The organism is Pseudomonas sp. JUb52, from assembly GCF_004341115.1.
Classification (GTDB): domain Bacteria; phylum Pseudomonadota; class Gammaproteobacteria; order Pseudomonadales; family Pseudomonadaceae; genus Chryseomonas; species Chryseomonas oryzihabitans.
In genome coordinates, this window is sequence record NZ_SLYS01000005.1 from 113,891 (window position 1) to 226,614 (window position 112,724).

At 67.1% G+C, this 112,724-nt stretch carries 103 protein-coding genes and 1 pseudogene (1 of these 104 cut by a window edge); 53 read left to right on the plus strand and 51 right to left on the minus strand.

The features are described 5' to 3' along the window. The 9 genes from EC839_RS10420 to ubiE all read right to left on the minus strand — a co-directional run. A protein-coding gene (locus EC839_RS10420) for a 16S rRNA (uracil(1498)-N(3))-methyltransferase (RefSeq protein ID WP_007161602.1) crosses the window boundary here: on the minus strand, window positions 1–642 show its 5' portion. 69 nt of this gene lie to the left of the window's left edge; 642 of the gene's 711 nt are visible here — the first part of the coding sequence; its start codon is at window positions 640–642; the stop codon falls past the left edge of the window. Further along, the gene (tatC, locus tag EC839_RS10425) at window positions 639–1,436 is read right to left on the minus strand and encodes a twin-arginine translocase subunit TatC (RefSeq protein WP_007161603.1); all 798 of its coding nucleotides are present in this window, start codon (window positions 1,434–1,436) and stop codon (window positions 639–641) included. The genes EC839_RS10420 and tatC overlap by 4 nt, the downstream gene beginning before the upstream one ends. Continuing rightward, the gene (gene tatB / locus EC839_RS10430) at window positions 1,433–1,789 is read right to left on the minus strand and encodes a Sec-independent protein translocase protein TatB (protein WP_007161604.1); all 357 of its coding nucleotides are present in this window, start codon (window positions 1,787–1,789) and stop codon (window positions 1,433–1,435) included. The genes tatC and tatB overlap by 4 nt, the downstream gene beginning before the upstream one ends. A 9-nt stretch (window positions 1,790–1,798) precedes the next feature. Then, window positions 1,799–2,065 carry a twin-arginine translocase TatA/TatE family subunit gene (locus EC839_RS10435; protein WP_007161605.1) on the minus strand — a complete coding sequence of 89 codons (267 nt, stop codon included), beginning with the start codon at window positions 2,063–2,065 and terminating at the stop codon, window positions 1,799–1,801. A gap of 27 nt (window positions 2,066–2,092) precedes the next feature. Next, window positions 2,093–2,425, minus strand: a complete 333-nt coding sequence (locus EC839_RS10440) for a phosphoribosyl-ATP diphosphatase (protein ID WP_007161606.1) — start codon at window positions 2,423–2,425, stop codon at window positions 2,093–2,095. After that, window positions 2,418–2,819: a phosphoribosyl-AMP cyclohydrolase gene (hisI, locus tag EC839_RS10445; RefSeq protein WP_007161607.1), complete on the minus strand. Its 402-nt coding sequence runs from the start codon at window positions 2,817–2,819 to the stop codon at window positions 2,418–2,420. The genes EC839_RS10440 and hisI overlap by 8 nt, the downstream gene beginning before the upstream one ends. A gap of 135 nt (window positions 2,820–2,954) precedes the next feature. After that, window positions 2,955–4,553, minus strand: a complete 1,599-nt coding sequence (ubiB, locus tag EC839_RS10450; protein WP_007161608.1) for a ubiquinone biosynthesis regulatory protein kinase UbiB — start codon at window positions 4,551–4,553, stop codon at window positions 2,955–2,957. After that, window positions 4,550–5,185 carry an SCP2 domain-containing protein gene (locus EC839_RS10455; protein ID WP_007161609.1) on the minus strand — a complete coding sequence of 212 codons (636 nt, stop codon included), beginning with the start codon at window positions 5,183–5,185 and terminating at the stop codon, window positions 4,550–4,552. The genes ubiB and EC839_RS10455 overlap by 4 nt, the downstream gene beginning before the upstream one ends. Next, the gene (gene ubiE / locus EC839_RS10460) at window positions 5,185–5,955 is read right to left on the minus strand and encodes a bifunctional demethylmenaquinone methyltransferase/2-methoxy-6-polyprenyl-1,4-benzoquinol methylase UbiE (protein WP_007161610.1); all 771 of its coding nucleotides are present in this window, start codon (window positions 5,953–5,955) and stop codon (window positions 5,185–5,187) included. The genes EC839_RS10455 and ubiE overlap by 1 nt, the downstream gene beginning before the upstream one ends. 150 nt (window positions 5,956–6,105) lie before the next feature. Between ubiE and EC839_RS10465 the strand changes: the two genes are divergently transcribed. Further along, window positions 6,106–6,384: a polyhydroxyalkanoic acid system family protein gene (locus EC839_RS10465; protein WP_007161611.1), complete on the plus strand. Its 279-nt coding sequence runs from the start codon at window positions 6,106–6,108 to the stop codon at window positions 6,382–6,384. A 6-nt stretch (window positions 6,385–6,390) separates the two neighbouring features. Here EC839_RS10465 and EC839_RS10470 read toward each other — a convergent pair whose 3' ends face one another. The 6 genes from EC839_RS10470 to EC839_RS10495 form a co-directional block, all read right to left on the minus strand. Continuing rightward, complete coding sequence (locus EC839_RS10470) at window positions 6,391–6,762, minus strand: gamma-butyrobetaine hydroxylase-like domain-containing protein (RefSeq protein ID WP_007161612.1); 372 nt, start codon at window positions 6,760–6,762, stop codon at window positions 6,391–6,393. 144 nt (window positions 6,763–6,906) lie between these two features. Beyond that, entirely contained in the window at window positions 6,907–8,256 is a 1,350-nt protein-coding gene (gene hslU, locus EC839_RS10475; protein WP_007161613.1) for an ATP-dependent protease ATPase subunit HslU, read from the minus strand. A gap of 20 nt (window positions 8,257–8,276) precedes the next feature. After that, window positions 8,277–8,810 (minus strand): ATP-dependent protease subunit HslV, encoded by a 534-nt coding sequence (gene hslV, locus EC839_RS10480; RefSeq protein WP_007161614.1) that lies wholly within the window; start codon window positions 8,808–8,810, stop codon window positions 8,277–8,279. Between the two features lie 101 nt (window positions 8,811–8,911). Next, on the minus strand, window positions 8,912–9,652 hold the full coding sequence (locus EC839_RS10485; protein ID WP_007161615.1) for an SPOR domain-containing protein: 741 nt from the start codon (window positions 9,650–9,652) through the stop codon (window positions 8,912–8,914). 18 nt (window positions 9,653–9,670) lie between these two features. Further along, window positions 9,671–11,428: an arginine--tRNA ligase gene (argS, locus tag EC839_RS10490; protein ID WP_007161616.1), complete on the minus strand. Its 1,758-nt coding sequence runs from the start codon at window positions 11,426–11,428 to the stop codon at window positions 9,671–9,673. Between the two features lie 96 nt (window positions 11,429–11,524). Then, entirely contained in the window at window positions 11,525–13,738 is a 2,214-nt protein-coding gene (locus tag EC839_RS10495) for a primosomal protein N' (protein ID WP_007161617.1), read from the minus strand. Between the two features lie 157 nt (window positions 13,739–13,895). On the opposite strand from EC839_RS10495, the gene rpmE reads away from it, so the two are divergent. The 3 genes from rpmE (at window position 13,896) to EC839_RS10510 (ending at window position 16,316) form a co-directional block, all read left to right on the plus strand. Next, a complete protein-coding gene (rpmE, locus tag EC839_RS10500; protein WP_007161618.1) occupies window positions 13,896–14,111 on the plus strand; it encodes a 50S ribosomal protein L31 in 216 nt (71 codons plus the stop codon). Next, window positions 14,111–14,935: a thermonuclease family protein gene (locus EC839_RS10505; RefSeq protein WP_039976062.1), complete on the plus strand. Its 825-nt coding sequence runs from the start codon at window positions 14,111–14,113 to the stop codon at window positions 14,933–14,935. Before rpmE ends, EC839_RS10505 begins: the two co-directional genes overlap by 1 nt. Window positions 14,936–15,047: 112 nt before the next feature. Continuing rightward, the gene (locus tag EC839_RS10510; RefSeq protein ID WP_007161620.1) at window positions 15,048–16,316 is read left to right on the plus strand and encodes a malic enzyme-like NAD(P)-binding protein; all 1,269 of its coding nucleotides are present in this window, start codon (window positions 15,048–15,050) and stop codon (window positions 16,314–16,316) included. A gap of 54 nt (window positions 16,317–16,370) precedes the next feature. Here EC839_RS10510 and EC839_RS10515 read toward each other — a convergent pair whose 3' ends face one another. Continuing rightward, window positions 16,371–18,791 (minus strand): penicillin-binding protein 1A, encoded by a 2,421-nt coding sequence (locus tag EC839_RS10515; protein ID WP_132832538.1) that lies wholly within the window; start codon window positions 18,789–18,791, stop codon window positions 16,371–16,373. Window positions 18,792–18,958: 167 nt separating this feature from the next. Here EC839_RS10515 and EC839_RS10520 point away from each other — a divergent pair, with 167 nt between their 5' ends. From EC839_RS10520 to EC839_RS10605, 18 genes are all read left to right on the plus strand, one after another. After that, on the plus strand, window positions 18,959–20,023 hold the full coding sequence (locus EC839_RS10520; protein ID WP_007161622.1) for a pilus assembly protein PilM: 1,065 nt from the start codon (window positions 18,959–18,961) through the stop codon (window positions 20,021–20,023). Next, window positions 20,024–20,614 carry a PilN domain-containing protein gene (locus EC839_RS10525; protein WP_007161623.1) on the plus strand — a complete coding sequence of 197 codons (591 nt, stop codon included), beginning with the start codon at window positions 20,024–20,026 and terminating at the stop codon, window positions 20,612–20,614. Then, window positions 20,611–21,264, plus strand: a complete 654-nt coding sequence (gene pilO / locus EC839_RS10530) for a type 4a pilus biogenesis protein PilO (protein ID WP_007161624.1) — start codon at window positions 20,611–20,613, stop codon at window positions 21,262–21,264. The genes EC839_RS10525 and pilO overlap by 4 nt, the downstream gene beginning before the upstream one ends. Beyond that, entirely contained in the window at window positions 21,261–21,779 is a 519-nt protein-coding gene (locus EC839_RS10535; RefSeq protein ID WP_027598912.1) for a pilus assembly protein PilP, read from the plus strand. Before pilO ends, EC839_RS10535 begins: the two co-directional genes overlap by 4 nt. Then, window positions 21,780–24,029, plus strand: a complete 2,250-nt coding sequence (gene pilQ, locus EC839_RS10540) for a type IV pilus secretin PilQ (RefSeq protein ID WP_007161626.1) — start codon at window positions 21,780–21,782, stop codon at window positions 24,027–24,029. A gap of 5 nt (window positions 24,030–24,034) precedes the next feature. After that, complete coding sequence (aroK, locus tag EC839_RS10545) at window positions 24,035–24,553, plus strand: shikimate kinase AroK (protein WP_007161627.1); 519 nt, start codon at window positions 24,035–24,037, stop codon at window positions 24,551–24,553. A 52-nt stretch (window positions 24,554–24,605) separates the two neighbouring features. Further along, complete coding sequence (gene aroB / locus EC839_RS10550; protein ID WP_007161628.1) at window positions 24,606–25,700, plus strand: 3-dehydroquinate synthase; 1,095 nt, start codon at window positions 24,606–24,608, stop codon at window positions 25,698–25,700. A gap of 18 nt (window positions 25,701–25,718) precedes the next feature. Further along, the gene (locus EC839_RS10555; protein ID WP_007161629.1) at window positions 25,719–27,317 is read left to right on the plus strand and encodes an AAA family ATPase; all 1,599 of its coding nucleotides are present in this window, start codon (window positions 25,719–25,721) and stop codon (window positions 27,315–27,317) included. A 216-nt stretch (window positions 27,318–27,533) separates the two neighbouring features. Next, the gene (gene gltB / locus EC839_RS10560; RefSeq protein WP_007161630.1) at window positions 27,534–31,982 is read left to right on the plus strand and encodes a glutamate synthase large subunit; all 4,449 of its coding nucleotides are present in this window, start codon (window positions 27,534–27,536) and stop codon (window positions 31,980–31,982) included. A 91-nt stretch (window positions 31,983–32,073) separates the two neighbouring features. Further along, window positions 32,074–33,492 (plus strand): FAD-dependent oxidoreductase, encoded by a 1,419-nt coding sequence (locus EC839_RS10565; RefSeq protein WP_007161631.1) that lies wholly within the window; start codon window positions 32,074–32,076, stop codon window positions 33,490–33,492. Window positions 33,493–33,815: 323 nt separating this feature from the next. Further along, window positions 33,816–34,883: a uroporphyrinogen decarboxylase gene (hemE, locus tag EC839_RS10570; protein ID WP_007161632.1), complete on the plus strand. Its 1,068-nt coding sequence runs from the start codon at window positions 33,816–33,818 to the stop codon at window positions 34,881–34,883. 92 nt (window positions 34,884–34,975) lie between these two features. Next, window positions 34,976–35,989: an Ldh family oxidoreductase gene (locus EC839_RS10575; RefSeq protein WP_132832539.1), complete on the plus strand. Its 1,014-nt coding sequence runs from the start codon at window positions 34,976–34,978 to the stop codon at window positions 35,987–35,989. Window positions 35,990–36,100: 111 nt separating this feature from the next. Continuing rightward, the gene (locus EC839_RS10580; protein WP_007161634.1) at window positions 36,101–37,624 is read left to right on the plus strand and encodes an MFS transporter; all 1,524 of its coding nucleotides are present in this window, start codon (window positions 36,101–36,103) and stop codon (window positions 37,622–37,624) included. Window positions 37,625–37,815: 191 nt separating this feature from the next. Further along, complete coding sequence (locus tag EC839_RS10585; protein WP_007161635.1) at window positions 37,816–38,289, plus strand: RNA pyrophosphohydrolase; 474 nt, start codon at window positions 37,816–37,818, stop codon at window positions 38,287–38,289. 111 nt (window positions 38,290–38,400) lie between these two features. Further along, the gene (gene ptsP, locus EC839_RS10590) at window positions 38,401–40,680 is read left to right on the plus strand and encodes a phosphoenolpyruvate--protein phosphotransferase (protein ID WP_007161636.1); all 2,280 of its coding nucleotides are present in this window, start codon (window positions 38,401–38,403) and stop codon (window positions 40,678–40,680) included. 76 nt (window positions 40,681–40,756) lie between these two features. After that, the gene (locus tag EC839_RS10595) at window positions 40,757–41,539 is read left to right on the plus strand and encodes a sulfite exporter TauE/SafE family protein (protein WP_007161637.1); all 783 of its coding nucleotides are present in this window, start codon (window positions 40,757–40,759) and stop codon (window positions 41,537–41,539) included. Window positions 41,540–41,558: 19 nt separating this feature from the next. Next, the gene (gene lgt / locus EC839_RS10600; protein ID WP_007161638.1) at window positions 41,559–42,371 is read left to right on the plus strand and encodes a prolipoprotein diacylglyceryl transferase; all 813 of its coding nucleotides are present in this window, start codon (window positions 41,559–41,561) and stop codon (window positions 42,369–42,371) included. A gap of 85 nt (window positions 42,372–42,456) precedes the next feature. Next, window positions 42,457–42,813, plus strand: coding sequence for a hypothetical protein (locus EC839_RS10605; protein WP_007161639.1), 357 nt, complete (start codon window positions 42,457–42,459; stop codon window positions 42,811–42,813). 23 nt (window positions 42,814–42,836) lie between these two features. On the opposite strand, the gene EC839_RS10610 is transcribed toward EC839_RS10605, so the two are convergent. The 6 genes from EC839_RS10610 to EC839_RS10635 all read right to left on the minus strand — a co-directional run bounded on the left by EC839_RS10610 (window position 42,837) and on the right by EC839_RS10635 (window position 48,142). Next, a complete protein-coding gene (locus EC839_RS10610) occupies window positions 42,837–43,088 on the minus strand; it encodes a YfhL family 4Fe-4S dicluster ferredoxin (RefSeq protein WP_007161640.1) in 252 nt (83 codons plus the stop codon). A 99-nt stretch (window positions 43,089–43,187) separates the two neighbouring features. Next, on the minus strand, window positions 43,188–43,673 hold the full coding sequence (gene coaD, locus EC839_RS10615) for a pantetheine-phosphate adenylyltransferase (RefSeq protein ID WP_007161641.1): 486 nt from the start codon (window positions 43,671–43,673) through the stop codon (window positions 43,188–43,190). 99 nt (window positions 43,674–43,772) lie between these two features. Beyond that, window positions 43,773–44,777 (minus strand): hydrolase, encoded by a 1,005-nt coding sequence (locus tag EC839_RS10620; RefSeq protein ID WP_007161642.1) that lies wholly within the window; start codon window positions 44,775–44,777, stop codon window positions 43,773–43,775. After that, entirely contained in the window at window positions 44,774–45,343 is a 570-nt protein-coding gene (gene rsmD / locus EC839_RS10625) for a 16S rRNA (guanine(966)-N(2))-methyltransferase RsmD (protein WP_007161643.1), read from the minus strand. Before rsmD ends, EC839_RS10620 begins: the two co-directional genes overlap by 4 nt. Window position 45,344: 1 nt before the next feature. Beyond that, window positions 45,345–46,784, minus strand: a complete 1,440-nt coding sequence (locus EC839_RS10630; RefSeq protein WP_007161644.1) for a pitrilysin family protein — start codon at window positions 46,782–46,784, stop codon at window positions 45,345–45,347. Next, entirely contained in the window at window positions 46,781–48,142 is a 1,362-nt protein-coding gene (locus EC839_RS10635) for a pitrilysin family protein (protein ID WP_007161645.1), read from the minus strand. The genes EC839_RS10630 and EC839_RS10635 overlap by 4 nt, the downstream gene beginning before the upstream one ends. Before the next feature lie 202 nt (window positions 48,143–48,344). Here EC839_RS10635 and ftsY point away from each other — a divergent pair, with 202 nt between their 5' ends. The 4 genes from ftsY (at window position 48,345) to rpoH (ending at window position 52,493) form a co-directional block, all read left to right on the plus strand. Continuing rightward, window positions 48,345–49,799, plus strand: a complete 1,455-nt coding sequence (ftsY, locus tag EC839_RS10640) for a signal recognition particle-docking protein FtsY (protein WP_132832540.1) — start codon at window positions 48,345–48,347, stop codon at window positions 49,797–49,799. Further along, on the plus strand, window positions 49,796–50,470 hold the full coding sequence (gene ftsE, locus EC839_RS10645; RefSeq protein WP_007161647.1) for a cell division ATP-binding protein FtsE: 675 nt from the start codon (window positions 49,796–49,798) through the stop codon (window positions 50,468–50,470). Before ftsY ends, ftsE begins: the two co-directional genes overlap by 4 nt. Next, window positions 50,467–51,477: a permease-like cell division protein FtsX gene (gene ftsX, locus EC839_RS10650; RefSeq protein ID WP_007161648.1), complete on the plus strand. Its 1,011-nt coding sequence runs from the start codon at window positions 50,467–50,469 to the stop codon at window positions 51,475–51,477. The genes ftsE and ftsX overlap by 4 nt, the downstream gene beginning before the upstream one ends. A 161-nt stretch (window positions 51,478–51,638) precedes the next feature. Beyond that, entirely contained in the window at window positions 51,639–52,493 is an 855-nt protein-coding gene (gene rpoH, locus EC839_RS10655) for an RNA polymerase sigma factor RpoH (RefSeq protein ID WP_007161649.1), read from the plus strand. Between the two features lie 183 nt (window positions 52,494–52,676). Here rpoH and EC839_RS10660 read toward each other — a convergent pair whose 3' ends face one another. Then, entirely contained in the window at window positions 52,677–53,126 is a 450-nt protein-coding gene (locus EC839_RS10660; RefSeq protein WP_007161650.1) for an acetyltransferase, read from the minus strand. Next, entirely contained in the window at window positions 53,123–53,824 is a 702-nt protein-coding gene (gene mtgA / locus EC839_RS10665; RefSeq protein ID WP_007161651.1) for a monofunctional biosynthetic peptidoglycan transglycosylase, read from the minus strand. The genes EC839_RS10660 and mtgA overlap by 4 nt, the downstream gene beginning before the upstream one ends. Window positions 53,825–53,892: 68 nt before the next feature. On the opposite strand from mtgA, the gene EC839_RS10670 reads away from it, so the two are divergent. From EC839_RS10670 to EC839_RS10690, 5 genes are all read left to right on the plus strand, one after another. Further along, window positions 53,893–54,270, plus strand: coding sequence for a DUF423 domain-containing protein (locus EC839_RS10670; protein WP_007161652.1), 378 nt, complete (start codon window positions 53,893–53,895; stop codon window positions 54,268–54,270). A 93-nt stretch (window positions 54,271–54,363) separates the two neighbouring features. After that, window positions 54,364–54,564, plus strand: coding sequence for a sulfur carrier protein ThiS (gene thiS / locus EC839_RS10675; RefSeq protein WP_007161653.1), 201 nt, complete (start codon window positions 54,364–54,366; stop codon window positions 54,562–54,564). Window positions 54,565–54,583: 19 nt separating this feature from the next. Next, window positions 54,584–55,366 carry a thiazole synthase gene (locus EC839_RS10680; protein WP_007161654.1) on the plus strand — a complete coding sequence of 261 codons (783 nt, stop codon included), beginning with the start codon at window positions 54,584–54,586 and terminating at the stop codon, window positions 55,364–55,366. A 68-nt stretch (window positions 55,367–55,434) separates the two neighbouring features. Further along, window positions 55,435–56,145: a tRNA (guanosine(46)-N7)-methyltransferase TrmB gene (gene trmB, locus EC839_RS10685; protein WP_007161655.1), complete on the plus strand. Its 711-nt coding sequence runs from the start codon at window positions 55,435–55,437 to the stop codon at window positions 56,143–56,145. A 169-nt stretch (window positions 56,146–56,314) separates the two neighbouring features. Then, window positions 56,315–58,048 (plus strand): bifunctional diguanylate cyclase/phosphodiesterase, encoded by a 1,734-nt coding sequence (locus EC839_RS10690; protein WP_007161656.1) that lies wholly within the window; start codon window positions 56,315–56,317, stop codon window positions 58,046–58,048. Here EC839_RS10690 and EC839_RS10695 read toward each other — a convergent pair. From EC839_RS10695 to EC839_RS10735, 9 genes are all read right to left on the minus strand, one after another. Next, window positions 58,045–58,371: a DUF3392 family protein gene (locus tag EC839_RS10695; protein ID WP_007161657.1), complete on the minus strand. Its 327-nt coding sequence runs from the start codon at window positions 58,369–58,371 to the stop codon at window positions 58,045–58,047. The two genes, EC839_RS10690 and EC839_RS10695, sit on opposite strands and share 4 nt — an antisense overlap. A gap of 14 nt (window positions 58,372–58,385) precedes the next feature. Beyond that, entirely contained in the window at window positions 58,386–59,537 is a 1,152-nt protein-coding gene (gene hemW / locus EC839_RS10700) for a radical SAM family heme chaperone HemW (protein ID WP_007161658.1), read from the minus strand. Next, window positions 59,534–60,127, minus strand: a complete 594-nt coding sequence (gene rdgB / locus EC839_RS10705; protein ID WP_007161659.1) for an RdgB/HAM1 family non-canonical purine NTP pyrophosphatase — start codon at window positions 60,125–60,127, stop codon at window positions 59,534–59,536. Before rdgB ends, hemW begins: the two co-directional genes overlap by 4 nt. 83 nt (window positions 60,128–60,210) lie before the next feature. Beyond that, window positions 60,211–60,831: a methionine biosynthesis protein MetW gene (metW, locus tag EC839_RS10710; RefSeq protein WP_007161660.1), complete on the minus strand. Its 621-nt coding sequence runs from the start codon at window positions 60,829–60,831 to the stop codon at window positions 60,211–60,213. 5 nt (window positions 60,832–60,836) lie between these two features. Beyond that, window positions 60,837–61,976 carry a homoserine O-acetyltransferase gene (locus tag EC839_RS10715; RefSeq protein ID WP_007161661.1) on the minus strand — a complete coding sequence of 380 codons (1,140 nt, stop codon included), beginning with the start codon at window positions 61,974–61,976 and terminating at the stop codon, window positions 60,837–60,839. Window positions 61,977–62,084: 108 nt separating this feature from the next. Next, a complete protein-coding gene (locus EC839_RS10720) occupies window positions 62,085–64,043 on the minus strand; it encodes a dynamin family protein (protein ID WP_007161662.1) in 1,959 nt (652 codons plus the stop codon). 118 nt (window positions 64,044–64,161) lie between these two features. Then, on the minus strand, window positions 64,162–64,755 hold the full coding sequence (locus EC839_RS10725) for a YggT family protein (protein WP_007161663.1): 594 nt from the start codon (window positions 64,753–64,755) through the stop codon (window positions 64,162–64,164). Between the two features lie 9 nt (window positions 64,756–64,764). Further along, a complete protein-coding gene (gene proC, locus EC839_RS10730) occupies window positions 64,765–65,583 on the minus strand; it encodes a pyrroline-5-carboxylate reductase (RefSeq protein ID WP_007161664.1) in 819 nt (272 codons plus the stop codon). Window positions 65,584–65,592: 9 nt separating this feature from the next. Further along, window positions 65,593–66,288, minus strand: coding sequence for a YggS family pyridoxal phosphate-dependent enzyme (locus tag EC839_RS10735; protein WP_007161665.1), 696 nt, complete (start codon window positions 66,286–66,288; stop codon window positions 65,593–65,595). 126 nt (window positions 66,289–66,414) lie between these two features. On the opposite strand from EC839_RS10735, the gene EC839_RS10740 reads away from it, so the two are divergent. Both EC839_RS10740 and EC839_RS10745 read left to right on the plus strand, forming a co-directional pair. Continuing rightward, on the plus strand, window positions 66,415–67,425 hold the full coding sequence (locus EC839_RS10740; RefSeq protein ID WP_132832541.1) for a type IV pilus twitching motility protein PilT: 1,011 nt from the start codon (window positions 66,415–66,417) through the stop codon (window positions 67,423–67,425). After that, window positions 67,425–68,567: a PilT/PilU family type 4a pilus ATPase gene (locus EC839_RS10745; RefSeq protein ID WP_007161667.1), complete on the plus strand. Its 1,143-nt coding sequence runs from the start codon at window positions 67,425–67,427 to the stop codon at window positions 68,565–68,567. The genes EC839_RS10740 and EC839_RS10745 overlap by 1 nt, the downstream gene beginning before the upstream one ends. Here EC839_RS10745 and EC839_RS10750 read toward each other — a convergent pair. The 3 genes from EC839_RS10750 to EC839_RS10760 all read right to left on the minus strand — a co-directional run bounded on the left by EC839_RS10750 (window position 68,564) and on the right by EC839_RS10760 (window position 72,064). Further along, on the minus strand, window positions 68,564–70,012 hold the full coding sequence (locus tag EC839_RS10750) for a UdgX family uracil-DNA binding protein (protein WP_007161668.1): 1,449 nt from the start codon (window positions 70,010–70,012) through the stop codon (window positions 68,564–68,566). The genes EC839_RS10745 and EC839_RS10750 overlap by 4 nt on opposite strands. After that, window positions 70,013–71,224: a putative DNA modification/repair radical SAM protein gene (locus EC839_RS10755; RefSeq protein WP_007161669.1), complete on the minus strand. Its 1,212-nt coding sequence runs from the start codon at window positions 71,222–71,224 to the stop codon at window positions 70,013–70,015. It lies immediately after the preceding gene. A gap of 132 nt (window positions 71,225–71,356) precedes the next feature. Then, window positions 71,357–72,064: a C40 family peptidase gene (locus tag EC839_RS10760; RefSeq protein WP_007161670.1), complete on the minus strand. Its 708-nt coding sequence runs from the start codon at window positions 72,062–72,064 to the stop codon at window positions 71,357–71,359. A gap of 281 nt (window positions 72,065–72,345) precedes the next feature. Between EC839_RS10760 and EC839_RS10765 the strand changes: the two genes are divergently transcribed. Next, window positions 72,346–72,750 carry a TM2 domain-containing protein gene (locus tag EC839_RS10765; protein ID WP_007161671.1) on the plus strand — a complete coding sequence of 135 codons (405 nt, stop codon included), beginning with the start codon at window positions 72,346–72,348 and terminating at the stop codon, window positions 72,748–72,750. Window positions 72,751–72,800: 50 nt separating this feature from the next. Here the strand turns inward: EC839_RS10765 and EC839_RS10770 are convergent, their stop codons facing one another. The 7 genes from EC839_RS10770 to gshB form a co-directional block, all read right to left on the minus strand. Next, window positions 72,801–74,078 carry a dihydroorotase gene (locus tag EC839_RS10770; protein ID WP_007161672.1) on the minus strand — a complete coding sequence of 426 codons (1,278 nt, stop codon included), beginning with the start codon at window positions 74,076–74,078 and terminating at the stop codon, window positions 72,801–72,803. Further along, window positions 74,075–75,073: an aspartate carbamoyltransferase catalytic subunit gene (locus tag EC839_RS10775; protein ID WP_007161673.1), complete on the minus strand. Its 999-nt coding sequence runs from the start codon at window positions 75,071–75,073 to the stop codon at window positions 74,075–74,077. Before EC839_RS10775 ends, EC839_RS10770 begins: the two co-directional genes overlap by 4 nt. A gap of 15 nt (window positions 75,074–75,088) precedes the next feature. Further along, window positions 75,089–75,598 carry a bifunctional pyr operon transcriptional regulator/uracil phosphoribosyltransferase PyrR gene (pyrR, locus tag EC839_RS10780; protein WP_007161674.1) on the minus strand — a complete coding sequence of 170 codons (510 nt, stop codon included), beginning with the start codon at window positions 75,596–75,598 and terminating at the stop codon, window positions 75,089–75,091. Window positions 75,599–75,600: 2 nt separating this feature from the next. Continuing rightward, the gene (gene ruvX, locus EC839_RS10785; protein ID WP_007161675.1) at window positions 75,601–76,053 is read right to left on the minus strand and encodes a Holliday junction resolvase RuvX; all 453 of its coding nucleotides are present in this window, start codon (window positions 76,051–76,053) and stop codon (window positions 75,601–75,603) included. Beyond that, window positions 76,050–76,619 carry a YqgE/AlgH family protein gene (locus EC839_RS10790; RefSeq protein ID WP_007161676.1) on the minus strand — a complete coding sequence of 190 codons (570 nt, stop codon included), beginning with the start codon at window positions 76,617–76,619 and terminating at the stop codon, window positions 76,050–76,052. Before EC839_RS10790 ends, ruvX begins: the two co-directional genes overlap by 4 nt. A 55-nt stretch (window positions 76,620–76,674) precedes the next feature. After that, a complete protein-coding gene (locus EC839_RS10795) occupies window positions 76,675–77,553 on the minus strand; it encodes an energy transducer TonB (protein ID WP_007161677.1) in 879 nt (292 codons plus the stop codon). A gap of 103 nt (window positions 77,554–77,656) precedes the next feature. Next, on the minus strand, window positions 77,657–78,607 hold the full coding sequence (gene gshB / locus EC839_RS10800; RefSeq protein ID WP_007161678.1) for a glutathione synthase: 951 nt from the start codon (window positions 78,605–78,607) through the stop codon (window positions 77,657–77,659). Window positions 78,608–78,827: 220 nt separating this feature from the next. On the opposite strand from gshB, the gene pilG reads away from it, so the two are divergent. The 8 genes from pilG (at window position 78,828) to EC839_RS10840 (ending at window position 92,010) form a co-directional block, all read left to right on the plus strand. Further along, window positions 78,828–79,235 (plus strand): twitching motility response regulator PilG, encoded by a 408-nt coding sequence (pilG, locus tag EC839_RS10805; RefSeq protein WP_132832542.1) that lies wholly within the window; start codon window positions 78,828–78,830, stop codon window positions 79,233–79,235. Window positions 79,236–79,275: 40 nt separating this feature from the next. After that, entirely contained in the window at window positions 79,276–79,641 is a 366-nt protein-coding gene (pilH, locus tag EC839_RS10810; RefSeq protein ID WP_007161680.1) for a twitching motility response regulator PilH, read from the plus strand. A 49-nt stretch (window positions 79,642–79,690) separates the two neighbouring features. Further along, window positions 79,691–80,227 carry a chemotaxis protein CheW gene (locus EC839_RS10815; RefSeq protein ID WP_007161681.1) on the plus strand — a complete coding sequence of 179 codons (537 nt, stop codon included), beginning with the start codon at window positions 79,691–79,693 and terminating at the stop codon, window positions 80,225–80,227. Between the two features lie 161 nt (window positions 80,228–80,388). Further along, window positions 80,389–82,419 carry a methyl-accepting chemotaxis protein gene (locus EC839_RS10820; RefSeq protein WP_039976073.1) on the plus strand — a complete coding sequence of 677 codons (2,031 nt, stop codon included), beginning with the start codon at window positions 80,389–80,391 and terminating at the stop codon, window positions 82,417–82,419. A 61-nt stretch (window positions 82,420–82,480) separates the two neighbouring features. Beyond that, window positions 82,481–83,329: a protein-glutamate O-methyltransferase CheR gene (locus EC839_RS10825; protein WP_007161683.1), complete on the plus strand. Its 849-nt coding sequence runs from the start codon at window positions 82,481–82,483 to the stop codon at window positions 83,327–83,329. Window positions 83,330–83,340: 11 nt separating this feature from the next. Next, a complete protein-coding gene (locus EC839_RS10830) occupies window positions 83,341–90,519 on the plus strand; it encodes an Hpt domain-containing protein (protein WP_132832543.1) in 7,179 nt (2,392 codons plus the stop codon). After that, a complete protein-coding gene (locus EC839_RS10835) occupies window positions 90,512–91,531 on the plus strand; it encodes a chemotaxis protein CheB (RefSeq protein ID WP_039976079.1) in 1,020 nt (339 codons plus the stop codon). The genes EC839_RS10830 and EC839_RS10835 overlap by 8 nt, the downstream gene beginning before the upstream one ends. Window positions 91,532–91,542: 11 nt before the next feature. Further along, the gene (locus tag EC839_RS10840; protein WP_007161686.1) at window positions 91,543–92,010 is read left to right on the plus strand and encodes a chemotaxis protein CheW; all 468 of its coding nucleotides are present in this window, start codon (window positions 91,543–91,545) and stop codon (window positions 92,008–92,010) included. Between the two features lie 159 nt (window positions 92,011–92,169). Here EC839_RS10840 and EC839_RS10845 read toward each other — a convergent pair whose 3' ends face one another. From EC839_RS10845 to EC839_RS10855, 3 genes are all read right to left on the minus strand, one after another. Beyond that, window positions 92,170–92,829, minus strand: coding sequence for an HAD-IA family hydrolase (locus tag EC839_RS10845; RefSeq protein ID WP_007161687.1), 660 nt, complete (start codon window positions 92,827–92,829; stop codon window positions 92,170–92,172). A gap of 67 nt (window positions 92,830–92,896) precedes the next feature. After that, the gene (locus EC839_RS10850; protein ID WP_007161688.1) at window positions 92,897–93,625 is read right to left on the minus strand and encodes a 16S rRNA (uracil(1498)-N(3))-methyltransferase; all 729 of its coding nucleotides are present in this window, start codon (window positions 93,623–93,625) and stop codon (window positions 92,897–92,899) included. 13 nt (window positions 93,626–93,638) lie between these two features. Further along, complete coding sequence (locus tag EC839_RS10855) at window positions 93,639–95,039, minus strand: adenosylmethionine--8-amino-7-oxononanoate transaminase (RefSeq protein ID WP_007161689.1); 1,401 nt, start codon at window positions 95,037–95,039, stop codon at window positions 93,639–93,641. A gap of 174 nt (window positions 95,040–95,213) precedes the next feature. On the opposite strand from EC839_RS10855, the gene EC839_RS10860 reads away from it, so the two are divergent. From EC839_RS10860 to EC839_RS10890, 7 genes are all read left to right on the plus strand, one after another. Beyond that, window positions 95,214–96,791 (plus strand): flavin monoamine oxidase family protein, encoded by a 1,578-nt coding sequence (locus tag EC839_RS10860; RefSeq protein WP_007161690.1) that lies wholly within the window; start codon window positions 95,214–95,216, stop codon window positions 96,789–96,791. Between the two features lie 173 nt (window positions 96,792–96,964). Continuing rightward, window positions 96,965–97,519 (plus strand): cytochrome b, encoded by a 555-nt coding sequence (locus EC839_RS10865; RefSeq protein WP_132832544.1) that lies wholly within the window; start codon window positions 96,965–96,967, stop codon window positions 97,517–97,519. 35 nt (window positions 97,520–97,554) lie between these two features. Continuing rightward, window positions 97,555–98,133 carry a YceI family protein gene (locus tag EC839_RS10870; protein ID WP_007161692.1) on the plus strand — a complete coding sequence of 193 codons (579 nt, stop codon included), beginning with the start codon at window positions 97,555–97,557 and terminating at the stop codon, window positions 98,131–98,133. A gap of 346 nt (window positions 98,134–98,479) precedes the next feature. Continuing rightward, entirely contained in the window at window positions 98,480–99,673 is a 1,194-nt protein-coding gene (locus EC839_RS10875) for an efflux RND transporter periplasmic adaptor subunit (RefSeq protein WP_007161693.1), read from the plus strand. A gap of 12 nt (window positions 99,674–99,685) precedes the next feature. Beyond that, window positions 99,686–102,823: an efflux RND transporter permease subunit gene (locus tag EC839_RS10880; protein WP_132832545.1), complete on the plus strand. Its 3,138-nt coding sequence runs from the start codon at window positions 99,686–99,688 to the stop codon at window positions 102,821–102,823. Between the two features lies 1 nt (window position 102,824). Continuing rightward, a complete protein-coding gene (locus tag EC839_RS10885; protein ID WP_007161695.1) occupies window positions 102,825–104,327 on the plus strand; it encodes an efflux transporter outer membrane subunit in 1,503 nt (500 codons plus the stop codon). Between the two features lie 118 nt (window positions 104,328–104,445). Further along, a complete protein-coding gene (locus EC839_RS10890; RefSeq protein ID WP_007161696.1) occupies window positions 104,446–105,033 on the plus strand; it encodes a YajG family lipoprotein in 588 nt (195 codons plus the stop codon). A 60-nt stretch (window positions 105,034–105,093) separates the two neighbouring features. Here the strand turns inward: EC839_RS10890 and EC839_RS10895 are convergent, their stop codons facing one another. Beyond that, window positions 105,094–106,254 (minus strand): 1-acyl-sn-glycerol-3-phosphate acyltransferase, encoded by a 1,161-nt coding sequence (locus EC839_RS10895; RefSeq protein ID WP_007162732.1) that lies wholly within the window; start codon window positions 106,252–106,254, stop codon window positions 105,094–105,096. 107 nt (window positions 106,255–106,361) lie between these two features. Here EC839_RS10895 and EC839_RS10900 point away from each other — a divergent pair, with 107 nt between their 5' ends. From EC839_RS10900 to EC839_RS10910, 3 genes are read left to right on the plus strand one after another with little or no spacing between them, the layout of a single operon-like run. Then, window positions 106,362–106,544: a CPXCG motif-containing cysteine-rich protein gene (locus EC839_RS10900; protein WP_007162731.1), complete on the plus strand. Its 183-nt coding sequence runs from the start codon at window positions 106,362–106,364 to the stop codon at window positions 106,542–106,544. Then, window positions 106,544–106,804, plus strand: a complete 261-nt coding sequence (locus EC839_RS10905; RefSeq protein ID WP_007162730.1) for a putative signal transducing protein — start codon at window positions 106,544–106,546, stop codon at window positions 106,802–106,804. Before EC839_RS10900 ends, EC839_RS10905 begins: the two co-directional genes overlap by 1 nt. A 10-nt stretch (window positions 106,805–106,814) precedes the next feature. After that, window positions 106,815–107,432 (plus strand): SOS response-associated peptidase, encoded by a 618-nt coding sequence (locus tag EC839_RS10910; RefSeq protein ID WP_007162729.1) that lies wholly within the window; start codon window positions 106,815–106,817, stop codon window positions 107,430–107,432. Window positions 107,433–107,497: 65 nt separating this feature from the next. On the opposite strand, the gene EC839_RS24920 is transcribed toward EC839_RS10910, so the two are convergent. Further along, window positions 107,498–108,382: a methyl-accepting chemotaxis protein gene (locus EC839_RS24920; protein ID WP_372237652.1), complete on the minus strand. Its 885-nt coding sequence runs from the start codon at window positions 108,380–108,382 to the stop codon at window positions 107,498–107,500. After that, a pseudogene (locus EC839_RS24925) lies at window positions 108,356–109,627 on the minus strand (HAMP domain-containing protein); the annotation flags it as partial. The pseudogene EC839_RS24925 and the gene EC839_RS24920, both read right to left, overlap by 27 nt. Window positions 109,628–109,788: 161 nt before the next feature. On the opposite strand from EC839_RS24925, the gene EC839_RS10920 reads away from it, so the two are divergent. Next, a complete protein-coding gene (locus tag EC839_RS10920) occupies window positions 109,789–110,610 on the plus strand; it encodes a M48 family metallopeptidase (protein ID WP_007162727.1) in 822 nt (273 codons plus the stop codon). A 116-nt stretch (window positions 110,611–110,726) separates the two neighbouring features. Here EC839_RS10920 and EC839_RS10925 read toward each other — a convergent pair whose 3' ends face one another. Together EC839_RS10925 and EC839_RS10930 are read right to left on the minus strand one after the other, a co-directional pair. Next, complete coding sequence (locus EC839_RS10925) at window positions 110,727–111,728, minus strand: class I SAM-dependent methyltransferase (RefSeq protein WP_007162726.1); 1,002 nt, start codon at window positions 111,726–111,728, stop codon at window positions 110,727–110,729. A gap of 28 nt (window positions 111,729–111,756) precedes the next feature. After that, a complete protein-coding gene (locus EC839_RS10930) occupies window positions 111,757–112,716 on the minus strand; it encodes a 2-hydroxyacid dehydrogenase (protein ID WP_007162725.1) in 960 nt (319 codons plus the stop codon). Between the last annotated feature and the right edge of the window lie 8 nt (window positions 112,717–112,724).

Consider the following 112,724-nt stretch of genomic DNA (forward strand, 5'->3'; position numbering starts at 1 on the left):
GGGCGCCAGACCCGCTTCCTGCAGTTTTTCGACCTCATAGGGTATCCAGCCACCCTCGGGACCGATCGCCAGCGTCACGGGCTCGCTGAGGGCGCGAGGGCAGGCTGGGTAGTTGCCCGGATGACCGACCAGGCCGCGGGTGCCGGCGACGAGCGCGGGCAGGCGATCCTCGACGAAGGGCTTGAATCGCTTTTCGATCAGCACCTCCGGCAGCACCGTGTCCCGGGCCTGCTCCAGTCCCAGGCGCAATTGCTCCTCGATAGCCGCGGGCTCGAGGAACGGGGTCTGCCAGAAGCTCTTTTCCACCCGGTAGCTGTTCAGCAGCACCAGGCGCGCGACGCCCATGGCGGACACCGTCTGCAGTACCCGGCGCAGCATCTTGGGACGGGGCAGGGCCAGCAGCAGGGTGAGCGGCAGCTTGGCCGGCGGTGGTTGGTCGAGGGTGACGGTCAGGCAGGCCTGGCCGGCGTCGAGGGACTCGATCTGGCCGGAACCCATCAGGCCATCCAGCAGGCCGACGCGCATCCGGTCGCCGGCAGCCGCCTGGTGGACCTCGCGCAGATGGGCGAGACGGCGTGGATCGCGCAGCACGACCCGGTCAGCAGCCGTGAAGTCGGCCGCTTCGAGCAGGATCAGATTCACGGACGTTCGGCGGGCGGCTGGGCTTCGGGAGCGGCGTCTTCGTCGGCCAGCGGGCGCTCGCGCTTCTGCACGAAGCGGCCGAACAGCAGGCCGATCTCGAACAGCAGCCACATGGGCACGGCCAGCATGGTCTGGGAGAAGACGTCCGGCGGGGTCAGGATCATGCCGACCACGAAACAGCCGATGATGACGTAGGGACGGATCTTCTTCAGGTAGGCCACGTCGACCACGCCGATCCAGATCAGCAGCACGGTGGCCACCGGAATCTCGAAGGCGACGCCAAAGGCGAAGAACAGCGTCAGGATGAAATCCAGGTAGGCGTTCAGATCCGGCATCATCATGGCGCCTTCCGGCGTGATGCTGCTGAAGAAGTGGAAGATGATCGGGAACACCAGGAAGTAGGCGAAGGCCATGCCGGCGTAGAACAGCACGATGCTGGAGATCAGCAGCGGAATGGCGACCTTCTTCTCGTGACGATAGAGCCCGGGCGCGACGAACCCCCAGACCTGGTGCAGGATCACCGGCATGGCGATGAACAGCGACACCACCAGCGTCAGCTTGAAGGGCGCTAGGAACGGCGAGGTGACGTCCGTGGAAATCATGGTCGCGCCTTCGGGAAGGACGCGGCGGATCGGCTCGGAGGCGAAGGCATAGATCTTCTGGGCGAAGTAGAACAGCCCGAGAAAGATCAGAAAGGTCGCCAGCACGCATCTGAGGATGCGGGTGCGCAATTCAGTGAGGTGCGAGACCAGGGGCATTTCCTGGTCATCGTGTTCGGAAGGCTTGTCGCTCATGGTGCTCTTGGCGGCGTCTGGGGCGGATCCTGCGGGCGTTCGGCAACCACGTCCTGGGGCATGGGCGGAGCAACGGCGGCCGGTGGGGTCTGGGCTTCCGGGGTGGAAGCGGCAGGCTTGGGCCGGTTGTCGCGCTGTTCCATGGACAGGATATGCTCGTTGCGCAGTTGCTGGCGAATTTCGTCAGCGCCGATCTCGCGCTCCACTTCCTGGCGGATGCTGTTGAAGCTGCGCCTCAGGCGACCGATCCACAGACCCGCGGTGCGCGCAGCACCGGGCAGGCGTTCCGGGCCCAGCACCAGCAGGGCGACGAACCCCACCAGCATCATTTCGGGAAAGCTGATTCCGAACATGGCGGGGCCTTAGTCCTTGCGCACCACCGGCTCTTCGACCTTGCGGTGCTCGGCATCGAAGGTCTGGGGACGATTCAGGGGCGCATTCGGGTTGGCCGTGCTGGCGGTGGGCGCCGGCTGTTCGGCCTTGTCGTCCTCGTCGGTGTGCATGGCCTTGCGGAAGCCCTTGATGGCCTCGCCCACGTCGGAGCCCAGATGCTTCAGGCGTTTGGTGCCAAAGACGATCACCACGACGAGCAGGATGACGATCCAGTGTTTCCAGTCGAAGATACCCATGGTCTTTCCTCGTTGCGAAGCTTGGGGTCAGGATTGAGTACGGGCGGCCTTTTCGGCGTGCCCGGAGAGGCCGAAACGACGATCCAGCTCGTCCAGCACGGCCTGGGGATGCTGGCCCAGAGCCGAGAGCATGATCAGGCTGTGGAACCAGAGGTCGGCGGTCTCGTAGATGACGTCGTCGTATTGCTGGCTGATGGCGGCGTCCTTGGCGGCGAGAATGGTCTCGACGCTTTCTTCGCCGACCTTTTCCAGGATCTTGTTCAGACCCTTGTGGTAGAGGCTGGCCACATAGGAGGAGTCCGGGGCGGCCTGCTTGCGTTCTTCCAGCACCTGCGCCAGGCGCGCGAGGGTGTCAGTCATGGCCGTGCCCTCCGGCATAGATGGCACTGGGGTCCTTGACCACCGGATCGACGGTCTCCCACTGGCCTTCGCGCAGCACGCGATAGAAGCAGCTTTCCCGGCCGGTATGGCAGGCGATGCCACCGAGCTGTTCCACCTGCAACACCACCACGTCGGCATCGCAATCCAGGCGCAGCTCGATGACACGCTGCACGTGCCCGGATTCCTCGCCCTTGCGCCACAGCCGGTTGCGCGAACGCGACCAGTAGACGGCACGGCCTTCGGCGGCGGTCAGGGCCAGGGATTCGCGGTTCATCCAGGCCATCATCAGGATGCGCCCCGAGGTGGGGTCCTGGGCGATGGCCGGTACCAGGCCATCGCTGTTCCAGTGGATCTCGTCTAACCAGTCGCTCATCGGTCTGTTCAGTACTACGAATTTAGGGTACCAGCCTCGCACAAGACGCGGCTCGAATACAGCGGCAGGGCACCAGTGGCTGAGGGCGTGTATTTCGCCCGATAAAAATGACAGGACGGTTACAGCTTAAGGAGTTCAGCGCCTGATCACCAGAACCAGGCCGCCGACCAGCATGGCCCAGGCCGGCCAGGCATGGGGCTGGGGTTCGAGACCCAGCTGGGCGGCGCCCACCAGCAGCACCGCGCCTATGACGCGCACGATCCAGTCGTCGCGGCGATCCCCCCAGGGATTGGGCGGGTCCTTGCGGTGGGGCTGAGTGATGCGTTCCAGGGTGTCGCGGGCCATCTGCGCCAGATGCGGGATCTGCTCCAGTTGCTGCTGGATGTTGCGGGCGACCTGGGGTGGACTCAGCCGCTTGCGCATCCACTTTTCCAGATAGGGCTTGGCGGTGGACCAGAGGTCCAGGTCCGGATAGAGCTGGCGGCCCAGGCCTTCGATATTGAGCAGGGTCTTCTGCAGCAGCACCAGCTGCGGCTGGATTTCCATGTTGAAGCGGCGTGCCACCTGGAACAGCCGCAGCAGCAGCTGGCCGAAGGAGATGTCCTTGAGCGGTTTCTCGAAGATGGGTTCGCAGACAGTGCGGATGGCCGCTTCCAGTTCGTTGACCTGGGTGTTGGCCGGTACCCAGCCGGAGTCGATGTGCAGCTGGGCGACCTTGCGGTAGTCGCGCTGGAAGAAGGCCCAGAGGTTGCGCGCCAGGTAGTCCTGGTCCTCGGGGGTCAGGCTGCCGATGATGCCGCAGTCCACCGCGATATAGAGCGGATCCCAGGGCTTGGCGGTGCTGACGAAGATGTTGCCCGGGTGCATGTCGGCATGGAAGAAGCTGTCGCGGAACACCTGGGTGAAGAAGATCTCCACGCCGCGCTCGGCCAGCAGCTTGAAGTCGGTGCCCTGGTCGCGCAGCGCGGCCAGGTCGGTCACCGGGATGCCGTAGATGCGCTCCATGACCAGCACCCGCTCGCGGCACCAGTCCCAGTACACCTGGGGCACATAGAGGCGCTCGGAGCCGTCGAAATTGCGTCTGAGCTGGCTGGAGTTGGCGGCTTCGCGCAGGAGGTCCAGTTCGTCGTAGATGGTCTTCTCGTAGTCGCTGACCACGTCCATCGGGTGCAGGCGGCGGGCTTCGGCGGACAGCCGCTCGGCCATGCGCGCCAGCAGGAACAGCCAGGCGATGTCCTGGCTGATGATGCCCTTCAGGCCGGGCCGTACCACCTTGACCACCACCTCTTCGCCGGTGCGCAGCTGGGCGGCATGCACCTGGGCCACCGAGGCCGAGGCCAGTGGCTGGTGGTCGAAACGGGCGAAGGCCTGCTTGATGGGGACGCCGAGTTGCGACTCGATGAGCGCCACGGCCTTTTCCGGTGGGAAAGGCGGGACCTTGTCCTGCAGGAACATCAGTTCGTCGGCGATATCCTCGGGCATGAGGTCGCGACGGGTGGAGAGGATCTGGCCGAACTTGACGAACACCGGGCCCAGGCCTTCCAGCGCCAGGCGCAAGCGGGCGCCGCGCGGCAGGGTCTTGCTCGGCCGCGGCAGCCAGCGCCAGGGCAGCACATAGCGGGTGGCGCGCAGGTACCAGGGCAGCGGCAGAGCGTAGACGATGTCGTCCAGCCGATAGCGGATCACCACGAAGAAGATCCGCAACAGGCGGTTGAGGGCAGCGAACAGCTTCATTCGTCGGGGTTATCCCTGGCGTTGCGGGCGGCGCCCAGGCGGGCGAGACGGGCGTCGAGACGATCCACGTCCAGGCGCAGGGCATCGATCTCGGCGAAGCGGGCCTCGCCTTCCAGGCGGCCGACCAGCTGACGACTCTCCTCGTTCAGCCAGTTGGACAGCGTCAGCTGCAGACTGTCACGACTCTGTTCGCCAAGGGCCTGGCCACGCCGGGCCAGATCGCCGAGCAAGGCCGCGGGCAGCGGGCCGAGCCAGCGACTGACCTCGTGCTGCCAGTCCAGCTCCAGCTTCTGCAGGATGTCGGACAGCTCGATCAGCAGGGTGCTGTCGCCTTCCAGGCGGACGTCCGGCTGGTGCAGCACCCGCTGCTTGTCGCGGGCCAGGGCCAGCTCGGCCAGGCGCGTCGCCGGGGCGCTCAGGGTGCAGTCGATGTCGCCCTCGTGATGGGCGGCGAAGTGCAGGCCGTCACCCGCGGGCAGGATGTAGAGGCGCAACGCCGGTTGCCGGGTCTGGACCGCGATCACCCGGCCGGTCAGGCCGGCCAGTCGCGGCAGCGCCACCGGATCCAGCGCCAGCAGCGGATTCAGGCCACGCTCCAGCGCGGCCAGCAACGCCTGGGTGACGAGGGCCATCAGGGCTTGATGCCGCGGTGCAGGGCGACCACGCCGCCGGTCATGTTGTGGAAGGTCACCCGGGCGAAGCCGGTCTCTTCCATCATGGCCTTGAGGGTCTGCTGGTCGGGGTGCATGCGGATGGATTCGGCCAGGTAGCGATAGCTGTCGGCGTCACCGGCCACCAGCTTGCCCATCAGCGGCAGAAAGCCGAAGGAGTAGGCGTCATAGGCCTTGGACACCAGCGGATTGGTGGGCTTGGAGAATTCCAGCACCAGCAGCCGGCCGCCGGGCTTGAGCACGCGCAGCATGGAGGCCAGCGCCTGGTCCTTGTGGGTGACGTTGCGCAGACCGAAGGCGATGGTGATGCAGTCGAAATGGTTGTCGGGGAAGGGCAGCTTCTCGGCATCGGCCTGGACGAAGCGCACGTTGCTGGCGACGCCCTCGTCGAGCAGGCGGTCGCGTCCGACCCTGAGCATGGAATCGTTGATGTCGGCCAGGACCACCTCGCCGGTGGGGCCGACCAGGCGGGCGAACTGCTTGGTCAGGTCGCCGGTACCGCCGGCGATGTCCAGCACCCGGTTGCCGCGGCGCACGCCGGAGAGTTCGATGGTGAATCTCTTCCACAGCCGGTGGATGCCCGCCGACATCAGGTCGTTCATCACATCGTACTTGGCCGCGACCGAATGGAAGACTTCCGCGACCTTGTAAGCCTTCTGGCTCTCCGGAACGCTCTGGTAGCCGAAGTGGGTCTGGGATTCGGCCTCGGGGCCTTTGCGCGGATCGCTCATGGGGCTACACCTGGGACAGGGACAAGAGGGCATTCTAGCAGGGGGATCGCCCGGCTTGCCTGGCTAAAACCTGGCTGACCGCTCGGTTCTCGCGATTGGCGAGGTGCCGGGCCCTCGCTATAGTCAGGGCCCCTTATCCGGAGTTCCCCGATGTCCCAGATCACCATCGAACGCAGCCATTCGCTCGGCCTGGAAAGCGTTCGCCAAAAGACCGACAAGCTGGCGGAAAAACTCACGCGCGACTATGGGGTGGCCTGCGCCTGGGAAGGCGATACCCTGAAGTTCACGCGCAGCGGCGTGGATGGGCGGATCGAGGTCGGTGAGGACCGGGTGCGGGTGCTGGCGACCCTGGGCATGATGTTCTCGATGCTCAGTGGCCAGATCGAGAAGGAAATCGAGCGCAAGCTGGACAAGGCCCTGGCGGCCTGAGTCCGCTCAGAGCATCAGCTTGACCGCGCTGACATGCGGGTCCCGCGTCTTGCCGGCGCGGGCCAGTTGTTCTAGGTAGTCGGCCCAGAGCGCGTCGCGGCGACTGCCCAGTTCATAGAGATAGTCCCAGCTGAACAGGCCGCTGTCGTGGCCGTCGTCGAAGGTCAGCTTGATGGCGTAGCGCCCGGCCGGTTCGACGGCGCTGATGCCGACCTGCTGCTTGCCCCACTGCAATACCGGATTGCCGTGTCCCTGAACCTCGGCCGAGGGCGAATGCACGCGCAGGAATTCGGCGGGCAGCTCGAAGGTTTCCGCGCCATAGCTGACGCTGAGGGTCTTCGAAGCCTTGTGGAGCTGGATGGCGGTGGGAGTACGCATGGTGAGGTTCTCTGAGCGGTTTTGCAGTCTTTGCCTGAGGCCATCGCGGCCATGGCGGTCCGCCGATGCGGCCGCTCCTACAGGGTTCGATGTCTCCTGTAGGAGCGGCCGATGGCCGCGATCACGAATGCACCAAACCTACCATTACAGTATATAGCGCGACAGGTCTTCGTCCTGGGCCAGTTCGCCCAGGTGGCCGTTCACATAGGCCGCGTCGATGACGATGGGCTCGCCATTCTGCTGGCCGGCGAGGTCGGCGGCGCTGAAGGACACCTCTTCGAGCAGGCGCTCCAGCAGGGTGTGCAGGCGCCGGGCACCGATGTTCTCGGTCTTCTCATTGACCTGCCAGGCGATCTCGGCGATGCGGGTGATGCCGTCGGCGGCAAAGTCCACGTGCAGCCCCTCGGTCTTGAGCAGCTCGCGATACTGCTCGGTGAGCGAGGCGTGCGGCTCGGTGAGGATGCGCTCGAAGTCCTGCGGGGTCAGCGCCTTGAGTTCGACGCGGATCGGCAGGCGGCCCTGCAGCTCCGGCACCAGGTCGCTGGGCTTGGACAGGTGGAAGGCACCCGAGGCGATGAACAGGATGTGATCGGTCTTGACCATGCCCAGCTTGGTGTTGACGGTGCAGCCCTCGATCAGCGGCAGCAGGTCACGCTGCACGCCTTCGCGGGAGACGTCGGCGCCGCTGGTGTTGCCGCGCTTGGCGACCTTGTCGATCTCGTCGATGAAGACGATGCCGTGCTGCTCAACGGCTTCCAGGGCGCGGCCCTTGAGTTCTTCTTCGTTGACCAGGCGGGCGGCTTCCTCGTCACGCACCAGCTTGAGCGCTTCCTTGACCTTGAGCTTGCGCTGCTTGGTCTTGCCCTTGTGCATGCCGGCGAAGAGATTCTGCAGCTGGCTGGTCATCTCCTCCATGCCGGGCGGGGTCATGATCTCGACGCCGGCAGGGGCATCGGCCACCTCGATGTCGATTTCCTTGTCGTCCAGCTGGCCTTCGCGCAGGCGCTTGCGGAACAGCTGGCGGGTGTTGCTATCGGTCGACGCCGGCTGGGGTTCGTTGCTGAAGCCTACCGAGGGACGCGCCGGCGGCAGCAGGGCATCGAGGATGCGCTCTTCGGCGGCGTCTTCGGCGCGATGGCGGTTACGCACCATCTCCTGCTCGCGCAGCATCTTCACCGCGGCATCGGCGAGGTCACGGATGATGGACTCGACGTCGCGGCCGACATAGCCGACCTCGGTGAACTTGGTGGCTTCCACCTTGAGGAAGGGCGCATTGGCCAGCTTGGCCAGGCGGCGGGCGATTTCGGTCTTGCCCACACCCGTTGGGCCAATCATCAGGATGTTCTTGGGCGTGACCTCGGGGCGCAGCTCGACCGGCAGCTGCATGCGCCGCCAGCGGTTGCGCAGGGCGATGGCCACGGCGCGCTTGGCGTCGTCCTGGCCGATGATGTGGCGATTGAGTTCGTGGACGATCTCGCGGGGGGTCATGGACATGGGCAGTCTCTAAACCGGAATCACGCCTGGGGCGCGTCCAGCTCCTCGATGGTCAGGTTGCGGTTGGTGAACACGCAGATGTCACCGGCGATATTCAGGGCGGTCTCGGCGATCTCGCGCGCACCCAGGTCAGTGTGCATGAGCAGGGCGCGGGCGGCGGCCTGGGCATAGGCGCCACCGGAACCCATGGCGATCAGGCCTTCTTCGGGCTCCACCACGTCGCCATTGCCGGTGATGATCAGGGAAGCGTCCTTGTTGGCGACCGCCAGCATGGCTTCCAGGCGGCGCAGGGCGCGGTCGGTGCGCCAGTCCTTGGCCAGCTCGACGGCGGCCCGGACCAGGTGGCCCTGGTGCTTCTCGAGTTGCGCCTCGAAGCGCTCGAAGAGGGTAAAGGCGTCGGCGGTACCGCCGGCGAAACCGGCCAGCACCTCGCCCCGGTACAGCCGCCGGACTTTCTTGGCGTTGCCTTTCATGACGGTATTGCCCAGGGAAACCTGGCCGTCGCCGCCGATCACGACCTTGCCGTTGCGGCGTACAGAAACGATGGTGGTCAAGGGAATCTCTCCGCGTTGCTTGGGGCAGTCAGCCCCGGTTACGCGGAGATATGGGGATGGCCGCGACGCCCTTCAAGCGCCGCGGCGAGGGATTGCTCCGATCAGTGACCGCGTCGCTGTTGCAGCAACAGATTCTTGAAGCCGCTGCCGGCGAGCTGTTTCTGCGCCTGGGTCAGCTGGTCGCGATCGCTGTAGGGACCGACCAGTACCCGGTACCAGGTGTCGTCCTTGACCTTGCCCGACTCCACCCGCACGTCCTGGCCGAGCATGATGATCTGGGCGCGGACCCGGTCGGCATCGGCCTGGGTGCGGAAGGACCCGGCCTGGAGGAAGAACAGCGTCACCGGCGGCTGGGCCTTGGTGGTGGCTTCCTTGGGCGGCGTGGCGGCCGGCTGGCCCGGCGTGGTCGCGGGCGTGGCCGGTGTCGCCGTGGCCGCCTGGCCAGGTTGCGCCGGGGTCGCGGCGGCATCCGGCTTGGCCGGGGTGGCCGGCTTGGCGGCCGGATTGCGCGGCACGGCATCCGGCGGCACGATCACCTCGGATTCCGGCAGCAGGGTATAGAAATCGTACTTGGGCTTGATCGGCGTGGGCGGCGTGCCCTCGGTCTTGCCGGCGGCGGTCGCGGCCGGCTTGCCGTTGCCCGCCGCGGCGGCCGGGCGACCCTCTTCCGGCTTGGCGCGCTGCACCGCCTTGTTGCCCGGTTCGAGCTTCATCAGGAACACCACGAAGGCCCCGATGGCCAGACCCGACGCGAGCCAGACCCAGCCGGGCAGGGGCTGTTTCTTGGGAGCCGAGGTGTTGCGACTGGCGCCGCGCTTGGGTGGGGCTTTCTTGGTGGCCATCAGGCGGTGATCCGTCTCTTACATGCGTTCCAGGGTGTGCAGACCGAGCAGTTCCAGACCCTGCTTGAGGGTGCGCCCGGTCAGGGCGGCCAGCCGCAGGCGGCTCTGGCGCAGGGCGGCGTCCTCGGCGGTCAGGATCGGGCAATTCTCGTAGAAGCTGGAGAACAGGCCGGCCAGGTCATAGAGGTAGCTGCACAGCAGGTGCGGGGTGCCCTTGTCGGCAACGCTGGCGAGGATCTCGCCGAATTGCGCCAGACGCCCGCCGAGGTCCTGCTCCTGGGGCGCGTCCAGGCGGATGCTGCCGGCGGGTTCGTTCTGCTCGGCCTTGCGCAGCACGCTGGCGACGCGGGTGTAGGCATACAGCAGATAGGGCGCGGTGTTGCCCTCGAAGCTGAGCATCTGTTCGAAGTTGAAGCTGTAGTCGCTGGTACGGTGCTTGGACAGGTCGGCATACTTGACCGAGGCGATGCCCACCACGCGGCCGATGTGGCGCAATTCGTCCTCGCTGAAGGGCGCCTCGCCACGCTCCGCGCGACCGGCATTGCGCTCCTTGACCAGCTGGTAGGCACGTTCCTCGGCTTCGTCGAGCAGGTCGACCAGCTTGACGGTGCCACCGTCGCGGGTCTTGAACGGACGGCCGTCGGCGCCGTTCATGGTGCCGAAGCCCATGTGCTCGAGGTCCATGGACGCATCGACGAAACCGGCGCGGCGCGCCACCTCGAAGGCCATCTGGAAGTGCAGGGCCTGGCGCTGATCGACGAAGTAGAGCGCGCGATCGGCGTGCAGCTGGCGGCTGCGATAGCGCATGGCGGCCAGGTCGGTGGTGGAATAGAGATAGCCACCGCCGGCCTTCTGCACGATCACCGGCAGCGGATTGCCCTCGGCGTTCTTGAATTCGTCGAGGAAGACGCAACGGGCGCCGTCGCTCTCGGTGAGCAGACCGGCGGCGTCCAGATCGGCCACCACCTGGGCCAGGTCGTCGTTGTAGGCGCTCTCGCCCTTGACGTCGGCCGGGGTCAGCTTGACGTTGAGGCGATCGTAGACCTCCTGGCAGTGGGACAGGGAGACGGCGTTGAATCGCTCCCAGAGCCGCAGGCAGTGGGCATCGCCCGCCTGCAGCGCCACCACCAGTTCGCGGGCGCGGGCGGCGAATTCCGGCGAGGCGTCGAAGCGGCCCTTGGCGGCGCGATAGAACACCTCAAGATCGGCCAGCTCGCCTTCGGCGGCCTGGGGCTGCTCTTCCATGTAGGCCAGCAGCATGCCGAACTGGGTACCCCAGTCACCCACGTGGTTCTGGCGGATCACCTCGTCGCCGAGGAATTCCAGCACCCGCGCCACAGCGTCACCGATGATGGTGGATCTAAGGTGACCGACGTGCATCTCCTTGGCCAGGTTCGGCGAGGAGAGGTCCACCACCACGCGCTGACGCGGCTCGTGGCTGGGCACGCCCAGGTGCGGATCGGCGAAGGCCGCATCCAGGCGCGCGGCCAGTTGCGCATGATTCTGGAAGAAGTTGAGAAAGCCGGGGCCGGCGATCTCCACCTTGCTCACCGCCGGATCGGCGGGCAGGGCGGCCAGCAGCTTCTCGGCCAGGTCACGGGGCTTGGCCCGGGCCGGTTTGGCCAGCAGCAGGGCGACGTTGCTGGCGAAGTCGCCGTGGCTCTTGTCCTTGGTGTTCTCGACCTGGATGGCCGGGGCCACGTCGGCCGGCAGGGTGCCGTCGGCGATCAGGCGGTCGAGGGCGTGCTGGATGAGCTGGCGGATGCTGTCTTTCATGGTCTTTGGCCTTCGGCGTGCGCCGAGCGCGCACTGCGATGAAAACCCGGCATTATCCGTGGCGAGCCCGGCCTTGCCAATGGTAAGCCTATGCCACTAGAAGAGATCGATGGGATCCACATCCAGCGACCAGCGCACCTGGCGGGCTTCGGGCAGGCTTTCCAGCTGGACGACCCAGATGCCCAGCAGCCGGTGCAGGGGCGCGCGACTGCTGCTCTGCAGCAGCAACTGGGCCCGATGGCGACCGGCGCGTCTTTCCATCGGCGCCGGTACCGGACCGAGCAACTCCACCTGGGGCAGAGCGAGATTGACCGCCAGGCCCTCGGCGACGTGATAGGCCGCCTCAAGGAAATTCTCCACCTGATCCTGGCGATGGGCGTCGGCACGCAGCAGCGCCAGATAGGCGAAGGGCGGCAGGCCGGCGGCGCGGCGCTCCTGCAGGGCCTGGCGGGCAAACGCCGGATAGCCTTCCTCGGCCAGCTGCACCATGAGCGGATGATCGGCCAGATGGGTCTGGATCAGCACCTGGCCCGGTTCCTCGGCGCGCCCGGCACGGCCGGCCACCTGGACGATCTGCTGGGCCATGCGCTCGCTGGCGCGGAAGTCGGCGGAAAACAGCCCGCTGTCGGCGTCCAGCACGGCGACCAGGGTCACCTTGGGAAAGTGGTGGCCCTTGGCGAGCATCTGGGTGCCGACCAGGATGCAGGGCGCGCCGCTGTGGATGGTTCTCAGCAGCTTGCCCAGGGCGTCCTTGCGCGCCGTGGTGTCGCGGTCGATGCGCAGCACCGGGACGTCCGGGAACAGCAGCTGCAGGCGTTCCTCGGCGCGTTCGGTGCCGGCACCCACCGGACGCAGGTCGAGCTTGCCGCAGGAGGGGCAGTGGCGCGGGGGCGTCTGGCGCTGATCGCAATGGTGGCAGCGCAACTCGCCGGAGCCGCGGTGATAGGTCATGCGGGCGTCGCAGCGCGGGCATTGGGCCAGCCAGCCGCAATCGTGGCAGAGCAGGGTGGGGGCGAAGCCGCGGCGATTGAGGAACACCAGCACCTGCTGGCCGCGTTCCAGGGTCGCGCCCATGGCCTTGAGCAGCGGTTGGGACAGGCCGCTGTCCAAGGGGCGACTGCGCACGTCCAGGCGCTCGAAGCGCGGCGGCTGGGCGCCACCGGCGCGGAGTGACAGACGCAGATGGGCGTAACGCCCCTGCTCGGCGTTGTGCAGGCTTTCCAGCGAGGGCGTGGCCGAACCCAGCACCACCGGTAGATTCTCGAAGCGCGCGCGGACCACCGCCAGGTCGCGGGCGTGGTACCTCAGGCCTTCCTGCTGTTTATAGGAGGCGTCGTGTTCTTCGTCGACGATGATCAGCCCGGGGTGTTTGAGCGGGGTGAACAGCGCCGAGCGGGTGCCCACCACGATGTCCAGTTCGCCATCGCGGGCGGCCAGCCAGATGTCCATGCGCTCGCGATCGGTCAGCGCCGAATGCAGCAGGGCGATGCGCGCATTGAAGCGTTGTTCGAAGCGACCCAGGGTCTGGGGCCCCAGGTTGATCTCGGGGATCAGCAGCAGGGCCTGGCGTCCCGCTTCCAAGGTGGCGCGGATCAGCTGCAGATAGACCTCGGTCTTGCCGCTGCCGGTCACCCCTTCCAGCAGATAGCAGTGGAAGCCGCTGCCGGCGCGGACCGCTTCGTAGGCCAGGCGCTGCTCGCCGTTGAGCGGCAGTTCGGCCTGGGCGAGCCAGGCGCCCTGGTGTCGGTGCGGCTGGTGATAGCGGGTCTCCACCTGGACCAGGCCCTTGGCCTGCAGGAGGTCGAGGCTGTCCTTGACCAGGCCGAGCTGGCCGAGCAATTCGTGCAGCACGCCATGGGGATGCTGGCGCAGGGTCTTGAGCGCCTCGCGCTGGCGCGGCGCCCGGGCCAGGCGCGGATCTTCAGGGCGGGCTTCGGGTTGGGCGATCCAGAAGCGCTGCAGCCGTCGCTCCGCCGGTTCTCCCTGACGCAAAAGGGCAGGAAGTGCCCAGCTCAGGGTGTCGCCGAGGCTGTGCTGATAGTACTGGGCGGACCACTGGCAGAGTTCGAACAGCGCGCTCGGCAGTGGCGGACGCTCGTCGAGCAACTGCAGCGCCTTGCGCAGCTTGTCCGGCGGCACCTCGGTCTCCTGGGCGACCTCGATCAGGACCCCGATCACCTCGCGGCGGCCAAAGGGCACCCGCAGCCGCACGCCCGGGCGCAACTGCTCCTCGACCGCTCCCTTGGGCGGCAGATAGTCGAACAGGCGGCGCAGCGGGGAGGGCAGCGCCAGGCGCAGGATCAGGGGCACGGCAGGGCTCGCAGGAGTAAAGCCTGATGGTAGCAGACGGGCGGTGTGGGGGCTGCTTGCACCTCTTAGCTGCTCTGGTATGATTTGCAGCCCAAATCTGTGCGGTATCCGGCAATGGCGCCGGGTGGCGGCACAGCTAGACCCCGAGGATAGCCCCATGAAAGCTGATATCCATCCGCAGTACGATGCCATCGAAGCCACCTGCAGCTGCGGCAACGTCATCAAGACCCGCTCGACCCTGAGCAAGAACATTCACCTGGACGTCTGCTCCGAATGCCACCCGTTCTACACCGGCAAGCAGAAGGTCCTGGACGCTGGCGGCCGTATCGACCGCTTCAAGCAGCGCTTCGGCGTGTTCGGCAGCAGCAAGTAATGCGCTGCCGTCGACCATCTCCGCATGGTTCGACACTGAAGAAGGCGTCCCTCTGGGGCGCCTTTTTCGTTTCTGGCCTGACCGGCGCGCCCGCGGCCCTGGCGGCGGCGTGCCCGCTGCTGCCTGGTGGCCAGGAGGTGATGGTCCGGCAGGTGGTGGATGGCGATACCCTGCGCCTGGTCGACGGCCGCTCGGTCCGGCTGATCGGCGTCAATGCGCCCGAGCTGGGCAAGTCCGGCGGTACCGCCCAGCCCTATGCCGAGGCAGCGCGCCGGCGCCTGCAGGAACTGGTCGCGGCCAGCGACGAGCGCCTGCGGCTGGTGCCGGGTAGCGAGGCGACCGACAATTACGGCCGCACCCTGGCGCATCTCTATGATCGCGAGGGCGACAATCTGGAAGCCCGGTTGATCGCCGAGGGTCTCGGCTATGCCGTCGCCATCGCGCCCAATATCCGGCTGGCCGATTGTCAGGCCGCCGCACAAAGCCAGGCGCGCCGGGCGCGTCTCGGGGTCTGGAAGCAGGAGCCGACCCCCGCCACCCGGATCGCGGAAGGCGGTTTCGCCGTGGTGCAGGGGCGTCTGCTGGACGTCGAACGCAATCGCGGCGGCCTCTGGCTGCAGTTCGAAGGCGATCTGGTGGTCAATGTCCCCGAGCGCTTCGTCGAGGCCTTCGACGGCGTGCCGCTGCATCAATGGGTCGGCCGCCAGCTCGAGGCGCGGGGCTGGATTTCCGATCGCAGCCGGCGCCAGGAAGCGGGGCGCGCCCGCTGGCGGATGACCTTGAGCGATCCGCACATGCTGGGTTTGCAGGTTGAATCGTTTTAGCCGAAAGTCGTATTGCGATTGATTTCAGGCATATGGCCGATTGCTTGTGGCACCTTGAGTCTTTGCGTATTCTCGCCCGACCCAAGACCCACACCACGCGGATATACCAATAATGTCTGATCTCAAAACCGCTGCCCTCGAATACCACGCCCAGCCGCGCCCCGGCAAACTCAGCGTCGAGCTGACCAAGCCCACCGCGACCGCCCGCGACCTGTCCCTGGCCTACAGCCCCGGCGTCGCCGAACCGGTCCGCGAGATCGGTCGCGATCCCGAAATGGCCTACCGCTACACCGGCAAGGGCAACCTGGTCGCCGTGATCTCCGACGGTACCGCTATCCTCGGCCTGGGCAACCTCGGCCCGCTGGCCTCCAAGCCGGTGATGGAAGGCAAGGGTGTGCTGTTCAAGCGCTTCGCCGGTGTGGACGTCTTCGACATCGAGGTGGACGCCGAGAGCCCCCAGGCCTTCATCGACACCGTCAAGCGCATCTCCATCACCTTCGGTGGCATCAACCTGGAAGACATCAAGGCGCCCGAGTGCTTCGAGATCGAGCGCGCCCTGATCGAGCAGTGCGACATCCCGGTCTTCCACGATGACCAGCACGGCACCGCCATCGTCACCGCCGCCGGCATGCTCAACGCCCTGGAAATCGCCGGCAAGCGCCTGGAAGACGCCAAGATCGTCTGTCTGGGTGCCGGTGCCGCCGCCATCTCCTGCATGCGCCTCCTGGCCAGCATGGGCGCCAAGGTCGAGAACATCTACATGATCGACCGTCAGGGCGTGGTCCACAGCGGCCGCAACGACCTGAACCAGTACAAGGCGGCCTTCGCCACCGAGACCAGCAAGCGCACCCTGGACGACGCTCTCGAGGGCGCCGACGTCTTCGTCGGTCTGTCCGGCCCGAACCTGCTGTCGGCGGAAGGCCTCAAGCGCATGGCGGCCAACCCCATCGTCTTCGCCTGCTCCAACCCGGATCCGGAAATCACCCCAGAGCTGGCCCACGCCACCCGCGACGACGTGATCATGGCCACCGGTCGTTCCGACTACCCGAACCAGGTCAACAACGTCCTCGGCTTCCCCTTCATCTTCCGCGGTGCCCTGGACGTCCGCGCCCGGGTCATCAACGAAGAGATGAAGATCGCCGCCGCCCTGGCCCTGCGTGACCTGGCCAAGCTACCGGTGCCCAAGGAAGTCTGCGAAGCCTACAAGGTCGACAGCCTGAGCTTCGGCCGCGAGTACATCATTCCCAAGCCGATGGATGCGCGCCTGATCACCCTGGTATCCGATGCCGTGGCCAAGGCCGCCATCGAGACCGGCGTGGCCACGCTGCCCTATCCGGCGAACTATCCGCTGAAGTCGGTGGATGACGTCTTCGCCAAGTAAGGCCTGAAGGAATAAAAAAACCCCGCCGCGGCGGGGTTTTTTATTGGCTGGAGATCAGAAGATGTCCATGGGCACGGTCTCGCTGGAAGGCAGCGGCGTGCCGGGCGCCACGCCAGGCGGCAGCTCGTCCAGGCTCGGCGGGGTGTCCTCGCTCTTGAACAGCTCGAAGTAGGCGTTGGGCGTGCCGGGCGGCGCAGCGCGACCGGTGGTCGGATCGACGCGGATGGAAACGATGCCTTCCGGTTCCTTGAGCTGATGCGGCGGCTTGTCCTTGAGCGCCGCGCCCATGTAGCTCATCCAGATCGGCAGGGCCACGGTGCCACCGAATTCCTGGCGACCCAGGGTCTCGGGCTGATCGAAGCCGGCCCAGACCGTGGTCACGTAGTCGCCGTTGTAGCCGGAGAACCAGGTGTCCTTGGATTCGTTGGTGGTACCAGTCTTGCCGGCCAAGTCGTTGCGACCCAGTTCCAGCGCCTTGCGCCCAGTGCCGCGCTTGATCACGTCCTGCAGCATGCTGTTCATGATGAAGGCGTTGCGCGGGTCGATGACCTGGGGCGCGAACACCGGCGCCGGATTGGCCGGATCGGCCGTGGCGGTGTCGGCCGCCGGCGTGACCTCGACGCCCGGGGCAGCCTTGGCCTGCACCTGCTGGGGCACCCGCGGCGCGGCAGTGCGATAGACCACCTTGCCGTCGCGATCGGTCACGTGATCGACCACGTAGGGGGTCACCTTGTAACCCTCGTTGGCGAACACCGACCAGCCGGTGGCGACTTCCAGCGGCGTCAGGCCCGGGGTACCGAGGGCCAGGGACAGGTTGCGCGGCAACTGGTCGCGCTCGAAGCCGAAGCGACTGACGTAGTCCAGCGCATAGTCGATGCCGATGGCCTGCAGCACCCGGATGGACACCAGGTTGCGCGAGCGATACAACGCCTCGCGCAGGCGGATGGGGCCGAGGAAGGTGTTGTTGTCGTTCTTTGGTCGCCAGGCTTCGTCGGGATTCTCGTCCATGAAGACGATGGGCGCATCGTTGACCAGGCTGGCGGCGGTGAAGCCCTTTTCCAGGGCCGCGCTATAGATGAACGGCTTGAAGCTGGAGCCGGGCTGGCGGCGGGCCTGGGTCGCGCGGTTGTAGTTGCTCTGCTCGAAGGAGAAACCGCCGATCAGGGCGCGGATGGCGCCATCCTGGGGGTCGAGGGAGACCAGGGCGCTCTGCGCCTTGGGGATCTGCGAGAACTTCAGGCTGCCATCGTCCTGGCGCTGCACCCGGATCAGGTCGCCGACCTTGACCACGTCGGCCGGACCGTTCGGCCGCGGCCCCAGGCTGTTAGCGCTGAGGTAGGGGCGGGCCCACTTCATCGAATCCCAGGAGACTGCCTCTTCCTTGCCCTCGCGGGTCAGGACCAGGATGCCGCTCTTTTCCACCTGGGTGACGATGGCCGGATCCTGGCCGCCGACGATGCGCTGCTTCTGGATCAGTGCGGTCCACTCGGCCCGGCTGCGGTTGGGCCACTGGGCCTCGGGCCCGCGGTAGCCATGGCGGCGGTCGTAGTCGGTCAGGCCGTCGCGCACGGCCTCGAAGGCGTCCGTCTGCAGCCGGCTGTCGATGGTGGTATAGACCTGGTAGCCATCGGTATAGGCGTCACCGCCATAGCGGCCGACCATTTCCGCCCGCGCCATCTCGGCAATGTAGGGGGCGTTGAGCTCGGGAATGGCGACATGGTGATAGGCCTCGAGCGGCTCGGCGATGCCGGCCTGGTAGGCCGCCTGATCGATATAACCGAGCTTGAACATGCGTTCGAGAATCCAATTGCGTCTTTCCAGGCTACGCTCAGGATTAGCGACCGGGTTGTAACGCGACGGCGCCTTGGGCAGACCGGCGATCATCGCCATCTGGGCAACGGTAAGGTCCTTGATGGACTTGCCATAGTAGACCTGGGCGGCGGCCTCGATACCGTAGGCGCGGTTGCCCAGGTAGATCTTGTTGACGTAGAGCTCGAGGATCTCGTCCTTGGTCAGTTGGCGCTCGATTTGCAGCGCCAGGAGGATCTCGGTGAATTTGCGCGAGAAGCTGCGTTCGCTGGTCAGGAAGTAGTTCTTGGCGACCTGCATGGTGATGGTGCTGCCGCCGGTCTGGATGTGTCCGGTCTTGACCAGCTGGCTCACCGCTCGCGCCAGGCTTTTGACATCCACGCCATAGTGATTGGCGAAGTTGTCATCCTCGGCGGAGAGCAGGGCATGGATGAAATCGGGCGGTATTTCGTTGAACCGCAGCGGCGAGCGGCGCATTTCACCGAATTCGGCGATGAGTTTGCCGTCCGCGCTGTACACCCGCAGAGGGATCTGCAGTTGCACGTTTCGCAGGGCGTCGATGGAGGGCAGGCTGGGGCTGAGGTAGAGGAAGGCACCGCTGAGACCCAGCAAAAGGCTGCAGACCAGGGCGACCAACGACCACCAGAAAAATTTCAGAACACGCATCAAGAGACTTTTCGAATGGAAAGAAGGAAAGGGCGACAGGTGAGGGTCAGCCTACACGGCGTCGCCATTATAGGCGCGTTTGGCGGTTGGCCGCTATTTGCTCGGGTGTCAAGTCTGTTATCTAATGCCCGTCCGCGGAAGACCACCGTCGCTCATAGGGAACTGATGTGCTAGGGCTATTCAGAAAGAAGGCGAATACGCTGCTGGGTATCGACGTCAGTTCGACATCCGTGAAACTCATCGAGTTGAGCCGTGCAGGCGGGCGCTACCGGGTAGAGGCCTATGCGGTCGAACCCCTGCCGGCCAATGCCGTGGTCGAGAAGAACATCGCCGAACTCGAAGGCGTGGGCCTGGCCATCGGCCGGGTGCTGGTCAAGGCGCGCACCTCCGCGCGCAGCGCCGCCGTGGCCGTTTCCGGCTCGGCGGTGATCGCCAAGACCATCGAGATGGACGCCGGTCTGACCGACGACGAGCTGGAAAACCAGATCAAGCTGGAAGCCGACCAGTACATTCCCTATCCGCTGGACGAGGTCGCCATCGATTTCGAAGCGCAGGGGCCGTCGCCGCGTAACGCCGAGCGCGTCGAGGTGCTGCTGGCCGCCTGCCGGAAGGAAAACGTCGAGGTTCGCGAAGCGGCCCTAGCGCTGGCCGGCGTCTCGGCCAAGGTGGTCGACGTCGAGGCCTATGCCCTGGAGCGCGCCTACCAGTTGCTGGCCAATCAGCTCGGTGGCCACGTCGACGATCTGACCGTGGCGGTGGTCGACATCGGCGCCACCATGACCACCCTGAGCGTGCTGCACAACGGCAAGACCATCTACACCCGCGAACAGCTGTTTGGCGGTCGCCAGCTCACCGAAGAGATCCAGCGTCGCTATGGGCTGTCGGTAGAAGAGGCCGGTCTGGCCAAGAAGCAGGGCGGGCTGCCGGACGACTACCAGAGCGAGGTGCTGACGCCCTTCCGCGAGGCGGTGGTGCAACAGGTGGCGCGTTCGCTGCAGTTCTTTTTCGCCGCCGGGCAATACAATGATGTGGACTACATCTTGCTTGCTGGAGGAACCGCGTCAATTTCCGGACTCGACCGTTTGATCCAGCAGAAAATCGGCACCCCCACGGTCCTGGCCAATCCCTTCGCCGACATGACCGTCAGCAACAAGGTCAACGCGGCGGCCCTGGCGGGTGACGCCCCGGCGCTGATGATCGCCTGCGGCCTGGCCATGAGGAGTTTCGACTAGATGGCCCGCATCAACCTCTTGCCCTGGCGGGAGCAGCTGCGCGAAGAAAGGCGCAAGCAGTTCCTGGTGATCCTGGGTGGCATCTTCGTGCTCTCCTGTGGCGCCGTGTTTCTCGGTGATCAGTACCTGTCCGGTGAGATCGCCCGCCAGGAGGCGCGCAATGCCTTCATCCAGCAGAACATCGCCCAGCTGGACGTGCGCATCAAGGAGATCAGCGAGCTCAAGACCCGCCGTCAGCAACTGCTGGCGCGGATGAAGATCATCCAGGATCTGCAGGGCAACCGCCCGGTCATCGGCCATGTCTTCGATCAACTGGTGCGGACGCTGCCGGACGGCGTCTATTTCCGCGAGCTGAAGATGCAGGGTGACACCCTGTCGATCAGCGGCGAGGCGGAATCCAACAACCGGGTCTCCAACCTGATGCGTAACCTGGATGCCTCGGACTGGTTTGCCTCGCCTACGCTGATCGAGGTGAAGGCCACCACCGCGGGTGCGGTGGACCAGGCCAATACCTTCCAGCTCACCGTCAAGCAGACCCAGCCCGGCGCCCCTGCGACACCGGCCCCGCTCGCCCAGGGAGGCAAACCATGAGTCTCGCCGATTCCCTGGCCAGCCTGCGCAAGGTCGACATCAACGACCTCAATCTCGAGAATCTGGGTTCCTGGCCCAAGCCGGTCAAGGTCATCGCCTGCCTGCTGATCGTGCTGGTGGTGCTGCTGCTCGGCTATCAGTTCCACCTCAGCGACATGCAGGCCCAGCTGGACAGCCAGCGCAACCAGGAAGAGACGCTCAAGCAGCAATACGCCAGCAAGGCCTTCCAGGCGGCCAATCTGGATGCCTACAAGCAGCAGATGGTGGAGATGGAGGAGTCCTTCGGCGCCCTGCTGCGGCAACTGCCCGGCGATACCGAGGTGCCGGCGCTGCTGGAAGACATCACCCGCACCGGTCTCGGCAGTGGCCTGGAGTTCGAGCAGATCAAGCTGCTGCCCGAGGTCACCCAGCAGTTCTATGTCGAGTTGCCGATCCAGATCACCGTGGTGGGCAGCTATCATGACCTGGCGACCTTCGTCAGCAGCGTGTCCAGCCTGCCGCGCATCGTCACCCTGCACGACTTCGACCTCAAGCCGGTGGACGACAGAAACGCCAATGGCGGCGGCACGGTCTCCGGAGGCGGCGGCAAGTTGCGCATGAATGTCCTGGCCAAGACCTATCGCTACAACGACAAGGGGCTCGGCAAATGAGGACGCCCCTGTTGCTTTGCCTGCTGACCGGCATGCTGGTCGGCTGCGGTTCCAGCGATACCAGCGATCTGCAGGCCTTCATGGACGAAACCCGCGCCAAGCCGCGCGGTTCCATCGAGCCGCTGCCGCAGTTTCGCGCCTACGAACCCTTCACCTATGCGGCTTCGGCCCTGCGCAGCCCCTTCCAGGCACCGGTACGCATCGATCCCACGGTGCGCCAGCGCGGAACCGGCAACATCAAGCCGGACGTGAATCGGCCCAAGCAGTTTCTCGAAGGCTTCAATATCGAGACCTTCAGCATGGTCGGCATCCTGGCCAATGCCAGTGGCCGCTATGCGCTGGTCAACGGCGCCGGGGGCGTGCATCGCGTCAAGGTGGGCGACTACCTGGGGCGCAATGACGGACGCATCACCAAGATTACCGATGGCGAGATCGACGTGATCGAAATCGTCCCGGATGGCGAGGGTGGCTGGCTGGAACGGCCGCGCACCATCACCTTGAAGGAAAAGACTTAAATGGGCGGGGCGAGCACTGTGAACACTACTATCGCGGGACGACTGGGGCTGGGCCTGGCCCTGCTGCTGAGCAGCCTGGCCGGCCAGGCTCTGGCGGCCGATCTGCAGGCCTTGAACGTCGCCTCCCTGCCCGGGGATCGCATCGAACTCAAGCTGACCTTCGATCAGCCGGTGCCGGTGCCCAAGGGCTACACCATCGAGCAGCCGGCGCGCATCGCCCTTGACCTGCCCGGCGTTGCCAATAAACTCGGTACCAAGAGCCGTGAGCTGGGCAATGGCAATGCCCGCAGCGTGACGGTGGTCGAGGCGGGCAACCGCACCCGCCTGATCATCAACCTCACCAATCTGGCCAGCTACGACACCCGGGCCGACGGTCGCAACCTGTTCGTCACCATCGGGGGCACCGCCGGTCGCCAGACCGCCAGCGCCCAGGCCAACCTGACGCCCAACCTGCCGCGCGCCGCTGCGCCGAGCACCGTGACCGCGCCGTCGTCCGCTCCCTTGCCCGGCGCGATCGCCCGCACGCCGCTGCCGCCGACCCAGGCCACCTCTACCGTGGCGGCCATGACCGCGCCGCGGCCGCAATTGCGCGGCAAGGCGATCCGCCATATCGATTTCCAGCGTGGGCCCCAGGGCGAGGGCAACGTGGTCATCGACCTGAGCGAGACCGGCATCAATCCGGACATCCAGGAGCAGGGCGGCAAGATTCGCCTGACCTTTGCCGGTACCCAGCTGCCTGAAGAGCTGCGGGTACGGCTGGACGTCAAGGATTTCGCCACCCCGGTGCAGTTCGTCAACGCCTCCGCTGACAGCGGCGGGGCGTCCATCGTCATCGAGCCAACCGGTACCTACGACTACCTGGCCTACCAGACCAACAACCGTCTGACCCTGAGCGTCAAGCCGCTCACCACCGAGGAAAAGGAAAAGCGCGCAGCCGATCGCTTCACCTATACCGGCGAGAAGCTGTCGCTGAACTTCCAGGACATCGATGTCCGCTCGGTGCTGCAGCTGATCGCCGACTTCACCAATCTCAACCTGGTGGCGAGCGACACCGTGCAGGGCAACATCACCCTGCGTCTGCAGAACGTGCCCTGGGACCAGGCGCTGGATCTGATCCTCAAGACCAAGGGACTGGACAAGCGCCAGATCGGCAACGTGCTGCTGGTGGCCCCGGCCGACGAGATCGCCGCCCGCGAACGTCAGGAGCTGGAGTCCCAGAAGCAGATCCAGCAACTGGCCCCCTTGCGTCGCGACCTGATCCAGGTCAACTACGCCAAGGCCGCCGACATTGCCAAGCTGTTCCAGTCGGTGACCAGTGCCGACAAGACCGCCGACGAGCGCGGCTCCATCTCGGTGGACGAACGCACCAACAGCATCATCGCCTACCAGACCCAGAATCGCCTGGATGAACTGCGCCGCATCGTCTCCCAGCTGGACATCCCGGTGCGCCAGGTGATGATCGAGGCGCGCCTGGTGGAAGCCAACGTCGACTACAGCAAGCAGCTGGGCGTGCGCTGGGGCGGGAACGCCAGTTCGGGCAACTTCGCGGTCTATGGCAAGGACGGCGCCACCACGGTCGACCCCACTACCGGTCAGGCCTTCCTGCCGGGTACCAGTACCGTGGGTAACTTCACCTCGACCAACGGCGTCGCGCCCACACCTTTCGTCGACATGGGCGTTTCCGGCAGCACCTCGGGCATCGGCATCGGCTTCATGGTCGGCGGCAAGATGCTCGACCTGCAGCTGTCGGCCCTGCAGTCCAGTGGCAATGGCGAGATCATCTCCCAGCCCAAGGTGGTGACCTCGGACAAGGAGACCGCCAAGATCCTGCGTGGTACCGAGATCCCCTACCAGGAAGCCAGCTCCAGCGGTGCCACCAGCACCAGCTTCAAGCAGGCCGCCCTGTCGCTGGAGGTCACACCGCAGATCACCCCGGACAACCGCATCATCATGGAGGTCAAGGTGAACAAGGATGCCCCTGACTACCAGAACGCCCTCAATGGCGTGCCGCCGATCAGCAAGAACGAGGTCAATGCCAAGGTACTGGTGAGCGATGGCGAGACCATCGTGCTGGGCGGGGTGTTCTCCAACACCCAGACCAAGTCCACCACCAAGGTGCCGATGTTGGGCGACATCCCCTATGTCGGCCGACTGTTCCGCCGGGATTCGGTCACCGACAGCAAAGTCGAGCTGCTGATCTTCCTCACGCCGCGTATCATGAACAACCAGGCGATAGCGGTTGGTCGATGACATAAGTGCGTAATCTGTTTCTCGTAGGACCGATGGGCTCGGGCAAGAGCACCATCGGCCGGCTCCTGGCGAAGGAATTGCGGCTGCCGTTCAAGGATTCCGACAAGGTAATCGAAGAACGTACCGGTGCCGACATACCCTGGATCTTCGATGTGGAAGGCGAGCAGGGCTTTCGCGAGCGCGAACGCGCCGCGATCGCCGAGCTGTGCGCGGAAAACGGCCTGGTGATGGCCACTGGCGGTGGCGCCGTGCTGCGCGAGGACAATCGCCAGGCGCTCAAGCGCGGTGGGCGGGTCATCTATCTGCATGCCTCCATCGAGCAGCAGATCGAGCGCACCTCCCGCGATCGCAATCGCCCGCTCCTGCAGACCGCCGATCCCGCGGCGGTGCTGCGCACTCTCATGGCCATGCGCGATCCGCTTTACCGCGAAATCGCCGACATCATCATCGAGACCGACGAGCGGCCGCCTCGGCTGGTCGTGCTGCAGATACTCGACCGTCTGAAAGCCCTGGCACCGCATTAAAGCCGCAGGCGTTCTGCGCTATGCTAGGCGCCCTTTGAATCAAGGTGACGGCATGCGGACTCTTCACGTCGAGCTCGGTGAGCGCAGCTACCCGATCTACATCGGCCAGGGCCTTCTGGATCAGCCGGAATGCTTCCTGCCCCATCTCGCCGGGCGCAAGGTGGCGATCGTCACCAACGAAACCATCGCGCCGCTCTATCTGGAGCGCCTGCTGCGCACCCTGGGCGATCGCCAGGTCAGCTCGATCGTGCTGCCCGATGGCGAGGCGCACAAGAACTGGGAAACCCTGCAGCTGATCTTCGACGGTCTGCTGCAGGATCGTCATGATCGCAAGACCACCCTCATCGCCCTCGGTGGCGGGGTGGTCGGCGACATGGGCGGGTTCGCCGCGGCCTGTTATCAGCGCGGGGTGGACTTCATCCAGGTGCCGACCACGCTGCTGTCCCAAGTCGATTCCTCGGTGGGCGGCAAGACCGGCATCAACCACCCGCTGGGCAAGAACATGATCGGCGCCTTCTACCAGCCCAAGGCCGTGGTCATCGACACCGCCAGCCTGGCGACCCTGCCGGCGCGCGAACTGTCGGCGGGTCTGGCCGAGGTCATCAAGTACGGTCTGATCTGTGATGAGCCCTTCCTCGGCTGGCTCGAGGAGCATGTCGAGGCGCTCTTGGCGCTGGACCAGCAGGCACTCACCGAAGCCATCGAGCGCTCCTGCGCGGCCAAGGCCCAGGTGGTCGGCAGCGACGAGCGCGAGTCGGGTCTGCGGGCGATCCTCAACCTGGGGCATACCTTCGGCCACGCCATCGAGACCCACCAGGGCTATGGCGTCTGGCTGCACGGCGAAGCGGTTTCCGCCGGCATGGTCATGGCGCTGCAGATGTCCCTGCTGCTGGGCTGGCTCACGGCCGCCCAGCGCGACCGCGCCCTGCGCCTGCTGGTCCGGGCCGGGCTTCCCGTGGTACCGCCGGCCGACATGCAGCCGGCCGATTTCGAACGCCTCATGGCGGTGGACAAGAAGGTCCTGGATGGACAACTCCGGCTGGTACTGCTCAGTGATTTGGGCCAGGCCGTGGTGACCGCCGACTTCGCCCGCGACATTCTCGAGCAGACGCTGCGTACCGATTACCAAGCGCTGACCGCCCAGTAAGGAGAACAAGAGAGTCCCATGTCCAATCTGCACGCCGACGAAGCCTTCCTCGGTCACTATCAGTTCACTCACGACCCGTTCGCCGCCCGCGTTCCCGGTTTCAAATTCTTTCCGGCGCAGCGCAAGCCGGTGCTGGGTCAGTTGCATCACCTGGCCCGCTACAGCCAGTTGTTGCTGGTGGTCAGCGGTCCCGAGGGCAGCGGCAAGACGCTGCTGCGCCAGGCGCTGGCGGCCAGCACCAAGAAGGAAGCCGTGCACTGCGTGGTGATTTCCGCGCAGAACGGCGGCGACGCCCGCACCGTGCTGGCCCAGGTCGCCAAGGGCGTGGGCGCCGACAGCCAGACGCCGGCGGCCATTCTCGCGCAGGCGGCGGAAGTGCGCCTGGCGGGGCAGGAGGTCTACATCCTGGTGGATGACGCCGAGGCGCTGGCCACTCCCGCCCTGGAAGCCCTGCTGGAACTGGCCGGTGGCGGCGAGAAGGAACGCCTGCACGTCTTCCTGTTCGGCGAGGCGGAAGTGGTGATGCGCCTGGAAGACATCGCCCAGGGCGAAGAGCGCTATCATGCCATCGAATTGCTGCCCTACAGCGAAAGCGAGGCCGAGGAATATCTGGCCCAGCGCCTGGAAGGTGCCGGTCAGGGTCTGGAGATCTTTACCGACGAGCAACTCGCGACCATTCACCAGCGCTCCGGTGGCTGGCCCGGTCGGCTCAATGAAGAAGCCCGGGATGTCCTGGTGGCCGGCATGACCGCCCGGCGCAAGAAGGCCGCTGCTCCGGCGAAGGGCTCGCGCAATCTGCTGGCGGCGCTGCCGCGCAAGCATCTGGTCATTCTCGGGGTGGTGGTGCTGGCAGTCGGCGCTGCGGCGCTGTCGCTTAAGGGCGGCAAGAGCGAAACCCCGGCGACCGGCACGGCCGGGCAGGACCTGCCCATGGGCGGCCAGAACACCGCGTCCGTCGGCAAGGACGCCCAGGGGGCGCCCATCCAGTTCGATGGCTCTTCCAAGCCGCTACCCCTGCCGCTGGTGGGCGAGTCGCAGCCGGTCATCCGCGAACCCCTGGCGGAAGCGGCGGGTGGCCGGCAGGCTGGTACCGCTGCTGGCAACGACATGGGTGCGGGTGGCGTACCGCCCACCGTGACCACCGACGCCCCGCCCATCAGTGACGAGGACGAACTGCCCAGCCGGACACCGACACGCACGCCAGCGCCCAGCGCGCCGGCAGTGGCCGCTCCGGCGCCCCGGCATACCGCACCTGCGCCTACCCCCGCGCCGGCACCGGCCAAGCCGGCCCCGGCTGCGGCCCCTGCGCACGCCGGTGGCGCTGCGGCGGGCTGGTACGGCAGTCAGGCGGGCAGCAAGTACGCCTTGCAGGTGGTGGGCACCAGCACCGAAAAGGCGGCGCAGGACTTCATCGCCGCCCAGGCTGACAGTGGCAACTTCCGCTATTTCAAGAAGAGCTACCAGGGCAAGGCGCTCTATGTGGTGACCTACGGCAACTTCGCCAATCGGGCGGCGGCCGAGGCTGCGGTCAAGCAGTTGCCGGCCAAGGTACAGGCCAGCAAGCCTTGGCCGCGGACCTTCGCCAGCATCCAGCAGGACATCGCCACCAGTCGCTGATTCTTGCCTGGCACGAAAAGAAAGCCCCGGCGCTATCACGAGAGTGACGCCGGGGCTTTCTGTTTTGCGTCATCGAATTTTCATCAGGTGTCATCAGTGTTTGTCGTAAGCGATTTTTTCGCTACACTGGTCAGCCTTTGACTGTCCGAAAAAAGTTCAAATAAGCGGACCGTTTTGTGATGCCTTCGCAATAACCTGATTGCCGGTGAGAGCGCTATGAAAGCAGGCCTGTTCAATCCCGATAGCTTCAAGGACAACTGCGGCTTCGGCCTGATCGCCCATATGCAGGGCGAGCCCAGCCACGACCTGCTGGAAACGGCCATCGAAGCCCTGACCTGCATGACCCACCGGGGCGGTATCAACGCGGACGGCAAGACCGGTGACGGTTGCGGTCTGCTCATGCAGAAGCCGGATGCCTTCCTGCGCGCCATCGCCCAGGAGCAATTCGGCGCCGAGTTGCCCGAGCAGTACGCCGCGGGCGTGGTGTTCTTCAACCAGGATGAGGCCCGCGCCGAACAGGCCCGCGCCAACATGAACCTGGAGATCGAGGCCGCCGGCCTGACCCTGGTCGGCTGGCGCAAGGTTCCCATCGACACCTCGGTGCTGGGCGAACTGGCCCTGGCCCGCCTGCCGCGCATCGAGCAGGTATTCGTCGCCGGTCCGGGGCTCGACGATCAGCAGTTCGGGGTCAAGCTGTTCTCCGCGCGCCGCCGCTCCTCGGTGCGCAATGCCGAGGACGCCGAGCACTACATCTGCAGCCTGTCGTCGCGGGTCATCGTCTACAAGGGCCTGATGATGCCGGCGGATCTCGCCGCCTTCTATCCGGACCTCGGCGATCCGCGCCTGGCGACCGCCATCTGCGTGTTCCACCAGCGCTTCTCCACCAACACCCTGCCGAAGTGGCCGCTGGCGCAGCCCTTCCGCTATCTCGCCCACAATGGCGAGATCAACACCATCACCGGCAACCGCAACTGGGCCCAGGCGCGGCGCACCAAGTTCGTCAACGAACTGATTCCGGATCTCGACCAGCTCGGTCCGCTGGTCAACCGCGTCGGCTCCGACTCCTCCAGCATGGACAACATGCTGGAGCTGCTGGTGACCGGCGGCATGGACCTGTTCCGCGCCGTGCGCATGATCATTCCGCCGGCTTGGCAGAACGTCGAGACCATGGACGCCGATCTGCGTGCCTTCTACGAATTCAACTCCATGCACATGGAGCCCTGGGACGGTCCGGCTGGGGTGGTGCTGACCGAAGGCCGCTACGCGGTCTGCCTGCTCGACCGCAACGGCCTGCGCCCGGCGCGCTGGGTGACCACCAAGAACGGCTACATCACCCTGGCCTCGGAAGTCGGCGTCTGGAACTACCAGCCAGACGACGTCATCGCCAAGGGCCGGGTCGGCCCGGGCCAGATCCTCGCGGTAGACACCGAGACCGGCGAGGTGCTGCAGACCGACGACATCGACAATCGCCTCAAGGCGCGCCATCCCTACAAGCAGTGGCTGCGCAAGAACGCCATGCGTATCCAGGCGACCCTGGACGACAACGATCACGGTTCGGCCTTCTACGACCAGGATCAGCTGCGCCAGTACATGAAGATGTTCCAGGTCACCTTCGAGGAGCGTGACCAGGTCTTGCGTCCGCTGGGCGAGCAGGGCCAGGAAGCCGTGGGCTCCATGGGTGACGACACGCCCATGGCGGTGCTGTCGCGGCGCATCCGTTCGCCCTACGACTATTTCCGCCAGCAATTCGCCCAGGTCACCAACCCGCCGATCGACCCGCTGCGCGAGTCCATCGTCATGTCCCTGGAGACCTGCCTGGGCGCCGAGCGCAACGTCTTCGAGGAAACCGCCGAACACGCCGATCGCGCCATCCTGAGCAGCCCGGTGATCTCGCCGGCCAAGTGGCGCACCATCCTCAACATGCCCAAGCCCGGCTTCGAGCATGTCAAGATCGACCTCAACTATCCCGAGTCCATGGGCCTCGAGGCGGCGCTGCGCAACATCGTCGAGCAGGCCGAGGAGGCCGTGCGCGCCGGCAAGGTATTGCTGGTGCTGACCGACCGCCATATCGAGCCGGGCAAGCTACCGGTGCATGCGGTGCTGGCCACCGGCGCGGTGCACCACCACTTGGTCAACCTGGGCCTGCGCACCAGCAGCAACATCCTGGTGGAGACCGCCACCGCCCGCGATCCGCACCACTTCGCCGTGCTGCTGGGCTTTGGCGCCACCGCGGTCTATCCGTTCCTGGCCTACGAGGTGCTGGGCGATCTGATCCGCACCGGCGAGGTGCTGGGCGATCTCTACGAGGTGTTCAAGTACTACCGCAAGGGCATCACCAAGGGCCTGCTCAAGGTGATCTCCAAGATGGGCATCTCCACCGTCGCCTCCTATCGCGGCGCTCAGCTGTTCGAGGCCGTGGGGCTGGCGGACGAGGTCACCGACCTCTGCTTCCCCGGCGTCACCAGCCGCATCAAGGGTGCGCGCTTCGTCGACCTGGAAGCCGAGCAGAAGCTGCTGGCCGGCGAAGCCTGGAACAACCGCAAGCCGATCCAGCCGGGTGGCCTGCTCAAGTTCGTCTATGGCGGCGAGTACCACGCCTACAACCCGGACGTGGTCAACCTGCTGCAGGCCGCCGTGCAACAGGGCGACTACGCCAAGTTCCGCGAATACACCGCGCTGGTGGACCAGCGTCCGGTGGCCATGATCCGCGACCTGCTCAAGGTCAAGACCAGCGATCAGCCCCTGGCCCTGGAAGAGGTCGAGCCGCTGGCCAACATCTTCACCCGCTTCGATGCCGCCGGCATCTCCCTGGGCGCCCTGTCGCCGGAGGCCCACGAGGCCCTGGCCGAGGCCATGAACCGTCTGGGCGGGCGCTCCAACTCCGGTGAGGGTGGCGAGGACCCGGCGCGCTACGGCACCGTCAAGAGCTCCAAGATCAAGCAGGTGGCCACCGGCCGCTTCGGCGTCACCCCCGAGTACCTGGTCAACGCCGAGGTCTTGCAGATCAAGGTGGCCCAGGGCGCCAAGCCGGGCGAGGGCGGCCAGCTGCCGGGTGGCAAGGTCAACGGCCTGATCGCCAAGCTGCGCTATGCAGTACCCGGCGTGACCCTGATCTCGCCGCCGCCGCACCACGACATCTATTCCATCGAGGACCTGGCCCAGCTGATCTTCGACCTCAAGCAGGTCAACCCCAAGGCGCTGGTGTCGGTCAAGCTGGTCTCCGAGCCCGGTGTGGGCACCGTGGCCGCCGGTGTGGCCAAGGCATATGCAGACCTCATCACCATCTCCGGCTACGACGGTGGTACCGGCGCTTCGCCGGTGACCTCCATCAAGTACGCCGGCTCGCCCTGGGAACTGGGCCTAGCCGAGGCGCACCAGACGCTGCGCGGCAACGACCTGCGCGGCAAGGTGCGGGTGCAGACCGACGGCGGCCTGAAGACCGGCCTGGACGTGATCAAGGCGGCCATCCTCGGCGCCGAGAGCTTCGGCTTCGGCACCGCGCCCATGATCGCCCTGGGCTGCAAGTACCTGCGCATCTGCCACCTGAACAACTGCGCCACCGGTGTGGCCACCCAGAACGACCGGCTGCGCAAGGAGCACTTCATCGGCACGGTGGAAATGGTGATGAATTTCTTCACCTTCATCGCCGAGGAAACCCGCGAGTGGCTGGCCAAGCTGGGCGTACGCAGCCTGGGCGAGCTGATCGGCCGTACCGATCTGCTGGAAATCCTGCCGGGCGAGACCGCCAAGCAGCAGCATCTGGACCTGACCCCGTTGCTGGGCAGCGATCACATTCCGGCCGAGAAGCCGCAGTTCTGCCAGGTGGAAAAGAACCCGCCGTTTGACCAGGGCCTGCTGGCCGAAGAGATGGTGCGCCTGGCGCTGCCGGGGATCGAAAAGCTCGAAGGCGGTGAATTCAGCCTGAGCATCGGCAACTGCGACCGCTCCATCGGTGCCCGTGTCTCCGGCGAGATCGCCCGGCGCCATGGCAACCAGGGCATGGTCAAGGCGCCGCTGACCTTCCGCTTCAAGGGCACCGCCGGGCAGAGCTTTGGCGTCTGGAACGCCGGCGGTCTGCATCTGTATCTGGAAGGTGACGCCAACGACTACGTGGGCAAGGGCATGACCGGCGGCAAGCTGGTCATCACCCCGCCCCAGGGCGCGGGCTTCAAGAGCCAGGAATCGGCCATTATCGGCAACACCTGCCTCTACGGCGCCACCGGTGGCAAGCTGTTCGCCGCCGGCACCGCCGGTGAACGCTTCGGGGTGCGCAACTCCGGGGCCCACACCGTGGTGGAAGGCACCGGCGACCACTGCTGCGAATACATGACCGGCGGCTTCGTCTGCGTCCTGGGCAAGACCGGCTACAACTTCGGCTCGGGCATGACCGGCGGCTTCGCCTATGTGCTGGACCTGGACAACGGCTTCTATGACCGGGTCAACCACGAATTGGTGGAGATCCAGCGCATCAACAGCGAAGCCATGGAAGCCTATCGCAGCCACCTGGAAGGGGTGCTGGCCGAATACGTACGCGAGACCGGCAGTGCCTGGGGCAGCCATCTCCATGAAAACCTGGACGACTACCTGCGCAAGTTCTGGCTGGTGAAGCCCAAGGCCGCCAGCCTGGCGTCGCTGCTGGTCAGCACCCGCGCCCGTCCGGAATAACGACTTCGATGCCGGCTCCCCAGGGCGCCGGTTTCACCGTGATAGCTCGTGACGCCCGGCAGAAAAGGGCGTCGCTTCAAGAGGTTTGGAAATGGCTGAACGTCTGAACAACGACTTCCAGTTCATCGAGGTCGGTCGCAAGGATCCGAAGAAGAAGCTGCTGCGCCAGCGCAAGAAGGAATTCGTCGAGATCCACGATCCCTTCAAGCCGCAGCAGGCTGCCGAGCAGGCGCACCGCTGCCTGGGTTGCGGCAACCCCTATTGCGAATGGAAGTGCCCGGTGCACAACTTCATTCCCAACTGGCTCAAGCTGGTGTCCGAAGGCAACATCCTGGCGGCGGCGGAGCTGTCGCACCAGACCAACACCCTGCCCGAGGTCTGTGGCCGGGTCTGCCCGCAGGATCGCCTCTGCGAGGGCGCCTGTACCCTCAATGACGGTTTCGGCGCCGTGACCATCGGCTCGGTGGAGAAGTACATCACCGACACCGCCTTCGCCATGGGCTGGCGCCCGGACATGTCCAAGGTCAAGCCGACCGGCAAGCGGGTCGCCGTCATCGGTGCCGGGCCGGCCGGCCTGGGCTGCGCTGACATCCTGGTGCGCAACGGCGTGACCCCGGTGGTGTTCGACAAGCACCCCGAGATCGGCGGCCTGCTGACCTTCGGCATTCCCGAGTTTAAGCTGGAAAAGACCGTGCTCAGCCGCCGTCGCGAGGTCTTCGGCGGGATGGGCGTCGAATTCCGCCTCAACACCGAGGTGGGCAAGGACGTGACCATGGACCAGCTGCTCAAGGAATTCGATGCGGTCTTCCTGGGTATGGGCACCTACACCTACATGAAGGGCGGCTTCCCCGGCGAAGACCTGCCTGGCGTGCACGACGCCCTGGATTTCCTGGTGGCCAACGTCAACCGTAACCTGGGCTTCGAGAAGGATGCGGCCGATTTCGTCGACATGAAGGGCAAGCGCGTGGTGGTCCTGGGGGGTGGTGACACCGCCATGGACTGCAACCGCACCTCAATTCGCCAGGGCGCCAAGAGCGTGACCTGCGCCTACCGCCGCGACGCCGCCAACATGCCGGGCTCGCGCAAGGAAGTGAAGAACGCCAAGGAAGAGGGCGTGAAGTTCCTCTTCAACCGCCAGCCCATCGCCATCATCGGCGAAGACCGGGTGGAAGGCGTCAAGGTGGTGGAGACCCGTCTGGGCGAACCCGATGCCCGCGGTCGCCGCAGTCCCGAGCCGATCCCCGGTTCCGAGGAGATCCTGCCGGCCGATGCGGTGGTCATCGCCTTCGGTTTCCGTCCGAGTCCGGCACCTTGGTTCGAGCAGTTCGGCATCGACATGGACAGCCAGGGCCGCGTCGTCGCGCCGGGGCTGCACGAGTTCAAGCATCAGACCAGCAACCCGAAGATCTTCGCCGGTGGCGACATGGTGCGCGGCTCCGACCTGGTGGTGACCGCCATCTTCGAAGGCCGCAACGCCGCCGAGGGCATCCTCGACTACCTGGGCGTCTGACGTTCGACGGCTGGACAGAAGCCGACTGGTGCAAGCCGGTCGGCTTTTTTATTGGTGAAGGATTATCGCGGCCATGGGCCGCTCCTACGAAAAGCATCACGCTGTAGGAGCGGTCGCTACGGCGCACCGGCATGGCCGCGATTGCCCGCCGAGCCGTTGGATTGAAAATCGTGCAGCGTGTTCCACGCGCGTCGTGCCTGGCGCGCTGAACGCCGTCACCCGGCGGCTATGCATCACCCCGATAGACAAAGGCTCTACCTGGCGCCGTGCCTTTTGCCAGCCGCTTTGCGACAATGCCGGCACTTTTGCTGCCGGATGTCGCCATGACCCCCCTGAAGAACGACCGTTTCCTGCGTGCCCTGCTCAAGCAGCCGGTGGACGTCACCCCGGTGTGGATGATGCGCCAGGCCGGGCGCTATCTGCCCGAGTACCGCGCCAGCCGGGCCCGTGCCGGGGACTTCATGAGTCTGTGCAAGAACCCGCAATTCGCCTGCGAGGTGACCCTGCAGCCGCTGGAGCGCTATCCGCTGGATGCCGCCATCCTCTTTTCCGACATCCTCACCATCCCCGATGCCATGGGGCAGGGTCTCTACTTCGAGACCGGCGAAGGTCCGCGCTTTCGCAAGGTGATCGACACCCCGGCCGACATCGAGGCGCTATCGATCCCCGATGCGGAATCCGACCTGGGCTATGTCATGGACGCGGTGCGCACCATCCGCACAGCGCTGGACGGGCGGGTGCCCCTGATCGGCTTTTCCGGCAGCCCCTGGACCCTGGCCACCTACATGATCGAAGGCGGCTCCAGCAAGGATTTCCGCAAGGCCAAGGCCATGCTCTACGACACCCCCGAGGCCCTGCACCTGCTGCTGGACAAGCTGGCCCAGGCGGTCACCGCCTATCTCAACGGCCAGATTCGCGCCGGTGCCCAGGCGGTGCAGATCTTCGATACCTGGGGGGGCAACCTGTCCGCCGCGGCCTACCAGGAATTTTCCCTGGCCTACATGCGCAAGATCGTCGCCGGGCTGATCCGCGAGCATGAAGGACGCCGGGTGCCGGTGATCCTCTTCACCAAGAATGGCGGTCTCTGGCTGGAAAGCCTGGCCGACAGTGGCGCCGAGGCCCTGGGCCTGGACTGGACCTGCGACATCGGCGAAGCCCGTCGGCGGGTCGGCAGCAAGGTCGCCCTGCAGGGCAACATGGACCCCAGCGTGCTCTATGCCAAGCCGGCGGCCATCCGCGCCGAGGTGGGGCGCATCCTGGAAAGCTATGGCCAGGGCAGCGGCCACGTCTTCAACCTCGGCCACGGCATCACCCCCGAGGTGGACCCGGCCCATGCGGGTGCCTTCATCGAAGCCGTGCACGAGTTGTCGGGCCGCTACCACCAGGGCTGACTGTGCCGGGATCGGCACGGCCGGTCCCAAGTCGAACGAGCGGGTCGTGGCCGGTTGCGGCATAGTCGGGGTTTTCCCGATGGAGCGCCGCCATGGCCCAGATGACCCCGGAAGACCTGCAGCACCTGGCCGAAGAGGTGCTCGCGGCCCAAGGCTTCAGTCAGCCGCAGGGCGCGGCCATCGCCGCCATGATGGTCGCCGGCCAGCGTGACGACTGCGCCTCCCACGGCATCTATCGGCTGCTGGGCATCGTCAAGACGCTCAAGGCCGGCAAGGTGGTGCCCGATGCCGAGCCGAGGGTAGAAGACGTGGCTCCGGCCATCGTCCGGGTCGATGCCGGCGGCGGCTTCTCCCCGCTGGCCTTCGAGACGGGTCTGCCCCTGCTCGACGCCAAGGCGCGCAGCTGTGGCCTGGCAGCCCTGGCGATCAACAACTGCGTGCACTTCTCGGCGCTCTGGGTGGAGATGGAAGCCCTCACCGCCAGGGGGCTGGTGGCCCTGGCCTGCAATCCGACCCAGGCCTATGTCGCCCCGGCCGGTGGTCGCCGCCCGCTGTTCGGTACCAATCCCCTGGCCTTCGGCTGGCCGCGGCCTGACGGCCATCCCTTCGTCTTCGACTTCGCCACCAGCGCCGTGGCCCGCGGCGAGATCGAATTGCATCGTCGCGCGGGCAAGGCCCTGCCCGAGGGCTGGGGCGTGGACGCCGAGGGCGCGCCCAGCAACGATGCCCGCACCGTGCTGGAGGAGGGCGCCATGCTTACCTTTGGCGGTCACAAGGGCTCGGCGCTGTCGGCCATGATCGAATTGCTCGCCGGTCCGCTGATCGGCGATCTCACCAGTCCGGAGTCTTCCGCGGTCGACGCCGGCGCGGGCGGGCTGCCCTATCACGGCGAACTCATCCTGGCCTTCGATCCCCAGCGCTTTCTCGGCGCCGCGGTAGCCGACTACCAGCAGCGCGCCGAGCAGCTGTTCGCCGGCATCGAAGCCCAAGGCGCCCGCCTGCCGTCGCAGCGTCGTTACCAGGCGCGAGCACTTAATACCACCCGTGGCTGGCTGGAGGTGCCGGACGAACTCCTGACCGACATCCGGGCGCTGCTGCCCAGCTGATCAAAGGCGCGATCAGCATCACTTGGAGGAGACTGCGACAATGCGGTCTCTGAACCCCGCGCCAGACCTAGGGTCCACGACTGGCCCCCTTAGTGCCAGCCCTGGGTCTTCATGTACGCCGACGACACCGATCGCCCTCATCACCGCGGCCTGTTGCTGCTGAGCATCACCCTGATGGTGCTGGTGTACTTTCTCGACAATCTTTCCATCGCCCTGGCCAACCGCTATGTCTATGGCGGCCTGGGCATCGACCAGCGCAGCTACACCCTGGCCACCGCCTGCTACAGCGCCGCGGTCATCGTCACCAGCGCCCCGCACCAGTGGTTCGCCCAGCGCCTGGGCTATCGCAACCTGATCTTCGCCGCAGTCGGCATCCACCTGGTCGGCCAGGTGTGCTGCCTGGTGGCCACCGATCTGCCGACCTTCATCGTCGGGCGGGCGCTGATGGGCGCCGGCGCCGCCACCTTCTTTGCCGGGGCACGGGTGCTGGTGCAGATGTATTTTTCTGGCCCCCAGCTGCCGACCGGGATTCGCGCCTTCGCCTCGGGCGTGCCCCTGGGTGGTGCGCTGGCCTCCTTCACCACCGCGGAGCTGCTGGAAGGTCACCAGTGGCGCGCCATCTTCATGGTGCCGGCGCTGGCCTGCGCGCTGGTGGCGGTCTGCGTCTGGCTGTCGCTGCCGCGGCGCTCCCATCCGCTGCAGAATTCCGGGGCGCCGTCGCTGCTGTCCATGGTGCTGCTGGCAGTAGGCAGCCTGCTGCTGACCACCACCACCCAGCGCCTGGCCTTCGACTTCTTCAGCGATGGCCTGTGGCTAGCCGTGGAACTGCTGGTGGGAGCGGCCATCCTCGGACTCTATGTCTACTACGAGCGCGGCCTGGCGCGGCCGACCCTGGACTTCAAGCACGCCATCACCCCGGGCTTTCTCGCCGGCATGCTGTTCATGATGCTCAACTACTTCCTGCTCGGCGCCTACAACTTCATCATCCCCCAGTACGTGGTCAACGGCCTGCAACTGCCGGTCTATACCGCCGGGGGCGTCATGGCGCTGGGCTGGCTGTGCGGCCTGGCGCCGCTGCTGATGATCACCTCGGTGCGGCTGCGCGAGCGCTTTCCCTGGGGCGGCTTTCGCAAGTACCTGGTGGCGGGTTACCTGCTACTGGCCGGCTACGGCTTCTGGATGGTGCGCCAGCACGCCGACGTGCCCCTCTACCAGCAGCTGGTGCCGGGGCTGATGATGCATGGCACCTACCTGATCGGCACCTTCGCCGTGATCATCATGTACACCTTCATGCGCGTCGAGCCGGCCTATTTCAGCCAGGCCTACCAGATCAAGAACATGACCCAGCAACTGGTCATGCCCATGGGCATCGTGCTGTCCAACGTCTTCCTGCAGTGGCGCGACGCCTTCCACGCCGCGGTGCTCAGCGCCGCGGTCACTCCCTATGCCCAGACCTACCAGGCCTATGGCGAGCGTTATCGGCAGGCCACCGGTGCCGACAGCGCCCTGGCGCAGATCTCCAGTCTGGTCACCCGCCAGAGCCAGGTGCTGGGCTATCTCGACTATTTCTGGCTGGTCGGCTGGATCGGCCTGGCACTGGCCCTCTACATGGCCGTGCAACGGCATTTTCGCTAGGGCGCAACGTTTGCCGGCCCTTAAGCCGACGTTCAGCTAGCGACCACCATAATGCGGGCTTTTGCAGGCGGCGGCAGGTGCCGGACACCTGCACCGGTCGGCCGCGCCCCAGTCGGTCCGGAGCTTGCATTGCTGGGCTGTCGGGCTTTGTGGAACAATGCGGGCAACGACATTTTTCAAGGGTGGCAGCCGTGATCGACGCTGATGGTTTTCGCCCCAATGTCGGCATCATTCTCGCCAACGATGCCGGCCAGGTACTGTGGGCCCGCCGCATCAATCAGGATGCCTGGCAGTTCCCCCAGGGTGGGATAGACGACCGGGAAACGCCCGAAGAGGCGCTGTACCGGGAGCTGAATGAAGAAGTGGGGCTGAGCCCCGATGACGTCCGTATCCTGGCCTGTACCCGGGGCTGGTTGCGCTACCGTCTGCCGCAGCGCATGGTGCGCACCCACAGCCGTCCGCTGTGCATCGGCCAGAAGCAGAAGTGGTTTCTGCTGCGGCTGACCGCGGAAGAGCAGCGGGTGCGGATGGATGTGACCGGCAAGCCGGAATTCGATGGCTGGCGCTGGGTAAGCTACTGGTATCCGTTGGGCCAGGTGGTGACCTTCAAGCGAGAGGTCTATCGGCGGGCGCTCAAGGAGTTGGCACCCCGCTTGCTGGCCTGATTACCGGTTCGGCCGGTGCGAAAGAGGTGAGGAGAAGCTGTGGTCATGCAGGATGAACGACACGTGATGCACGCCGGCGGCTCCGCCGGACGTCGGCTGCGGAGGCGCTAGATGCTTGCAGTTCTGCGCAAGATCGTCCAGGAGGTCAATGCCGCCAAGGATCTGGGGTCGGCACTGTCCATCATCGTGCAGCGTGTCCGCGCGGCCATGCAGTCGCAGGTCTGCTCCGTCTATCTGCTGGATCCCGACACCAACCGTTTCGTGCTCATGGCCACCGAAGGCCTCAACAAGAGGTCCATCGGCCGGGTCAGCATGGCCCCCAACGAGGGCCTGGTCGGCCTGGTCGGCACCCGCGAAGAGCCGCTCAATCTCGAAGACGCCGCCAGCCACCCGCGCTTTCGCTATTTTGCCGAGACCGGCGAGGAGCGCTATGCGTCTTTCCTCGGTGCACCCATCATCCACCACCGCCGGGTCATGGGCGTGCTGGTGGTGCAGCAGAAGGAACGCCGTCAGTTCGACGAAGGCGAGGAAGCCTTCCTGGTCACCATGAGCGCCCAGCTCGCCGGGGTGATCGCCCATGCCGAGGCCACCGGGACCATCCGTGGTCTGGACCGGCAGGGCCGCGGCATCCAGGAGGCCCGTTTCGTCGGCATCCCCGGTTCGCCCGGGGTCGGCGTCGGCAAGGCGGTGGTGGTCCTGCCGCCCGCCGATCTGGAGGTGGTCCCGGACAAGACCGTGACCGACATCGACGCCGAGCTGCAACTGTTCCGCTCGGCGCTCGAAGGCGTACGGGCGGACATGAAGGCGCTGTCCAAGCGGCTGTCCACCCAGTTGCGCAAGGAAGAGCAGGCGCTGTTCGACGTCTATCTGATGATGCTCGACGACGCCGCCCTCGGTAACGAGGTGACCACTATCATCAAGAGCGGCCAGTGGGCCCAGGGCGCCCTGCGCCAGGTGGTGATGGAGCACGTCCAGCGCTTCGAACTGATGGACGACGCCTATCTGCGCGAACGCGCCGCCGACGTGCGTGACCTCGGGCGCCGCTTGCTGGCCTATCTGCAGCAGGCCCACCAGGCCTGCCTGATCTATCCGGAAAACACCATTCTGGTCAGCGAGGAGCTCTCGCCGGCCATGCTCGGCGAGGTGCCCGAGGGGCGCCTGGTCGGCCTGATCTCGGTACTCGGCTCGGGCAACTCCCACGTCGCCATCCTGGCGCGCGCCATGGGCGTGCCGACCGTGATGGGCGCGGTGGACCTGCCGTATTCCAAGGTGGATGGCATCGATCTCATCGTCGATGGCTACCACGGCGAGATCTTCACCAATCCGTCGCCGACGCTGATCAAGCAGTATGGCGACGTGGTGGAAGAGGAGCGCCAGCTGACCCAGGGCCTCGACGCCCTACGCAGCCTGCCCTGCGAGACCCTCGACGGTCACCGCATGCCGCTGTGGGTCAACACCGGCCTGATGGCCGACGTGGCCCGCGCCCAGCAGCGTGGTGCCGAAGGGGTCGGGCTGTATCGCACCGAAGTGCCCTTCATGGTCAACGAGCGCTTTCCCAGCGAGAAGGAACAGCTCTCCATCTATCGCGAGCAACTGGCCGCCTTCCATCCGGCGCCGGTGACCATGCGCACCCTGGACGTCGGCGGCGACAAGGCGCTGTCCTATTTTCCAATCAAGGAAGACAACCCCTTCCTCGGCTGGCGCGGCATCCGCGTCACCCTGGACCACCCGGAAATCTTCCTGGTGCAGACCCGCGCCATGCTCAAGGCCAGCGAAGGCCTGAACAACCTGCGCATCATGCTGCCGATGATTTCCGGCGTGCACGAGGTGGAGGAGTCCCAGCACCTGCTGCACCGCGCCTGGTGCGAGGTGCGTGACGAAGGCGTCGACATCCCCATGCCGCCGGTGGGGGTCATGGTCGAGGTGCCCTCGGCGGTCTACCAGGCTCGCGACCTGGCGCGTCAGGTGGACTTCATCTCGGTGGGTTCCAACGACCTGACCCAGTACCTGCTGGCGGTGGATCGCAACAACCCGCGGGTGGCCGATCTCTACGACTACTTCCACCCGGCGGTGCTGCAGGCGCTGCAACAGGTGGTCGATGGCGCCCACGCCGAAGGGGTGCCGGTGAGCATCTGCGGCGAGATGGCCGGGGATCCGGCGGCGGCGGTGCTGCTCATGGGCATGGGCTTCGATACCCTGTCGATGAATGCCACCAACCTGCCCAAGGTGAAGTGGCTGCTGCGCCAGGTCACCCTGGAAAAGGCCCGCGAGCTGGTGCAGCAGATGCGTCAGATCGACAACCCCCAGGTCATCCACAGCGCCTTGCATCTGGCCTTGCGCAATCTCGGACTGGGTCGGGTGATCAACCCGGCGGCCAGCGTCCAGAGCTGAGCGTGCCCGGCGGGAAGGCCGCTTCCCGCCGGGCAGGCAGCGGCGTACCATGCCGCCTCCTGCGCCCGAGGTGATGATGGATCTCTTGCTTTTCCTGGTGCTCGGCGTCTGCGCCGGGCTGCTGGCCGGTCTGTTCGGGGTCGGCGGCGGCCTGATCATCGTGCCGGTGCTGGTCTACAGCTTTACCGCCCAGGGCCTGGATCCGGACATCCTCACCCACCTGGCGGTGGGTACCTCGCTGGCCACCATCGTCTTCACCTCGCTCAATTCCGTCTGGGCCCACCACCGACTCGGCGCCGTGCGCTGGCGGCTGTTCGCCTGGATGGCCCTGGGCATCGTCTTCGGCAGCGCCCTGGGCGCCCTGACCGCCGCCGCCATCCACGGCCCGCTGCTGCAGAAGATCATCGGTACCTTCGCCATCCTCATCGCCCTCCAGCTGGCGCTGGACCTGCGCCCCAAGGCCCAGGCCAGCGAACCCGGCAAACCGGCGCTGACGGTGGCCGGCGTGGTGATCGGCTGGGCCTCGGCCATCTTCGGCATCGGCGGCGGCTCGCTCACCGTACCCTTCCTGATCTGGCGCAGCCTGAGCATGCAGCAGGCGGTGGCCACCTCGGCGGCCTGCGGCCTGCCCATCGCCCTGTCCGGGGCGCTGTCCTTCATCCTGGTCGGCTGGCAGGAGCCAGGTCTGCCCGCCTGGAGTCTGGGCTATGTCTATCTGCCGGCCTTGCTGGGTATCGCCCTGACCAGCATGTTCTCGGCCCGTTTCGGTGCGCGGCTGGCCCATCGCCTGTCGCCCCGGCTGCTCAAGCGCCTGTTTGCCCTGTTGCTGTTCGGCGTCGGTCTCAACTTCTTACTCTGATCCCTTTCAAGGAGGCACCATGCTGCCGTATCCGCAAATAGACCCGGTGGCCCTGTCGCTGGGGCCGCTGAAGATCCACTGGTACGGCCTCATGTACCTGGTGGGGATCGGTGGCGCCTGGTGGCTGGCCAAGCGGCGACTCAATCGCTTCGATCCGCGCTGGACCAGCGAGACCCTGTCCGATCTGGTGTTCTGGGTGGCGCTGGGGGTCATCGCCGGCGGGCGACTCGGCTACGTGCTGTTCTACAACCTGGCGGAATACATCGCCAATCCGACACTGATCTTCGAGGTCTGGAAGGGCGGCATGTCCTTCCACGGCGGCCTGCTCGGGGTGATCCTGGCGGTCTGGTGGTTCGGCAAGCGCCACAACAAGGGCTTCTTCGAACTGATGGATTTCATCGCGCCGCTGGTGCCCATCGGTCTCGGTGCCGGCCGCATCGGCAACTTCATCAACGCCGAACTCTGGGGCAAGCCCACCGACGTGCCCTGGGCGATGATCTTCCCGCCCTACAGCGATCCGGCCCAGTTGCCGCGCCATCCCTCGCAGCTCTACCAGTTCGCCCTGGAAGGCGTGGCGCTGTTCGTGATCCTCTGGCTGTATTCGCGCAAGCCGCGGCCGACCATGGCCGTGTCCGGCCTGTTCGTGCTCTGCTACGGCATCTTCCGCTTCATCGTCGAATTCGTCCGCGTGCCCGACGCCCAGCTCGGCTATCTGGCCTGGGGCTGGCTGACCATGGGGCAGGTGCTTTGCGTGCCCATGGTGCTCGGCGGCATCGCGCTGATGGTCTATGCCTATCGCCGCGCGCCGCAGCCGGCCGTCCGCGCCGAATGACGTCTGAGGCCCGCCCGCATGACAAGTGCGGGCGGCCTGTTATAGTTCAGGGATCATCACTACAACCGCGCAAGGGATCAGCCGTATGAATCCGTTCCGTAGCCTGGCTGCCGTGCTGGCGCTGGCCCTGACGATGCAGGTCGTGCCGGCGCAGGCGCAGCAGGCTCAGGGTGAAGTCACCGAATATCAGACCGCCGACCAGGCGTTCGGGGAAGCCCAGGCGCCCGCCGCCTTTTCCATGATCGGCGATCTGCTGATCGCGCGGCCGCTGCTGATCGCCGCCACGGTGATCGGTGCGGGGGCTTTCGTGGTCAGTCTGCCGTTCACCGCCGCCGGCGGTAACATCGGCAAGGCCGGCAAGGCGCTGGTGGTCGAGCCGGGCAAGGCGGCCTTCGTGCGCTGCCTGGGCTGTACCCAGAGCGGGTACGGGCGTACCGAATAGGCCCTGGCGCCGGGCCTGGCCGCTCAGGCCTGGCCGCTGATCTTCAGATACTTGTCGTGCAGCTGCTCCTTGGTCTCGACATGGTTCTCGTCGAGGGGGATGCAGTCCACCGGGCAGACCTGCTGGCACTGGGGTTCGTCGTAGTGGCCCACGCACTCGGTGCACAGGTTCGGATCGATCACGTAGATCTCCGCACCCTGGGAGATGGCGCCGTTCGGGCACTCGGGCTCGCACACGTCGCAGTTGATGCAATCGTCGGTAATGATGAGGGACATCGTCGGCTCCACGCTGCGCGAACGCGCAGCGATCCAAAAGTCAGGCGCGCATTTTGCCCCATCCGCGCGCCGGCTGCACCCGACAGTCCTTGGGGTTAATCAACTGGCCGGGGCAAAACGCTCCAGCAGCGCCTGATGCACGGTGGGATGGACGAACTTGGTCACGTCGCCGCCGAGCGCCGCGATCTCCCGCACCAGGGTGGAAGACAGGTAGGAATAGTGCTCCGACGGGGTCAGGAACATGCTTTCCGCCTGGGGCGCCAGCACCCGGTTCATGTTGGCCAGCTGGAATTCGAATTCGAAATCCGACACCGCACGCAGGCCGCGCAGGATGATGGTCGCCTTCTGTTGCTCCACCAGGGTGGCCAGCAGGCAGCTGAAGCCGATCACCTCGACATTGGGCAGGTGCGCGGTCACCGCCTTGGCCAGCTCGACCCGGCGCTCCAGCGGAAACAGCGGATTCTTCTTGGGACTGGCCGCCACCGCCACCACGACTTCGTCGAACAGCCGCGAGGCGCGCTCCACCAGGTCGCCATGGCCCTTGGTGATGGGGTCGAAGGTGCCGGGGTATAGCACTCGGTTCATGACGCTGTCCTGGGGGCGAAGCTGTTGGGGCTTGGATGGTAGCTCAGGGGCGGAGTGAGGCCAAGGCGACAGCCGCCGGGATCGCCGACCCGTGGGCGTTTATCGGCCGGATGGCGCCGCCCGCTGGCTGACCAGCCAGTCGGGGATACGTCTTTCCAGGTAGTAGTCCGGATCGCGGAAGGAACCGCCGACGAAGCCGACATGGCCGCCATGGGGCAGGCGCTCGAACAGGGTGTCGGGTGCCAGTTCGGCGCGGGCGGGCAGGGCGTCGGTACCGATGAAGGGGTCGTCCTCGGCCTGGATCAGCAGCGTGGGGATGCGGATACCCCCCAGGTAGTAGCGGCTGGAGGCCTGGCGGTAGTAGTCCCGGGCATCGCGAAAGCCGTGCAGGGGCGCGGTGTAGCGATCGTCGAAGTCCCAGAAGGTCTTGAGTCCCTCGGGCGGTCCCAGGCGCGCGAGGATCTCGTGCTGTTCGGGGTGAAGGTCGCGGTCGAACAGCGCCTGCTTGTCGCGCACGTAGCGCGCCAGTTCGCGGATGAAATGCCGCTGGTAGATGCGCGAGAAGCCGATGCCGATGCGATCGGCGCAGAGGTCCAGGCGAAAGGGTACCGAGACCGCAGCGGCCGCGTGCATGCCGCTGTGCTCGCCCCGCTCGCCCAGGTACTTGAGCAGCACGTTGCCGCCCAGGGAAAAGCCCACGCCATACAGTGGCGCGTCCGGACGACTGGTTTGCAGATGGCGCACCACCGCGGCCAGGTCTTCGCTGACGCCGGAGTGATAGCCACGTGGCAGGCGGTTGGGTTCGCCGGAGCAGCCGCGCCAGTTGAGGCCGACGCTGGCCCAGCCGCGGGCAGCCAGGGCGAATTGCAGGCCGAGCACATAGTGGGAGCCGGAACTGCCGGTCAGGCCGTGGGCGATCAGCACCAGCGGCGCGCGCGGATCCTCGGCGTGGTACCAGTCCAGATCGAGGAAGTCGCCGTCCTCCAGCCACAGTCGTTCCCGCGGCCGGGTGATGGGCGGCAGGCGGCGCCACAGCGAACCCCAGAGGGTCTGCAGGTGCGGGCCGGGCAGCCAGCGCGCCGGCTTGAAGGGCGCGCTGGTCACGCCTGGCGGTGCCAGAGGGCGTAGTGGACGTTGCCGGTCTTCTTCTCGCGGTGCAGTTGCCAGGTCGCGGGCAGCGTCAGGCGCGAGGGCTGGGTCTCGCTCTCGGTGTAGATCCAGGCGTCCGCAGCGAGCCAGCCCTGGGCTTCCAGGGCCGCGCAGGCCGGTTCCAGCAGCTCCTTGCCAAAGGGCGGATCGAGAAACACCAGGTCGAAGGGCGCTTCCGCCGGCTTAACCAGGGCCTGCAGGGCGTCGGTCTGGCGCACCTCGGCCTGGGCGCAGCCCAGGGTCTGCAGATGGCCGCGCAGGGCAGTGGCGGCCTGGGCATTGAGGTCGAAGGCCAGCGCCTGGCCGGCGCCGCGGGAGAGGGCTTCCAGCAGCAGCGCGCCGCTGCCGGCGAAGGGGTCCAGTACCCGCGCGCCCGGGGTGACGGCGGCCAGCCAGTTGAACAGGGTCTCGCGGACCCGGTCCGGGGTGGGCCTCAGGCCCAGGGCATCGGGAAAAACGAAGCGCCGGCTGCGCCAGTCGCCACCGATGATGCGCAGTTGGTTGGCGGTCTTCTGGGCCATGCTAGTGCTCCGGAACGCCGCTGGGCGGCAGGTTGGGAAGAGGGCGGGGGGGCGGCAGCGGCTGCTGGGCGACCCGCGGGCCGGCGCTGACCACGACGAAGCGCTCGGGATCGAGGTGGCGCTGCAGGGCGGCATGCACCTGTTCCACCGTCAGGCGGCGGACCTGCTGGAGGAAGTCGTCCAGGTAGCTGCTCGGCAGGTCGTAGAAGCCGATGTTGCCCAGTTGGGCGACGATGGCGCCGTTGCTGGCGTTGGCCAGCGGGAAGCTGCCTTCGATCTGCCGCTTGGCGCGGTCCAGTTCGGCCTGGGTGGGACCCTGGGCCAGGTAGTCGCGCAGCAGTTCGCGCACCAGGGCGAGGGTGGCGTCGCCCAGTTCGGCACGGGTCTGCAGGCCGATGGTGAAGGGACCCGGCTGACGCATGGGGGTGAAGCCCGAGCTGACGCCGTAGGTGAGACCGCGGCGTTCGCGCAATTCGGTCATCAGGCGACTCCCGAAACCGCCTCCGCCGAGGATCTGGTTGCCGACGAAGAGGGCGGCGTAATCGGGATCGCGGCGGGTGATGCCGAGCTGACCGAGCAGCAGGCGGGTCTGCTGGGCCGGGACCTCCAGTTGCACCCGCGCCGGCGTGGCGGGAGCCGGCACGGGCAGCGGCGGCATGGCCGGACCGCGGGGCAGGGCGCGCGACAGCTGGGCGGCGATCTGCTCGGCGCGGGTCCGATCCAGATCGCCGGTGAGGGCGATCACGGCATTGCCGGCGGCATAGGCGCGGGCATGGAAGGCCCTGAGGCTGGCCGCGTCCAGGCGGGCCAGGCCAGCGGCCGTACCCCGCGGCGAATGGGCATAGGGGTGGTTGCCGTAGAGGCGCTCCTGCAGCGCCTCACCCGCGAGGTTCGTCGGTTCGCGACGGCTGGCGGCGATCAGCGTCAGCAGCTGGTCGCGGATGCGCTGGATGGCCTCGGCGGGAAAGGTCGGGCGACCTACCACGTCGGCCAGCAGCGCCAGGGCCGGTTCGCTGTGGGCCGGATCGGCGAGGGTGCGCAGGCCGGCCACCGCCTGGTCACGATAGGCGCCGTTGCTGAAGTCGGCGCCCAGGCGCTCGAAGCCATCGGCGATGGCGCCGGCATCGCGTCCCGGGGTGCCTTCGTTGAGCAGGCCGTTGGTGAGCATAGCCAGGCCCGGGGTGGCGCCATCCTGGCTGCTGCCGGCGGCAAAGATCAGGCGCACGTCGAACATCGGCAATTCCGGCGCCGGCACGAACAGCACCTGGGCGCCCTCGGCGGTGCGCCAGCGCTGGATGTTCAGCTGGCGCCCCAGGGGCGGTGCGTCCTTGAGGGTCTTTAGGCTGTCCACGGCAGGATAGGCGCGCGCCAGGTCGCCGACCGGGGTAGGGGACTGGCAGCCCGCGAGCAGGCACAGCGACAGCCAGAGCAGCGGCTTCATGGACGATTCTCCGCGGTGGCTGCGGGCTCGAGCTGGGCCAGGGTCAGGCGCTCGCGGGTGAAGTACGTGCGGGCCACCCGGCGCAGGTCGTCGGGGGTGACCCGGCCCAGTTCGTCGAGCAGCCGATCCCCCTGGCGCCAGCCGAGGCCGACGCTTTCCAGCTGGCCGATGCTGCTGGCCTGGGCGGTGATGGAGTCGCGGCCATAGACCAGCCCGGCCACCAGCAGGGCGCGGACCCGGGCCAGTTCCGCGGCGCTGGGCGGCTCGCGCTTGAGCAGGTCCAGCTGCGCCCAGAAGGCCGCTTCCAGCTGGTCGAGGGTCTTGCCGCGCGGGGTATTGGGGGTGCCGCTGAGCAGGAAGAGGCTGTCGCCACGGGTGTAGGCGCCATAGGCGGCGCGCACGCTGCTGGCCACTTCCGTGCCGCGTTCGAGACGACTGGGCAGGCGCGCCCCCGAACCGCCGCTGAGCAGGGCGGCCAGCAGTTGCAGCGCATAGGCATCGCGCGGCTGGGCGGCGGTGGCCAGGCTGGGCACGTTGAAGCCCATCAGCAGGCTGGGCAGTTCGCGGGCCTGCAGGGCCAGGCGCCGCTCGCCCGGCGCCGGCAATTCCAGCGGTCGCCGCGGCGCGGGCAGATCGCTGCGGGGGATGCCGCCGAACCAGCGCTGCACCTCGGCGCGAATCGCCTGGGGTTCGACATCGCCGACCACCACCAGGGTGGCGTTGTTGGGTGCGTACCAGGTCTGGTACCAGCGACGCAGGTCGTCCACACCGAGGCGCTGCAGATCCTGGGGCCAGCCGATGGTGGGGTTGCGGTAGCCGCTGGCCGGGTAGGCGGCGGCCTTGAAGCGCTCGAAGGACAGCGCCTCGGGCCGGTCATCGGTGCGCAGCCGGCGTTCTTCCTTGATGACTTCCAGCTCGCGGCTGACTTCGTCCGGTTCCAGGCGCAGGTGCTGCATGCGATCGGCTTCCAGCTCCAGGGCCACGGGCAGGCGATCGCGGGCGAGCAGCTGGTAATAGACGGTGTAGTCGTCGGTGGTGAAGGCGTTTTCCTCGGCGCCCAGGTCGCGCAGCAGGTGCGAGGCCTCGCCGGCACCGAGCTTGCGGCTGCCCTTGAACATCAGGTGTTCCAGGGCATGGGACAGGCCGGTCGCCCCGGGCGCCTCCAGGCTCGAACCCACGCGGTACCAAAGTTGCACCACGGCGACCGGCGCCCGGTGATCTTCGCGGACCACCAGCTTGAGGCCGTTGTCGAGGGTGAATTCCTCGGTGTTCTGCCGGCTGGCCGTGGCCAGGGCGAAGGTGGGGAGCAGGCTGAGCAGGACGACCAGGGCGGTCCGACGGGAGCGGGAGGCGGGCATCGCGAGAGCAGGCCTTGTAGCGCGGTAGGGGACGAAGCGGCTGCGTCCTGGGGACGGTCGCGCGTTTTTCGCCGACGGGGAGGTCTTCCGCCCGGCAGGCTGCTAGGATACGCATCCCTTTTCCCGACGGCCATGCCTGACGGTCGAGCCCCGCCTGGCGGAGCTCCCGCAGCCGGTTCGTCCGTTCGATACAGAGCCCCGCATGTTTGGATCCGACGACAAGAAGTCTCCCCCCACGGAGAAGAAAGGCCTGTTCGGCTGGTTCCGCAAGAAGACTGCCGAACCCGTAGAGACGCCTGCCGAAGCCCCCGCGCCTGAAGCCGAGGAGCGCCTGCCCGAGCCGCTGGCCAGCGAGCCGGTGCAGCACCCGGAGCCCGTGCCCGAACCGCCGGAGGCGATTCCCTCGCTGACCCCGGTGCCGGTCGCCGAAGAGGAGGCGCCGTCGCCGGTGGCGCTCACGGCGCTGGTCGAGCCGCTGGTGGCCGATCCCATCGTGCCGCCGGTCGAGGTCGAGCCGGTGAGGGCGCCCGAGCCGGAGCCCGAGCCAGTGGCTGCGCCGGTCGCGCCGCTGCCTCCGGTTGTGCCGGCGCCTGAGCCTGCTCCCGCCCCGGTCGTACCCGTTGCGCCCGTCGCCCCGGTCCGTCCTGAGCCCGAGGTAGTTGCGCCCGAACCCGAACCCGAGCCCGCTCCACCCGCCGTCGTCGCCGCCTCCGCCGAACCGGCCAAGCTGGGTTTCTTCGCCCGCCTGCGCCAGGGCCTGTCCAAGACCAGCGCCAGCCTCGGCGAGGGCATGGCCAGTCTGTTCCTCGGCAAGAAGGCCATTGATGACGACCTGCTCGAAGAACTGGAGACCCGCCTGCTGACCGCCGACGTCGGTGTCGAGGCCACCGGCGTCATCATGCGCAACCTGACCCAGAAGGTGGCGCGCAAGCAGCTGGCCGACAGCGAGGCGCTCTATCAGGCGCTGCAGCAGGAGCTCACCGAGATGCTGCTGCCGGTGGAACAGCCCCTGGTGATCGATACCTCGCACAAGCCCTATGTCATCCTGGTGGTCGGCGTGAACGGCGCCGGCAAGACCACCACCATCGGCAAGCTGGCCAAGCGGCTGCAGAACGAGGGCAAGAAGGTCATGCTGGCGGCCGGTGATACCTTCCGCGCCGCAGCGGTCGAGCAGTTGCAGGTCTGGGGCGAGCGCAACCGCATCCCGGTGATCGCCCAGCACACCGGCGCCGATTCCGCCTCGGTGATCTTCGACGCCGTCCAGGCGGCCAAGGCCCGCGGCATCGATGTGCTGATCGCTGACACCGCCGGCCGGCTGCACACCAAGGACAACCTCATGGAGGAGCTGCGCAAGGTGCGCCGGGTGATCGGCAAGCTGGACGAGGCGGCGCCCCATGAGACCCTGCTGGTGCTGGACGCCGGTACCGGCCAGAACGCCCTCAACCAGGCCAAGCAATTCCACAACGCCTTGCCCCTGACCGGCCTGGCGCTGACCAAGCTCGACGGTACCGCCAAGGGCGGGGTGATCTTCGCCCTGGCCAAGCAGAGCGCCCTGCCGATCCGCTATGTCGGCGTCGGCGAAGGCATCGACGACCTGCGGCCCTTCGAGGCGCGGCCCTTCGTCCAGGCCCTGTTCGCGGAGCGGGGCGTCTCATGATCCAGTTCGACCGCGTCTCCAAGCGCTATCCCAACGGTCACGTCGGCCTGCAGGAACTGAGCTTCCGTGCCGAACGCGGCGAGATCCTCTTCGTCACCGGGCATTCCGGCGCCGGCAAGAGCACCCTGATGCGGCTGATCCTGGCCATGGAAAGGCCCACCGGTGGCAAGCTGACCCTGGCCGGCCAGGACATCTCGCGCATCACCAATGCGCAGATTCCCTTTCTGCGCCGGCAGATCGGCGTGGTCTTCCAGAACCACCAGCTGCTCTATGACCGCACCGTGTTCGACAACGTCGCCCTGCCGCTGCAGATCCTCGGCCTGTCCAAGCCCGAGATCGCCAAGCGCGTGGCCGCGGCGCTGGAGCGGGTCAGCCTCAAGGACAAGCTCGACGACTATCCGGCCGAGCTCTCCACCGGCCAGCAGCAGCGGGTCGGCATCGCCCGCGCTGTAGTGCATCGGCCGGCCCTGCTGCTCGCCGACGAACCCACCGGCAACCTCGATCCGCGCCTGGCCTCGGAAATCATGGGCGTCTTCGAGGACATCAACAGCCTCGGCACCACGGTGCTGATCGCCAGTCACGACCATGCCCTCATCGCCCGGCTGCACCATCGCATGCTGACCCTGCAGCGCGGCCGCCTGATCGGCGACGAAGAGGAGAGCCAGCCATGAGCGCCACCGAACTGCCCCGTGGCCAGGAACAGGGCGGCAAGCCCCAGCGTCCGCAGCGCCAGGCCCCGAAGAAACCCAAGAGCGACTGGCGCAGCCCGCTGCATGCCTACCTCGAAGCCCACCGCACCGGTCTGAGGGACAGCCTCAGGCGCATGGTGCAGCAGCCCATAGGCACCTTTCTCACCTGTCTGGTGATGGGTATCGCCCTGGCGCTGCCCATGGGCGTGTCGCTGCTGCTGAAGAACGTCGAGCGCCTGGGTGGCTCCTGGCAGCGTGCGGCGCAGATCTCGGTGTTCCTCGACCTGCGCACCGGTCAGGACCAGGCCGAGGTGCTGATGAGCCAGATCAAGGTCCTGCCCGATGTCGCCGAGGCGCGCTGGATCAGCCCGGACGACGCCCTGAAGGAATTGCAGCAGGACGCCGGCCTCGGTGAGGCGCTGCGCGAATTGCCGCAGAATCCGCTGCCCGGCGTGATCGCCGTGACCCCCAAGGAAATCGACAAGAGTCGCCTCGACATGCTGCGCAGCCAGCTGGCCGAGATGAACGGCGTGCAGCAGGTGCAACTGGACATGCAGTGGGTCGAGCGCCTCACCGCCATCCTCAAGCTCGGCGAGCGCTTCGTCTTCGGCCTGACCGTGGTGCTGGTGATCGCCCTGCTGCTGGTGATCGGCAATACCATCCGCCTGGCCATCGAGAATCGCCGCACCGAGATCGAGGTAGTCAAGCTGGTGGGCGGCACCGACGGCTACGTGCGCCGGCCCTTCCTCTACATGGGCGCGCTGTTCGGCCTGGGCGCTGGCATCGCCGCCTGGGCCCTGCTGGTGTTCGGCCTGAACTGGCTGAACGCGGCGGTGCTGGATCTGGCCGGCCTCTATGGCAGTGATTTCGCCCTGGGCAGTGTCGCCCTCGAGGACGGGCTGCAACTGCTGATCGGCGCCGTGCTGCTCGGCTACATCGGCGCCTGGCTGGCGGTTGCCCGTCATTTGCGCGAACTCGCCCCGCGCTGACGAACGGCCGTTTCCGACACCTTTGGAAACGGTCTAAACCCCTGATGGCACACGGCTTTTACGGCCGTTTTCAGCTGGGGTTAAGGGAACCTCGGCTAGTCTGGCGCTGTCCAAAAAATCAGTGTTAGACTGCCCAGTGCTTAGTGAATCGGAGGATTCGCATGACCACTTCGTTGCAACCTGTTCCTACATTGGTTCCCGGCGCCAGCCTGGAAGCCTATGTGCATTCGGTGAACAGCATTCCGCTGCTCACTCCGGAGCGGGAGCGTGAACTGGCCGAGCGCCTCTTCTACAAGGAAGACGTCGAGGCCGCCCGGCAGTTGGTGCTCGCGCATCTGCGTTTCGTGGTGCATATCGCCAAGAGCTATTCCGGCTATGGTCTGGCCCAGGCCGACCTGATCCAGGAAGGCAACGTCGGCCTGATGAAGGCCGTGAAGCGCTTCAATCCCGAAATGGGCGTACGCCTGGTGTCCTTTGCTGTGCACTGGATCAAGGCCGAAATCCACGAATTCATCCTGCGCAACTGGCGGATCGTCAAGGTTGCCACCACCAAGGCGCAGCGCAAGCTGTTCTTCAACCTGCGCAGCCAGAAGAAGCGGCTGGCCTGGCTGAACAACGACGAGGTCCATCGCGTGGCCGAAACCCTGGGTGTCGAGCCCCGGGAAGTGCGCGAGATGGAAAGCCGTCTGACCGGCCATGACATGGCCTTCGACCCGGCCAGCGATGCCGACGACGATGCGGCCTATCAGTCGCCGGCCCAGTATCTGGAAGACAGCCGTTACGATCCGGCGCGTCAGCTGGAGGAAGCCGACTGGACCGACAGCTCCACGGCCAATCTGCACGAGGCCCTAGAACGCCTGGACGACCGCAGCCGCGACATCCTCTACCAGCGCTGGCTGGCCGAGGAAAAGGCGACGCTGCACGAGCTGGCGGCCAAGTACAACGTCTCGGCGGAGCGTATCCGTCAGCTGGAAAAGAACGCGATGAACAAGCTCAAGGGCAACATCGCCGCCTGATCCGGTTCGCTATCGAAGAGCCGCGCCCCAGGGCGCGGTTTTTTTATGGTCGTGATCCCAAGAATGCTGCCCAAGCGCCTGCACGGGGCGGCACAAAGAGCGTTCTCGAGCCGCGAACGCTCCAGCTCCGGGAGCCTGGGTCAGGAAAGGGCTTTAGGGTGGACAAGTCCACCGCTTGCCTTGCTAGGCCTCAACGACGCGCAGGTGCAGCAGCGGAAAGGGTCGGCCCTGGCCGTCCAGTGGGGAGCGGCCCACCTGCTCGAAGCCGAGGTGCCGATAAAAGCCCAGGGCCTGGGGATTTTGCTCGTTGACGTCGACGTGGCGGATGCCCAGCTCGATGATGGCCTGCTCCACCAGTTGTCGACCTATACCTGTGCCCCGGACCGCGTTGGACACGAACAACATCTCCAGGCGGTCGCCGTCGGTACCGGCGAAGCCCTGGATGACGCCCTGGCCATCGCAGTAGACCCGCAAGTCAACGGCCGGCAGCGCGTGGTCGCGAACCAGGCGGCGCAACGAATCGATGTCCGCTTCATCGAGAAAATCATGAGTCGCCCGGACCGCCTCTTCCCAGACCACTAGCAAGCGGTCGAAATCCGCCGGCGATCCCTGCTGGATTTGCCCCTGGCTCACTGTCCGGTCATCCGCCGCAGATAGTCGCTGCCGCCCAGCTGGCGTTCCTGCTGGCGGATCCAGGCGGCGCGTTCGGCGACGTAGGCGCTGGGGCGGCTCGGGCTCCATTCGCGAGGATTGGGCAGCACCGCGGCCAGCAGGCTGGCCTGGCGGTCGGAGAGGTAGGGCGCGCCTATGCCGAAATGGTGGCGAGCCGCGGCCTCGGCGCCGAACACGCCGTCGTCCCATTCCACGCTGTTGAGATAGACCTCGAGGATGCGCTGCTTGGACCAGAAGGTTTCCAGCAGCACGGTGAACCAGGCTTCGAAGGCCTTGCGCAGATAGCTGCGGCCGCTCCAGAGAAAGAGATTCTTGGCGGTCTGCTGGCTGATGGTGCTGGCGCCGCGCAGGGAGCCGCCGGCTTCGTTGTGGCTGAAGGCCTGGCGGATCGCCGCCATGTCGAAGCCCCAGTGCTCGGCGAAGTGCTGGTCTTCACCGGCGATCACCGCCATCTTGAGATCGTCCGGCAGTTCCTTCCAGGGCCGCCAGTCGCGCTGCAGGTCGATGGGCTTGCCGTCGATCCAGGATTCGACCTTGCGCTCCACCATCAGCATGCTGCCCGGCGGCGGTACCCAGCGCAGGATCAGCACCAGGGCGGCGCTGAGGGCGGCGAACCATAGGGCGATACGCAGGAGACGGCGGAGGAGGGTGAGCAGCATCGGCTTGGTCTTTGGCGGTTAGCGGGCCATTATAACCAGCGCTTCTCCTCCATCGCCCGGTAAAACCCATGTTGCGTCTCTTCCTGTTGTTCGCGGCCCTGGCCGGCTTCACCGGTGTCGGACTCGGCGCCTTCGCCGCCCATGGACTCAAGGGCCGGCTCACCGCCGACTACCTCGCGGTGTTCCAGACCGGCGTGTTCTATCAGCTCATCCACGCCCTGGCGCTGTTCGGCGTCGCCCTGCTGTCGCTGCACTTCCAGGAGCGCCTGGTGGCCTGGGCCGGTGGCTTTTTCATCGCCGGCATCCTGCTGTTTTCCGGCAGCCTCTATCTGCTGACGCTGACCGGCTTCTCGCGGCTGGGCATCATCACCCCCTTCGGCGGCCTGTGCTTTCTCGCCGGCTGGGCCTGCCTGGCCATTCTCGCCTGGCGCCTGAGCAGCCTCTGAGCGAGTGCTGGCCGTCGTTCCCGGCCCGGCGCCGCTGCAATCAACGCCTGACCGGCGTAGAATGCCGGCTCACCCCGTGACGATGCCTTTGCCATGCAGATCCTGTTGAACGGCGAATCCCTTGAATTGCCGGACGGTGCCACCGTCGCCGACCTGCTCGTGCGTCTCGACCTGACCGGACGGCGAGTGGCGGTGGAGCGCAACCTCGACATCGTGCCGCGCAGCCAGCACGCCACCACCGCCCTGGCGGATGGCGACCGGCTGGAAGTGGTCCACGCCATCGGCGGCGGCTAGCCGCGAAAGAGGAATCCAGATGAAAGACACTCCCTTCACCCTGGCCGGGCGCACCTATGCCTCGCGCCTGCTGGTCGGTACCGGCAAGTATCGTGACCTCGAAGAGACCCGCGTGGCCATCGAGGCCTCCGGCGCCGAGATCGTCACCGTGGCGGTGCGCCGCACCAACATCGGCCAGACGCCCGGTGAGCCCAATCTGCTCGACGTGATCTCGCCCGAGCGCTACACCATCCTGCCCAACACCGCCGGCTGCTATGACGCGGTGGAGGCGGTGCGCACCTGCCGCCTGGCGCGCGAGCTGCTCGATGGCCACAACCTGGTCAAGCTGGAAGTCCTGGCCGACCAGAAGACCCTGTTCCCCAATGTCATCGAGACCCTCAAGGCCGCCGAAACCCTGGTCGCCGATGGCTTCGACGTCATGGTCTACACCAGCGACGACCCCATCGTCGCTCGCCAGCTGGAAGCCATCGGCTGCATCGCCGTCATGCCGCTGGCCGGTCTGATCGGCTCGGGCCTGGGCATCTGCAATCCCTACAACCTGCGCATCATCCTCGAAGAGGCCAAGGTGCCGGTGCTGGTGGATGCCGGAGTGGGTACCGCCTCCGATGCCACCATCGCCATGGAGCTGGGTTGCGAAGCGGTGCTGATGAACAGCGCCATCGCCCATGCCCGCGAGCCGGTGCTGATGGCCGAAGCCATGAAGCACGCCATCGTCGCCGGTCGCCTGGCCTATCTGGCCGGGCGCATGCCGCGCAAGCTCTATGCCACGGCGTCCTCGCCGCTGGACGGCCTGGTCAACTAGGACCTGGCGCCCTCCGTCACGCGCCCGGCCTCTGCCGGGCGTCTCTTTTTCCCACTATCGATAACGCCATGACCGATCATCAAGACGACCAGACCCCCGACCGCCCCCGGCGCACCATCAAGAGCTTCGTGATGCGCGCCGGCCGCATGACCGAAGGCCAGCAACGCGGTCTCGACCAGGGTTGGCCGCGCTTCGGTCTGGAATTGACCGACGGCCTGCGGGATTTCGACCAAGTGTTCGGGCGCCAGGCGCCGCGCACCTTCGAGATCGGCTTCGGCATGGGCCATTCCACCCTGGAAATGGCCGCTGCCGCGCCGGAGCAGGATTTCATCGGCGTCGAGGTGCATCGCCCGGGCGTGGGCGCGCTGCTCAACGGTGCCATGACCCAGGGACTGACCAATCTGCGGGTCTACAGCTGCGATGCCCTGGAGGTGCTGCGCCAGTGCGTGGCCGATGCCAGCCTGGACCGGGTGCTGCTGTTCTTTCCCGATCCCTGGCACAAGAGCCGCCACCACAAGCGGCGGATCGTCCAGCCGGCCTTCGCCGAGCTGGTCAGGCAGAAGCTCAAGGTCGGCGGGGTGCTGCACATGGCCACCGACTGGCAGGCCTATGCCGAACACATGCTCGAGATCATGAACGCCGCCTCGGGTTACCGTAATCTCGGCGACGCCTCGGGCTATGTGCCGCGCCCCGAGGAAAGACCCATCACCAAGTTCGAGCGCCGTGGCGAACGCCTGGGGCATGGGGTCTGGGATCTCAAGTTCGAACGCCAGAGCTGACCGTGTATCGCTGACGAATCGAGCTTGAGCTGCCGAAGGGCAATTGGCATGATGGCCAATTGCCCTGCTGTGATGGCGGTTGCAGTCGAATTCACAGAGACATCTGGATGTCAGCCCTTCCCGAGAATGCCAACCGGCTCCGCGCCGCCCTTCGCGCAGGCCGGATCCGATGACGGACCTGGTACGCCCCGACTCGCCGGCGGCCGAATTGCACGCCGTACGGCGCTGGCTCGAAGTCGAACGCAGCGCCCGGCAGCGCACCGAACGCTCGCTGCACCTCATCGCCTCGGCCTTCGCCCTCTGCCGCGACGCCATGGCCGTACTGACCGAAAGCGGTCAGATCATCGAAGCCAATGACGCCCTGCGCGCCCTGATGCTCAGCGCGGAGCGCAGTGTCAGCGGCCAGTACCTGTCGCACTACATCAAGCTGCCCGAGGCGGCCATCCGCACCTTCGAGCGCGACGGCTATGCCCTGTGCGAAGCCCAGTTCCATGTCTCCGCCAAGCGCGTCACGCCGGTGGAGATCAGCCTGAGCCGCTTTGCCGGCGAGGCGGATCGCGAAGGCTATGTGGTCGCCAGCCTGAGGGACATCACCGAGCGCAAGCGCGCCGAGCAGGCCCTGGAGCGCATGGCCCTGAGCGATGCCCTGACCCAGCTGCCCAACCGGACCTCCTTCTACCAGGATTTCGAGACGCGCCTGCAGGACCTGGAGGAGGCCGGCAACCTGGCGGTGCTGTTCATCGATGTCGATGGCTTCAAGGAGGTCAACGACTCCCTGGGCCACGCGGCCGGTGACGAGTTGCTCTGCGCCCTGGTGCGGGAGTTGCGCCAGGTGCTGGGCGCCGGCGAGGTGCTGGCGCGCTGGGGCGGCGATGAATTCGTCGCCCTGCTGGACGTGAGCGATCGCGATCAGGCGCGCCAGGTGGCCGAGCAGCTGGTGCAGGCGGTGGGGCGCCAGCAATGCATCGCCGGCCACGATATCCGCGTATCGGCCAGCATCGGCCTGAGTCTGGCGCCCGAAGAGGGGCTGGATGTGGAGACCCTGCTGCGCAACGCCGATGCCGCCATGTACGCGGCCAAAGCGGCCGGCAAGAGCCGGGTGCGCTGCTACGATCCGCAGCTGACCAGCGAGGCGCGCAGCAAGGTGACCCTGCTGGCCCATCTGCACGGCGCCATCGAAGCCGAACTGATCACCTTCGTGCTGCAACCCAAGTTCGATGCCCATCAACGCATGATCAGCGCCGAGTTGCTGGCGCGCTGGAATTGTCCGGGCGTCGGCGCCGTGCCGCCCAATGTCTTCGTCGCCCTGGCCGAGCAGAACGGCATGGCCTCGGCCCTCGGGCGTCTGGCCATCCGCCGCGCGGCCGGTTGCGCCCGGGCGCTGCAGGACGCCGGCCTGCAGATCCCGGTGGCGGTCAACATCTCGCCGCTGCAGGTGGCCGATGACGAACTGGCCGAGGTGCTGGCGGCGGCCTGCGCCGAATTCGGTATCGCGCCCAGGGCCCTGGAGCTGGAGGTGACCGAGTCGGTGTTCCTGCAGAAGGGCACCCCGGAGCGGCGCCTGGCGCTGTTGCGCGAGCAGGGCTTTCGGGTGGCGATGGATGACTTCGGCACCGGCTATTCGTCGCTGGGCTATCTGCACCGCTTGCCCTTCGACACCATCAAGATCGACCGCAGCTTTCTGCTGGCGGTGGACGCCGACGACAGATCCCGGCAGCTGCTGGCCGGCATCGTCAGTCTGTGCCGTGCGCTGGACATGCAGATCGTCGCCGAAGGGGTGGAAACCCAGGCCCAGTTCGAATTGCTCAAGGACCTGGGCGTGGACACCTTCCAGGGCTTCCTGCTGGGGCGCCCGCAATCCCTGGAGTGCCTGCTGGACGCTATTCGCGCCGCCGACCGCTAACCGCGCCGCTCGGCCAGCACGCCCAGCAGGCAGACGCCGATCAGCAGCACCGGGGCCAGGGCGTAATTGTTGAATTGCGCCAGGCCCTTGACCACCCAGGGGGTCAGGAAGGTCATGGCAGCGCCATAGATGGCCAGGCAGGCCAGGGCGAAGGCCGGGACCCGGACGGCGGTCGGCAGGCTGCCCAGGCGCGCCTGGATGAAGGCGTTGACCTGGCTGCCGAACAGCACCAGCAGGGTGGCGGTGACCGCCAGGGCCACCTCGTCCAGGTGGCTGCGACTCCAGCGGGAGAGGTCGGCGATATGGTCGAGTACGAAGTCCAAGGCAGAGCTCCTCGTCAGTCAGGCAGAAAGGATTGCAAGAGGTCGTTCAGGAACAGCTGGCCGCGAGCGGTGGGGCGCAGGCGCTCTTCGTCCTCGGCCAGCAGGCCGGCACGGCGCGCCGCGGCCAGCGCCGGCGCCAGGCTGTCCAGGGACTGGCCGGTCCGCTGCGGATACCAGGCGGCGGGCACCCCGTCGACCAGGCGCAGGGCGTTCATCATGAAATCGAAGGGCAGATCGGCCGGCTCCAGAGCTTTCGCGCCGGCCTGGAAGGCCTTGGCCGGATCCAGGTAGTCCTTGGGCAGGCGGGTCTTCCAGGTGCGCAGCAGGGTACCGTCCGGGGCGCTGAGCTTGGCGTGGGCGCCGGCACCGATGCCGAGGAAGTCGCCGAAGCCCCAGTAGTTGAGATTGTGCCGCGCCTGGCGCCCGGGCTGGGCATAGGCGGAGGTCTCGTACTGCCCGTAGCCGGCGGCCGCCAGCCGCGCCTGGCCGGCTTCCTGGATGTCCCAGAGGGTGTCGTCTTCGGGCAGCTCCGGCGGCTGGCTCCAGAACACCGTGTTGGGCTCCATGGTCAGCTGGTACCAGGACAGGTGCGTGGGCGCCAGGGCGATGGCCTGCTCCAGATCACCGAGGGCATCGGCCACGCTTTGCTCGGGCAGGCCGTGCATGAGGTCCAGGTTGAAGTTGTCGAAACCGGCGGCGCGCGCCCGGTCGGCGGCGCGGATGGCTTCCTCGCGCCCGTGGATACGCCCCAGGGCCTTGAGCTTGGCGTCCTGGAAACTCTGGATGCCGATGGACAGCCGATTGATGCCCAGGCCGCGATAGGCGACGAACTTGGCCTGCTCGAAGGTGCCGGGGTTGGCTTCCAGGGTGATCTCGATGTCCGGCGCGAAGCTCAGGCGCCGGGCCACGCCGTCCAGCAGGCGCCCCAGGGCCTCGGCGGAAAACAGACTGGGCGTGCCGCCGCCAAAGAAGATGGAGGTCAGCGGGCGGCCATGGACGTGCACCAGGTCCCTGTCCAGATCCGCCAGCAAGGCGTCGACATAGTCCGCTTCCGGCAGGGTCGGACCGGCCGCATGGGAGTTGAAGTCGCAATAGGGGCACTTGCGCACGCACCAGGGGATGTGGACGTAGAGCGCCAGTGGCGGCAGGGCGAACACCTGGGTCACAGGCCGAGCCGTTGCTTGAGTTGGGCCATGGCGCGGGCGCGATGGCTGCGCTGGTTCTTTTCCGCCGGCGCCAGTTCGGCCGCGGAGACCGCCTCGCCATCGGGCTGGAACAGCGGATCGTAGCCGAAGCCATGCTCGCCCTGGGCAGCATGCAGGATGCGCCCGGGCCAGAGGCCTTCGCAGAGGATCGGCAGCGGATCGTCGGCGTGGCGCACCAGCGCCAGCACGCAGACGAATTGCCCGGTGCGCTCGGCGTCGGGCACCTCTTTCAAGGCCTCGAGCAGCTTGGCGTTGTTGGCCGCATCGCCCTGGCCGTCGGCGTAGCGCGCGGAATAGATGCCGGGGGCGCCGCCAAGGGCGTCCACCGCCAGGCCCGAATCGTCGGCCAGGGCCGGCAGACCGGACAGCCGCGCCGCGTTGCGCGCCTTGAGGATGGCGTTCTCGACAAAGGACAGCCCGGTTTCCTCAGGCTCCACCTGGCTGAATTCACCCACCGAGCGCACCCGCACCCGGTCGCCGAGCATGGCCTGGAGTTCCTTGAGCTTGCCGGCGTTGTGGCTGGCGAGCACCAGTTCGGTAAGGTCGGACATGGGAGACTCCGCGTCGCGTTGAGAAGGGCGACGTATTGTACGCGAAGCCGTGCCCGGGCTGGATGCGCCCCCCGTGCCTTACGTCATATCGCGACGCGATGCTCCTGCAGGCGCGGCGCGCTGACCCGGTAGATGCCGATCTCGCCGAGCAGGTTGGGCCACAGCTTGCTGGCCCAGCCGTGGCGGTGCAGGCGGTCCACGGCGAGGCGATCCAGCACCTGGGCGCGCTGTTCGCGGCAGAGGCGCTCGAAATCCTCGAAGGTGCAGAAGTGGATGTTCGGCGTGTTGTACCAGGTGTAGGGCAGGAAGTCGGAGACCGGCATCCGCCCCCGACCGCCCAGGTACAGCCGGCAGCGCCAGTGACCGAAGTTGGGAAAGGTGATGATGCACTGGCGACCGACCCTGAGCATCTCCTGGAGGATGCGATCGGGGTACTGCATGGCCTGCAGCGACTGGGTCATGACCACCACGTCGAAGCTGTCGCTGGCGAAGTTGGCCAGGCCGCCGTCGAGATCCTGCTCGATGACGTTGACGTCCTTGAGCAGGCATTCGGCGATCTTGTCCGGGTCGATCTCCAGGCCGTAGCCGGTGACCTGCTTGTGATCGCGCAGCCAGGCGAGCAACTCGCCGGTGCCGCAACCGAGGTCGAGGACCCGGCTGCCGGCGGGGATCCATTCCTGAATGATGTCCAGATCGGCGCGCACGGCAGCTATACCTCGATGCGGGTCATGTAGTGGGAGAAGGCCTGCAGATAGCGTGGGATGGGGATGAGGAAGGCGTCGTGACCCTGGGGGGCGTCGACCTCCAGGTAGCTGACGTCCTTGCGCGCGGCCATCAGGGCGTTGACGATCTCCTTGGAGCGCGCCGGCGAGAAGCGCCAGTCGGTGGTGAAGGAGACGATCAGGAAGCGCGCCTGCACCCCGGCCAGGGTCTTGGCCAGGTCGCCGCCATGGGCGTGGGCCGGATCGAAGTAGTCCAGCGCCTTGGTCATCAGCAGGTAGGTGTTGGCGTCGAAGCGGCCGGAGAATTCCTCGCCCTGGTAGCGCAGGTAGCTCTCCACCTGGAATTCGACGCTGTGGAAGTCGTAGTTGAGCTGGTCGGTCTTGAGTTCGCGACCGAATTTCTCGCCCATGGCCTCGTCGGACAGGTAGGTGATGTGGCCGACCATGCGCGCCAGCATCAGGCCGCGCTTGGGGATCACGCCCTTTTCCTGGAAGTGGCCGGCATGGAAGTCCGGGTCCGAGAGGATGGCCTGGCGCGCCACCTCGTTGAAGGCGATGTTTTCCGCCGACAGCTTGGGTGCCGAGGCGATGGCCAGGCAGTGGCGGATGCGCTCGGGATAGCTGATGGTCCACTGCAGCGCCTGCATGCCACCCAGGCTGCCGCCGATCACCGCCGCCCATTGCGCGATGCCCAGGCGATCGGCCAGCCGCGCCTGGCTGTTGACCCAGTCTTCCACGGTCAGCACCGGAAAGTCCGCGCCATAGGCGCGGCCGGTGTCGGGATTGGGACTGCTGGGGCCGGTGGAGCCGTTGCAACCGCCCAGGTTGTTGAGGGCGACGACAAAGAACTTGCGGGTGTCGATGGGCTTGCCCGGACCGATGCAGCTGTCCCACCAGCCCGGCTTGCGGTCGTCCAGGCTGTGGTAGCCGGCCGCGTGGTGATGGCCGGAGAGCGCGTGGCAGATCAGCACGGCGTTGCTGCGGCTGGCGTTGAGTTCGCCATAGGTCTCGACCATCAGGTCGTAGGCCGGCAGGGTGCGGCCACAGGCCAGGGCCAGGGGCTCGTTGAAGTGCAGCAGCTCGGGGGTGACCAGGCCGACGGAATCTTCGGGAATGACGCTGGGCATTGACGGCTCGTCCGGGGCGGGGCTCGCCAGTCTAAAGAGCGTCGCCAGGAGCGGCAAGGGCAGCCGTGGCGCGGCGGTCAGGGGCCGCGCCTCGGGTGGCGGATGGGGCTAGCCGACCCGCGCCAGCGGCAGGGCGACCACGTTGTCGTGGCGCTGGGAAGGGGCCGGCCGGCTGATCTGCTTGAGCATGTCGCTGACCTCGCTGAGCTGCCGGTGCAGGACGTCCTCGTGCACCTGCAGGCGCCGCACCTGCTCCTGGCTGTTGAGGTTCTGCTGAGTGAGCTGCTTGAGCGCCAGCATGCTGGTTTCCAGCAGCTGCTTCTGCTCGCGGGTGTGCTGCACCAGCGGGGTCAGGGCGCCGTCGTTCCAGCGCAGCACCTGGGCATGGGCGCCTTCCTGCAGGGCCTGGACCTCCTGGGCCACGGTGGCGAAGAAGCGGCGGGCCAGGGCGCTCTGCTCGGTGAGCAGGGTCTTGACCTGGCGCTGGACCTCCTCGGTCTTGAGTTGCAGCTGGCGCAGCTCGCGGACATAGGGGCGGATGCGCAGCCGCGGCGCTTCCAGGGGGTGTAGGGGATTCTCCACATTGTGCCGCTGGTAGACCGCGCCGAGCACCTTGTTGGCCCGGTCGGCCTCGTTGTCCAGGGCCAGCAGGTCATGCTCGACCACGCGGAAGAAGCGGGCGATGGACTGGTTGATGCCGACGGTGGTCAGGCTGGTGCGGAATTCCCGGCGCGCGGTGTCCAGGTGGGCGTCCAGGCGCTCCGGCGCGACCAGGTCGGTCAGCAGCTTGCGCTGCCCGGCCAGCATGTTCTGGGTGGTGCGCAGATCCAGCAGGCGACGGTGATAGAGGTCGTATTCCTGGCGCGTGCGAGCGGTCTGCAATTCCAGACCGGCACCGGGCAATTCCTCGTCGGCCAGTTGCGCGTACTGGGCGCGAATGGCTTCCAGGCGCTGCTCGATCAGGGTACGGCTGGCACCCAGCAGACCACTGGCCTGCTGCACGATGCGCTGCTGCAGCAGGCGCTCGCGGGCGCCGACGATGCGTTCGGCGAGCAACTGTTCGAGGCTGTCCAGCTGGCTGCGCGCGAGCAGTTCCAGATCGCCACGGACCTTGCCCAGCAAGGCCTGCTTGGCCGACAGCGGCAGGATGTGCTCGGCCGGCAGCGCCAGTTGCCGGGCGCTGGCCTGGCGGACGTTTTCCAGCGACTGGGCGACATGGGCGACGCCGCCGAGGTCGTCCCACAGGCTGTCGATCTTGTTCATCACCGCGAACAGCCGCTCCGGGGCATCGCCCAGGGACGGCTTGACGCACTGCTCCCAGAGCGCGAGGTCCGAGGCGGTCACGCCGGTGTCGGCACCGATGAGAAAGAGCACGGCCTGGGCATGGGGCAGCAGCGACAGGGTCAGCTCGGGTTCGGCGCCCAGGGCGTTGAGGCCGGGGGTGTCGAGGATGCGCAGGCCCTGGCGCAGCAGCGGATGATCGATGCTGATCAGCGCATGGCGCCAGGCCGGGATGCTGACCAGGCCGTCGCTGTCGAGTTGTTCCAGTTGCTCGGGATCGAAGCCCAGCTGCACGGCGACGGCGGTTTCCACCTCGCGGGTCTCGGTGACCTTGGCCAGCAGGGCGGCCATGGCGTCCGCGTGGCTGTCGTCCAGGGCGAAGCGCTGCCAGGCCTCGGGCGCCTTGCGCCAGGCGGTCAGGCTGCGTTCGTCCAGGCGGCTGTCGATGGGCAGCAGCTGCAGATAGGGACCGTCGGCCGCGGCGTCGAAGAAGATCTCGGTGGGGCACATGGTGGTGCGCCCGGCCTGGGACGGCAGCATGCGCTGGCCGTAGTCGGCGAAGAAGAGAGCGTTGATCAGTTCGGTCTTGCCGCGGGAGAACTCGCCGGCGAAGGCCAGGGTGATGCCGTCGGCCTGCAATTCGCTCTGGCAGGTCGCGAGGGCGGCGTCGAGGGCCGGAGAGGCCAGACGATTACGCTGCAACCAGTCGCGGTAGCGGCCCAATTGGGTGTCGAGTTCGGCTTTCCACGTGGCATAGGCATCGACGTGGCGGAACAGGCGTTCCATAGGGGGACTTCCTTGACCTGAACAGCAAAGGCTGGACGGTGCCCCAGCGTCCAAAGGACGTCAATGCCGCCTCCGCCACGACGCGGCGGGCGGTCGTGGCGGGTGCGCGAGTGGTGCGTCAGAGGAAGGGCGCGAGAATCTGCGGCATGCCGGTGGCCGCGGCCAGCTGGCCGATGACGAAGCGATCCAGCAGATTGATCACGATGAAGGCGAAGATCGGCGACAGATCCAGGCCACCCAGGCTCGGCAGGATACGGCGGAAGGGGGCCAGCAGCGGCTCGCAGATCTGGTTGACCAGTTCGGCGGCCGGATTGTGGGTCTGGGGTGCGACCCAGGAGAGGATGACGCTGACGATCAGGGCGAAGAAGAACACCTTGAGGAACAGCGAGGCCACGCCGAGCAGGGCCCAGATCAGCAGGGCGGGGAACAGGCCGCCGATGCTGGCGCCAAGCAGCACCACCACGACCATCATCAGCGCCAGCTGGACCAGCACGGCCAGCACCAGGGCCGCCAGATCGACGCCGCCGAAGCCGGGAATGATGCGCCGTACCGGCTTGAGCAGCGGCTGGGTGGCGCGTACGGTGAATTGCGACAGCGGATTGTAGAAGTCGGCTCGGACCAGCTGCAGGATGAAGCGCAGCAGGATGATCAGCAGATAGAGACTGCCGAGGGTCTGGATGACATAGACGAGAGCTTGCGCGAGAGCGGACATGGATACTCCTTATCGATCCGGCAACTGGGCCAGTTCCGCAGCCCGGTCGGCCGCGGCGGTGAGGGCTTCTTCCACCAGGTCCTCGAAGGCCCCGGCTTGGAAGGTTTCGATGGCGCGCTCGGTGGTGCCTTTGGGGGACATCACCGAACGACGCAATTGTTCGGGGCTGCGGTCACCCTGGCAGGCCATGGCGGCGGCGCCGCGGGCGGTGTGCAGGGTCAGCTGCTGGGCGACCTCGGCCGGCAGGCCGAGCTTGGTGCCGGCCTGGGTCATGGCTTCCATCAGCAGGAAGAAATAGGCCGGACCGCTGCCGGAGACGGCGGTGACCGCGTCCAGCTGCCGTTCTTCCTCGACCCACAGGGCCAGGCCGACCGCGGCGAGGATCTCCTGGGCCCGGGCGCGCTGCTCGGCGCTGACCTGGTCATTGGCGAACAGGCCGCTGGCGCCCAGGCGCAGCTGCGAGGGCACGTTGGGCATGCAGCGCACCAGCGCGCGCTGGCCCAGCCAACGGGTCAGGCTGGCGCAGGTGATGCCGGCGGCGACCGAGACGATCAGCTGCTCCGGGCGCAGATGGGGGGCCAGCTCCTGGCAGACCTCGCCCATGACCTGGGGCTTGACCCCCAGCACCACCACGTCGGCGTCGGCGAGCACGGCGCTGTTGCTGGCCTCGACGCGGATGCCGTGCTCCCGGGCCAGGGCTTCGCGCTTGGCCGGATTGCGATTGCTGGCGCTCAGCTGCCGGGCCGGCACGCCCTGGGCGAGCAGGCCGCCGATGATGGCGCCGGCCATGTTGCCGGCGCCGATGAAGGCGATGCGGGTGTCGTTCATCGAGACTTCCTAGGTTGAAGAGGCGGCGCCGTAGTCGCGGGCGCCAAAGAGGGCGGTACCGACGCGGACCCAGGTGGCGCCCTCGGCGATGGCGGCTTCCAGATCCTGGCTCATGCCCATGGACAGGGTGTCCAGGCCCAGGTTCAGGGCTTCGCTCAGGGTGCGCAGCCGGGCGAAGGCGACGCGCTGGCTGGCCGGGTCGTCGGTGGGTTCGGGGATGGCCATCAGGCCACGCAGGCGCAGGTTGGGCAACCGGCTGACCGCGGCGGCCAGGGCCGGCAGCTCGTCGGGGTGGCAGCCGGACTTGCTGGCTTCGCCACTGACGTTGACCTGCAGGCAGATGTTCAGCGGGCCGCGCTCGGGCGGGCGCTGCTCGGCCAGGCGCTGGGCGATCTTCAGGCGATCCACCGAATGCACCCAGTCGAAATGGCTGGCGATGGCGCGGGTCTTGTTGGACTGGATGGGGCCGATGAAATGCCACACCAGGGGCAGGTCGGCCAGCGCCGGCTGTTTGTCCAGCGCCTCCTGCAGATAGTTCTCGCCAAAGTCGCGCAGCCCGGCGACGGCGGCCTCGCGCAAGGCGGCGGCGGGCTTGGTCTTGCTCACCGCCAGGAGGCCGACAGTCGCGGGATCGCGGCCTGCCGTCCGGCTGGCGGCGGCGATGCGTTCGAGTACGGTTGCGCTATTCTCGGCTATCGTGGACATTCAGCCCCTGCTTGCGTCGGCGCATCCGGCAGGCCTCGGCGTACCGGATGAGTGAGTGGCGGTGACCAGGTCAGACCGCCAGTGCTGCGCGGCATTCTACCTGCTTGCTCGACATCTGGGAGTCCCATGGATATCACCGAATTGCTGGCCTTTTCCGCGCGGCAAGGCGCCTCCGACCTGCACCTGTCCGCCGGCCTGCCGCCGATGATCCGCGTCGACGGCGACGTGCGCCGCATCAACCTGCCGGCCTTCGAGCACAAGCAGGTGCACGCGCTGATCTACGACATCATGAACGACAAGCAGCGCAAGGACTTCGAGGAATTCCTGGAGACCGACTTCTCCTTCGAGGTGCCGGGCGTGGCGCGCTTCCGGGTCAACGCCTTCAACCAGAATCGCGGCGCCGGCGCGGTGTTCCGGACCATTCCCTCCAAGGTGCTGAGCATGGAAGAGCTGGGCATGGGCGAGGTGTTCAAGAAGATCACCGACGTCCCGCGCGGCCTGGTGCTGGTGACCGGGCCGACCGGCTCGGGCAAGTCCACCACCCTGGCGGCCATGCTCGACTACCTCAACAACACCAAGTACCACCACATCCTCACCATCGAGGATCCCATCGAATTCGTCCACGAATCCAAGAAGTGCCTGGTCAACCAGCGCGAGGTGCACCGCGATACCCTGGGCTTCTCCGAGGCCCTGCGCTCGGCGCTACGCGAGGACCCGGACATCATCCTGGTGGGCGAGCTGCGTGACCTGGAGACCATCCGCCTGGCGCTGACCGCGGCCGAGACCGGGCACCTGGTGTTCGGCACCCTGCACACCACCTCGGCGGCCAAGACCATCGATCGGGTGGTGGACGTCTTTCCGGCGGAAGAGAAGTCGATGGTGCGTTCCATGTTGTCCGAATCCCTGCAGGCGGTGGTTTCCCAGACCCTGCTCAAGAAGGTCGGCGGCGGCCGGGTGGCGGCCCACGAGATCATGATCGGCACGCCGGCCATCCGTAACCTGATCCGCGAGGACAAGGTGGCGCAGATGTATTCCTCGATCCAGACCCTGGACATGTGCCTCAAGGCGCTCCTGGCCAAGGGCCTGATCAGCCGCGACGCGGCCCGCGAGAAGGCCAAGACGCCGGAGAACTTCTGATGGATTTCGACAGGTTCCTGCAGCTGATGGTGGACAAGGGGGCGTCCGACCTCTTCATCACCACCGGCGTGCCCCCTTCGATGAAGATCAACGGGCGCATGACGCCGGTCACCAAGGACTCGCTCACGCCCGAGCAGTGCCGGGCCCTGGTGCTGGGGGTGATGAACGACGAGCAGCGCCAGGAATTCCAGCAGAAGCGCGAATGCAACTTCGCCATCAGCGCCCGCGGCATCGGCCGCTTCCGGGTCAGCGCCTTCTATCAGCGCAACCTGGTGGGCATGGTGCTGCGCCGCATCGAGGTCAACATCCCCACCGTCGAGCAGCTGCGCCTGCCGGAGATCATCAAGAAGCTGGCCATGACCAAGCGCGGCCTAGTGATCTTCGTCGGCGCCACCGGCACCGGCAAGTCCACCTCGCTGGCGGCCATGATCGGCCACCGCAACAAGAACTCGGCGGGGCACATCATCTCCATCGAGGACCCCATCGAATACATCCACCAGCACCAGGGCTGCATCGTCACCCAGCGCGAGGTGGGCATCGACACCGAGTCCTTCGAGGTGGCGCTGAAGAACACCCTGCGCCAGGCGCCGGACGTCATCATGATCGGCGAGATCCGCAGCCGGGACACCATGGAGCACGCCCTGGCCTTCGCCGAGACCGGCCACCTGTGCCTGGCCACCCTGCACGCCAACAACGCCAACCAGGCGCTGGACCGCATCATCCACTTCTTCCCGGCCGATCGGCACAGCCAGACCTGGATGGACCTGTCGCTCAACCTAAAGGGCATCGTCGCCCAGCAACTGGTGCCCACCATCGATGGCCAGGGCCGCCGCGCGGTAATCGAGGTGCTGCTCAATACCCCGCTGGTCGCCGACCTGATCCGCAAGGGCGAGGTGCACGAACTCAAGGCGCTGATGAAGAAGTCCGGCGAGCTGGGCATGCAGACCTTCGACCAGTCGCTCTACGGGCTCTATCGCGATGGCGAGATCACCTACGAGGCCGCCCTGGCCCACGCCGATTCCGCCAACGACCTGCGCTTGATGATCAAGCTGGGTTCGGAAACGGATGCCGATCACCTCAATCAGATCACCCGCAACCTCTCGGTGGACATGGGCGACGAGCCGCCCAAGCGCTTCCGCTAGCCTTCGGCTGCGCTGCCGGCCGCCAGGGCCCTGGCCTCGCGCAGGGCGGCGACCAGGGCTTGGCGCGCCTGGTCCTGCTGCTCGGCATCCGGGGTACGCAGGATGTAGGAGGGGTGATAGGTGGCGATGATCCAGCGCTCGTCCAACCGCAGGGGCCGTCCCATGAATTGCGCCAGACCCCTTGGCTTGCGCTTGAGCAGGGCTTCCAGGGCAGTCGAGCCCAGGGCCACCACCACGGTCGGCTGGATGTCGCGCAATTCCTGCTCCAGCCAGTAGCGGCAGGGGGCGATCTCCGGTCCCGGGGTGACGTGCTTGCGTCTCCTGCCCTGGGGAATCCACTTGAAGTGCTTGACCGCATTGGTGAGGAACACCTCGTCGCGCGCAAGGCCGGCCTCGGCCAGCGCCGCCATCAGCACCTGGCCGGCCGGGCCGACGAAAGGCCGGCCCGCCAGGTCCTCCTGATCGCCAGGCTGTTCGCCCAACAGCAGGATACGCGCGGTGCGCGGGCCTTCGCCGGCCACCGGTTGGGTGGCCTTTTCCCACAGCTCGCAGCGACGGCACTCGTCGAGGGTGGTGGGCAGCGGGCGTTCGGGCTGGGCGCGCTCGGCTGCGATCAACACCTCGCGACCGCTCTGGCGGCCCACGGCCTCGGCCTGGGCCAGGCGCTGGGCGCCGGCCCGCGCCTCGCTGAGCAGCGCCGGGATCAGCGGCCCTTCCGGCAGATCCTTCCAGAAACGCGCCGGCATGTTGCCCCTCAGGGTGCGCGGATTGGCCCGCGCCGGATTGAAGGTGCTGCGGTAGTAGGCGCGCCAGAGTTCGTCACCGGCGTTGCGGTCGTCGTCTTCCGGCGCCTGTCGGGCCAGACGCTGCAGCTCGGCGGGGCAAGGCTCCACCAGTTGCAGCGCCTGACCGTCCCAGAGCGCGGCGGCTTCGGGAGTCGCGATCAGCCAGCTGCTGTTGCCCATGCGGTCGCAGAAGTGCGGCGCCGCCAGGGCCAGGACGTCGTGGGCCGGCTGGTGCCAGGCCACCCAGGCCGGCGGACCAGCGCTTTCCGCGCGCGGCCGAAAGCGCAGGAAGGCATGCACATGGTGGATCTCGCGGCGGATCGCCTTGACCCGGCGCTGCAATTCGCTGCCGTCTTCGTCACCGGCCAGCATGGCTGCGCGTTCGCCGCGGGCGACGCGCCAGAGCACCTGGTAGAGCAGCGCCCAGCGATCGTCGCTGCGAAAGCAGGCGGCGTAGGTCAGGGCTTCGGCCAGTTGCGGCGGGATGCGTATGGCGCCGCTGGGCGGGGGCGCCACGGCTTCGGCCGGTTCGTCGAACAGATCGCCCAGGCCGCGACTCTCCTGCCAGCTCACCTGGGCCGGCGGGATACCGGCCTGCAGCAGCCGCCGCGCCTCCTTGCGCCAGCCGGCGAAGGTGCCGTCGAAATCGACTCTCTGCATCTAGAGCAGGGCGAGCTGGGCGGGCGGTTCGGCGAGTTGCCGACGCAGGTCCAGGGACTCGGCCAGGCGCGGTTGCGGGCGATAGTCCTGGGTGACGATGAAAGGGCGCGCCTTTTCCACACTGCATTTCAGGCGGATCAGGTCGGCGTAGCGGATGCGCCGCTCGCGTCTGAGCTCCACCAGCCGCTTGGCGGAGAGGACGCCGATGCCGGGTACCCGGGCGATCAGCGCCTGGTCGGCGCGATTAAGATCCAGCGGGAAGATGGCCCGGTTGTGCAGCGCCCAGGCCAACTTGGGATCCACGTCCAGCGGCAGCTGGCCGTCTTCGGTGGGCAGTTCCTCCGCCTGGAAGCCATAGCCGCGCATGAGGAAATCGGCCTGGTACAGGCGGTGCTCGCGCAGCAGCGGCGGCGGTTGCAGCGGCACCGTGCCCGGGCTTTCCGGGATGGGGCTGAAGGCCGAATAGTAGACGCGCTTGAGGCGATAGGCGCCGTACAGCGTCTGGGCGGTATCGAGGATGGTGCGGTCGTCGGTGGCATCGGCACCCACGATCATCTGGGTGCTCTGGCCCGCCGGCGCGAAACGCGGCGCCTTGGCTTCGGCTTCGGCTTCTTCCAGGCCCAGACGGATATTGCCCATGGTCTTGCGGATGCTGCTGCCGTTCTTTTCCGGCGCCAGCTTGATCAGGCTGCTCTCGGTGGGCAGCTCGATGTTGACCGACAGGCGATCGGCATAGAGACCGGCCTGGGCAATGATCTCGGGATCGGCGTCGGGAATGGTCTTGAGGTGGATGTAGCCGCGGAACTGGTGCTGTTCGCGCAACAGCTGGGCCACCCGGGTCATCTGCTCCATGGTGTAGTTGGAAGAGCGGATGATGCCGGAGCTGAGAAACAGCCCGCTGATGACGTTGCGCCGATAGAAGTCGAGGGTCAGCTGCACCACTTCCTCGGGGGTGAAGCGCGCCCGCGGCACGTTGCTGCTGCGGCGATTGACGCAGTACTGGCAGTCGTACTGGCAGAAGTTGGTCAGCAGCACCTTGAGCAGCGCCACGCAGCGCCCATCCGGGGTGAAGCTGTGGCAGATGCCCATGCCATCGGTCGAGCCCAGGCCGTCCTTGCCCTTCGAGCTGCGTTTGGGCGCGCCGCTGCTGGCGCAGGACACGTCGTACTTGGCGGCATCGGCGAGAATGATCAGCTTGTCGGCGAGCTCCATCGAGATCTCCTGGACTGTGATTGCATACAGTATCCAGGAAGCGGAGCGTCGTTCAATGGCTTTGCGCCGGGCGGCGCCGAGTGGAGCGACACTCCGCCGGGCGGTAGTGCCCGGCGGAGCGAGGGGGAGGGATCAGGACTTGCGGGTACGCTTGGTACGCGGCTTGTCCGCAACGGGATCGGTTTCCGCCGCCAGGGTGGTGGGCTGCTGCAGCACGCGCTTGGCCGACGCGAAGCGCTTGGTCCAGTAGGGCTTGCTCAGGTGATCGACGCGCACGCTCTCGCCACTGCGCGGGGCATGGACGAATCTATCGTTGCCCAGGTAGATGGCGACGTGATCGATACCGCTGCGCTGACCGGTCTTGAAGAACACCAGGTCGCCGGCCTTGAGATCGCCACGGGCGACCTTGGGTCCCTTGAGCTGGGCCAGTTCCCGGGAAGTACGCGGCAGCTTGACGTTGTGCACGTCGCGATAGACGTAGTTGACCAGGCCGCTGCAATCCAGACCGTTCTGCGGATTGGTACCGCCGAAGCGATAGGGCGTGCCGACCAGGTCCATGGCGCGGGTCGCCACCTGGGCGCCGACGTTGCGGGTGGCAGCCTGGGCGGTGGCCTGTTTGCGGTGCAGGGCGCTGGTCGCACGGGCGGCGCGCTTGGCGCGGGCCGCGGAGGCTGCCTGGGCATGGTCGACGCTGGCAACGTGGCGAGCGGCGGCCTTGGGCGCGGGAGCAGCGGCGGCGTGCCGGGCGGTCTTGGGAGCTGAGGCGGCGATGACATGCCGGGCTGCGACCTTGTGGACCGGAGCGGCAGTGCGCGCTGCAGAGTTCTCTTTCGCTTGCACTGCCGCGGGCAGTACAAGACAGGCGGAGAGCCATGTCAGAAGAAATAAACGCATTGTCGTAGGGGTGTCTGAAGATCGAAGCGAGGGATTCTATACCAACCCTGTGGATATTTTGTGCACCTCTCATCAAGAAATTATGTAATTTTTAGCGGAAAGTGAGGTCCCTTGAGCGCCAACCAATGAGACTCCCTGGGCATTCATCCAGTTTTCGACATAAAGTCACGGTGAAGGTAAGGGTGTAGGTAAGGCGGGTCTTTTCCTTCAGTCGCGAGGTAGTAGGCATGCGGTATCAGGACACCCACAGCAAGGTCATGGGCTATCTGCTGTGGATCTTCGGCTTTCTCGGCGCCCACCGCTTCTACTATGGCAAGCCGGTCACCGGCACGATCTGGTTCTGCACCCTGGGCCTGTTGGGCATCGGCTGGCTGATCGACCTCTTCCTGATCCCGGCCATGGATCGCGAGGCGGATCTGCGCTTCCAGTCCGGTTCGCTCAACTACAGCCTGGGCTGGATCCTGCTGACCTTTCTCGGCATCTTTGGCGTGCACCGCCTCTACCTGGGCAAGTGGATCACCGCCATCCTCTATTTCTTTACGGCGGGTTTCTTCCTGCTGGGCGTGCTCTACGACTTCTGGACGCTCAATTCGCAGATCTCCGAAGAGAATCGCCGGCGGCTGGTGCGCTAGCGTCAGCTGGGTGGCAAGAAGAAGGGGCTCCATGGAGCCCCTTCTTCTATTCAGGCGTCACGGTGGTAGGTGGTGCGGCCACCCACCAGGGTGCGTTCGATGCGTCCCCCCAGGGTGAGGCCCTGGAAGGGGCAGTTGCGCCCACGGGACAGCCAGGGCGTGGCGGCCTGGGCGGTCGGCTGCTGGGCGAACAGCACCAGGTCCGCCGGCAGGCCCTTGGCCAGGCGGCCCGCCGCGAGGCGCAGGGCCTGGGCCGGGCCGCTGGTGAGGCGGGCCAGCAGGGTCGGCAGATCCAGAAGGCCATCGTCCACCAGGGTCAGGGCCAGGGGCAGCAGCAATTCGACACTGCTGATGCCCGGCTCGGTGGCGGCGAAAGGCGCCAGCTTGGCATCCGCCTCGTGGGGCTGGTGATGGCTGGAGATGGCGCCGATCACCCCGTCCCGTACCCCGGCGCGCAGGGCGTCGCGATCGCGTGCGGTGCGCAGCGGCGGCTTGACGTGATAGAGACTGGAAAAGCCCTGCAGGGCCTCGTCGGTGAGCAGCAGCTGGTAGAGCGCCACGTCGGCGGTCACCGGCAGGCCGCGCGCCTGGGCGGCGGCGATCATCTCCACCGCGCGGGCACTGGTCAGCTGCCCGAAGTGGGCGCGCACGCCGCTCTGCTCCACCAGCAGCAGGTCACGCGACAGGGCGATGGTCTCCGCGGTCTCCGGGATGCCGGTGAGCCCTAGGAAGCTGGCGGTGGGTCCTTCGTGGGCCAGGCCGCCGTGGGCCAGCTCGGCATCCAGGGCGGTAAAGACCACGGTGAGGTCGAAGGTGGCGGCATATTCCAGCGCGCGTCGCTGCACCCGCAGATTCTCGAAGGGCTGCAGGCCGTTGGTGAAGGCCACGCAACCGGCGTCGCGCAGGGCCATCAGTTCGGCCAGCTGTTCCCCGCCCAGGCCCTTGGTCAGGGCGCCGATGGGATGGACGCGGGCGTGATCGGCGGTGCGCGCCCGGTCGAGGATGAGTTCGGCCACCGCGGTGGTGTCCAGCACCGGGCGGGTGGTGGGCGGGCAGCAGAGGCTGGTGACGCCACCGGCCGCGGCGGCGCGGGTCTCGCTGTCGACGTTGCCCTTGCGGGTCAGGCCCGGTTCGCACAGGGCGACATCCAGGTCGACCAGGCCGGGCGCCAGGATCAGGCCGCTGGCGTCCAGCTGCTCGTCGGCCTGGAAGCCCTGAGGCGCCTCGCCGAGGGCGAGGATGCGACCCTGGTCGACATGGACGTCGCTGATCTGGTCGAGACCGGTGGCCGGGTCGATCACCCGGGCATTGCGGATGCTCAGGCTCACTGCGCATTCTCCTGTAGCTGACGCTGGGCCGTCTGCCCGCTCATGGTCATCGACAAGACCGCCATGCGGACCGCGATGCCGTAGGTGACCTGGTTCAGGATGACCGACTGCTCGCCATCGGCGACCGCGGATTCGATCTCCACGCCCCGGTTGATCGGCCCGGGGTGCATGACGATAGCATCGGGCTTGGCGCGCGCCAGGCGCTGGCGGGTCAGGCCGAACAGCCGGTAGTACTCGCCCTCGCTGGGCAGGAGGCCGCCCTGCATGCGCTCGCGTTGCAAGCGCAGCATGATCACCACGTCCACGCCGTCCAGGCCCTCGGCCAGGTCGGTGAAGGTGCGCACGCCATAGAGTTCTTCGAGGCCGACCGGCAGCAGGGTGCGCGGGGCGATCACGCGGATGTCGCGGCAACCCAGGGTGCGCAGCGCCAGCATGTCGGAGCGAGCGACCCGCGAATGCAGGATGTCGCCGACGATGGCCACCGACAGGTTGGCGAAATCGCCCTTGTGGCGGCGGATGGTCAGCATGTCGAGCATGCCCTGGGTGGGGTGGGCGTGGCGGCCGTCGCCACCGTTGATGATGGCCACATCGGGGCAGACGTGTTCGGCGATGAAGTGGGCGGCGCCGGAATCGGCGTGGCGCACCACGAACATGTCGGCGGCCATGGCCTCCAGGTTGCGCAGGGTGTCGAACAGCGTCTCGCCCTTGCTGGTGGAGGAGGTGGAGACGTTGAGGGTGATGACGTCCGCCGACAGCCGCTTGGCCGCCAGTTCGAAGGTGGTGCGGGTGCGCGTCGAATTCTCGAAGAAGACGTTGCACACGGTCTTGCCGCGCAGCAGTGGCACCTTCTTCACCGCCCGGGCACCGACTTCGAGAAAGGAGTCGGCGGTGTCGAGCAATTCGGTGAGGAGTTCGGCGGGCAGGTCGTCGAGTGACAGGAAGTGGCGCAATTGGCCCTGGGCGTTGAGTTGCAGCGAACGCGTAGCGTCGGTCATGGCGGCAGATCCAGGTCAGGCGGCGGGGACGTCGCGATATTCGAGGGCGAGCGGCGAGGGGCCAGTCAACTTGACGCGCTGGGTGGGGGCCAGGGTCAGGGTGGCGCCCACCACGTCAGGCTGGATCGGCAATTCGCGGGCATTGACGTCCAGCAGGCAGACCAGGGTCACACTGGCGGGACGGCCATAGTCGAAGAGTTCGTTGAGCGCCGCGCGCACGGTGCGGCCACTCATCAGCACGTCGTCCACCAGCACCAGGTGGCGCCCATCGACCTCGAACGGCAGGGCCGAGGGGCGCACCTGGGGATGCAGCCCCTTCTGGGTGAAGTCGTCGCGGTAGAAGGAGACGTCCAGGCTGCCCAGCGGGGTGTCCAGGCCGAGTTCGGCCAGCAGGGCCTCGGCGACCCAGAGGCCGCCGGTGTGGATGCCGACGAAGCCGGGGTCGGTGATGCCACGACGATCCAACGACAGGCGCAGGTCGGCGGCCAGCCGCGGTAGGAGCTCGGCGGGAGAGGGCAGGTGCATGGCTACTCCGATTGCGGGCGCGCGGCCCGTTCCAATTGTTGGGTCAGCCAGCCTTCCAGGAGAAGGGCGGCGGCAAGGGCATCCACCGGGCGCTCGCGATAGCCGTCGCGCTGACCGCCCTGCAGGCGCTCGCCCTTGGCGGCATAGGTGGTGAGGCGCTCGTCATGGGTATGCACGGGCAGGCCGTAGCGACCCTGCAGGCGGCGGGCGAAACGTTCGGCGCGTTCGCTCATCTCGCTGGGCGTGCCGTCCATGTTCAGCGGCAGGCCGACCACCAGGGCGGTGGGCCGCCACTCGTCCAGCAGGCGCTGGATCTGCTGCCAGTCGGGCACGCCGTTCTGCGCCTTGAGGGTGAGCAATTCGCGGGCCTGACCGGTCACGGCCTGGCCGACGGCGACGCCGATCTGCCGGGTGCCGTAGTCGAAGCCCAGGTAGAGACCGCTGGGCGCGCTCATGCGTGGCCCGCCTGGCGCGAGAGCAGGCGCAGGTCGACCCCCAGCAGGGCGGCGGCCGCGCCGAGGCGCTGCTCGCTCGGCGTCTCGAACAGCAGGGCGCTGGTGGCCGGGGTGGTGAGCCAGAGATTGGCGGCGAGTTCTTCTTCCAGCTGGCCGGGACCCCAGCCGCTGTAGCCCAGGGTGATCAGGTGGCGGCTCGGGCCGGTGCCGTCGGAGAGGGCGAAGAGTACGTCCGGCGAGGTGGTCAGGCTCAGTTCTTCGAGTTCCAGGGTGTTCTGGAACACCGGGCCGGCGTCATGCAGGACGAAGCCGCGATCGGTCTGCACCGGACCGCCGGCATAGAGCACCACCCGGGTGTCTTCCGGGGTGGCCGGTATGTCCGGACGCAGCTGTTCGAGCAGGTCGTCCAGGTGCAGGCCATTGGGCCGGTTGATCACCAGGCCCATGGCGCCGTCCGGGCCATGGTCGACGAGGTAGATCACCGTCTCGGCGAAATTGGGATCGTCCATCTGCGGCATGGCGATCAGGAGCTGGTGCTGTAGGGTGGTGCTGGAGGTCGGCTTCATGACCGGCAAGTTTCCCGGTTGCGCGGTCCGGCTTCAAGTCCAACGGCGTCCTGGGCTATTGACTGGACAGGCGGTCGCCGCGCTCGAAGCGCCAGGTGCGGATGATCTCCAGGCGATCGATGTCGGCCAGATCGCCGCTGAAGGGGGCGAAGGGCGCCGCCAGCCGGACGATGCGCAGCGCCGCCTGATCCAGTACTTGGCGCCCCGAGGACTCCAGCACCTGGACCTCGTAGAGCGAGCCATCCTTGTTGATGGACACCAGCAGGCGCAGGCTGCCGTAGAGGCGATCGCGCTTGGCCTGTTCGGGGTAGTTGAGATTGCCGATGCGCTCGATCTTGCGCCGCCATTCTTCCTTGTAGCGGGCGCCCTTGTCCTTTTGCGTCGAGGCGGCGTTGATCCGCCAGATCTTTGGCCGCTTGGCGTATTGCTGGCGCTCCTCGGCGAGCTGGGCCTCCAGGCTGGCGAGCTCGGCGGCCTGGCTGTCGGACTCGGGACTCGGCGCATCGCGCTGTTCCCGCTCCGGCGTCTCGCGACTGGGTTCGGCCTTGGTCGGCCGCGCGGCGCGGGTGGTTACTGCCGCCTTGGGCGCCTGGGCGCGATCCGCCGCGGGCGGGCGGGCCGGGGGCGCGGCCTGGCGGATCTCGCTGTCGTGGAAGGGCGCCTGTACCGGGGTGCTCGGGGCCGCCGCCTTGTCCAGGGTGCCGCTACCCTGCTGGTTCTCCTGGGCGAGGAAGTCGGCCTGCTTGGGCGCCTCGTCGCTCTTGAAGCTGGCCAGCGTCACCTCCAGGGTACGGCTGATCTGGGTGGGCTCGGGCAGCGAAAAGCCGACGCCGAGAATCAGCACGACGTGCAGCAGGGTCGCGATGAGCAGCGTGAAGCCCAGGCGGTCGGCGGGACGAACCTGGCTGGCGGGGGAGGAGGCGGTGCTGGGCATTGACTGGGTCGGCAAGGGCAGAGGACGCGCGGCAGGGCTGGCGCCAGTCTGCGGATTGTGTCCGCGGTTGTCCATGCCGCCACGGGCGGCACGGACCCTCGCCTCAGCCCGCGCGTTGCTGCGCGATCACGTCCATGAGGCGCTCGGCGATGCGGGTGTCGTAGGCCGCGTCGATCTCGCGGATGCAGGTCGGACTGGTGACGTTGATCTCGGTCAGGTGCTCGCCGATCACGTCCAGGCCGACAAAGAGCAGGCCGCGCTTGCGCAGTTCCGGGCCCACCGTGGCGGCGATCTCGCGATCCCGCGGCGACAGCGGCTGGGCGACGCCACGACCACCGGCGGCCAGGTTGCCGCGGGTCTCGCCCTGGGCCGGAATGCGCGCCAGGCAATAGTCCACGGGTTCGCCGTTGATCATCAGGATGCGCTTGTCGCCGTCCTTGATGCCCGGCAGGTAGCGCTGGGCGATGATCTGCTGGGTGCCATGGGCGGTCAGGGTCTCGAGGATCACCGAGAGATTGGGATCGCCTTCGCGGTGGCGGAACACCGAGCTGCCGCCCATGCCGTCCAGCGGCTTGAGGATGACGTCGCCATGGGTACGGGCGAATTCGCGGATGATGTCGGCGCGGCGGCTGACCAGGGTCGGCGGCGCCAGCTCGGGAAACAGGGTGGCAAAGAACTTCTCGTTGCAGTCGCGCAGGCTGGCCGGGCGATTCACCACCAGGGTGCCGCCACGCTCGGCCTGCTCCAGCAGGTAGGTGGCATAGACGAATTCGTTGTCGAAGGGCGGATCCTTACGCATCAGGATCACGTCCAGTTCGCGCAGGGGCAGGTCGACTTCTTCGCCAAAGGCGAACCAGCGCTCCGGATCCTGGAACACGTCCAGCTGCCGGCCACGACCGCGGGCCTCACCATCGACCTGGTACAGGTCCTGCATCTCGAAATAGTGCAGCGTCCAGCCGCGCGCCTTGGCCGCCCACAGCATGGCCATGGAGCTGTCCTTCTTATAGGAGATGCGTTCGATGGGATCCATGACGATCCCCAGGCGGATACTCATTGACGCTAGACCTCGGTTGTACGTGGGCAAGGCGTCAGAATAGCCCTTCGATCCCCTCCAGTGCCAATGCTTGCGCGATCGTCGTGGCGGGCGGGCCGGTGGTCCGCCACCAGGGGATCTGCGTGGTGCGTCACGGTATTGTGTGCTACAAAGAGGCGCCGCCAAAGTGCCCGGATCGACATCATTCACGTTTCCTCGACGATGAGCTGGTAGCTTGAACATGGAACAGTATTCGGAAGGGCTGAAGGTCATGGTGATCGACGACTCGAAGACGATTCGTCGGACCGCCGAGACCCTGCTCAAGAAAGTTGGCTGCGAGGTCATCACCGCCATCGATGGATTCGATGCGCTCGCCAAGATCGCCGATAGTCACCCCCACATCATCTTCGTGGACATCATGATGCCGCGACTGGATGGCTATCAGATCTGCGCGCTGATCAAGAACAACAGCGCCTTCCGCGCGACGCCCGTCATCATGCTGTCCTCCCGTGACGGGCTCTTCGACAAGGCCAAGGGCCGCATCGTCGGCTCTGACCAGTACCTCACCAAACCCTTCAGCAAAGAAGAACTGATCGGTGCGATCAAGACCCACGTCCCCAGTTTCACTCCGCTCGAACAAGCGTCCTGAGTGTCCTGAGGCGGGCGATTCAATCTAGTAGGAAATTTTCATGGCTCGAATTCTGATCGTCGACGACTCTCCCACCGAGATGTACAAGCTCACCGCCATGCTGGAAAAGCATGGGCATCAGGTGCTCAAGGCCGAGAACGGTGCCGACGGCGTCGCCCTGGCCCGCCAGGAGAAGCCGGATGCGGTGCTGATGGATATCGTCATGCCCGGCCTCAATGGCTTCCAGGCCACCCGGCAGCTGACCAAGGACGCCGAGACCAGCCACATTCCGGTGGTCATCGTCACCACCAAGGACCAGGAAACCGACAAGGTCTGGGGCAAGCGCCAGGGCGCCAAGGACTACCTCACCAAGCCCATCGACGAAGACACCCTGCTGCGCACCCTGGCGGGTGTCCTGCAAGGCTGAGGTCTTTCGTCCGTTTCTCGCGGCAGCGCCCCACTGGGCAGGGAATCCTATGAGCGACGCCACCACGCCCTACGAACTCTTGCGCCTGATCGATCTGCGCTGCCGCGAGCGGGCGGCCGGCCTGCCGGCGCAGCAGGAAAATCAGCGCAGCTGGAGCGGTATCGGCTTTCGCCTCGGTGAATTGCGCTTCGTGATTCCCATGGGCGAGGTCAGCGAGATCCTGCCGGAGCCGCGCTTCACCGCGCTGCCCGGCGTCAAGCCGTGGCTCAAGGGGGTGGCCAACGTGCGCGGTCGCCTGCTGCCGATCGCCGACCTGGGGCAATTCCTCGGGGTGAAGATCCAGGCCCTGCGCAAACAGCGGCGCATCCTGATCGTCGACCATGGCGACCTCTTCGTCGGATTGGCGGTTGACGAAGTCCTGGGGATGCAGCATTTCGACATCGAGGCCTATCGCGAGCACGCCGACAGCGTGCCGGCGGGCCTGCACTTCTTTCTGGAAGGTGTCTTCCAACGCGACGTGCCCTGGCTGGTCTGCAGCCCGCGCGCCTTGGTCGAGCATCCCGAGTTCATGGACGTCGCGGCCTAGCGGGCCGGGCGTCCGGACGCTGCAAGGCGGATCGGGGTCGGGATGGCAGGAGCCGTCGCCGACGGGTGGGGGTAGGGCGACGAGCACCGGCTTCAAGCGAACCGGTCCGGCGTCCGACAAGGATAGAACTAAAGGAACCAAGGTCCAGGCGGGGGCCGCTGATGAACAAACTCAATACCGGGAAACTCAACGCGTGGGTCGCGGGCATGTTCGTGGTGCTGATCGTCGCGATCGTGCTGCTGTTCGCCAACTTCGCGTACCTGGGCACCCAGACCAACTACGACAACCAGTATCAGGGCCAGGCCACCGAGCTGCGCATCCTTTCGCAGCAGCTGGCCAAGAGCGCCAGTGAGGCCGCGACCGGCAAGGCCGACGCCTTCAAGGACCTGCGTCAGGCCCGTGCCGAATTCGAGCGCCGCCTGAACATCCTGCGCAGCGGCGATCCGCAGACCGGTCTGCCGGCGTCGCCGGCGATCCTCCGTCCGCGTCTCGATACCCTGGAATCCCAGTGGGAGGCCCAGCGCAAGCAGGTCGACACCATGCTTGGCAGCGAGCAGACGGTACTGTCCCTGCACCAGCTGTCCGGCGCCCTGGCCGATACCATCCCTCAGCTGCAGGTCGAGAACGAAGAGATCGTCGACATCCTGATCGAGCGCGGCGCGCCCGCCAGTCAGGTGGTGGTGGCTCAGCGTCAGGCACTGCTCGCCGAGCGGATCCTCGGTGCCATCAACAAGATCCTCACCGGCGACGAAGCCGCCGTGCAGGCGGCCGACAGCTTCGGCCGCGACGCCAGCCTGTTCGGCCGGGTGCTCAAGGCCATGCGTGAGGGCAACGCCTCCATGGGCATCGCCAAGATCACCGATCCCGAGGCGGTCGGTCGCCTGAACGAAGCCAACAAGCTGTTCGAATTCGTCTCCGGCAACGTCGACGAGATCCTCGCCACTTCGCCCGAACTGCTGCAGATCCGCTCCGCCGTGGGTCTGATCTACCGCGGTTCCCAGGCGCTGCTCGGTTCCGCCTCGGACCTGAGCGCCGGCTACGCGTCGCTGGCCCAGAGCCGCAAGATCAACACCGTGGGCAGCTACCTGCTGGTGTTCATCGCCCTCGGCGCCATCCTCTGCATCGGCTACATCCTGGTGCGCGACACCCGCCGCCGTCTGGCCGAGACCGACGAGAAGAACCAGCGCAACCAGACCGCCATTCTGCGTCTGCTGGACGAGATCGCCGACCTCGCCGACGGTGACCTGACCGTGCAGGCCACGGTGACCGAAGACTTCACCGGCGCCATCGCCGACTCCATCAACTACTCCATCGACCAGCTGCGCGAACTGGTGGAAACCATCAACCAGACCGCCGTCCAGGTGGCCGCCGCCGCCCAGGAATCCCAGGACACCGCCACGGTGCTGGCCGAGGCCTCGGAACACCAGGCCCAGGAAATCGCCGGGGCCTCCGCGGCGATCAACGAGATGGCCGTGTCCATCGACCAGGTATCCACCAACGCCTCCGAATCCAGCGCGGTGGCGGAGCGCTCCGTGGCCATCGCCAACAAGGGCAACCAGGTGGTGCACAACACCATCATCGGCATGGACAGCATCCGCGAGCAGATCCAGGACACCGCCAAGCGGATCAAGCGCCTGGGCGAATCCTCCCAGGAGATCGGCGACATCGTCGGCCTGATCAACGACATCGCCGACCAGACCAACATCCTGGCCCTGAACGCCGCCATCCAGGCCTCCATGGCCGGTGACGCCGGCCGCGGCTTCGCCGTGGTCGCCGACGAGGTCCAGCGCCTCGCCGAACGTTCCTCCGGTGCCACCAAGCAGATCGAGGCCCTGGTCAAGGCGATCCAGACCGACACCAACGAAGCGGTCATCTCCATGGAGCAGACCACCTCGGAAGTGGTGCGCGGGGCCGCCCTGGCCCAGGACGCCGGTGTGGCCCTGGAAGAGATCGAGAAGGTATCCCAGAGCCTCGCCGGGCTGATCCAGAACATCTCCAATGCCGCGCGCCAGCAGTCTTCGTCCGCCAGCCACATCTCCAGCACCATGAACGTGATTCAGGAGATCACCTCGCAGACCTCGGCCGGCACCACCGCCACTGCGCGCAGCATCGGCGAGCTGGCCAAGCTGGCCAGCGAGATGCGGCGTTCGGTTTCGGGCTTCAATCTGCCGAACGAGCAGCCGCTGGGCTGAACGCAGCGGCCGCATCGCGGTGTGGCGAGGGGGAGACGGGGTGAGGGAGTCGAGTTGGGCGTTGCGCCGTGCTCCCGAGCTGCCGGATGCGGACTTCGAGCGTTGGCGACAGCTGCTCGAGATGCGCGCCGGCATGGTGCTGGACGATCGCCAGCGCAGCTTTCTGCAGATCCAGCTGGCCGCGCGCATGCGCGAACTGGAGATCGCGGACTACGACAGCTACTACCAGGTCGTCTGCGCGGGCATCGGCGGACGCATCGAGTGGGTCCGGCTGCTCGATCGGCTGACCATCCAGGCCACCCGCTTCTTTCGCCATCCACCGTCCTTCGCGCTGCTGGAAGCCTTTGTGAGTGAATTCGCCCGGACCACCGAGGGCAACGGTCTGACCCTGTGGAGTCTGGGGTGCGCCAGTGGAGAGGAAGCGTTTTCGATGGCCATCAGTACCGCCGAAGCTCTGGCCCGGCAGCCACGCCCCCTGACGTTCGCCCTGACCGGTACCGACATCAGCAGCGAAGCCCTGCGCCAGGCGCGGCAGGGGACCTACAGCCTGCAGCGGCTGGCCGGGGTGCCGGCCAGCCTGCGCGAGCGCTATTTCCGCACCCATGCGGACGGCAGTTTCGAGGTCACCGCGGGCCTGGCGGAGCGACTGTGCTTCGCCCGACTCAATGTGCTGGAACTGGGGCAGGCCCCCTTGCAGGGGCTCAATGTCATTTTTTGTCAGAACTTGCTGATTTATTTCCGCCGCTGGCTGCGTCGAGACCTGCTCAACCAGCTGGTCCAGCGGCTTGCACCGGGTGGGCTCTTGGTCCTGGGTGTCGGTGAGGTGAGCAATTGGAGCCACCCGCAACTGGTACCCGTCGATCATCCCGAAGTCCTGGCGTTCACCCGCCAGCTGAGCCCCCCGGCATGACAGGAGCCGAGATGATCGATCGACACGACTACGTAGCCCTCGAGTGGGTCAAGGGAGAGATCGCCGAAACCTTGCAGCAGGCCCGCAAGGCGCTCGAGGCGTTCGTCGACAACCCGCACGACCGTAGCCGCCTGGGTTTCTGCCGGACCTATGTGCACCAGGTCTACGGCACCCTGCAGATGGTGGAGTTCTATGGCGCCGCGCTGCTCGCCGAAGAGATGGAGCTGCTGCTGCAGGCCCTTCACGAAGAGCGGGTGAACAGCTCGGACGAGGCGCTGGAAGTCCTGATGCAGGCCATCCTGCAGGTGCCGCCCTATCTGGACCGGGTCCTCGAGGCCCGCCGCGATCTGCCACTGGCCATCCTGCCGCTGCTCAACGACCTGCGCTCGGCGCGCGGGGAAAAGCTGCTCTCGGAAACCAGCCTGTTCTCGCCGGATCTGTCCGCCACGCCGCTGTCGCTGAGCGATGCCGAGCTGGCCGACCGCGCGGCGCCGGACTGGCTGCCACGCCTGCGCAAGCTGCGCCAGGCGCTGCAGGGCGCCCAGGTCGGACTGTTCCGCGACCGCGACGTCCAGTTGCACCTGGATTATCTGCTGCGGGTCTTCGAGCGGCTGGATCAGCTCTGCGCCGGCTCGCCCTTTGGCGCGCTCTGGCCGGTGGCGGCGGGTCTGACCGAGCTGTTGCAGGCCGGCGAGCTGGACAACAGCAGCTCGATCCGCGGTCTGCTCCGGCAACTGGATCGTGAACTCAAGCGACTCATCAGCGATGGGGTGACCACCCTCAACCAGCCGGCGCCGGCCGATCTGCTGAAGAATCTGCTGTTCTACCTGGCCAAGGCGCCGGTGCAGAGTCCGCGCATCGCCGCGCTCAAGGCGCACTATCGCCTCGACGAGGCCCTGCCGGATGCCGAGCTGGTGGGCTTCGAGCGTTCGCGCATCGTCGGCCCGGATCGCGAAGCCATGCGCTCGGTGGTGACCGCGCTTTGCGAAGAGCTGGTGCAGATCAAGGACAGCCTGGATCTGTTCGTGCGCAGCGATCGCCAGCAGCCCGCCAGCCTGCGCGGCCTCCTGGCGCCGCTCAAGCAGATCGCCGATACCCTGGCGGTGCTGGGCTTCGGCCAGCCGCGCAAGGTGGTGCTGGAACAGCACGAAGCCGTGGCCGAACTGGCCGAGGGCGCGCGCGAGGCCAGCGACGCCGCCCTGATGGATATCGCCGGGGCGCTGCTCTATGTCGAAGCCACCCTGGCCGGCATGGTCAGTGGCAACGAGGTCGGCGATGTCGAAGAGAGCCGGCTGCCCACCACCGACATCGATCAGCTGTATCGGGTGGTGGTGCGCGAGGCGCGCAACGGCCTGGAGCAATCCAAGGACGCCATCATCGAGTTCATCGCCTCCCAGTGGAATCATGTCCACCTGGAGTCGGTGCCCCTGCTGCTGACCCAGGTCCGTGGCGGCCTGGCGATGATTCCGCTGGAACGGGCCGCGGCCCAGGTCCAGGCGGCCAACGACTACATCTGCCAGCAGCTGCTGGGCAAGCAGGCCGTGCCCGACTGGCAGAGTCTGGACACCCTGGCCGACGCCATCACCAGCGTCGAGTACTACCTGGAGCGCCTGGCGGAAGACCCGTCCACGCCCCACGACATGATTCTCGACATCGCCGACGAAAGTCTCATCGCCCTCGGCTATCCGCCCAGGGCGGCCGGCGAAGACGAGGAGGCGGCCGCGCCCCTGGCCTCCGGCGAGGTCGAGCCGCCGCCTCAGGCGCTGCCCGAAGAAGCGCCGTTGCCGGCGGAGCCGGTGGCCGAAGAGACGCTGGAACCTACCGCCCTGTCGGTCGAGGAGCCTGCGGACGCCGACGATGAATTCCTGATCGAATTCGAGCCTGCCGCAGCGCAGGAGCCTCCGACCTCCACGCCCCAGGCGGACGAAGAGGACGCGGCCGCGGTGACCGATGAGGCGCCGCAGGCCGAGGCCGAGCCGGAGGGCGCGGAGCCCGAGGAGTTGCTGGCCGGCATCGAGCTGGACAGCCTGCCGCCCGCCACCCCCGATGCCGAGGCGATCGCCGAGGTGCTGGCGGCGCCGGTCAATCCCATCAATCCTCCAGCGGCGCAGGTGCCGCAGGCGTTGCTGCCGCCCGCGGCCGATGCCGAACCGGTCGAGGAGGAGCTGCGCGAGGTCTTTATCGAAGAGGCCGGCGAGGTCCAGGCCGAACTGGAGCGCTGGCTGCCGACCTGGCAGGCCGAGCCCGAGCAGCGCACCGCGCTGAGTGAATTGCGGCGCAACTTCCACACCCTCAAGGGCAGTGGCCGCATGGTCCAGGCGCTGGTGATCGGCGAGCTGGCCTGGGCGCTGGAGAATCTGTTCAATCGCCGGCTGGATCACAGCGTCGCGCACAGCGCTGCCGTGCAAACGGTGGTCGAGCAGACCTGCGCGCTGCTGCCGGAGCTGGTCGCGGAATACGCCGCGGATCGTCAACGGCAACGCGACGACGTCGACTGGCTGGCCCACGCCGCCCATGCGCTGGCCCGCAACGAAGCCCTGCCCGAGCGAGTGCCGGCAGGCAGCGCGGCCCTGTCCGCGGCAGCTGCGTTGCCCGTGGCAGAGGTCATCGAATCCGCGATCCCTGCACCTGCCGCCGCCGAAGCCGATACCCAGCTGCTGGATATCTTCCGCACCGAAGCCCAGGCGCACCTGGAAACCGTGCGCCGTTTCCTCGAGTCGGCCGACGCCGGCAGTGCCCAGCCGGTCTCCGACAATCTCCTGCGCGCCCTGCACACCCTCAAGGGCAGTGCCCATATGGCGGGCAGTTCGCCGATGGCCGAGCTGGCGTCGGCGCTGGAGCGGCTGGCCAAGGAATACAAGCTCGCCCATGTCGCCTTCGCCGAACCCGAGTGCGGACTGCTCGCCCAGGGCGCCGAGTTGCTGGAGCAGCGACTGGCCGAACTCGACGAAGGGTCGCTGGCGACCCCGCTGGCGGGCGCGGCGGAAGTGATCTCACGCTGCGAAGCGCTGCTGGAGGAGCTGAATCCCCAGTTGCCGATCCCTGCGGCGCCGCTGCCGGAGCAGCGTGACGTCCTGCGCCTGACCGATTTCCTGATGCCGGCCATGGATCTGCTGCTGGAAGCCGACGAGCGCCTGCATGCCTGGCGCACCGACGGTGATCTGGCCGCCTGCCCGGATCTGCTGGCCGAGCGCCTGAACACCTTTGCCGACGGGGCCGCCCGGGTCGGGCTGGCCGATGTCGAGCAACTGGCCGAAGCCCTGCAGGTGGTCTATGCCGCCGCGGCGAGCGGTTCGCTGCCCGCCGATGCGGCCTTCTTCCGCGAGGCGGAAGAGGCCCAGGAAGCCCTGATCAGCATGCTCAATCAGCTGGCCGGCGGCATGCGGGCGACGCCCAGCGAGGAACGCATCCAGGGCCTGCGCGGCCTGCTGGCCGGCATTCTCGCCGGGTTGCCCATGGCGGACACCAGCCTGCTGGCCGAGCCCGAACCCGAAGCGCTCTTCGATCCGGCAACGGCCACGCCGGTGGCACCCGAGCTGGCGCTGGACGTCGAACTGCCCGCCGAAGCCGAAGCCGAAGCCGAAGCCGAAGCCGAAGCCGAAGCCGAAGCCGAAGCCGAAGCCGAAGCCGAAGCCGAAGCCGAAGCCGAGCCTGACCTCGAGCGGCCGGAAGCGTCGGAAGAGACGCAGCCGCTGGCAGCGGACAGCGAGCCGGCCGCGGTCGAGCCCGAGACCACCGAGACCACCGAGACCACCGAGACCGCTGAGACCACCGAGACCGCTGAGCCCGTCGATCCGGAGATGCAGCTGATCTTCCTCGAGGAAGCCCAGGATCTGCTGGACAGCGCCGACCGGGCGCTGAAACGCTGGCTGGTGGAGCCGCAGCAGCGCTTCCACCTCGGCACCCTGCAGCGCGATCTGCATACCCTCAAGGGCGGCGCCCACCTCGCCGGGGTGGCGCCGGTCGCGCGTCTGGCCACGGAGCTGGACGCCATCTACGAAGGCCTGCTCGACGGCCGTCTCGCCGGCGGTGCCGAACTGGCCCAGCCCCTGCGCGATGCCCATGGCTGCCTGGCGGCGCAGCTCGAAGAACTAGCGGCGGGAGAGCCGGTCAGCGAGCATGCCGACCAAGTCGAGCGCCTGCAGCGGATCCGTACCGGTCATCTCGATGATCTGCCGGCGCTGGACGACAGCGGATCGGCCCCGAGCGAGCCCGCGCTCGGCGAATCGCCCGCGGAGCACCCGGCGGACGTCGAATCCGCGCTCCGGGAGCCGGCGCCAATAGCGACCGCGTCGGAGGCGGAGGAAGGTCCCGACGCCGAGTTGCTGGCCATCTACATCGAAGAGAGTCGCGACCTGCTCGACAGCATGGCGACCTCGCTGCGCGCCTGGGAAGCCGAGCCGCACAACAGTCTCGAACTGGAATCCCTGCTGCGCGACCTGCACACCCTCAAGGGCGGCGCGCGGCTGGCCGAGGTGGATGCCATCGGCGATCTCGCCCATGCCCTGGAGGCCTTCTACGAAGGACTGGCGCGCGGACGGATCAAGCCCGGCGCGGACCTGGGCGATTTGCTGCAGCGCTGCCATGACCGCCTGCACGAGCAACTCGAAGCCCTGGCCCGGGGCGAGACCCCGGTCCCGGCCGCCGATCTGATCGCGGCCTTGCGCGATTACCGCGGCGAGCCGCTGGCGACCGGCGTGACCGCCGCGGCCGTGGTGGCGGCACCGGTCTTCGACGCCGACACCGATGCGGAAATCCTCGAGATCTTCATCGAGGAAGCCCAGGACCTGCTGGTCAGCATGGACGAGGCCCTGGCGGACTGGTCGGCCGCGCCCGATGTGGCGGTGGACGAATTGCTGCGCTGCCTGCATACCCTCAAGGGTGGCGCGCGTCTGGCCGGTCTGCACGGCCTGGGCGAGCAGGCCCATGAACTGGAACAGCAACTGGCGGAATTACGCTCGCTCGCCGTGGGGCTGAGCGAGGGCGACCGCGAACGGGTACGCGCCCTGGCGACCCAGGGCGTCGACGGGCTGCAACTGGCGGTCGCCCAGCTGTCGCTGCCGGCCGCCGCCCAGGCGAGTGCGGCAGCCGAGCCGAGCGAGACGGCCGAGGCCGAACCGGACGCCGCGCACGAGGCTGAGCAGCCACCGGTCGCGGACGTCGCCGAAGAGGAGGCGCCTGCTGACCCGGACGTCGAGCCCGCCGTCGAGGGCCTGCCTGCTGCCCTGTCTGAGCAAGACGGCGCGGCGGCCCCCGTCATGGTCGCGGCCGAGACGCCCGCGGCCCCGGTGGCTCCGCTGCCCTTCGTGCAACGTCTGCAGCAGGTCCGCCAGCAGGCGGCGCAGCGGCGTTCGTCCCAGGAGCTGGTGCGGGTACCGGCCGCGCTGCTGGAACAACTGGTCAACCTGGCCGGCGAGACCTCGATCTTCCGCGGTCGCGTCGAACAGCAGGTCAGCGACATCGGCACCACCCTCGGCGAGATGGAAGCCACCATCGAGCGGGTGCGCGATCAGCTGCGCCGGCTGGATACCGAGACTCAGGCGCAGATCATCAGTCGTCACCACGAAGACGTGGATCGCGCCGGCTACGAGGATTTCGACCCCCTGGAGCTGGATCGCTATTCCCAGCTGCAGCAGCTGTCCCGCGCCCTGTTCGAATCGGCATCTGACCTCCTGGATCTGAAGAACACCCTGGGCCAGCGCAATCGCGATGCCGAGACCCTGCTGCTGCAACAGGCGCGGGTCAACACCGAGCTGCAGGAAAGCCTCATGCAGACGCGCATGGTGCCTTTCGAGCGCATGGTGCCGCGACTGCACCGGGTGGTACGCCAGGTCAGCGCCGAACTGGACAAGCCGATCGAGCTCAGGGTCGGCAACGCCGAAGGCGAGCTGGACCGCACGGTGCTCGAGCGGATCATTCCGCCGCTGGAGCACATGCTGCGCAACGCCATCGACCACGGGGTCGAGGACGCCGCCGGACGCCAGCGCGCCGGCAAGCCGGCCGAAGGCGTGATCAGCCTGGATCTGCGTCGTGAAGGTGGCGACATCATCCTGGCCCTGGCCGACGACGGCCGTGGCATCGACCTGGCCGCGGTGCGTCGCAAGGCTATCGAGCGCGGCCTGATGGCGGAAGACGCGCAGCTCGCCGATGAGGAGCTGCTGCAATTCATCCTCGAATCGGGCTTCTCCACCGCGCCGACCGTCACCCAGATCTCCGGGCGGGGCGTGGGCATGGACGTGGTGCACCAGGAGGTGAAGCAACTCGGCGGCAACATGGACATCCACAGCGTGGCGGGCGAGGGGACGCGCTTCACCATCCGCCTGCCGTTCACCGTGTCGGTGAACCGCGCGCTCATGGTGCATGCCGGCGACGACCTCTATGCCGTGCCGCTCAACACCATCGAAGGCATTGTGCGGGTGACCGCGGCCGATCTCGAACGCTATTACCGTCCGGGGGCGGGCACCTTCGAATACGGCGGCCAGCACTATGACCTGCGCTACCTGGGTCACCTGCTCGGCAATGGCCAGCAGCCCAAGCTGAGCGGCCAGAGTCTGCCGCTGCCGGTGGTGCTGGTGCGCGCCGCCGAATACGCGGTGGCCGTGCAGGTGGATGCGGTGGCCGGCTCGCGGGAGATCGTGGTGAAGAGCCTGGGTCCGCAATTCGCCGGGGTGCCGGGTCTGTCCGGTGCCACCCTGCTGGGGGACGGGCGCGTGGTGGTGATTCTCGACCTGCTGGCGATGATCCGCAGTCAGCGCGCCAGTGGCGAAGAGCTGGCGCGACTGGCGCAGGGTCCGGCCACCGTGGCCGAGGTCACCCGACCGGCGCTGGTCATGGTGGTCGACGATTCGGTCACGGTGCGCAAGGTCACCAGCCGCCTGCTGGAGCGCCACGGCATGGAGGTCTTCACCGCCAAGGACGGGGTGGACGCCATCGCCCAGTTGCAGGAGCGGCAGCCGGACATCCTGCTGCTGGACATCGAGATGCCGCGCATGGACGGCTTCGAGGTGGCGACCCTGGTGCGCCACGATGCGCGCCTCAAGGACCTGCCGATCGTGATGATCACCTCCCGTACCGGGGAAAAACACCGCGAGCGGGCGCTGAGCCTGGGCGTGAACGAATACCTGGGCAAGCCCTACCAGGAGAGCGAACTCCTGGCCCACATCCATCGGTTGGTCAGGGAACATGACTGAGATGCACACCGCCCGCGTCGCCATCCTGGCCGACAGTCCGCTGCAGCGTCACGTGCTGCAGCAGGTGCTGGCCGACAATGGCTATCACGTCGTCCTCAACAGCGATCCGGAGCGCTTCGACGAAGCGGCCTGGCCCACGGTCGCGACCGACCTGTGGCTGATCGACCTGAGCCAGACCGAGGAATCACCGCTGGTGGACGCGCTGCTGGAGGGGGCTGAGGTGCCCATCCTGTTCGGCGAAGGTCAGGCGCCGGAGCGCTTCACCGATCCCTTCACCCAGTGGGAGAAGCGCCTGATCGGCAAGCTCAAGCGGCTGATCGGCGATCCGGTGGCGGCGGTCGGTCCGGCCCTGGAGACCCTGCTGCAGGACCAGCCGCGACCGCCGCGCCTGACCCTGCCGGAACCCCTGGCCAACCTGCCGCTGCCCGCCGGCGATCCCGCTCCCGAGGTCTGGTTGCTGGCGGCCTCCCTGGGCGGTCCGGCGGCGGTAAAGGCCTTTCTCGACGCCTTGCCGGGCGGTCTGCCGGTCGGTTTTCTCTATGCGCAGCACATCGGTGACGGCTTTGCCGCCAACCTGCTGCGCGCGGTCGGCCGGCACAGTCAGTGGCACATCCAGGGCGTGCGCCCGGGTGAGCCGGTGCGCTGTGGCGAGGTGGTGGTGGTGCCGACCCAGCAGGAGCTGACCTTCCGGGCCAACGGCGCCCTGGACATCGTCGAGCGCGCCTGGCCCGAGCCCTATACGCCGTCGATCAGCCAGATGATGCTCAACCTGGCGCAGCACTTCGGTGCGCGCTGCGGGGTCATCGTGTTCAGCGGCATGGGCAACGACGGCACCGCCTCGGCGCCCTATGTGCGGCGGCGCGGTGGCACGCTCTGGACCCAGTCGGCGAGCACCTGCATCGCCCCGAGCATGCCGGAAAGCCTGCGCGAATCGGGTCTCGCGACCCTTACCGCCGATCCCCGCGGCCTGGCCGAAGCCCTGGTGGCGCGCCTGGCCGAGCAGCAAAGCTGAAGGAATCCCTCATGTCGACCGCCGCGCCCGCCGAACACCTGACCGGTCTGCTGCTGACCCTGGCCGATCGCACCCTGCTGCTGCCCAACGCGGCGGTGGCCGAGCTGGTGCCCTGTCGCGAGATCCGGCCACTGCCGGTGCAACCCGACTGGTGCCTGGGCCAGGTGGCCTGGCGCGACCTGCGTCTGCCGCTGATCAGTTTCGAGGCGCTGTCCAGTGGCAGTGCCGCGCAATTCGATGGGGATCGCCATGCGCGGGTAGCCATCCTCAACGCCCTGGGTGGGCGTGAGCGGGTGCGCTTCCTGGCCCTGCTGATCCGCAGCATTCCGCGCTCGTTGCGCATCACCCCCGAGCTGGTCGCCGCCGAGGTACCCCTGGCCGCCCTGGAGCTGGGCGCCGTGGCCTACGAAGGCGGCACGGCGCGCATTCCCGATCTGATCGGGGTGGAAGAGCGCCTCGCCGCCGCCGGCGTCTTCTAGTGTGGTGTTTCAGAGGTTGACTGCACAATTTTGGCGGCGCTTTTTCGTCTTGGGCGGCGTTGCCACTCCTCGCCATAGCCCTGCTATGACTCGTCGCGGCGCCTGGCCCAAGCCAAAAAATCACTCGCCAATTCTTGCACGAACTTCTTAAACACCACACTAGTCCTGCCGGATCAGGCGCAGGGCGCCGTCTTCATCACGGCTGATGCCGACACCGCGGTAGTCGGCCAGGGTCGGCAGCTCCAGGTCCAGCGGCTGGCGATGGGTCGCGGTGATGGCCACCGCATCGGCGCCGGCGGCCTTGGCCGCGGCAAAGCCGGCGTGGGCATCCTCGAACACCAGGCAGTCGCCGATCGCCACCCCCAGCTTGCGCGCACCCGCCAGGAAGCAGTCCGGCGCGGGCTTGCCCTGGGTGACGTCTTCGGCGCAGATCATCACCGGCGGCAGGGCCATGCCGGCGGCGGCGAGCCGCACTTCGGCCAGCCGGCGCGAAGCCGAGGTGACCAGCGCCCAGCTGCCGGCCGGCAGGCTGGCGAGAAAGGCCGCGGCACCGGGGATTTCCTGAATGTCGGCGACGTCGGCGATCTCCAGTTCGGTGATGGCGCGGGTCTCGGCGTCGATGTCCGCGCCCGCCGGGGCGAAGCGCCTGACCGTCTCCACCGCCCGCACCCCGTGCATCACGGCGAGGACGTCCGCCGGATCGAGGCCATGGCCGAGGGCCCAGGTGCTCCAGGCGCGTTCGGCGGAGGCCACGCTGGTGAGCAGGGTGCCGTCCATGTCGAACAGGAAGGCGGCGTAGGGGCGAGAGGGCAGGGTCATCCGGGGCTCCAAAACTATCCGTGGGGAAAGGGACGGGCCGCCGCAGGGCAGCGGCCCGAGGGGCAGGTCAGGGGGTCTGGAAATCACCCCAGAGTTGCTGGGCCACGCTCAGGGCCACCACCGGCGCGGTCTCGGTGCGCAGCACCCGCGGCCCCAGGCGGGCCGGCTGGAAACCGGCGGCGCGGGCGGCCGTGACTTCGGCCTCGCTCAGGCCGCCTTCCGGGCCGATCAGCAGGGCCAGGCGGGTGGGGCGGGCATGGCTTTCCAGGGGCTCGGCCACCGGGTGCAGGACCAGCTTGAGATCGGCGTCCAGCCCGGCCTGCCAGTCGGCCAGCAACTGCGGTGGATGGATCAGCGGCACCGTGGAGCGACCGCACTGTTCGCAGGCGCTGATGGCGACCTGGCGCCAGTGCTGCAGACGCTTGTCGGCGCGTTCGTCCTTGAGGCGCACCTCGCAGCGTTCGCTGACCAGTGGGGTGATCTCGGCCACGCCCAGTTCGGTGGCCTTCTGGATCGCCCAGTCCATGCGCTCGCCGCGGGACAGGCCCTGGCCGAGGTGGATCCGCAGCGGCGAATCGGGTTGGCCGGGCAGCTCTTCGGTCAGCTCGACGCTGAGGGTCTTCTTGCCCACCTCGGCGACCTGGCCGAGGTATTCGCGGCCGCTGCCGTCGAACAGTTGCACGGCATCCCCCGGCGCCAGGCGCAGCACGCGGCCCAGGTAGTGGGCCTGGGCCTCGGGCAGGTCGAGACGGCCAAGGGCCAGGGGCAGGTCGAGGTGGCAGCGGGTGAGACGCATGGCGGACTCCAGATCAGCCGGGATCGCGGTGGTTGGGGTGCAGGTCGCTCAGGGCGACGCTGACCGAGGTGCGGGTGGCGAGGTCGATGCCTTCGCTCGCCACCTCGGCGAGGAAGTCGATCTGCTCGGGGGTGATCACATAGGGCGGTAGGAAGTAGACCACGTTGCCCAGCGGCCGCAACAGGGCGCCGCGGGAGAGGGCGTGCTGGTAGACGGCCAGGCCGCGGCGCTCCTGCCAGGGGTAGGGCGTGCGGCGGGCCTTGTCGGCGGTCATCTCGATGGCCAGGGCCATGCCGGTCTGGCGCACCTCGCCGACCTGGGGATGCTCGGCCAGGTGCGCGGTGGCCTCGGCCATGCGTCGGGCCAGGGGCTTGTTGGCCTCGATGACGTCGTCCTGGGCAAAGATGTCCAGGGTCGCCAGGGCGGCGGCGCAGGCCAGCGGATTGCCGGTATAGCTGTGGGAATGCAGGAAGGCGCGCAGGGTGTGGTAGTCGTCGTAGAAGGCCTGGTAGACCGCATCGGTGGTCAGGCAGGCGGCCAGCGGCAGGTAGCCGCCGGTGAGGGCCTTGGACAGGCAGAGGAAATCCGGACGGATGCCGGCCTGCTCGCAGGCGAACATCGTCCCGGTACGGCCGAAGCCCACGGCGATCTCGTCATGGATCAGGTGCACGCCATAGCGATCGCAGGCCTCGCGCAGGAGGCGCAGGTAGACCGGGTGGTACATGCGCATGCCGGTGGCGCCCTGGATCAGCGGCTCGACGATCACGGCGGCGACGCTCTGGTGGTGCTCGGCCAGGGTGCGCTCCATGTGCGCGAACATCTGCCGCGAATGCTCTTCCCAGCCCATGCCCTCGGGGCGCAGGTAGCAATCGGGACTGGGCACCTTGAGGGTGTCCAGCAACAGGCCCTGGTAGGTCTCGGTGAACAGCGCCACGTCACCCACCGACATGGCCGCCACCGTCTCGCCGTGGTAGCTGTTGGTCAGGGTGACGAAGCGGCGCTTGTCCGGCTGGCCCACGTTGCGCCAGTAGTGGTAGCTCATCTTCAGGGCCACCTCGATGCACGAGGAGCCGTTGTCGGCATAGAACACCCGATCGAGACCGGCCGGGGTCAGGGCGACCAGGCGCTCGGACAGTTCGATCACCGGCTGGTGGCTGAAGCCGGCGAGGATGACGTGTTCCAGCTGGTCGACCTGGGCCTTGATGCGGTCGTTGATGCGCGGATTGGCGTGGCCGAAGACATTGACCCACCAGGAGCTGACGGCGTCCAGGTAGCGCCTGCCGTCGAAATCCTCAAGCCAGACGCCCTCGCCACGGCGGATCGGGATCACCGGCAGCTGCTCGTGATCCTTCATCTGGGTGCAGGGGTGCCAGAGCACCTCCAGGTCACGGCGCATCCAGTCGTGATTGGTCATTGGCGGTCTCCTGGCGACGGGCCCGGCGATAAAAAGGGGGCGCAAGCCTAAGCCAGGGCGCGCGACGGGAGCAAGGCGCGGGCCGATTGCCGGTCATGGCGCCGTCTGGTTGCCCCGGGGCCGCTGGCGTATGCTGCGCCACCGCCGTTTCCCGGTCCCAGGAGTCTAGAAAAGATGTCGTCGCGTTGGACAGGTTTTACCGTCTGCTTGGCAGCCGGCGTATTCGCTACCAGCCTGAGCGCAGGCGCTGCCGAGAAGGCCCATAAAGAGTCGCACAAGGCGCCGGAAAAGGCTGCCGTGGCGCCCGTCGCGCCCAGTGGTCCCTCGGTGATCGTGGTCGGTGCCGGCATGGCCGGTCTGGCCTCGGCTTATGAACTGCAGCAGGCCGGCTGGAACGTGACCCTGCTGGAAGCCGGCGCGCGCGTCGGCGGTCGTTCCGGTCTCGCCTCCAGCGAATGGATCGGCGACACCAAGGCCCAGCCGGTGCTCAACCACTACCTGGACACCTTCAAGCTCAAGACCGTGGACGCGCCGTCCTTCGTGCGCACCCCGGGCTATCTGATCGAAGGCCAGTACTATTCCCAGGACGACCTGGCGCAGAAGATGCCGGCCGTGGCCGATGCCCTGAAGCGCGTCGACAAGTCCCTGGACGACCTGGCCGCCGCCATCAGCGATCCGCTGCAGCCGACCGCCACCCCGACCCTGCACGCCCTCGACCAGATCAACGCCGCCACCTGGCTGGACAAGCAGAATCTGCCGCCGGTAGCCCGCCAGCTGATCAACCAGCGCATCCGCGTGCGCTACGACGAGCCCTCGCGGCTGTCGCTGCTCTATCTGGCCCAGCAGACCCGCGTCTATCGCGGCGTCGAGGACAAGGACCTGCGCGCCGCGCGGCTGCCCGGCGGCAGCGACGTCCTGGCCCAGGCCTTCGTCAAGCAGATCAAGACGATCAAGACCGACAGCAAGGTGTCGAGCATCGTCCAGGATCCGAGCGGCGTAACCGTCAAGGCCGGCGCCAATGGCTACAAGGCCGACTACGTGGTGATGGCGGTGCCCCTGCGCGCCCTCGGCCAGGTGCAGATGACCCCGGCGCTGGACGCCACCCAGCAGGCCGCTATCAAGGGCACCACCTACGGCTGGCGCGACCAGATCCTGCTCAAGTTCAAGACCCCGGTGTGGGACAGCAAGTCGCGCATGAGCGGCGAGATCTACAGCGACCAGGGCCTGGGCATGCTGTGGGTGGAGCCGGACGTCAAGGGCGGCGCCAATGTGCTGGTCAACCTGGCCGGCGACAGCGCGCGCCTGGTGCAGGCCTTTGGCGACAAGCAGATGGTCGATCAGGTGCTGATCCGCTTCCACGCCCTCTATCCCAAGGCGCGCGGTGCCTTCTCCGGCTACGAAGTCCGCCGCTACAGCCGCGATCCGGGCGTGGGCGGTGCCTACCTGGCCTATGGTCCGGGCCAGATCACCCGTTACTGGCGGCTGTGGGAAAAGCCCACCGGCCGGGTGATCTTTGCCGGCGAGCACACCGATCCGCTGCATCCGGGCACCCTGGAAGGCGCCCTGGCCAGCGGTCAGCGCGCCGCCGGCCAGGTCCGCGATCTCAAGGCCGGCAAGGCCGTGGTCCCGGTCGTCGCCAGCGCCAAGGCCCCGGCTCAGCCGGCTGCCGCGCCCAAGGCCGCCGACGCCGCGCCGGCCAAGGACAGTGGCGAGCACGGCTTCTTCTGGAAGCTGTTCCACTGGTCGTTCTGATCCAGACCCGCGCCCGGACGCTGCCCCTGCGCAGCCTCTGGGCCGGAGCGGACGGGGCCTTCGCGCCCCGTCCGATCCATCGATTCCTTCGATATTGATTCGATACTTTTTCCGCTTTCCATCGATACGTTTGCGGCTAGGCTTAGGCAAAGCTTTTTCAGGAGAGAAAAGCGATGCACTGGCGCAACGATGGCCTTCGCTACGGTCTGGTAAGTCTGGTTCTGCATTGGGTCATGGCCCTGGCGATCGTCGCCATGTTCGCCTCCGGCCTGTGGATGCGCACCCTGGACTACTACGACACCTGGTACCACACCGCCCCTGAATTGCATAAGAGCGCCGGCATCCTCTTGCTGATCGCCCTGGTGCTGCGCCTGCTCTGGCGCCTGGTCAGTCCGCCGCCGCCGGTGGAGGGCAGTGCCCTGGTGCGCCGCGCCGCCGGGGCCGGGCAATTCCTGCTCTATGCGCTGATGCTCAGCGTCATGGTGGCCGGCTACCTGATCTCCACCGCCGACGGCGTGGCCATCGATGTCTTCGGCTGGTTCAAGGTGCCGGCGACCCTGAGTGGCCTGCCGGACCAGGCCGATACCGCCGGCAAGATCCACCTCTGGTTCGCCTGGACGCTGATCGTCCTGGCCGGCCTGCATGTGCTGGCCGCGCTCAAGCACCATTTCGTCGACCGCGACGGCACCCTGGTGCGCATGCTCGGCCGCGTCCATACCCCTTCCTGATGTTCGCTTCCCACCACCACATGGAGCTCCATCCAATGCTGAAGAAAACCGTTGCCGCCCTGGCCCTGGGTACCGCTCTGCTGGGCGCCGGCCAGGCCATGGCCGCCGATTACAAGATCGACAAGCAGGGCCAGCACGCCTTCATCCAGTTCCGCATCCAGCACCTGGGCTACAGCTGGCTGTACGGCACCTTCAAGGACTTCGACGGCAACTTCAGCTTCGATGCCAAGGATCCGTCCGCCGACAAGATCAAGGTGACCATCAACACCGACAGCGTCGACACCAACCACGCCGAGCGTGACAAGCACCTGCGCAGCGCCGACTTCCTCAACGTCGCCGCCCATCCCCAGGCCAGCTTCGAATCCACCAAGGTCACCCCCACCGGCGACGGCACCGCCGACGTCACTGGCAACCTGACCCTGAACGGCGTGACCAAGCCGGTCACCATCAAGGCCCACTTCATGGGCGAGGGCAAGGATCCGTGGGGCGGCTACCGCGCCGGCTTCGAGGGCACCACCACCCTCAAGCTCAAGGATTTCAACATCCAGAAGGACCTCGGTCCGAAATCCCAGGAAGTGGAATTCATGCTGTCCTTCGAAGGCGTGCGCCAGTAACGGGACGCCCTCAGGTTGTAACCAAAGATGCCGGATTCGTCCGGCATTTTTGTGCCTGGTCGTTTTTGGTGAGGGGGCGGGCGCCAGGGCGATCCCCTGGCAGAACTCGCCTTCAGCCTCATGGTCTGCTACCGAGGTCGGTCGCCTGGGCCTGATGTCGTAGGAATAGCCGTTTTCACGAGGCGCCGGAGCCGCCAGCGAGATACCCGAGCATGGCACTTGGGTTATTTACAAACAGTCGTGAACGTAAGTATATTTGTCTGATAATAATTCCTATGCTCGAGCCGGTGCGGATCCACAAGGCGCGCTGCGCATGCTCATTTCCCCGCTTTCAAGGACTTTTGATATGCAGATCAAGCCGGCGCATGCCTTTTTCGCTCCCGCCCTGCTGGCCGTGGCCCTGGCCCTGGGCGCCTGCGGCAAGCAGGACAAGGACCAGCAGCAGCAACAGCAGCAGAAGCCCGCGGAGGTCGGGGTGGTGACGATGCAACCCCGCACCGTGACCCTGACCGACGAACTGCCCGGGCGCACCGCCGCCTTCCGCATCGCCGAGGTCCGTCCCCAGGTCAGCGGCATCCTGCTCAAGCGCTACTTCACCGAGGGCGCCGATGTTAAGGCCGGCACCCAGCTCTATCAGATCGATCCGCGCACCTACGAAGCCAACGTCAACTCGGCCAAGGCCTCGCTGGCCCAGGCCCAGGCGACCCTGGCCTCCAATCGGCTCAAGGCCCAGCGCTATGGCGCCCTGGTCAAGGAGCAGGCGATCAGCAAGCAGGAAGCGGACGACGCCCTGTCCATGCAGCGGCAGAACGAAGCCCAGGTGGAATCGGCCCGGGCCGCCCTGCGCAACGCCGAGATCAACCTGGCCTACACCAAGGTCGCCGCGCCCATTTCCGGCCGCATCGGTCGCTCGATGATGACCGAAGGCGCCCTGGTCACCGCCGACCAGACCAGCGCCCTGACCAGCATCACCCAGCTCGATCCCATCTATGTCGACGTGACCCAGTCCGCCACCGACCTGCTGCGCCTGCGTCGCGAACTGGACAGCGGTCAGCTGCAGAAGGTGCAGGGCGAGAACGCCGCCGAGGTCAAGCTGATGCTGGAGGACGGCAGCGCCTACAGCCGTTCCGGCAAGCTCAAGTTCGCCGAGGTCTCGGTGGATCAGGGCACCGGCTCGGTGACCATCCGCGCCGAATTCCCCAACCCCGACAAGCTGCTGCTGCCCGGCATGTTCGTGCGTGCCCAGCTGCAGTCCGGCGTCCGCCAGAATGCCCTGCTGGTGCCGCAACAGGGCGTGACCCGCGACATCAAGGGCCAACCCACCGCCATGGTGGTCAACGGCGAAGGCAAGGTCGAGCAGCGGATCCTCAAGACCGAGCGCACCGTGGGCTCCGACTGGCTGGTCACCGACGGCCTCAAGGCGGGTGACAAGGTCATCACCGAGGGCCTGCAGAAGATCAAGCCGGGCGCCACCGTCACCACCAAGCCGGCGAGCAACATCGCCTCCGCCGAGCAGAAGCCGGCGGGTCAGGCTCAGTAAGGGGAGCGCCCGATGTCCAAGTTCTTCATCGACCGGCCCATCTTCGCCTGGGTGATCGCCCTGGTGATCATGCTCGCCGGCATCCTGTCGATCCTCAATCTGCCGATCAACCAGTATCCGAACATCGCCGCCCCGGCGGTCTCGATCCAGGTGAGCTACCCGGGCGCCTCGGCGCAGACGGTGCAGGACACCGTGGTCCAGGTCATCGAGCAGCAGATGAACGGGATCGACAACCTCAGGTACATCTCCTCGGAGTCCAACTCCGATGGCAGCATGACCATCATCGTGACCTTCAACCAGGGTACCAACTCCGACATCGCCCAGGTCCAGGTGCAGAACAAGCTGCAGCTGGCGACGCCGCTGCTGCCGCAGGAAGTCCAGCAGCAGGGCATGCGCGTCGCCAAGTACCAGCGCAACTTCATGATGGTGGTGGGCCTGGTCTCCATGGACGGCTCCCTGACCAACGAAGACCTGTCCAACTACATCGTCTCCAACATGCGCGATCCCATCGCGCGGACCAGCGGTGTGGGTGACTTCCAGGTGTTCGGTGCCCAGTACGCCATGCGCATCTGGCTAGATCCGCAGAAGCTGGTGAAGTACCAGCTGACGCCGGTCGACGTCAGCAGCGCCATCCAAAGCCAGAACGTGCAGATCGCCTCCGGTCAGCTCGGCGGCCTGCCGGCGGTGCCGGGGCAGCAGCTCAACGCCACCATCATCGGCAAGACCCGCCTGACCAGCGTCGAGGAATTCGGCAAGATCTTCCTCAAGGTCGACCAGAGCGGCGCCCAGGTGCGCCTGCGCGACGTGGCGCGGGTGGAGCTGGGGGGCGAGAACTATTCCATCGACGCCCAGTTCAACGGCAAGCCGGCCTCCGGCATGGCCCTGCGTCTGGCGACTGGAGCCAACGCCCTGGACACCGCCAAGGCGGTCCGCGCCACCATCGAGCGGCTCAAGCCGTTCATGCCGCCGGGCATGGAAGTGGTCTATCCCTATGACACCACGCCGGTGGTGACCGCCTCCATCCATGAGGTGGTCAAGACCCTGGGCGAGGCGATCCTGCTGGTGTTCCTGGTGATGTTCCTGTTCCTGCAGAACTTCCGGGCCACCCTGATCCCCACCATCGCCGTACCCGTGGTTCTGCTGGGCACCTTCGCGGTGCTGCTGGCCGCCGGTTTCACCATCAACATCCTGACCATGTTCGGCATGGTGCTCGCCATCGGCCTGCTGGTGGACGATGCCATCGTGGTGGTGGAAAACGTCGAGCGGGTGATGGCCGAGGAGGGGCTCTCGCCCAAGGAGGCGACGCGCAAGTCCATGGGCCAGATCCAGGGCGCCCTGGTCGGTATCGCCATGGTGCTGTCGGCGGTGTTCGTGCCCATGGCCTTCTTTGGCGGCTCCACCGGGGTGATCTATCGCCAGTTCTCCATCACCATCGTTTCCTCGATGGTGCTCTCGGTGCTGGTGGCCCTGATCCTGACCCCGGCGCTGTGCGCCACCCTGCTCAAGCCGGTCAAGCAGGGGCACCACGAGAAGCGCGGTTTCTTCGGCTGGTTCAACCGCAAGTTCGAGAGCGGTCAGCACCGCTACGAGCGCAGCGTGGCCGCGGTGATCCGCCACAAGGTGCCCTTCCTGCTGCTGTACCTGCTGATCGTCGGCGTCATGGTGTTCCTGTTCACCCGCATCCAGTCGTCCTTCCTGCCGGAAGAGGACCAGGGCGTGATCTTCGCCCAGGTCACCACGCCACCGGGCTCCAGTGCCGAGCGGACGCAGAAGGTGCTCGACACCATGCGCGAGATGATGATGAAGAACGACTCGAGCGCGGTCAGCTCGATGTTCACCGTCAATGGCTTCAACTTCGCCGGTCGCGGCCAGAGCTCGGGCCTGGCCTTCATCCAGCTCAAGCCCTGGGAGGAGCGCCCGGACGCCAAGGATGGAGCCAGTGCCGTGGCCGGTCGCGCCATGGGCTACCTGTCGGGCATCAAAGACGCCATCGTCTACGCCATCGTCCCGCCGGCAGTGCTGGAGCTGGGTAACGCCACCGGCTTCGACTTCTATCTGCAGGACCAGGGCGGCATCGGCCACGAAGCGCTCATGGCCGCGCGCAACCAGCTGCTCGGCATGGCCGCGCAGAATCCCAAGCTGATGCAGACCCGTCCCAACGGCCTCAACGACGAGCCGCAATTCAAGCTCATCGTCGACGACGAGAAGGTACGCGCCCTGGGGCTGTCGCAGAGCGACGTCAACCAGACGCTGTCCATCGGCTGGGCCTCCAGCTACGTCAACGACTTCATCGACCGCGGTCGGGTGAAGAAGGTGTACCTGCAGGGCGAAGCCAGCGCGCGGATGAATCCCGAGGACTTCAACAAGTGGTACGTGCGCAACAGCGCCGGTGAGATGGTGCCGGTGTCGGCCTTCGCCCGCGGCGAGTGGATCTACGGCTCGCCCAAGCTGGAGCGCTACAACGGCATCTCCTCACTGGAGATCCTCGGTTCCGCGGCGCCCGGCTACAGCACCGGTGACGCCATGGCCGAGATCGAGCGCATGGCCAAGGACCTGCCGCAGGGCGTGGGTATCGCCTGGACCGGTCTGTCCTACGAGGAGCGCCTGTCGGGCTCCCAGGCGCCGGCGCTCTACGCCCTGTCGCTGCTGGTGGTGTTCCTCTGCCTCGCGGCGCTGTACGAGAGCTGGTCGATCCCAATCGCGGTCATCCTGGTGGTGCCGCTGGGGGTGGTGGGGGCCTTGCTGGCCACCTACTTCCGTGGCCTGGCCAACGACGTCTTCTTCCAGGTCGGTCTGTTGACGACCATCGGCCTGGCGGCGAAGAACGCCATCCTGATCGTGGAATTCGCCAAGGAGCTGCACGAAGGCGGCAAGAACATCGTCGATGCGGCGGTGGAAGCCTCGCGCATGCGCCTGCGGCCCATCATCATGACCTCCATGGCCTTCATCCTGGGCGTGGTGCCCCTGGCGATCTCCTCGGGCGCGAGCTCCGGCAGCCAGCACGCCGTGGGTACCGGCGTGATCGGCGGCATGCTCACCGCCACGATACTGGCGATCTTCTGGATTCCCATGTTCTACGTGGTGGTCAGCAGCCTGTTCAAGGACAAGGCCACCAAGGACCAAGAAGCCCATGGCAAGGAAGGACACTGATATGAAGAAGTCTCTCTTGGCGGTGGTCGTGGGCATGCTGGCCGTTTCCGGCTGCAGCCTGATCCCCGACTACCAGCGACCCAACGCGCCGGTGGAGAATGCCTGGCCCCATGGCCAGGCCTACGATGCCCTGACGGTCAATCGCGACCAGCAGGCGGCCGACATCGGCTGGCGCGATTTCTATCGCGACCCGGCCCTGCAGCGGCTGATCCAGCTGTCGCTGGACAACAACCGCGATCTGCGCCAGGCCGCGCTCAACGTACGCCTCTACCAGGCGCAGTACCGCGTGCAGCGCGCCGAGCTGTTTCCCGACATCAGTGTAAGCGGCACCGGGACCCGTACCCGCCAGCCGGAAGACCTGAGCCAGGTCTCCGCGATCCGCGAACTGCTCGCCGGCAACAGCGCCAACGGCGCGGGTGGCAGCGGTGGCGGCAGCATCAGCAGCCAGTACAGCGTGACCCTGGGCTTCACCTCCTATGAGCTGGACCTCTTCGGTCGCCTGCGCAGCCTCAGCGAGCAGGCGCTGCTCAACTACTTCGCCACCAGCGAAGGACGCCGTAGCACCCAGATCTCGCTGGTCTCGGAAGTGGCCAACGCCTACTACGCCTGGCTCACCGACCAGCGCATGCTGCAACTGACCCGCGAGACCCTGGACGCCTATCAGCGCTCCTACGACCTGACCCGCCAGACCGTGGAAAACGGTGTGGCCAGCGGCCTGGACCTGCGACAGTCGCGTACCGCCCTGGAAGGGGCGCGGGCGAATCTGGCGCAATACACCCGCCAGGTGGCCCAGGATCGCAATGCACTGACCCTGCTGCTGGGCACCTCGATCCCGGCGGACCTGCCGCAGGGCAAGGGCCTGGACGGCAAGGACCTGCTCGCCGACCTGCCGGCCAACCTGCCGTCGGATCTCCTGCAGAAGCGCCCGGACATCCTCCAGTCCGAGCTGCAGCTGCGCGCCGCCAACGCTAACATCGGCGCGGCGCGGGCGGCCTTCTTCCCGCGCATCAGCCTGACCGCCCAGGGCGGCACGGCCAGCCGCGATCTGAACGGCCTGTTCGACGCCGGCTCCGGCTACTGGACCTTCTCGCCGAGCATCAACATTCCGATCTTCACGGCCGGCAGCCTCAAGGCCAGCCTGGATGCGGCCAGGATCCAGAAGGACATCAACGTCGCCACCTACGAGAAGTCGATCCAGACCGCCTTCCGCGAAGTGGCCGATGCCCTGGCGGCGAAGGGCACCTACGACGACCAGCTGCAGGCCCAGCAGGACCTGGTGCAGGCCAGCCAGGAGTACTACGACCTGGCCAACCTGCGCTATCGCCAAGGCATCGACAACTACCTCACGGTGCTCGACGCCCAGCGCTCGCTGTACAGCGCCCAGCAGCAGCTGATCACCGATCGACTCAACCAGCTCAACAGCGAGGTCACCCTGTACAAGGCCCTCGGCGGTGGCTGGCTGGAGCGCAGCCAGACGCGACCGCCGCTGGCGGCCAAGCCCTGACCCTGCTCCAGGAAGACGCCGGCCCCGTGCCGGCGTCTTCTTGTCCAGGGTGCCCGTCTATCGACGCCGCCGGGGGGCTGGGTATACTGCCCCCTGTCCCTTTCTCTGGAGTCTCTGCATGCGCTATCGCCTGTTGCTCGGCCTGCTCGCCGCCACTGGTCTGACCCTGGCCGGCTGCGCCAGCAGCCCCCAGCAATTGAGTCCGCAACCCCAGATCACCGCGCCCATCGCGCCGGTCGGCCAGGGCCAGCCGGTCTCGGTCCGGGTGGTCGACGGTCGCTCCTCCTTTACCCTCGGCACCCGCGGCGGTCTCTATCCCGACACCAGCGTGGTGGTGGTGCAGACCCAGGACGTGATTCCCAAGCTGCAGGCCGAAGCCGAGAAGGCGGTCCGCCAGATGGGCTTCACCCCGTCGCCCAATGCCGGCCCCGGCGCGCCCCAGCTGACCCTGACCCTGGCCGAGCTGAACTACCAGTCGCCCAAGGAGCTGTACGTCACCGCCTCCGACGTCGCCGCGGCCTTCCAGGTCGACGTGCGCAACAGCCAGCGTGGTTACCGCGGCCGCTACGGCGCCAGCCTCAACCAGCGCTTCGGCATGGCACCCAACGCCGAGGCCAACACCAAGCTGGTCAGCGATGTGCTGAGCGATGCCCTGACCCGGGTGTTCAAGGATCCGACCGTGGTCCAGGTGCTCAGCGGTCGCTGAAAACCTGACGCCCACAAAAAAGCCCGGCCAGTGCCGGGCTTTTTTGTGGGTAGCCGACCGCTATTCCAGGCCGGCCAGCACGCGGTACTTGTTGAGCACCGGCTGGGCGTACTGGCGCACCAGCTGCGCGCGGTATTCCGCTGGGCAGTCGGCCAGACGCTTTTCCCATTCGCCACGGGCGACCGCGATTTCCTCGGCGGGAAACAGGGCGTCCACCGCGGGCACGGCCAGCTCCGGATCGCGACCCTCCCAGGCGGCATAGGCGAGGTAGCTGGCCGGGAACAGCCGGTAGTTGCCGAGGATCTGCCGGTCCATTTCCTGGGCCAGCGCCTTGGCATCCTCGAACTCCCCCGTGACCGGCTCGCCAAAGGCCACGTGCACCCGGCCCTTGTAGCCGGTGATGCCCAGGGCGATGCTGACGTCGTCCTCGCCCGGTGCCTTGGTATAGCCGCCAGTGGTGGCGCGGATGTGCAGTTCGCGGGCCTTGGCCTGGTCGCAGGGATCGAATTCGTAGCTGATCGACACCGGCACGATGTTCAGCGCCTTGACCAGCTCGGCGAAGGGCGCGTCTTTGCAGCTCATGTGGAACATCTTGAGGATGGCCGAATCGGTGCGGTCATCGCCGTCCTTGGCCCGGCCCTCGGCCTGGGCGATCCAGATGGACTGGCCGTCCTGGCGGATCGAGTGATTGATGTAGGCGGACAGATTCTGGTACGCCGCCAGCTTTTCGCGCCGACCGCTGATGGAGCGGTGCACGATGAAGCTCTTGTTCAGTCGCATCAGGTCGCTGACGAAGGGCTTCTGCAGGAGGTTGTCGCCGATGGCGATGCGCGGCGTTGGCAGACCGGCGTGGTAGACGGCATAGTTGACGAAGGCCGGGTCCATCACGATGTCGCGGTGGTTGGCCAGGAACAGATAGGCCCGGCCGCTGCGCAGCTGGTCGATACCGGAGTAGGTGACGCCGTCCGAGGCCTTTTCGATGGCGCGATCCACATAGGGTTCGAGCTTGTCCTGCAGCGCGGCGACGCTCTGGATGCCGCCCAGTTCCTGGCGCAGGCGGGTGCGCAACAGGGGCCGCACCACCCAGCCGAGGCCCTTGGACAGGCGCGGGAAACGGTAGCCGGCGAGGATGGCGATGAAGTGGTCGTCGTCGATCAGGCGGGCCAGAACCCCGGGGACTTCCGCGTCGTTATAGGGTCGAATGGCTTCGAACTCGCCCATGGTGTTCTCTTGTAGAAATTCCGGCGGCCATAGTAGTGGGCGTGGCGCCAGATGCAAGCGCCAGGGGCCGGATGGGCGGCAGGTTGGCGGTCGAGGAGTGCAGGCAGATGCTGGAAAGCCAGGAATACGATTGCCCTTATTGCGGCGAACCGGGCGAGGTGGTGCTCGACCTCAGCGGCGGTGATCAGGACTACTACGAAGACTGCGAAGTCTGCTGCCGGCCGATCCGCTTCGGCCTGCACACCGATGGCGAGGAGTGGAATCTCGAGGTTCGTCGGGAGGACGACTGATGCGTCGCATCTACGAGCCGGGTTCGCTGCACGAGGGCGAATTGCTCCTGGCGGTGCTGGCCAGCGAAGGCATCAGCGGCTTTCTCGCCGGGCGCCATCTGCTCGGGGGCATCGGCGACCTGCCGGCGGCCGGGCTGCTCGGCCTGCTGGTCGAGGATGAGGAGGCCCTCCGCGCGCAGGCGCTGATCGCCGCGTACAATGCCGCCACGCCCCTGCCGGGAGAGGATCCCTCCCCCGAGCAGGGCATCCTCGTCTGCTAGCAAGGTTTTCATGTCCGGACGCTACGCCCTGTTCCGCTGGCCCGCCGAATTCGCCGCCCTGGCGGGATTCCCCGAAAAGCATGCGCCGCGCTGGAACATCTCCCCCCATCAGCAGGTGCTGCTGCAGCGGCGGACCGCCGAGGGCGAGCGGGTCGACAGCGGCCGCTGGGGACTGACTCCACCCTGGCTCACCGATCTTTCCCGCACTCCCACCCACGCCCGCGCCGAAAGCCTGGTCACCCAGCCGATGTTTCGCGAGCCCTTTCGCCTGCGCCGTTGCCTGCTGCCCGCCAACGGCTTCTACGAATGGCGCGGCAATCACCGCAAGCGACCCTACTGGATGCTCAATGGCGAACCCCTGGCCTGGTTCGCCGCGCTCTGGGAGGCCTATCCGGCCGGGGACCAGCTCTGGCTGTCGGTGGCCATGGTCACCCAGGCCGCCGGCCCGCTGCGGCGGCCGATCCTGCTCGATGAAGCGGGGCGTGCCCTCTGGCAGGATCCGGACAGCCCGCCCGAAGCCCTGCAGGCGCTGTTGGCCGCGGGCGGCATGCCGCTGCGCGAGCGGGTGCTGGCCGATATCGTCAACCGGCCAGAGGTGGACGGGCCGGAGTGTCTGACACCGCTGTAGACGGGCCCTCACCCCGGCCCTCTCCCAGGGGGAGAGGGGGTGGCTTGGCACTTGAGGGGAGGGGGCTAGACCCGGAATCGTCCCGCCAGTTGGCGTTGCTGTTCGGCCAGTTCGCGCAGTTGCTGGCCGGCGCGGGAGGCGCTGTCGGCTTCGCCGTGGACCGCCTGGGCGCTCTGGCCGATGTTGACCACGTTGCGATTGATGTCCTCGGCCACCGCGCTCTGTTCTTCCGCGGCGCTGGCGATCTGCAGATTCATGCTGGTGATCTCGCCCACCGCCGCCAGGATGGTGTCCAGGGCATGCCGGGTGGCCTCGGTCTGGGCGACCTGGGTGCTGGTCTGGGCGCCGCTGGCCTGCATCACCGTCACCGCCTCGCGGGTGCCCTGCTGCAGACGCTGGATCATCTCCTGGATCTCGCCGGTGGCGACCTGGGTCTTTTGCGCCAGGTTGCGCACCTCGTCGGCCACCACGGCGAAGCCGCGGCCCTGCTCGCCGGCCCGCGCCGCCTCGATGGCGGCGTTGAGCGCCAGCAGATTGGTCTGCTCGGCGATGCCGTTGATGGTGGTGAGAATGGAGCCGATGTTCTCGCTGTCCTCGGCGACCCGGCGGACCTGCTCCACCGCGCGCTCGATCTCCTGGGCGAGGGCGGCGCTGCTGGCGACGTTCTGCTGCACCAGCCGCTGTCCTTCGTTGACCGCGCCGTCCGCTTCGGTGGCGGCCCGCGCCGCACGACCGGCATTGCCGGCCACGTCCTGGGCGGTGGCGGTCATCTCCTGCATGGCGGTGGCCAGCTGGTCGATCTCCTGTAGCTGGCGCTGCACGCCGTCGCGGGTGCGCTGGGCGATATGGGAGGTGTGCTCGGCCGCCGAGGCCACCTCGCCCACCGAGCGGATCAGCTGGCCGATGAGCCCCTGCAGCGAGGCCAGGAAGCGGTTGAAACCGCCGGCCATGGCGCCGACCTCGTCGCGGCGCTCGGTGGCGAGGCGCTGGGTGAGGTCACCGTCGCCCTGGCCGATGGCGTCGAGCATGGTCACCATCTGCCGCAGCGGCCGGGCGATGCGCAGGCTGATCAGCCAGAGCACCAGCAGACCGGCGCCGGCGACCGCCAGGCCCACCAGCAGCATGCCGACCACGTCCTGGTGGCGTTGGCTGCCGAGGGTGTCCTTGAGGCTGTAGAGATCGGCCAGCACGGCTTCGCGGGGGAGTTCGATGATCAGCGTCCAGACCTGGCGGTTGTCGCCGGCGAAGCGCAGCGGCAGATAGACCTGGTAACGCTGACTCTGGGCGTCGAAGCGGCGGGTGACGCCTTCGCCGAGATCCTTGAGGCCGGCCAGGGTCGCGCCCAGCGCCGGTTCGGCCGATTTGCCCAGCTGACTGGCGTCGGCGGTGTAGGCGACCAGGGTGCCGCGCCCGGCCACCAGGGCCATGCGGCCCACGCCGCCATAGAGGCGGTCATTGGCCTTGACCAGCTGGCGCTGGATGAAGTCCAGCGGCACGTCGGCACCGACCACGCCCTTGAAGGTGCCACCGACTAGGATCGGCACGTTGAAGGAGGCGATCAGCACCTGCTGCTCGTTGACCGTGTCGGGCATGGGGTCGAGCACGCAGGTGGTGCGATTTTCCCGCGGACAGAGGTAGTACTCGCCTTCGCGCACGCCCGACGGCAGCCGGGTCTGGCTTTCCACGGTCTCGCCGATCGGCTCCACCGTCACCCCGCCATCGAGGGTCCTGTGCCACCAGGGGGTGAAGCGACCCTGCTCATCGTAGCCGGTGGCGGCGTCGCCGCGATGGCGCTCGTCCTGGCCATCGATGGCATCCGGTTCCCAGACGGTATAGAGGCTGAGCAGGCCGGGCTGGCGCTTGAGAGTCTGGCTCAGCAGGCGGACCAGGCCCTGGCGATCCAGCTCGACCTGCTGGTCGCCCGGAGTGCCCATGGCCACGTTGAGTTGCGCCAGCTGATTGGCCAGTTGCAGGGGGACGTCCAGCTGGCGTTGCAGCTGGTTGCCCACGGCTTCGGCCTCGGCCGTGAGCCGGGCCTCGGCGGCGGTGGCGGCCAGGGCCTCGGTGTGGCTGTCGACCAGGGCGCGGGTGCGCTGACTGGCGAACAGGGTATAGGCGATCAGGGCAGCGACCACCGCCAGGATGCAGGCGCCGGCCAGCAGGGTGATGGAGGTGCGGATGGAGCGGAAATTCATGGGGGACTCCGGGGCGTTCGATACCGGGAGCTATCGGCGGTGACGCCTATTCATTGAGGCCTCCGGTCGCCTGGCAGTAGAACGTTGCCGGGCGTTACCGGACATTGCCGGCCCTGATGCCCCTCTCTAGACTGTATCCGCCTCGATACCTGGAGATTCCCATGCGCCGTATCCTTCCCCTCGCGGGCCTGTCCTTGAGTCTGCTGCTGGTCGCCTGCCAGACCGTCAACACCACCTCGGGTGGTGCGGTCGGGGTGCAGCGCAAGCAGTACATGTTCAGCATGCTGTCCGAGCAGCAGGTCAACCAGATGTACGCCCAGTCCTATGCCAAGACGGTCAGCGAGGCCAAGTCCGCCGGCAAGCTGGCCAACGACACGGCCGACGGCAAGCGCGTGGCCGCTATCGCCAAGCGGCTGATCCCGCAGACCGCGGCCTTCCGTCCGGACGCGGTGAACTGGGACTGGCAGGTCAACCTGGTGCAGAGCGACGAACTCAACGCCAACTGCGGCCCGGGCGGCAAGATCTTCGTCTACAGCGGGCTCATCGATCAGCTCAAGCTGACCGACGACGAACTGGCGGCGGTGATGGGCCACGAGATCGCCCACGCCCTGCGCGAGCACAGCCGCGAGCAGATGTCGCGGGCCTATGCCATCCAGATGGGCGAGAACCTCGGCGGGGCCCTGCTGGGCGTTGGCCAGGGTGGCATGCAGCTGGCCGACCAGGTGTCCCAGGTGGCCCTGACCCTGCCGTTCAGCCGCGGCAACGAGAACGAAGCCGACCTGATCGGCCTGGAGCTTTCGGCGCGCGCCGGCTACAACCCCAATGCCGCCATCACCCTCTGGCAGAAGATGGCCCAGGCCAGCCAGGGCAAGCAGCCGGCGGAATTCCTCAGCACCCACCCCTCCGACGCCAACCGCACCAAGGCCTTGCAGGCGGCGATTCCCAAGGTGATGCCGCTGTACGAGGCGGCGAAGAAGGGTTGAGGGTTTGAGTTTGGGGAGGGGTTTCCCTCACCCCAGCCCTCTCCCAGGGGGAGAGGGAGCGGGTAGGCGCCGTAGGTTGGGTTGAGCGCAGCGAAGCCCGACAGGGCGCGGCGTCGCTACCGCCGCCGGGCGCTGTAGACCTTGAAGCCGTCGCGCTCGGCCAGGGTGCGGCAATTGCCGAAGGCGGCCTCGATCAGCGGCGGATAGCGCAGGAAGCTGTTGGCCACCAGGCGCAATTCGCCGCCGGGGCGCAGATGACGTACCGCCTCGGCCAGCAGGGTCTCGGTGGTGCGGTAGTCGGTCTTCACGCCGCTGTGGAAGGGCGGATTGCTGACGATGGCGGCAAGACCGCTGGGCGCCGCGGCGATGCCGTCACCGGCGATCACGGTTCCAGCCAGACCATTGGCCGCCAGGGTCTGGCGACTGCTGGCCACGGCGAAGGCGTCCACGTCGAGCAGGTGCAGGCTGCTGGCGGGATAGCGGCGGGCCAGGGCAGCGCCGACCACGCCGGCGCCACAACCGAAGTCCAGTACCGCCCCCTCGGGTAGGCTGTCGAGGTGCTCCAGCAGCAGCGCCGTGCCCACGTCCAGCCGGCCATGGCTGAACACGCCCGGCAGGCTGAGAATGTCCAGATTCAACCCCGCCCGCTCCAGCCGGTGGCGTTGCAGCCAGGCGTCCGGCTGCGGATCGGCCGAGGTGCGAGGGTCCTGCACCACCCACAGTTGGCAATGGCGAGCGCTGTCGAGCTTGCTGGCCTGGCCCAGGGCGCCCAGCTGGCGCGCCGCGCGTTCGATACCGGCCTTCTTTTCACCGACCAGATAGAGACTGCCCGCGGCCGGCAGGCGCTGGCTCAGGGCGGTGAGCAGGAAGTCGGTGGCCTCGCGGGACTTGGGCAGAAACAGCACGGCAGCGGTGAAGTCGCCTGCCGGGGGTTCGATCCCCAGGCTGACGCGACCCGGATAGCGCCGCATCAGTTGTTCGGCCTCGCCCGCCTGCCAGCTCCAGCCGCTGGCCGCGGGCAGGACGCCCAGCAGGTCGTCGGCCGGCAAGCCGGCCAGCAGCAAGGCGCCGCCAAAGCGCTCGGGGTGACGGAGGAGGACTTCGCTGCGCGGATCCATGGGGCTACCTGGCGAAAAAGCGCGAACTTTAGCAGACCACCCGCTGCGGCGTGCCGGCGAAATGGCCCTCGGCATTGGCGGCGAGCTGGCCAATGATCCGCTGGCGCGCTTCGCGACTGCCCCAGGCGTTGTGCGGGGTGACGATCAGTCGCGGAATGTCGCCGGCCAGCAGCGGATTGCCGTCGCGCGGGGGCTCGACGCTGAGCACGTCGGTGGCGGCGCCGGCCAGGTGGCCGCGTCTCAGGCAGTCGGCCAGGGCCTGTTCGTCGACGATGCCGCCGCGGGCGGTGTTGACCAGGAAGGCCGTGGGTTTCATCGCCGCCAGTTCCGCCGCACCGATCAGGCCGCGGGTCTGCTCGGTCAGCGGGCAGTGCATCGTCAGGGCATCCACCTGGGGCAGCAGCTCGGCCAGCGGCAGGCTGCCGGGGCGCGCCGGGCGACCGGGCAACTGGCCCACCAGGGTCCGCATGCCGAAGGCTTCGGCCAGCCGCTTGACCGCGCTGCCCAGTTCGCCGAGGCCGAGCAGGCCGAGGGTCTTGCCTTCCAGCTCGACGATGGGGTGATCGAGCAGGCAGAACTGGCTGGCGCTCTGCCAGCGACCGGCGCGGATGTCCGCCTGGTAGTCCGGCAACCGGGTGGCCAGGGCCAGCAGCAGCGCCAGGGTGTGCTGGGCGACCGAGGCGGTGCCGTAGCCCTGGCAGTTGCAGACGCGCACGCCCTGGGCGCGCGCGGCTTCCAGGTCGATGTTGTTGGTGCCGGTGGCGCTGACCAGGACCAGCTTCAACTCAGGGCAGGCGGCCAGGATGGCGGCGTCCAGCACCACCTTGTTGACGAGGGCGACCTGGGCGCCGGCCAGGCGCGCCGCGACCTCGTCCGGAGCGCTCGCCGGATGGAGTTCCAGTTCGTCGAACACCGCGCGCAAGGGCGCCGGGTCCAGATCGCCCAGGTCAAGAGAGGCATAGTCGAGGAACACGGCGCGAACGGGCATGACGACTC

Excerpts from the sequence above, each read along its gene's own strand:
- tatC (WP_007161603.1), bottom strand. The coding sequence starts at position 1,436 with ATGAGCGACAAGCCTTCCGAACACGATGACCAGGAAATGCCCCTGGTC.
- tatB (WP_007161604.1), bottom strand. The coding sequence starts at position 1,789 with ATGTTCGGAATCAGCTTTCCCGAAATGATGCTGGTGGGGTTCGTCGCC.
- EC839_RS10435 (WP_007161605.1), bottom strand. The coding sequence starts at position 2,065 with ATGGGTATCTTCGACTGGAAACACTGGATCGTCATCCTGCTCGTCGTG.
- EC839_RS10440 (WP_007161606.1), bottom strand. The coding sequence starts at position 2,425 with ATGACTGACACCCTCGCGCGCCTGGCGCAGGTGCTGGAAGAACGCAAG.
- hisI (WP_007161607.1), bottom strand. The coding sequence starts at position 2,819 with ATGAGCGACTGGTTAGACGAGATCCACTGGAACAGCGATGGCCTGGTA.
- ubiB (WP_007161608.1), bottom strand. The coding sequence starts at position 4,553 with ATGAAGCTGTTCGCTGCCCTCAACCGCCTGTTGCGGATCTTCTTCGTG.
- EC839_RS10455 (WP_007161609.1), bottom strand. The coding sequence starts at position 5,185 with ATGGCCCTCGTCACCCAGGCGTTGCTGGCCGCGCTGGAGCGTGGCCTG.
- ubiE (WP_007161610.1), bottom strand. The coding sequence starts at position 5,955 with ATGAGCGATCCGCGCAAAGGCCCCGAGGCCGAATCCCAGACCCACTTC.
- EC839_RS10465 (WP_007161611.1), top strand. The coding sequence starts at position 6,106 with ATGTCCCAGATCACCATCGAACGCAGCCATTCGCTCGGCCTGGAAAGC.
- EC839_RS10470 (WP_007161612.1), bottom strand. The coding sequence starts at position 6,762 with ATGCGTACTCCCACCGCCATCCAGCTCCACAAGGCTTCGAAGACCCTC.
- hslU (WP_007161613.1), bottom strand. The coding sequence starts at position 8,256 with ATGTCCATGACCCCCCGCGAGATCGTCCACGAACTCAATCGCCACATC.
- EC839_RS10485 (WP_007161615.1), bottom strand. The coding sequence starts at position 9,652 with ATGGCCACCAAGAAAGCCCCACCCAAGCGCGGCGCCAGTCGCAACACC.
- argS (WP_007161616.1), bottom strand. The coding sequence starts at position 11,428 with ATGAAAGACAGCATCCGCCAGCTCATCCAGCACGCCCTCGACCGCCTG.
- rpmE (WP_007161618.1), top strand. The coding sequence starts at position 13,896 with ATGAAAGCTGATATCCATCCGCAGTACGATGCCATCGAAGCCACCTGC.
- EC839_RS10505 (WP_039976062.1), top strand. The coding sequence starts at position 14,111 with ATGCGCTGCCGTCGACCATCTCCGCATGGTTCGACACTGAAGAAGGCG.
- EC839_RS10510 (WP_007161620.1), top strand. The coding sequence starts at position 15,048 with ATGTCTGATCTCAAAACCGCTGCCCTCGAATACCACGCCCAGCCGCGC.
- EC839_RS10515 (WP_132832538.1), bottom strand. The coding sequence starts at position 18,791 with ATGCGTGTTCTGAAATTTTTCTGGTGGTCGTTGGTCGCCCTGGTCTGC.
- EC839_RS10525 (WP_007161623.1), top strand. The coding sequence starts at position 20,024 with ATGGCCCGCATCAACCTCTTGCCCTGGCGGGAGCAGCTGCGCGAAGAA.
- pilO (WP_007161624.1), top strand. The coding sequence starts at position 20,611 with ATGAGTCTCGCCGATTCCCTGGCCAGCCTGCGCAAGGTCGACATCAAC.
- EC839_RS10535 (WP_027598912.1), top strand. The coding sequence starts at position 21,261 with ATGAGGACGCCCCTGTTGCTTTGCCTGCTGACCGGCATGCTGGTCGGC.
- pilQ (WP_007161626.1), top strand. The coding sequence starts at position 21,780 with ATGGGCGGGGCGAGCACTGTGAACACTACTATCGCGGGACGACTGGGG.
- aroB (WP_007161628.1), top strand. The coding sequence starts at position 24,606 with ATGCGGACTCTTCACGTCGAGCTCGGTGAGCGCAGCTACCCGATCTAC.
- EC839_RS10555 (WP_007161629.1), top strand. The coding sequence starts at position 25,719 with ATGTCCAATCTGCACGCCGACGAAGCCTTCCTCGGTCACTATCAGTTC.
- gltB (WP_007161630.1), top strand. The coding sequence starts at position 27,534 with ATGAAAGCAGGCCTGTTCAATCCCGATAGCTTCAAGGACAACTGCGGC.
- EC839_RS10565 (WP_007161631.1), top strand. The coding sequence starts at position 32,074 with ATGGCTGAACGTCTGAACAACGACTTCCAGTTCATCGAGGTCGGTCGC.
- hemE (WP_007161632.1), top strand. The coding sequence starts at position 33,816 with ATGACCCCCCTGAAGAACGACCGTTTCCTGCGTGCCCTGCTCAAGCAG.
- EC839_RS10575 (WP_132832539.1), top strand. The coding sequence starts at position 34,976 with ATGGCCCAGATGACCCCGGAAGACCTGCAGCACCTGGCCGAAGAGGTG.
- EC839_RS10580 (WP_007161634.1), top strand. The coding sequence starts at position 36,101 with ATGTACGCCGACGACACCGATCGCCCTCATCACCGCGGCCTGTTGCTG.
- ptsP (WP_007161636.1), top strand. The coding sequence starts at position 38,401 with ATGCTTGCAGTTCTGCGCAAGATCGTCCAGGAGGTCAATGCCGCCAAG.
- EC839_RS10595 (WP_007161637.1), top strand. The coding sequence starts at position 40,757 with ATGGATCTCTTGCTTTTCCTGGTGCTCGGCGTCTGCGCCGGGCTGCTG.
- lgt (WP_007161638.1), top strand. The coding sequence starts at position 41,559 with ATGCTGCCGTATCCGCAAATAGACCCGGTGGCCCTGTCGCTGGGGCCG.
- EC839_RS10605 (WP_007161639.1), top strand. The coding sequence starts at position 42,457 with ATGAATCCGTTCCGTAGCCTGGCTGCCGTGCTGGCGCTGGCCCTGACG.
- EC839_RS10610 (WP_007161640.1), bottom strand. The coding sequence starts at position 43,088 with ATGTCCCTCATCATTACCGACGATTGCATCAACTGCGACGTGTGCGAG.
- coaD (WP_007161641.1), bottom strand. The coding sequence starts at position 43,673 with ATGAACCGAGTGCTATACCCCGGCACCTTCGACCCCATCACCAAGGGC.
- rsmD (WP_007161643.1), bottom strand. The coding sequence starts at position 45,343 with ATGGCCCAGAAGACCGCCAACCAACTGCGCATCATCGGTGGCGACTGG.
- EC839_RS10630 (WP_007161644.1), bottom strand. The coding sequence starts at position 46,784 with ATGAAGCCGCTGCTCTGGCTGTCGCTGTGCCTGCTCGCGGGCTGCCAG.
- EC839_RS10635 (WP_007161645.1), bottom strand. The coding sequence starts at position 48,142 with ATGCCCGCCTCCCGCTCCCGTCGGACCGCCCTGGTCGTCCTGCTCAGC.
- ftsY (WP_132832540.1), top strand. The coding sequence starts at position 48,345 with ATGTTTGGATCCGACGACAAGAAGTCTCCCCCCACGGAGAAGAAAGGC.
- ftsE (WP_007161647.1), top strand. The coding sequence starts at position 49,796 with ATGATCCAGTTCGACCGCGTCTCCAAGCGCTATCCCAACGGTCACGTC.
- ftsX (WP_007161648.1), top strand. The coding sequence starts at position 50,467 with ATGAGCGCCACCGAACTGCCCCGTGGCCAGGAACAGGGCGGCAAGCCC.
- rpoH (WP_007161649.1), top strand. The coding sequence starts at position 51,639 with ATGACCACTTCGTTGCAACCTGTTCCTACATTGGTTCCCGGCGCCAGC.
- mtgA (WP_007161651.1), bottom strand. The coding sequence starts at position 53,824 with ATGCTGCTCACCCTCCTCCGCCGTCTCCTGCGTATCGCCCTATGGTTC.
- EC839_RS10670 (WP_007161652.1), top strand. The coding sequence starts at position 53,893 with ATGTTGCGTCTCTTCCTGTTGTTCGCGGCCCTGGCCGGCTTCACCGGT.
- thiS (WP_007161653.1), top strand. The coding sequence starts at position 54,364 with ATGCAGATCCTGTTGAACGGCGAATCCCTTGAATTGCCGGACGGTGCC.
- EC839_RS10680 (WP_007161654.1), top strand. The coding sequence starts at position 54,584 with ATGAAAGACACTCCCTTCACCCTGGCCGGGCGCACCTATGCCTCGCGC.
- trmB (WP_007161655.1), top strand. The coding sequence starts at position 55,435 with ATGACCGATCATCAAGACGACCAGACCCCCGACCGCCCCCGGCGCACC.
- EC839_RS10690 (WP_007161656.1), top strand. The coding sequence starts at position 56,315 with ATGACGGACCTGGTACGCCCCGACTCGCCGGCGGCCGAATTGCACGCC.
- rdgB (WP_007161659.1), bottom strand. The coding sequence starts at position 60,127 with ATGTCCGACCTTACCGAACTGGTGCTCGCCAGCCACAACGCCGGCAAG.
- EC839_RS10715 (WP_007161661.1), bottom strand. The coding sequence starts at position 61,976 with ATGCCCAGCGTCATTCCCGAAGATTCCGTCGGCCTGGTCACCCCCGAG.
- EC839_RS10720 (WP_007161662.1), bottom strand. The coding sequence starts at position 64,043 with ATGGAACGCCTGTTCCGCCACGTCGATGCCTATGCCACGTGGAAAGCC.
- EC839_RS10725 (WP_007161663.1), bottom strand. The coding sequence starts at position 64,755 with ATGTCCGCTCTCGCGCAAGCTCTCGTCTATGTCATCCAGACCCTCGGC.
- proC (WP_007161664.1), bottom strand. The coding sequence starts at position 65,583 with ATGAACGACACCCGCATCGCCTTCATCGGCGCCGGCAACATGGCCGGC.
- EC839_RS10735 (WP_007161665.1), bottom strand. The coding sequence starts at position 66,288 with ATGTCCACGATAGCCGAGAATAGCGCAACCGTACTCGAACGCATCGCC.
- EC839_RS10740 (WP_132832541.1), top strand. The coding sequence starts at position 66,415 with ATGGATATCACCGAATTGCTGGCCTTTTCCGCGCGGCAAGGCGCCTCC.
- EC839_RS10745 (WP_007161667.1), top strand. The coding sequence starts at position 67,425 with ATGGATTTCGACAGGTTCCTGCAGCTGATGGTGGACAAGGGGGCGTCC.
- EC839_RS10750 (WP_007161668.1), bottom strand. The coding sequence starts at position 70,012 with ATGCAGAGAGTCGATTTCGACGGCACCTTCGCCGGCTGGCGCAAGGAG.
- EC839_RS10755 (WP_007161669.1), bottom strand. The coding sequence starts at position 71,224 with ATGGAGCTCGCCGACAAGCTGATCATTCTCGCCGATGCCGCCAAGTAC.
- EC839_RS10765 (WP_007161671.1), top strand. The coding sequence starts at position 72,346 with ATGCGGTATCAGGACACCCACAGCAAGGTCATGGGCTATCTGCTGTGG.
- EC839_RS10775 (WP_007161673.1), bottom strand. The coding sequence starts at position 75,073 with ATGACCGACGCTACGCGTTCGCTGCAACTCAACGCCCAGGGCCAATTG.
- pyrR (WP_007161674.1), bottom strand. The coding sequence starts at position 75,598 with ATGCACCTGCCCTCTCCCGCCGAGCTCCTACCGCGGCTGGCCGCCGAC.
- ruvX (WP_007161675.1), bottom strand. The coding sequence starts at position 76,053 with ATGAGCGCGCCCAGCGGTCTCTACCTGGGCTTCGACTACGGCACCCGG.
- EC839_RS10790 (WP_007161676.1), bottom strand. The coding sequence starts at position 76,619 with ATGAAGCCGACCTCCAGCACCACCCTACAGCACCAGCTCCTGATCGCC.
- EC839_RS10795 (WP_007161677.1), bottom strand. The coding sequence starts at position 77,553 with ATGCCCAGCACCGCCTCCTCCCCCGCCAGCCAGGTTCGTCCCGCCGAC.
- gshB (WP_007161678.1), bottom strand. The coding sequence starts at position 78,607 with ATGAGTATCCGCCTGGGGATCGTCATGGATCCCATCGAACGCATCTCC.
- pilG (WP_132832542.1), top strand. The coding sequence starts at position 78,828 with ATGGAACAGTATTCGGAAGGGCTGAAGGTCATGGTGATCGACGACTCG.
- pilH (WP_007161680.1), top strand. The coding sequence starts at position 79,276 with ATGGCTCGAATTCTGATCGTCGACGACTCTCCCACCGAGATGTACAAG.
- EC839_RS10815 (WP_007161681.1), top strand. The coding sequence starts at position 79,691 with ATGAGCGACGCCACCACGCCCTACGAACTCTTGCGCCTGATCGATCTG.
- EC839_RS10820 (WP_039976073.1), top strand. The coding sequence starts at position 80,389 with ATGAACAAACTCAATACCGGGAAACTCAACGCGTGGGTCGCGGGCATG.
- EC839_RS10830 (WP_132832543.1), top strand. The coding sequence starts at position 83,341 with ATGATCGATCGACACGACTACGTAGCCCTCGAGTGGGTCAAGGGAGAG.
- EC839_RS10835 (WP_039976079.1), top strand. The coding sequence starts at position 90,512 with ATGACTGAGATGCACACCGCCCGCGTCGCCATCCTGGCCGACAGTCCG.
- EC839_RS10840 (WP_007161686.1), top strand. The coding sequence starts at position 91,543 with ATGTCGACCGCCGCGCCCGCCGAACACCTGACCGGTCTGCTGCTGACC.
- EC839_RS10845 (WP_007161687.1), bottom strand. The coding sequence starts at position 92,829 with ATGACCCTGCCCTCTCGCCCCTACGCCGCCTTCCTGTTCGACATGGAC.
- EC839_RS10850 (WP_007161688.1), bottom strand. The coding sequence starts at position 93,625 with ATGCGTCTCACCCGCTGCCACCTCGACCTGCCCCTGGCCCTTGGCCGT.
- EC839_RS10855 (WP_007161689.1), bottom strand. The coding sequence starts at position 95,039 with ATGACCAATCACGACTGGATGCGCCGTGACCTGGAGGTGCTCTGGCAC.
- EC839_RS10860 (WP_007161690.1), top strand. The coding sequence starts at position 95,214 with ATGTCGTCGCGTTGGACAGGTTTTACCGTCTGCTTGGCAGCCGGCGTA.
- EC839_RS10865 (WP_132832544.1), top strand. The coding sequence starts at position 96,965 with ATGCACTGGCGCAACGATGGCCTTCGCTACGGTCTGGTAAGTCTGGTT.
- EC839_RS10870 (WP_007161692.1), top strand. The coding sequence starts at position 97,555 with ATGCTGAAGAAAACCGTTGCCGCCCTGGCCCTGGGTACCGCTCTGCTG.
- EC839_RS10875 (WP_007161693.1), top strand. The coding sequence starts at position 98,480 with ATGCAGATCAAGCCGGCGCATGCCTTTTTCGCTCCCGCCCTGCTGGCC.
- EC839_RS10880 (WP_132832545.1), top strand. The coding sequence starts at position 99,686 with ATGTCCAAGTTCTTCATCGACCGGCCCATCTTCGCCTGGGTGATCGCC.
- EC839_RS10885 (WP_007161695.1), top strand. The coding sequence starts at position 102,825 with ATGAAGAAGTCTCTCTTGGCGGTGGTCGTGGGCATGCTGGCCGTTTCC.
- EC839_RS10890 (WP_007161696.1), top strand. The coding sequence starts at position 104,446 with ATGCGCTATCGCCTGTTGCTCGGCCTGCTCGCCGCCACTGGTCTGACC.
- EC839_RS10895 (WP_007162732.1), bottom strand. The coding sequence starts at position 106,254 with ATGGGCGAGTTCGAAGCCATTCGACCCTATAACGACGCGGAAGTCCCC.
- EC839_RS10900 (WP_007162731.1), top strand. The coding sequence starts at position 106,362 with ATGCTGGAAAGCCAGGAATACGATTGCCCTTATTGCGGCGAACCGGGC.
- EC839_RS10905 (WP_007162730.1), top strand. The coding sequence starts at position 106,544 with ATGCGTCGCATCTACGAGCCGGGTTCGCTGCACGAGGGCGAATTGCTC.
- EC839_RS10910 (WP_007162729.1), top strand. The coding sequence starts at position 106,815 with ATGTCCGGACGCTACGCCCTGTTCCGCTGGCCCGCCGAATTCGCCGCC.
- EC839_RS24920 (WP_372237652.1), bottom strand. The coding sequence starts at position 108,382 with ATGGCCGGCGGTTTCAACCGCTTCCTGGCCTCGCTGCAGGGGCTCATC.
- EC839_RS10920 (WP_007162727.1), top strand. The coding sequence starts at position 109,789 with ATGCGCCGTATCCTTCCCCTCGCGGGCCTGTCCTTGAGTCTGCTGCTG.
- EC839_RS10925 (WP_007162726.1), bottom strand. The coding sequence starts at position 111,728 with ATGGATCCGCGCAGCGAAGTCCTCCTCCGTCACCCCGAGCGCTTTGGC.
- EC839_RS10930 (WP_007162725.1), bottom strand. The coding sequence starts at position 112,716 with ATGCCCGTTCGCGCCGTGTTCCTCGACTATGCCTCTCTTGACCTGGGC.